Origin of the sequence: Pimelobacter simplex (assembly GCF_900114845.1) — a bacterium.
GTDB lineage: Bacteria > Actinomycetota > Actinomycetes > Propionibacteriales > Nocardioidaceae > Nocardioides > Nocardioides simplex.
The window spans coordinates 1-115343 of record NZ_FOUK01000008.1; the positions used below are offsets into that span (position 1 = coordinate 1).

Consider the following 115343-nt stretch of genomic DNA (forward strand, 5'->3'; position numbering starts at 1 on the left):
CCCTACGACGGCCACGACGAGCTCGTCGCGTCGTTGGCCTCGGCATTGGCCGGGAAGACCGTCATCTCCTGCGTCAACCCCCTGGCCTTCGACAAGCGCGGCGCCCACGGCCGCGTCATCAACGGCGGCGAGGGCTCCGCCGCCGAGTCCGCCGCCGAGATCGCCCCCGAGGCCACCGTGGTCGGCGCCTTCCACAACGTCGCCGCCCCCGCCCTGTGGGGCGAGGACGACTTCCTCGACGAGGACGTCATCGTGGTCGGCGACTCCCTCGAGGGCAAGCAGGTCGCCATCGACCTCGCCGCCTCGGTCACCGGACGCCCCGGCATCGACGGCGGCAAGCTCCGCCTCGCCCGCGTCCTCGAGCCCTTCACCGCGGTCCTCATCTCGATCAACCGCAAGTACAAGACCCACTCGGGCATCCGAGTCACCGGCGTCTGACCGGCGTCCGGCCGGCGTCTAGCCGGCCAGGCCCGCCACCACCTCGGCACCGGGAGCCTGTGCGAACAGGCTCCCGGGCACGAGGAGCTTGGACCGGCGCAGGCCCGAGCCGATCACGGCGAGCTCCATCTCGGGGACCCGCGCGTCGACCAGCAGCCGCCAGGCCGCGGGCAGGCCCACGGGCGTGATGCCGCCGTACTCCATGCCGGACTCGGCCACCGCCCGCTCCAGCGGCAGGAACGACGGCTTGCGGACGTCGAGGAGCCGCTTGACCGTGTGGTTGACGTCGGCCCGGGTGTCGGCGCGGACCAGGCAGGCGGCGACGCGCTCCTCGCCCTCGCGCTTGCCGGCGACGAGGACGCAGTTGGCGCCGGCCTCCATCGGGAGGTCGTAGGCGGCGCTCATCGCGGCGGTGTCGGCGAGCTCCGGGTCGATCTCGACCACGGCGATCGCCGCCGCCCCCGGCCAGGCGGCGAGGGCGGCGGCGACGGGGGCCGCGACGAGGTCGAGGTGCTCCAGCGCGGGCAGCGAGGTCAGGCCGGCGAGCTGGGGGAGGTCGGGGAGGGCGGCGCTCATGGCGCCATCCTGCCCGGTCGCACTAGTGCCAGCCCTGGACCCGGGTCCCGTAGCCGTGGTGGTCGTAGCCGTTGTCGTAGGGCTGGTCGTCCGGGTGGTCCGGGTGGCGGCGCCCGCGCAGGACCGTGGCCACCAGGCCGGCCGCCCCGGCGGCGAGCCAGGGCAGCGACAGGATCCAGCCGGCCTCGGTGATCTTCACCGTCTCGCTGGCGACCAGCGCCCAGACGACCGTGAGGCCGGCGAAGGCGACGCCCATGACCAGGTGGCCGGTGTTCACCGGGTGCCAGCCCGAGCGGCGCGGGGCGGGCGCCGGCCGGGGGAGCTCGGTGGTCGTCTCGGGGTCGGCCGGGTGCTCGTCGTAGGTGCTCATGCTGCGCTCCGGAACTCGATCTGGCCCAGCTTGAGCTGGGCGTCCACGGTCAGGGTGGGGGCGTCGGGGCCGGCCTCGTGGCTGCCGCGGGCCTTGCTGCCCTCGCTCTTGCCGAACATCAGCACCTCGCCGGCGTCGACGTCGCCCTTCGCCTCTACGGTGAGGCCCTCCTCGGGCACGATCACCTCGATGTGCCCGATGTCGAGGTCGAGGTCGAGGGTCTTCCCGTTCAGGTTCTCGAGGTCGCCGATCCTGCGGAGGTCGATGACGATCTCGCCGACCCCCAGGTCGTACGACGACTTCAGCTGCGACGACGTGGTGGGCGTGGGAGCGGTCCGGCCCATCTCGAGCCGGTCGACGGTCGCGGTGGCCGCGGTGGCCACGGCTGCGACGAGGCCGATCACGATCAGCCCGCCCGCCCGGCCGTAGAAGGCGCCGACGAGGAGCATCAGGCCGGCGATGCCGAGCACGGTCGCCGGGTAGACCGACGGCAGCACGTCGGCGCCCGCCAGGTCGGCGGTGGCGATCGCACCGAGCGCGAGCGCGGTGAGCGCGAACGTGAAGGGGAAGAGCAGCGGTCCGCGCTTGCGGGGGTTCGCCGGGCGCCGGGGCGGCGGCGGGGGCGTGGGCCGGTACGACGAGTAGGTCGCCGTGCCCGGGGGCGGCGGGGGAGGCGGCACCGCCGGACCGCCGCGCAGCCACGGGTGGGTGCGCCCGGACCGGGCCGCGTTCTTGCCGCCGAGCACCACGATCAGCACCAGGCCGGCCGCCATCAGCGGCCAGGGGAAGCCGGGCCCGCCGACGGTGTCGCCGATGACGGCGGCGACCGCGACCACGCCGGCCACCACGAGAGCCGCGGTGCGGACGCCCTCGTCGAGGCGGATCACCGTCTCCTCGGTGCCCTCCTCGGGGACCAGGAGCCAGCCGACGGCGTACAAGATGAGCCCGCCGCCACCGAAGAACGTGAGGACCACGAACGCCACCCGCACCAGCAGCGGGTCGATGTCGAGGTGCCGGGCCACGCCCGCCGCCACGCCGGCCACCTTGCGGTCGTCGCGGCTGCGGCGCAGCCGGGCCAGGTCCCGGACCTCGTCGCGGGTGACGCGCGGGCCGGTGTCGCCGGGCTCGCGCGGTTCACGCGGTTCGCGGGGCTCGCCGTGCGGGCCGTGCGGGCCGGTGGGCCCGGGCTCGGTGTCGGTCGGTGCGTTCATGGGCTCCAGCCTGGTCGATCGAGACGGTCCGCACCATCGGGGACCGCCCTGATCCTCGACCCTCACCCCGGGGGCCGGGTCAGGGTCGGATCAGGGTCCTTCCCCCTGCTGGCGTGCCGCCCGCTGTGTGACGATGGAGTCATCATGAGCAGCACTGCGAGCATGCCCGTGCCCCCGGCGCCGGTGCCGTCGGCGGCACCCGCCCCGGCGCGCGACGTGCGGCGCGCCTGGCGCGACCTGCGCGAGCCGATGATCGGCGGCGTCGCCGCGGGGCTGGCCGCGCACCTGGGCGTCTCGGTGCTCCTCGTCCGCGCCGCCTTCGTGGTCGCCACGTTCATGGGCGGCTCCGGCGTCATGGTGTACGCCGCGCTGTGGGTGCTGATGCCCGCCGGGCCGCCCCCCGAGGTGCTCGCGCCCGGACTCGCGAGCGCGGCCCGCGACGGTCGCCGTCCCGGTCGCCGGGGCCGGCGGCTCGCCGACGTCGGGCCGATCGTCACGCTCGCCGTCCTCGGCATCGGCGTGGTGTTCGCGACCGGCACCGTGCTCGGCACCGGCTGGTGGATCTGGCCGCTCGCGATCGCCGTCGTCGGTGTCGCCCTGCTCTGGCGCCAGGCCGACGAGGCCCAGCGCGAGCGCTGGCTCGACGCGACCGGCCGGGTCGACCCGGTCCGCCTGGTCGTCGGAGGCGGCGGCTGGGCCGCCTGGGCCCGGATCGCGGCGGGCGCCGGCCTGGTCGTCGTCGCGCTCGCCCTCTTCCTGCTCCGCGACGGCTCGCTCGCCGTGGCCCGCGACGCCACCCTCGCGATCCTGCTCGGCATCGGCGGCCTGTTCATCGTGCTCGGCCCGTTCGTCTACCGCCTGATGACCGACCTCAGCACCGAGCGCGAGGAGCGGGTCCGCACCCAGGAGCGCGCCGACGTCGCCGCCCACCTGCACGACTCGGTGCTGCAGACGCTCGCCCTGATCCAGAAGAACCCCGCCGACGCCGCCCGCCTGGCCCGCGCCCAGGAGCGCGACCTGCGTGCCTGGCTCTACGCGGGGGAGTCCATCGACGAGACCAGCGTCGCGAGCGCGCTGCGCGCCGCGGCCGCCGAGATCGAGGACGCCTACGGCATCACGGTCGACGTGGTCGCCGTCGGCGACTGCGACTTCAGCGAGCACGCCCGCCCCATCGTCCAGGCCGCCCGCGAGGCGACCACCAACGCCGCCAAGCACGCCAACGTCGCCCGGGTCGACGTCTACGCCGAGATCACGGCCGCCGGGATCGACGTCTTCGTGCGCGACCGCGGCGTCGGCTTCGACCCGGCGACGACCCCGGACGACCGGCTCGGCGTCCGGCGCAGCATCATCGACCGCATGGAGCGCCACGGCGGCCGGGCCGAGATCCGCTCCGCGCCCGGCGAGGGCACCGAGGTCCGGCTGCACCTCGACCACACCCCCAAGGAGAGCAATGAGTGAGCCGGTGCGCGTGGTGGTCGTCGACGACCACGCCATGTTCCGCCGCGGAGTCAGCGCCGAGCTCGGCTCGACCGGCGCCGGCCGGGTCGAGGTCGTGGCCGAGGCCGCCGACGTCGACGAGGCCGTCGCCGCCGTGACCGCGCACCGCCCGGACGTCGTCCTGCTCGACGTGCACCTGCCCGGCGGCGGCGGCGTCGAGGTGATCCGGCGGGTCAACGACTCCGAGGTCCGCTTCCTCGCGCTGTCGGTCTCCGACGCCGCCGAGGACGTCATCGGCACCATCCGCGGCGGCGCCCGCGGCTACGTCACCAAGACCATCACCGGTCCCGAGCTGGTCGACGCGATCGCCCGGGTCTCCGACGGCGACGCGGTCTTCTCGCCGCGCCTGGCCGGCTTCGTTCTCGACGCCTTCGCCGGCGCCGGGCTCTCCGCCGACCTGGCCAGCGTCGACGAGGACCTCGACCGGCTCACCGAGCGCGAGCGCGAGGTGATGCGGCTCATCGCCCGCGGCTACTCCTACAAGGAGGTCGCCAAGGAGCTCTTCATCTCGATCAAGACCGTCGAGACCCACATGTCCTCGGTGCTGCGCAAGCTGCAGCTCTCCTCGCGCCACGAGCTGACCCGGTGGGCATCGGACCGGCGGCTGCTGTGATCCGCGGCGGGGCGCTGGTGCTGGTCGCCGCGCTCCTCGCCGGCTGCTCGTCGCCGAGCACCCGTCCGGAGCCGGCGCCCGCGCCGGCCCCGCGGCCGGTGCCGTCCGCCACCTCGACGGCGCCGCCCGCGCCGGCCGGCCACGCGCCGTCGTACTCCACGTGGGAGCTCGGCGTGCACGTGCTGCCCCGCACCTCCCAGGGCTTCGGCGAGATCCTCCCGACGCCGAAGGCGCTGCGGACCCGGCGCTACCCGACCCGCGACCTGCTGCCGCCACCCGCCGACGGGCGCTTCCACTCCTCGATCGGCCCGGTGACGCCCGCGATCCGGCAGCGGATGGGGGAGACCTGGTCGCCCGCGTGCCCGGTCGGGCTGGCCGACCTCGCCTACGTCACCGTCAGCTTCCGCGGCTTCGACGGTGCCGCGCACACCGGCGAGCTCGTCCTGGCCGCGGACCAGGCCGCCCCGGTGGTCTCGGTGTTCCGGGCGCTCTTCGCCGCCGGCTACCCGATCGAGGAGATGCGGCTGCCGACGACCGCCGACCTCGACGCGCCCCCGACCGGCGACGGCAACGACACCGCCGCCCTCGTCTGCCGCGCGACCCGCGGGGCGACGTCGTGGTCGGCGCACGCCTACGGCCTGGCGATCGACGTCAACCCGTTCCTCAACCCGTACCACAAGGGGGACGTCGTGCTGCCCGAGCGCGCGTCGGCGTACCTCGACCGGACCCGGACCCAGCCCGGCATCATCCACCCCGGCGACCTGGTGGTGCGCGAGTTCGCCCGGATCGGGTGGAGCTGGGGCGGGTCGTGGAGCTCGCTGCAGGACTACCAGCACTTCACCGCGACCGGTCGCTGAGCGGGGCGCCGTACTGGATAGGGTGCGGCCATGGAGACCCTGCGCCTGATCCTGCTCATCCTCCACATCCTCGGCTTCGCCGCGCTGATCGGTGGGCTGCTGGCGCAGGTCGGCCCGGGTGACAAGAAGGTCACCGGCGTCATGCGCGACGGCGTCGGCACGGCGTTCCTCGCCGGCCTGCTGCTCGTCGGCGTGCTCGAGGGCACCGACGGGGTCACCGTCAACCACGCGAAGATCGCGGTCAAGCTCGTGATCGGGCTGGTCCTGCTCGTGCTGGTGATGGCCAACATGCGCAAGGCGAAGATCCCCAACGGCCTGTGGGCCGGGCTCCTGGTGCTCGCGGTGGCCGACGTCTGCGTCGCCGTCCTCTGGTCGCCCGTCCACAGCTGACGCCGCCCGGCGCTCACGGCACCCACACCGGCATCAGGGGCGCGGGCCGCGCGCCAGGGCGAGGACGAGGACCGCGGGGACGGTACTGCGCCAGGTCCGAGACGTCCGTCCCGAAGCGGGCGCACGTGTCGAGGTACTCGCGTCGGCACCGCTCGATCGCGCGGGTGCGGGCGCTGCCGAAGAAGTCCGCCCAGGTCAGCCGGGACACGCCGGTCTTGAAGCCGGTGACGAAGTCCTGGCGGAGCTTCTCGTCCCAGAGGACGTCGGCGGGCGATCGCGATGCCAGACCGCCCTCGCCCACCGGGACCAGCTTGGCCTTGCCGTCGACCTCGAAGAAGTGGCGCCCCAGCCGGAGGTCGCACCAGGCCGTGCGGCCCCCGGCGGTCAGCCCGAACTGCTGCTGGGGGACGCCGAACCCGAGCTCGCTCACGAGGTCTCGTCCGAGTGTCTCGGCGATCGAGTCGCTCGATGCCGACGCCGAGCGGGTGACGGCGCGGGCGACGGTCGAGTACGGCCAGAAGGTCATGACCCCCAGGGCGCTCTCGAGGTCGGCCCGGGTGGCACCTCCGCGCAGCGCCGAGTCGGCCGCCACGAGTCCCGAGCGGTAGCCCTGCTCGCGCGCGATGTCGAGCGCCGTCCGCGCTGGCCCGAGCAGGGACACCCCCTGCGCCGTGGTGACGTCCTCGGCGCGGTACGGCGCCAGGTGGTGCTTGACGCCGTGCCTGATGTGCGAGCCGACGACGCCAGGGCGGGTGACGTGTGAGAACGGCCGCGCCTCGTGGAGCACCCCGAGGCCCAGCAGGTAGGCGGCGGAGTGATGACTCAGCACGTGGGCCGCGCCGACCCGGAGGCTCGCAGCGCGGTCGGCGAGCAGTCGTCGTTGCGCATGGCTCGTGAGGAGCGCGACGTAGGCCGACTCCGCATAGACGCCGCGCCTGACCGCCGTCCACCGCCGGGACCGGGCCAGCCGGTCGATCTCGTCCCGGGACATCCCGGAGCAGAGCGCCTGCTGGCGCGTGATCAGGCCCCACTGGGCGCTCATGTGCCCGATGGTCTGTGCGTTCACGGGCATCGAGTGTGCGGGCCGCCGGCGTTGAGACCGCACGGGTGCGCCGGGCCTGTTGATGAGCGCTGTGGAGAGCGCGGGGTGTGGATGCTTCGTGGCGCATCCGCCTCCGCCTCCGCAGCGGCGGCGCAGGCGCCGCCCGGTGGGCGGGTAACACGCTGTCCACCGGAGTAGGCGGCACTTGTCGTTGCTTCCACGCCGCTGCAACGGCGTGGAAGCAACGACATCCGGCGCGAACCTCGGTGGACAGCGTGTTACCCCGCCGCGGCGGGCACGGGGCCGGGCCGGGCGGGCGGACGAGCCGGGCCGTACGACGTCGGCGGGACGCCGTAGGCTGGTCGGAGCATGACTACGACGCCTCCGGCCCTCACCGCAGACCAGCTCCTCGAGGGGCTCAACGACCCCCAACGCGAGGCCGTCAAGCACGAGGGCGTCCCGCTCCTCGTGGTGGCCGGCGCGGGCTCCGGCAAGACGCGGGTGCTGACCCGGCGGATCGCGTGGACGATCGCGGTCCGCAAGGCCCACCCGGGCTCGATCCTGGCGATCACCTTCACCAACAAGGCCGCGGCGGAGATGAAGGAGCGGGTCTCCGAGCTCGTCGGCAACCGCGCCCGGATGATGTGGGTGAGCACGTTCCACTCGGCGTGCGTGCGGATCCTCCGCAAGGAGGTCGAGCACCTCGGCTACGAGCGGGTGAAGTCGAACTTCTCCATCTACGACGCCCAGGACCAGAAGCGGCTCATCCAGCTGGTCTGCAGCGACCTCGAGCTCGACCCGCGGCGGTTTCAGCCGGGCCCGATCCTGCACTGGATCAGCAACCACAAGAACGAGCTGCGCGATCCGGCCGAGGTCGCCGCCGAGGTGCGCAACTCCGTCGACGAGGCGTACGCGAAGGCGTACCAGGCCTACCAGGCGCGGCTGCGCCAGGCCAACGCCTTCGACTTCGACGACCTGATCATGGAGACGGTGCGGCTGTTCCAGCTCAAGCCGGAGATCCGCGAGACCTACCGGCGCCGGTTCCGCCACGTCCTGGTCGACGAGTACCAGGACACCAACCACGCGCAGTACTCGCTCATCCACCAGCTGTGCGGCCAGCAGCTCGAGGAGCGCGACGAGACCACTCTCGACGGGCTGCCCGCCGACCGGGTGCCGCCCGCCGAGCTCATGGTCGTCGGCGACGCGGACCAGTCGATCTACGCGTTCCGGGGCGCCGACATCCGCAACATCATGGACTTCGAGAAGGACTTCCCCGACGCGCGGACGATCATGCTGGAGCAGAACTACCGCTCCACCCAGACGATCCTGACCGCCGCCAACGCGGTGATCGAGCGCAACGAGAGCCGCAAGCCCAAGCGGCTGTGGTCCGACGCGGGCGACGGCGAGAAGATCGTCGGCTACGTCGCCGACACCGAGCACGACGAGGCCCGTTTCGTCTCCACCGAGATCGACCAGCTGACCGACAACGGGCTCAAGCCCTCGGACGTCGCGGTCTTCTACCGGACCAACGCGCAGTCGCGGGTGTTCGAGGAGATCTTCATCCGCACCGGCCAGCCCTACAAGGTCGTCGGCGGCGTCCGGTTCTACGAGCGCCGCGAGATCCGCGACGCCCTCGCCTACCTGCGGATGCTCGTCAACCCCGACGACCAGGTCTCCCTGCGCCGCATCCTCAACACCCCCAAGCGCGGCATCGGCGACCGCGCCGTCCTCGCCATCACGATGTTCGCCGAGCGCGAGCGGATCACCTTCTGGGAGGCCCTCCAGCGCGCCGCCGAGGCGCCCGGTCTCGCCACCCGCAGCCAGACCAACATCGAGGGCTTCGTCGCCCTGGTCCAGGACCTGCAGCAGATGGTCGCCGCGGGCGAGCGCCCCGACGTCATCCTCGAGACGGTGCTCGACCGCTCCGGCTACCTCGCCAGCCTCGAGGGCTCCGACGACCCCCAGGACGCCACCCGCGTCGAGAACCTCGGCGAGCTCGTCGCCGTCGCCCGCGAGTTCGCCGAGGACCCCGTCGCCGGTCCCTCCGCGGACCCCGCCGACGTCGACGCCGGCACCGTCGAGCCCGGCCTGGCCGACTTCCTCGAGCGCGTCGCCCTCGTCGCCGACTCCGACCAGATCCCCGACGCCCCCGACGACGACCCGGACGCCCCACCGGACCAGGGCGTGGTCACCCTGATGACCCTCCACACGGCCAAGGGCCTCGAGTTCCCCGTCGTCTTCCTGACCGGCATGGAGGACGGCGTCTTCCCCCACTCCCGCGCGCTCGGCGACCGGCCCGAGCTCGAGGAGGAGCGCCGCCTGGCCTACGTCGGCATCACCCGGGCCCGCCAGCGCCTCTACATCTCCCGCGCGGTGGTCCGCTCGGCGTGGGGAGCCCCGGCCCACAACCCCGGCTCCCGGTTCCTCAACGAGCTGCCGATCGACCTCGTCGACTGGCGCCGCACCGAGGCCGACCAGACCCGGTGGTCGCGGCCGTCGTACGGCTCCGAGGGCGGCGACTACGCCGGCCAGCGCCTCGGCGCCCCCACCGCCGCGGGCCGCCGCAACTTCAGCTCGGCCGCAGCCCGTGCCGACGCGGCCGCCAAGTCGAAGCCGTCGCGCGCGATCCCCGTCCTCGCACCGGGCGACAAGGTCACCCACGACTCGTTCGGGCTGGGCACCGTGGTGTCGGTCGAAGGGGCGGCGGAGAAGTCGGTGGCGTCGATCGACTTCGGGTCCGACGGGGTGAAGCGGCTGCTGCTGCGGTACGCGCCGGTGGAGAAGCTGTAGCGCTCAGCCCTTGATGAGCTCGAGCACCCGGCGCTCAAACTCCGCGGCGCGATCGTGCGGCTGGGGCCTGGGACGCCGTCTCCGAGCGGGTGCAGGTCCCGGATCTGGGCTAGCGGGCGGGGCGAGCAGTCGGCTCACCGGCGTCCGGAGGGCTGAAGCGCTGGACGCGGAGGCGGCCGATCTCGAGGCTCCAGGTCAGGACGGGGTCGAGGTGTTGCGGCGGGGGTTCGTCGAGCGCAGAGGGGTGCTCCGCCAACGACGTGCTGACGGCGGTCAGGTGGCGCAGCAGTCCTCGGCGGCGTAGTCCGGCGCCGAGGTCGGTGACGACGGGCGCGACCATGGCGAGTGTGAGCAGGACGAGGCTGAGGACGCCCCACTCATCACCGAGGTCCACGGTCCCGACCGCAACGAGGGCCACCAGCATCAGCGCGAACACGCCCGTGGCTCCGGCCTCGGTCGGCAGGGGCCGACGGTAGCGGACCTGCGCGGCGCGGAGGTCGCACCACCACGACCACGACGCGCACACCACGGCCAGCCAGATCAGGACGACCAGGGCAGCCGCGACGACGACGCCCACCGCATCGTGCGGGAAGCTGAACCCGATCCTGATCGTCGCCGGGAGCGCGGCGACGAGCGCGAGCGCAGCGGCGGAGCGCCACGGAAACGTCCGGACCCAGGAGGGGACGTCGCCCGTAGTTGCATGCGCGCCCAACCGCTCGGTCAATCTCGTCTGGGCGCGCTCCAGTGACCAGCGTTCCCGGTCGGCAGCGAGTTGGCGGGTCTCAGCGCAGCCAGCCAGCAATGTCAGGACGACCGCTGTCGCAGCCGCCGTAGCCGAGCCGAGCGCGTGCGCAGGCGTCCAACCGGCGCCGGCGGACAGCAGCCAGCACGCGACGGAGCCGGCCAGGCAGACGGCGAGCGTGACGTTGTCGAGCAGCAACCGGGCTGCGACCCCGGCAGGACTGGTGTGGTCGTGGTCGAGGCCGACGAGAGTGGTCGCGACGTAGAGGGTGAGCGCAGCCGTGAGCAGACCCAGGGACACGGTCCCGGCCTCGGCAGCGGGCGCCCAGCCCTGGGACCAGCGGTACCACTTGCTGACGGCGTCGCCGAGGGAGTCGGCGCCCTGCTCACCGGTGATGCCCGGGTGGGACATCATGAAGGCGAGTGCGCTCATCGCCCCAGCAACGAGGGGAGCAGCGACGAGCGTGCCCCGGATCCGGATGCGGTAGTCGTCGATCGCCTTGTCGAGTCGCGTGAGATAGGCGTCGTCAGGCGCGTTGCTTGAAGGCATGCCTCATCGTGCCACCGCGCTGGCGATGCGCGCCTGGAGCCGCCTCAGGTCAGGGCGTGACGCCGTGCTGACGCAGCGCCGCGTCCGGGTCGACCGGGTCGCCGCCGCCGGGGCGGACCTCGAGGTGGAGGTGCGGGCCGGTGACGTGGCCGGTGCCGCCGACGTAGCCGATGAGCTCGCCGGCGCGGACCTTGTCGCCGGTGGAGACGGCGAAGGCGCTCTGGTGGCAGAACCAGAGCTCGGTGCCGTCGTCGAGGGTGATGACGGTCTTGTTGCCGTAGGCGCCGTCGAAGCTGGCCGAGGTCACGACGCCGTTGGTGACGGCGCGGATCGGGGTGCCGGTGGGGGCGGCGAAGTCGAGGCCGGTGTGGTAGCTGGACCAGAGGCCGTACTCGCCGTAGCGCGCGGTGAGGCGGTAGACCGAGGGGTCGACCGGGAGCACCCAGCGGTTGAGGGCGATCTCGGCGGCTTCCTTCTCGGCGGCCTGGGCGAGGTTGCCGAGGGCGCTGGTGCGCTCCTCGGCGGAGCGCTCGGCCTCGGCGACGAGGTCGGTGCCGGCGGACTGGGCGAGGGCGTCGCGGTCGGAGTCGCGGCTGACGGTCTCGCCGCGGGTGCCGACGGTGCCGTTGCCGAAGGAGCCGGAGATGGCGTTGGCCGCGGCGACCCGGTCGCCGCCCGAGGCGAGCTGGGGGTCGGCGGAGGTGACGACGCCGCCGACGGCGACGGCGATGGTCGCGACGCCGACGGCGACGGGAAGGGTGGGGAGGCCGCGGAAGAGAGGTCCGCGGGAGCCGGCGTGCTTGACGGCGCGGCGCTTGCCGGCGGCCGGGACGGCGCGCAGCCCGGCCGAGGAGTCCGTCAGGGGGTCGGTGAGGGCGATGTCGCGCAGCGCGGGCAGCTCGACGGTGGGGGCCCGGTCGAGGCGGGGCGCCTCGACGATGAGCGGCTCGGGAGCGTTCAGGAGCTGCTCGACCGGGGCGACGGGGGTGGGGGTGACCGGGCCGGCCGGGCCGGCCGCGGGGCGGGCGACGCGCTTGCCGACGTACGCCGAGGGCGCCTCGACCGCGGTCTCCGGACGACGTGCGACCCGCTTGCCGGCATAGGCAGCACCGCTGGGGGAGCCGGAGCCGGGGGTCGAGTCGGCGCGCGAGGCGCGGTGATCCGCTCGGTGGTTACCCATCGACTGCTGACTCCTTGGGGGACGATCGTGCAGGCCGTTCCGACCCTGTGGTGCCGACCGAAGCTTCCGAGAAGTGCGCCGACCGAGGTGGCCGCCGGGTGACGGCTGGGTGAAACATGCGTGCCGACGATAGCCGATGCCGGGACGCGATCGAAATCGTACGGGGAGAACCTGGGGAGGGACCCGGGAACGGGCAAACCGTCCGAAGTGGCGCGTGACGCCCATCACCTTGGTCGTCCCGGACTCGTCCTACTCGTGGGTCAGGACTATCGTGCCCGGGGGTGTGCCGCTGCGTGCACCGAACCTCTGACCAAGACGTGAGGACGTATCAGTGGACCTGATGGAGTACCAAGCGAAGGAGCTCTTCGCGAAGCACGGCGTGGCGACCACCCTCGGGACGGTCGTCGAGACCGCCGAGGAGGCGCGGGCCGCGGCCGAGCAGATCGGCGGCGTGACCGTCATCAAGGCGCAGGTCAAGGCCGGTGGCCGCGGCAAGGCCGGCGGCGTGAAGCTCGCGAAGACGGCGGACGAGGCCTTCGAGCACGCGTCCAACATCCTCGGCATGGAGATCAAGGGCCTGACGGTCAACCGCGTGCTGGTCACCCCGGCCACCCCGCCGGAGGAGGAGTACTACTTCTCGTTCCTGCTGGACCGGTCCAACCGGCAGTACCTCTGCATCGCGTCGGTCGAGGGCGGTGTGGAGATCGAGGAGGTCGCCAAGACCAACCCCGACGCCGTCAAGAAGATCGGCATCGACCCCGGCAAGGGCGTCGACGCGGCGAAGGCCCGGGAGATCGCCACCGAGGCGAAGTTCCCCGAGGCCGTCTTCGAGCAGGCCGTCAAGATGATCGAGGACCTCTACAAGGTCTTCGTCGAGGAGGACGCGACCCTCGTCGAGGTCAACCCGCTCGCCCGCCTCGCCGGCGACAAGCTCGAGGCGCTCGACGGCAAGGTCTCGCTCGACGAGAACGCCTCCGAGGTCCGTCACCCCGAGCACGAGGAGTTCGAGATCCGCGAGGAGGCCGACCCGCTCGAGGCGAAGGCCAAGGACCTCGGTCTCAACTACGTCAAGCTCGACGGCCAGGTCGGCATCATCGGCAACGGCGCGGGTCTCGTCATGAGCACCCTCGACGTCGTCGCGTACGCCGGCGAGAACCACGGCGGCGTCAAGCCGGCCAACTTCCTCGACATCGGTGGCGGCGCCAACGCGCAGGTCATGGCCAACGGCCTCGACGTCATCCTGAACGACGAGCAGGTCAAGTCGGTCTTCGTGAACGTCTTCGGCGGCATCACCGCGTGCGACGAGGTCGCCAACGGCATCAAGGGTGCCCTCGAGCTCCTCGGTGACAAGGCCACCAAGCCGCTCGTCGTCCGCCTCGACGGCAACAACGTCGAGCAGGGTCGCGCGATCCTCAACGAGCTGAACCACCCGCTCGTGACGCAGGTCGACACCATGGACGGCGCGGCCGACAAGGCCGCCGAGCTGGCGAACGCCTGAGGCCGGGGGAGCAGAGAACATGAGCATCTACCTCAACAAGGACAGCAAGATCATCGTCCAGGGCATCACCGGCGGCATGGGTGCCAAGCACACCGCCCTGATGCTCGACTCGGGCGCCCAGATCGTCGGTGGCGTCAACGCCCGCAAGGCCGGCACGACCGTCTCGCACAAGGACGCCTCCGGCGCCGACGTCGAGCTCCCGGTCTTCGGCACGGTCTCCGAGGCGATCAAGGAGACCGGCGCCAACGTGTCGGTCCTCTTCGTCCCGCCGGCGTTCACCAAGGACGCCGCGATCGAGGCCATCGACGCCGAGATGCCGCTCATCGTGGTCATCACCGAGGGCGTCCCGGTCCAGGACACGGCCGAGGTCTGGTCGTACCTGCAGGGCAAGTCCACCCGGATGATCGGCCCGAACTGCCCCGGCATCATCACGCCGGGCGAGTCGCTCGCGGGCATCACGCCGCACACCATCGCGGGCAAGGGCCCGGTCGGTCTCGTGTCGAAGTCGGGCACGCTGACCTACCAGATGATGTACGAGCTGCGGGACTTCGGCTTCTCGACCGCCATCGGCATCGGCGGCGACCCGATCGTCGGCACCACGCACATCGACGCGCTCCAGGCCTTCGAGGAGGACCCGGAGACCAAGGTGATCGTGATGATCGGCGAGATCGGCGGCGACGCCGAGGAGCGGGCCGCGGACTACATCAAGGCCAACATCACCAAGCCGGTCGTCGGCTACGTGGCGGGCTTCACCGCCCCCGAGGGCAAGACCATGGGCCACGCCGGCGCCATCGTGTCGGGCTCCGCGGGCACCGCCCAGGCGAAGAAGGACGCGCTCGAGGCCGTCGGCGTCAAGGTCGGCAAGACGCCGTCCGAGACCGCCGCGCTGGCTCGGGAGATCCTGCAGTCGCTCTGACGCACTGAGCAACGCGAAGGCCCGCCACCCCTCGGGGTGGCGGGCCTTCGTCGTCCCGCCGGCTCAGAGCCGGGCGGCCGCCCGGGGCAGCATCTGCTCGATCGGCGTCGGGCCGACGAAGTCGTAGTCCTGCCCCACGATCACCGAGGTCAGCACGACCAGCTCCGTGCCCTTGCGCAGCACCCCCGTCTCCATGATGTACGCCGCGTCGCCCGTCGGGTCGAGCTCCTCGGCGACCGGCCCGAGGTGGGAGTCGGTGATCACCGCGTCAGCCCCCGGCACGGCGACCTTGCGGGTCTGCAGCGCCCGGTAGTCGGTCAGCTCGGCCGGCCGCGCCGCGCACTCCTCGAGCCAGCCGTTGACGGTGGACCAGGCCTGCGTGGCGGCGGCCTCGTCGTCGTACCGGGCGACGACCTGGACCAGGGAGTCGCCCTCGACGCCGGGGGCGCCCGGCTCGCTGTTGCGCAGCTCGTAGTCGCCACGCACGACGCTGGTGGCACCGGTGCCGGCCAGGGCCTGCTCCGCGCACGGGTTGAGGACGGACTGGCCGTCGCCCTCGCCGGCGCCGGTGCGGAACCAGTCGGCGCCGTCGCTGTAGACGGTGTCGGCGTCGGTGAGGAGCGCCTCCGTGGTGAGCGCGGGCGCTGCCGGGGCGTCGTCGGCCGCGGCGGCCGGCGTCACGTCGTCCCCGCAGCCGGCGAGGAGGGCGGAGGCCGCGAGCGCGCTCACGGCGAGGAGGAGACGGGCGTTCTGACGGGTCACTGAAGTACCCCTTTCGAGGGTTCGGGTGGGAGCGGAGGAGGAGCCGGCTCAGCCGGCGCAGGTGCTGCCGGCGAACCGGCACAGGCTGGTCAACAGCGCCGTGGACTCGTCGGCCATGGCAGAGGCGGTGGTGAGGATGTCGCCGGCGGGGTCGGACCCGCCGCCCTCGCCGGCCCCGGTGATCAGCAGCAGGGTGTTGCCGACCCGGACGACGTAGGTGACGTCGAGGCCGGGCGCCGGGGCGCCGTCGAAGGTCGAGGAGCGACCGAGGACCCACGACTCGTCGCCGAGGTCGCCGTCGGCCACCGTGTGGTGGCTGACGTAGCCGGCGTCGTCGCGCGGGCCGTCCGGGCAGGCCCGGTAGGCGTTCACGATCGCGTCGGCGGCCCGGCGCGCCTCCGCCGCCGAGGTGTACGACGACAGCTGGCGCCCACGGAAGTCCTCCGGCTCCTGCCAGCGGGCCGTGATCCGGTCGGCCGGCTCGGGCGCGTCGGGGACGTCGGTGCCGCAGGGGGCGAACGAGAACGGCTCCTGGTCGCGGGCCGGGCCCTCGAGCGAGCCGTCGCCGTCGATCTCGGGCCAGCCGTCGGCCAGCGGGAGGTCGTCGGGGAGCTCGGTGCCGGCGGGGGCGTCCACCGGATCGGTGACCGTGGCCGAGGGGGCCGGTGCCGGGGCCGCGGCGCCGCCCGGACGGAGCCGCTCGGCGGCCTTGGGGAGCATCCGGTCGAGCGGCGAGCCGCCGTCCTCGGGAAGGTAGTTGTAGTCGGACGCGCCGTACACGGTCACGGCGACGATCGCGATCCGCTCGTCCTGGAGGAGCAGGCCGACCTCGCCGATGGTGGGCTCGCCCGTGGCGTCCTTCCACTGGATGTCGTAGATGTGGGCCTCGCTGCCGTCGGGCACGTCGGCGGCCCGCGCGGGGATCACCCGGGCGTCGGTCGCGTCCGCGACGGGCTTCGGGCAGTCCCGCAGCCACGCCCCGAACCTGTCGTAGGCGCTCCGGGCCGAGTCCGGGCTGGCGAACTGGGCGACCGTCTCGACCAGGCCGTCGCCGACCACGTCGGGCGGCGTCTCGCCGGCGACGACCTCCGGGACGTAGCGGTACCGGCGGGTGATGCTGTTCGAGGCTCCGAGGGACGCGAGCTTCTGCTGCTGGCAGACCTGGACCGTCGCCTGGCCGTCGCCCTGGGTGGTCTCGCTGGTGCGGAAGGCGCCGGTGCGGCCGACCTGGAGCTCGGTGTCGGCGTCGGCGAGCAGGTCGCGCACCGACAGCGCGGGGTCGTTGGCGACCAGCGTGTCGTCGCGCTTCGCGTCCCCCTGCGAGAGCGCGAGGACCGGGACGGTCACGGCGGCCACCGCGAGCGCGGCGGCGCCCGTCACCAGCGCGGTGCGGCGGCGCCGGATCCGGTCGCCGCGGCGGCGGACGTCGGCTGCGGACAGGGGCATCTCGCCACCTCCAGGGCCGGTGCTGAGCCCGGCGCCGAACCGGGAGAGCTCCTCGATGGGGTCGTGCTGCTGCTCAGGCATGGGTCACTCCTCCTCCCGCGAGCCCGGACTCGTCGGCCAGCAGGGCGGCGAGCGCGGTGCGTCCCCGGCTGAGCCGGGCCTTGATGGTCCCCTCGGGCACGCCGACCTCGGCCGCGACCTGGTGGACGGGCAGGTCGGCGATGTGGTGGAGGACGAGCGCCTGGCGCTGCGCCTCCGGAAGCTGCTTGAGGGCCGCGACGAGCGCGACGTGCGACTCGTCGACGGCGGCCGCGGCGCGGACGTCCTGGAGGGCCCGGTCCGGGGCGCGCTCACCGCGCTTGCGGCGACGCCAGCGGCTGACCGCGAGGCGGTACGCCGTGGTGCGGACCCAGGCCTCGGGGTACTCCGCCTTGTCGAGCTTGCGGCGGTGTGCCCAGGCCCGGGCGAAGGCCTCCTGGGTGCACTCGGTGGCCTCGTCGAGGTCGCCGATCATCGCGTAGACCTGACCGGTCACCCGGCGGAACGACGCGGCGTAGAAGTCGTCGAAGTCGCTGGCCTCCACGTCGCACCTCCTTCGGGACCACCGGTCCCCGTCGCGGCCCCCGTGCGGGGCTGTCGGGAGTGATACGCCCGTGCCGGCGACCCGGTTGCACGGGTTCCGGAGGTTTTACCGAGCGACCCGAGCGGCCGGTCGCAGTGGGGCGGATCAGGAGGTGGGGGTCCCCATGACGGCCAAGCGTTCCACGGAGCGGCGGGCGAGCGCCACGAAGTCGGGATTCGCCATCCGGGCGCGGGGCGCGGCGACGTAGACCAGGACCGACACGGAGGTGCCGCGGCGCAGCACGGCGACGTCGTACTCGACGGTGCGGTCGCCGGGCAGCGCGGTGCTGAGGTGCCAGGCCGAGAGTGCGTCGCCGTCCTGGGCGAGCTGCTCGACCTCGGTGCCGGCGGTGGCGTCGACGTCGGGGCAGGCGGCCATCTGCTCGCGGAAGCGCTGCACGAACGCTCGCGCGGCGCCCGTGGGCAGCGTGCCGACGGTCTGGGTGAGCCCGACCTCGGGCGGCAGCTTGGCGTCGCTCAGCACGAAGGTGCGGAACTGGTTGTCCTTGACCGGCTGGTTGCGGAACTTGCCGAACAGGTGGACGGTGTCGCACCCGACGGCGCCGGAGTCGATCCGGTCCTCGGTGAGCTTCGCGGCGGGCGTGCCGACCCAGGGGCCGGGGTCCTGGGTGAGCGGCGGGAGGTCGAGCTCGGAGAGCATCCAGGGGACGTCGCCCGTGCGGTAGGGGGCGCGGTCGACGACCTTGGGCTTGTCGGGGGCGCAGGCGCCGCCGTCGGCGTTGGCGCACATGCGGCCCACGGCCGTGGCGAGCAGCTGGGCGACGCCGACCCGTCCGGGCTGACCGGGGGCGACCTTGGCGCTGAGCGAGGTGACGGTCGTGTAGAGGCCGGTCCGCGCCACGCCCACGACGTACGTCGTCCCGTCGGCGCGCGAGCGCAGCACCACGAGCGCGGACTGGTCGCCCACGCCCGGCAGCGTCGCGGTGGACACGAGCTGGACCCGCGGCGGCGCGGCGTCCTTCTCGGCGGGCGTCGGGCAGGTGGTGAACCAGCGCAGCGCCCGGCGGTAGGTGCGGATCGCGCGCGGCTCGGCCGAGGAGGCCTCGGCGAGCTGGACCACGCTACGCGCGGCGCGCGGCTTGGCGCTGTTGCGGAAGGTGCGGACCCAGGCGGAGGTGCCCTGCGGGTCGGCGTACCGCTCCGTCTGGCAGGGCAGGACCAGGCCGTTGCCCGACGAGTTGTCGGTGGTGGTGCCCTGCTGCCAGCCGCGGCCCGGGAGCGCCTCCTGGACGACGTCGACCGGCAGCAGCGCGGTGTCGGGCAGCGTCGTCACGGCCGGTCCGGGCGGGCGCGGGGTCGAGGTCGCGGCGGGGACGTCGGCCCGGTCGAGCGTGGGCCGGTCGCCGGTCGCGTCGTGGGCCACCGCGCCGCCGGCGACGAGCGCGACCACGGCCGCGGCCCCGCCGATGACGGTGTGGGCGCGGCGCCGGGCGGCGCCGGCCCGGCGGATGATCGTCACCCGCGGCCAGGTCACCGAGCGGATCGCGGCACCGAGCGAGCTGAGCGAGAGGGGGATCGCGGAGGTCGGGATGGCCAGCTCGGTCGCGAACGCCGCGGCGCCCTGCTGGAGCTCGCGCTCGGCCGCCTCGAGGGGCAGCCCGATCTCCTGGGCCATCTCGTCCATGGAGACTGCGGCGAGCTGGGTGAGCAGCAGCGCCTTGCGCTGGTCGACGGAGAGCGCGGCGAGGGCGTCGAGGATCGCGCGGTGCTCGGCGGCGATGTCCTTCTTGCGGTGCCAGGGCCGGGCGGAGCTGCGGCGCAGCGCCTTGCGCCAGGCGTCGGGCCGCACCGCCATCTCGGGGTCGTCGAGCCGCCCGGTCTTGCGCCAGTGGTGCCAGGAGACGACGAACGCCTCGCGGACCGCGCTGCGGGCCGCGGCGAGGTCGCCGGTCAGGGCGAAGGTCTGCAGCAGCAGCCGGTCGCGCGAGTCGCGGTAGAAGTCGTCGAAGCCCGCGGTGTGGTCCGCGCCGCTCGCGCGCGCGGAGCGGGGCTGCGGGCTGCTGGGGCTCTCGGGCACGTCCGCGGTCATGGCCGCACCACCGTACGCCGTGCGGCGGCCCGGTTCGAATCACGGGCCGGCCCGTGGCTGTGTCGTCGGTCGCTCCGGCGTGGCGGGCCGGAGCCGGGCCGTGCGCGCGTGAAGATGGTCCGACCATGACGTTGCAGGCCCCCTCGACCCCGCGCCGGACCGGGTCCGGTCGAACCACCGCCCGGTCGGACGCCGACCTGCGCCGCGAGCTCGCCACGACCCGTCCGCTGGTCCCGACGGCGACCGTCGGCGGCGCCCTCGCCGCCGGGGGGCCGCTGCTCGTCTGCCTGGCGCTCGCGGTCGTCGGCTGGTTCCTCACCGACGCCGGCGGCGAGGGGAGCCCCAGCGGGGCGCTGCGCGTCGGCGCGCACGGCTGGCTGGTCGCGCACGGCTCGACGGTGGCGGTCGAGGGCATCCGGATTACCGCGATCCCGCTCGGCCTCACCGTGATCTGCGCCTGGGTGACCTGGCGGGTCGGGCACCGCGTGGGCGAGTCGGTCTCCGGGCACGGCCCCGACGCCGACCGGATCGCCGACGGCGCCCGCGACTGGACCGTCCCGCTCGCGGCCGTCCTCTTCACCGTCGGGTACGCCGTCGTCGGCGTCGTCACCGCCTCCGTCGCCGCCACCGCGGCCTCCGACCCCGACCCCACCCGCGTGGTGCTCTGGTCGGTGCTGCTCGGCCTCGTCGTGGGCGGTCCGGCCATCGCATCCGGCTCGGGACGCGCGGCGATCTGGCTGCCCGCCGTCCCGGCGACCGTGCGCGACGTGCTCCTCGTGGCCCGCCGGATCCTCGGCACCTGGGCGCTGGTCTGCGTGCTGGCGCTCGCCGCCGCCTTCGTCCTCGACTTCTCCACCGCGGCCAACGTGGTCTCCCAGCTCCACGCCGACGCCGGTGCCGTCGTCCTGATGGTGGTGCTGACCCTGCTCGTGCTGCCCAACGCACTGCTCTTCTCCAGCGCCTACCTGCTCGGCCCCGGCTTCACCGTCGGCGCCGGGACGACCGTCTCCACGACCGCCGTGGTGCTCGGCCCGCTGCCGATGTTCCCGCTGCTCGCCGCGCTGCCCGACCAGGGCAGCCAGCCGTGGTGGACCGACCTGCTGATGCTCACCCCCGTCCTCGTCGCGATGTACGTCGCCGGCCGGGTCCAGCGCGACCGGCCGGTGCTCGCGTGGGACCGGGCCGCCATCCGCGGCTGCGCGGGCGGGATCACCGCCGGCGTCCTGCTCGCCGCGCTCACCGCCGTCGCCGGCGGCGCCGTCGGCCCGGGCCGGATGCGCGAGGTCGGGCCCTACACGTTCGACGTGCTGCTCCACTCGATGGCGTCCTTCGGCATCGGGGGCGTGGTCGGCGCGGTCGTCGTGTGCTGGTGGCAGCGCGACGCCGACTCCTGGCTGCGCACCCGGCTGTCGGCTGTCCGCGACCGCTTGCCGCGTCGAGGCTGACCCCGGCCGCGGCTTAGACTCCGGCCGTGCCCGCTCGCCCTCGCCTCGTCGTCCTCGTGTCGGGTTCCGGCACCAACCTCCAGGCCCTCCTCGACGCCTGCGCCGACCCGTCGTACGGCGCCCGGGTGGTCGCGGTCGGCGCGGACCGCGACGACATCGAGGGGCTGGCCCGGGCCGAGCGGGCCGGGGTGCCGACGTTCGTCGCGAAGGTGGGGGACTTCTCCTCCCGCGAGAACTGGGACCGCGCGCTCGCCGACAAGGTGGCCGCGTTCGAGCCCGATCTCGTCGTCCTGGCCGGGTTCATGAAGCTGGTGGGGGAGACCTTCCTCGAGCGCTTCGGCGGGCGGACCGTCAACACCCACCCGGCGCTGTCGCCGTCGTTCCCGGGCATGCACGGGCCCCGTGACGCCCTCGAGTACGGCGTCAAGGTGACCGGAGCGACCCTGTTCGTCGTCGACGCGGGGGTCGACACCGGCGCGATCGTCGCGCAGGCCGTCGTCCCGGTGGCCGACGACGACACCGTCGAGACGCTGCACGAGCGGATCAAGACCGCCGAGCGCGCCATGCTCGTCGAGTCGGTCGGGCGGATGGCGCGTGAGGGGTTCACCGTCGACGGCCGGCGAGTTCGGCTGGGAGGCTGATCCCCGATATTCTGAGGGCACACGACTGGCGCAGGTGGGCCACCACCAGGGAGTGACGAGTCGGCATCGATCGCCTGGGTGCCCTCATCGAGATGCAACGACCCGATGAGGAAGTGAACCCGCCATGACCGACCGGATCCAGATCAAGCGCGCGCTGGTCTCCGTCTTCGACAAGACCGACCTCGACGACCTCGTCCGCGGGCTGCACGACGCCGGCGTCGAGCTGGTCTCCACCGGCGGCTCGGCCGCCCTCATCGAGAGCCTCGGCCTGCCCGTGACCAAGGTCGAGGAGCTCACCGGCTTCCCCGAGTGCCTCGACGGCCGGGTCAAGACGCTGCACCCGCGCGTCCACGCCGGGATCCTCGCCGACCGCCGCCTGCCCGAGCACCTCGCGCAGCTCGAGGAGCTCGAGGTCGCGCCGTTCGACCTGGTCGTGGTCAACCTCTACCCGTTCGCCGCGACCGTCGCCTCCGGTGCCGGCATCGACGACTGCATCGAGAAGATCGACATCGGCGGGCCCTCGATGGTCCGCGCGGCCGCCAAGAACCACCCGTCGGTCGCGATCGTCACCGACGGCGCCGACTACGCCGCCACGCTCGCCGCGGCGCAGAGCGGCGGCTTCACCTACGACGAGCGCAAGGCGCTGGCGGCCAAGGCGTTCGTGCACACCGCGACGTACGACGTCCAGGTGGCCTCGTGGATGGGCTCCGTGCTCACCGACTCCAGCGCCGGCACCGGCTTCCCGGCCTGGATCGGCGGCACCTGGGACCAGCAGGCCGTCCTCCGCTACGGCGAGAACCCGCACCAGCCCGCCGCGCTCTACCGCTCCGGCCACGGCCCCGGCGGCCTCGCCGCCGCCGAGCAGCTGCACGGCAAGGAGATGTCCTACAACAACTACGTCGACACCGACGCGGCCCGCCGCGCGGCGTACGACCACGGCGACCAGCCGACCGTGGCGATCATCAAGCACGCCAACCCGTGCGGCATCGCCGTCGGCGCCGACGTCGCCGAGGCCCACCGCCGCGCCCACGAGTGCGACCCGGTCTCCGCCTTCGGCGGCGTCATCGCCACCAACGCGCCGGTCTCGGTCGAGATGGCCCGCCAGGTCGCCGAGATCTTCACCGAGGTCATCGTCGCCCCCGCGTACGACGAGGGCGCGGTCGAGGTGCTCCAGGGCAAGAAGAACATCCGCATCCTCGTCGCCGAGCCGCTCACGTCCGGCGGCGTCGAGACCCGCCCGATCAGCGGCGGCCTGCTGATGCAGCACGTCGACCAGTTCCAGGCCGACGGCGACGACCCGTCGGCGTGGACCCTGGCGACCGGCGAGGCCGCCGACGAGCAGACGCTCGCCGACCTCGCCTTCGCCTGGCGCTCGGTCCGCGCGGCCAAGTCCAACGCCATCCTGCTGGCGCGCGACGGCGGTGCCGTCGGCATCGGCATGGGCCAGGTCAACCGGGTCGACTCCTGCAAGCTCGCCGTCGAGCGCGCCAACACCCTCGTCGAGGGCGTGGAGCGGGCCCGCGGCTCGGTGGCCGCCTCCGACGCGTTCTTCCCGTTCGCCGACGGCCCCCAGATCCTGCTCGACGCGGGGGTCAAGGCGATCGTGCAGCCCGGCGGGTCGGTGCGCGACGACGAGACCATCGCGGCGTGCGAGGCCGCCGGGGTGACCATGTACTTCACCGGGACCCGGCACTTCTTCCACTGAGCTGGATGGGCCGAGCGGTCGTGGTCGGCGGGGGTGTGAGGTCTCCTGGCGGCCAGACGGTCGGCGCGCAGGAAACGCCGATTCCTCCGCTCCGGTCGCTCGTGCCTCGCTCCCTTCGCTCCGTCGCTCGGCGTTCCCTGCGTCAGCCGACTCAATCCGGTCGCCGCTCACGCCCCGCTGCCTCCGGGGGGCGGCCCGGCTCTGAGCCGCGTTCACCTCGATCTGGAAGGATCACCCCGTGACTGCACAGAAGCTCGACGGCAACGCCACCGCGGCCGCGATCAAGGACGAGCTCCGCGTCCGCATCGACAAGCTCCGCGAGCAGGGGATCACCCCCGGCCTGGGCACCGTGCTGGTCGGCGACGACCCCGGCTCGCGCTGGTACGTCAACGGCAAGCACAAGGACTGCGCCGAGGTCGGGATCTCCTCGATCCGCGTCGACCTCCCCGAGGTCGCCACCCAGGGCGAGATCGAGCAGGCCGTGGCCGGCCTCAACGCCGACCCCGCCTGCACCGGCTACATCGTCCAGCTGCCGCTGCCGCGCGGCCGTGACGAGAACCGGGTGCTCGGGCTGATCGACCCCGCCAAGGACGCCGACGGGCTGCACCCGACCAACCTCGGGTGGCTGGTGCTGGGCAACGAGGCGCCGCTGCCGTGCACGCCGTACGGCATCGTCGAGCTGCTGCGCCGCCACGAGGTCCCGATCGCGGGGGCCGAGGTCGTGGTCGTGGGCCGTGGCATCACCGTGGGGCGTCCGCTCGGGCTGCTGCTCACGCGCCGCTCCGAGAATGCCACCGTGACGCTGTGCCACACCGGCACCGTCGACCTCGCCGCGCACGTGCGCAAGGCCGACATCGTGGTCGCCGCGGCGGGCGTGCCGGGGATCATCACCGGCGACATGGTCAAGCCGGGCGCCGCCGTCCTCGACGTCGGCGTGAGCCGGGTCGACGGCAAGATCGCCGGTGACGTCGCCGACGACGTCTGGGACGTCGCCGGATGGGTCTCGCCCAACCCGGGTGGCGTCGGACCGATGACCCGCGCCATGCTGCTGGCGAACGTGGTCGCGATGGCCGAGAAGCAGGCTGCGCGCGAAGGCGGGAAGGCAGCGCACTGAACGACGAGTCCGTGGTGCCGGCGGCGGAGGTCCCCGAGGACCCGCCGGTCCGCCGCTACCCCTCGACCCTCGGCGGCGCGTGCTACATCGCCGTCCTGCTGGTCGTCGGCGCGGGTCTGGTGATCGCCGGGGTCGGCGAGTGGCGGGTCGGCCTGCGCGTCGTCGCCGGCGGTCTGGCGGCGGCGGCGCTGCTGCGCCTGGTGCTGCCCGAGCGCGAGGCCGGGATGCTCGCCGTCCGGCATCGGTTCCTCGACGTGGGGATCCTGGTCGGTGTGGGGATCGCGCTGGTCCTGCTCGCCGGCAGCATCCCCGAGCAGCCCCTGTAGCGCGCTCGCGCCGCGCGGACCTCGGCGCGGACGCGAGGTGTTGTAACACGCTGTCCGCGTCCCTTCGCGCCCCTTGACGTCGCTAACCCCGTGCTGCAACGGCGTGGAAGCGACGTCAAACGGCGCGAAGCGCGGTGGACAGCGTGTTACAACACCACGCCGGCCACGGGGGCCACGCCGGCCCCGCGGGCCGCGACGCGACGAAGCCCCGGCCGATCAGGCGATCGGGCCGGGGCTTCGTGTGGTGCGGGAGGCTCAGATCAGGCCGAGCTCGGTGACGGCGGCCTTCTCGTCGGCCAGCTCGGCGACGGACGCGTCGATCTTGCCGCGCGAGAAGTCGTCGATCTCGAGGCCCTGGACGATCTCCCAGTTGCCACCGGAGGTGGTGACCGGGAAGGAGGAGACGAGGCCCTCGGGGACGCCGTAGGAGCCGTCGGAGACGACCGCCATCGAGACCCAGTCGCCGGCCGGCGTGCCGTTCAGCCAGTCGCGGGCGGCGTCGCAGGTCGCGGACGCGGCGGAGGCGGCCGAGGAGGCGCCCCGCGCGTCGATGATCGCGGCGCCGCGCTTGGCGACGGTCGGGATGAAGGTGTCGGCGATCCAGGCCTGGTCGTTCACGACCTCGGCGGCGTTCTTGCCCGCGATCTCGGCGTGGAAGATGTCGGGGTACTGGGTGGCCGAGTGGTTGCCCCAGATGGTGATCTTCTTGATGTCGGTGACGGCCGAGCCGGTCTTGGCGGCCAGCTGCGAGATCGCCCGGTTGTGGTCGAGGCGGGTCAGCGCCGAGAACCGCTCGTTGGGGATGTCGGGCGCGTTGGTCGCCGCGATGAGCGCGTTGGTGTTGGCCGGGTTGCCGGTGACGCCGATGCGGACGTCGTCGGCGGCGACCTTGTTGAGGGCCTTGCCCTGCGCGGTGAAGATCGCGCCGTTGGCCGAGAGGAGGTCACCGCGCTCCATGCCCGGGCCGCGCGGACGCGCGCCGACGAGCAGGGCCAGGTTGACGCCGTCGAAGATCTTCTCCGGGTCGGAGCCGATCTCGACACCCGCGAGGTTCGGGAACGCGCAGTCGTCGAGCTCCATCACGACGCCCTCGAGGGCCTTGAGCGCGGGCTCGATCTCGAGCAGCCGCAGCTCGACGGGACGGTCGCCGGCGATCGCGCCGGAAGCGATGCGGAAGAGCAGGCTGTAGCCGATCTGGCCGGCCGCGCCGGTCACGGCCACCTTGAGCGGGGTGGTGCTCACTGGGTCTCCTCAAGAGGTTGCGATGGGACTGCCAGCGACGCTAGCAGCGCCCGGCCCGGCGCGGGCAGCCGGGCACGGGTGCGAGACGATGAGCCGCATGCGGACCCCGCCTCGCACCGGTCTCGCCGCGCTGGCCCTCGGCGCGGCCCTCGCGACCGCGCTCGCCGGCTGCGGCTCGGCCGCCGCCCCGGCGCCGCCCACCGGCGTCGACGGCCTCGTCGTCCCCACGCCCTCCCCGGACCCGGGCGACTTCACCGCCACCGTCGACAACCCCTGGTTCCCGCTGCCACCCGGCGCCCGCTGGCGCTACGACGACGGCTCGGCCGCCGAGGCCGCCCCCGGCCCCGAGATCGAGGGCGTCGCGACGACGTCCCTCGTGCGCACCGCGGCCGACGGCACGGTCACCCGCGACCACTTCGCCCAGGACCGCTCCGGCAACGTCTGGTGGTTCGGCCACGAGGGGAGCGACGACGCGTGGCAGGCCGGTGACGACGGTGCCGAGGCCGGGCTGATGATGCCGGCGCGGCCCCGCGTCGGCGACGGCTTCCGCTCGACGCCGGGGACGGTCAGCACCGTCGAGGCCCGTGACGACGAGGTCACCGTCCCCCTCGCGACGTACGGCGACACGGTGGTGCTGGAGGTCGCGGCGAGCGCCGACGGCCTGGGTGGGCACAGCGACGTCTACGCCCGCGGCGTCGGCCTGGTCCAGGACGACGCAACGGGGCTCGTCGCGTACGACGAGCCCCGTTGAGGGTGGTGCTACCAGGCCGGCAGCGCGGCGGGAGGCGCTTTCTCGGCAGCTTGCTGCCGTCTCCGGCGCCGGAGACGCGCTCGGCCCGATGTTATTGCGGGGGGCGGACCTGGGTCTGCTCGCCCGGAGGCGGCGCCCAACCGGACTGACCGGGCTGACCCGGCTGACCGGCCTGCGGGTCGGGTGCGGCCGGGGCAGCGGGCTGCTGCTGGGCCGGGATCCACTGCTGGGTGGCGGGGTCCCACTGCCAGCCGTCCTGGATGATCGGCTGCTGCTGGGCGACCTGCGGCTGACCCGCGTGCTGGCCGACCTGCGGCTGGGCCTGGGCGGGCTGCTGGTTCCACTGCTGCTCGAAGGCGTTGGGCGCACCGAAGCCGGGCACCGCGACCGGGCGGGGGCCGCCGAAGCCGGAGCCGGGGACCGGGTCGGCACCGCGGCCGAAGAGCACCGGGTAGAGGACGCCGGCCAGCGCGCCGCCGACGAGCGGGGCGACGATGAACAGCCAGAGGTCCTGGATCGCGTCGCTGCCGGAGAAGAAGGCGACGCCGATGGAGCGGGCCGGGTTGACCGAGGTGCCGGTCAGCGGGATGGCGACGAAGTGGATCGCGGCCAGCGCCAGGCCGATGGCCAGGGGAGCGAAGGCGACGGTGTCGTTGCGCTCGTCGGTGACCGACAGGATCACGGTCAGGAAGATGAAGGTCAGCACGATCTCGACGAGCAGGGCGCCGCCGAGGGCGAAGCCGAAGCCGCCGAAGCCGTTGCTGCCGAGCGGGTCGCCGAACTCCCAGCCGATGTCGCCGGCGAGGAGGGTGATGGCGAGCACGAGGCCGCCGACGAGGCCGCCGACGACCTGGGCCGCGGAGTACAGACCCGTCTCGCGCCAGGAGATGCGCCCGGCGAGGGCGGCACCGACCGAGACGGCGGGGTTGAAGTGGCCGCCCGAGATACGCCCGAAGGAGTAGGCCATGATCACGATCGCGATACCGAAGGCGAGCCCGGTCGCGGCGATGTCGGCGTCGGTGGTGACGGCGGCGCCGCAACCCACGAAGACGAGGACGAAGGTGCCGACCAGCTCAGCGAGGAGCTTCTGGGTCAGCGTGGGTGGGGTGGTGGTCGCGGCGTCGGCCGCTGCTTCTTGCGTCATCTCAGATATCTCCTCGGTTCGGCTCCCGAATTACCAGCCGGGTCTCACGGGTAACCCTAGCCATTGACCGCCCCCGGGCGTGGAGGCGAGGCTGGGCGGGGCCCACGGGTTCACCGGATCTGGTCCCGTCAGATATCTTGATGTCAAGCAATCTCATCCACGTCAGGAGTGCCGCCCGAACATGTCGAGCATCATCTACACCCACACTGACGAGGCGCCGCTCCTCGCGACGTACTCCTTCCTCCCGATCGTCGAGGCCTTCGCCGCCAAGGCGGGTGTCGCCTTCGAGACGCGTGACATCTCCGTCGCGGCGCGGATCCTCGCGCAGTTCGGCCTCGCCGACGACGCGCTGACCGAGCTCGGCGAGCTCGCCAAGACGCCGCAGGCCAACATCATCAAGCTCCCGAACATCTCCGCCTCCATCCCGCAGCTCAAGGCCGCGATCAAGGAGCTGCAGGAGCAGGGCTTCGCCGTCCCGGACTACCCGGAGGCGCCGGCGACCGACGAGGAGAAGGAGATCCGGGCCAAGTACGACAAGGTCAAGGGCTCCGCGGTCAACCCGGTCCTGCGCGAGGGCAACTCCGACCGCCGCGCGCCGGCCTCGGTCAAGAACTACGCCAAGACCCACCCCCACACGAACAAGCCGTTCGCCGAGGGCTCCAAGACCAACGTCGCGACCATGGGCGCGCACGACTTCGCGAGCAACGAGAAGTCCGTGACGCTGGAGCAGGACGACGTCCTCGCGATCGTGCTCGAGAACGAGGCCGGCGAGAAGACCGTCCTCAAGAGCGGCCTCCAGGTCCTCGCCGGCGAGATCATCGACGCCACCAAGATGGACGCCGCGCACCTCCGGGCGTTCCTCGAGAACGCGCTCGCCGAGGCCAAGGCCCAGGACGTGCTGTTCTCGGTCCACCTCAAGGCGACGATGATGAAGGTCTCCGACCCGATCATCTTCGGCCACGTCGTGAAGGCCTACTTCGCCGACGTCTTCGCCCAGTACGGCGACCAGCTGGCCGCCGCCGGCCTCTCCGCCAACGACGGCCTGGGCGCGATCCTCGCCGGTCTCGGCAAGCTCGAGAACGGCGCCGAGATCAACGCCGCCTTCGAGGCCGCGCTCGCCGCCGGCCCGCGCCTGTCGTACGTCAACTCCGACAAGGGCATCACCAACCTGCACGTCCCCTCCGACGTCATCGTCGACGCGTCGATGCCGGCGCTGGTCCGCAACGGCGGCCGGCTGTGGGGCGCCGACGGCGGCGAGGACGACACCCTCGCGGTGATCCCGGACTCGTCGTACGCCGGCGTCTACCAGGCCGTCATCGACGACGTGAAGAAGAACGGCCCGCTCGACCCGGCCACCATCGGCACCGTGCCCAACGTGGGCCTGATGGCGCAGGCGGCCGAGGAGTACGGCTCGCACGACAAGACCTTCGAGATCGCCGAGGCCGGCACGGTCCGGGTCGTCGCGTCCAACGGCGACGTGCTCATCGAGCACGACGTCGCGGCCGGCGACATCTGGCGCGCGTGCCAGACCAAGGACATCCCCGTCCAGGACTGGGTCAAGCTGGCCGTCACCCGGGCCCGCGCCTCGCAGACGCCGGCGATCTTCTGGCTCAACGAGTCGCGCGCCCACGACGCCGAGCTGATCAAGAAGGTCAACGCCTACCTCCCGCAGCACGACACCGAGGGCCTCACCATCGAGATCCTCGCGCCGACGCTCGCGACGGCGTACTCGCTGGAGCGGATGCGCAAGGGCGAGGACACCATCTCGGTGACCGGCAACGTGCTGCGCGACTACAACACCGACCTGTTCCCGATCCTCGAGCTCGGCACGTCGGCGAAGATGCTCTCCGTCGTCCCGCTGATCGCCGGCGGCGGTCTGTTCGAGACCGGCGCGGGCGGCTCGGCGCCGAAGCACGTGCAGCAGCTGGTCGAGGAGAACTACCTGCGCTGGGACAGCCTCGGCGAGTTCTTCGCGCTCGTCCCCTCGCTGGAGAAGTACGCCGAGCAGGCCGACGCCCCCGCGGCGCAGGTCCTGGCCGACGCGCTCGACCGCGCGACGGGCACCTTCCTCAACGAGGACCGCTCGCCGGGCCGCAAGCTCGGCACGACCGACAACCGCGGCTCGCACTTCTACCTCGCGCTCTACTGGGCCGAGGAGCTGGCGAACCAGACCGACGACGCCGACCTGGCCGCGGCCTTCAAGCCGCTCGCCGAGTCCCTGCGCGCCGGTGAGGAGACGATCGCCGCCGAGCTGATCGCCGTCCAGGGCAAGCCGGCCGACATCGGCGGCTACTACCGCCCCGACGGTGAGAAGACGTCGGCCGTCATGCGGCCGAGCGCCACCCTCAACGCCGCGCTGGCGGCGTTCTGACCGACACGTCGCTCGTGGCCGCGGTCCGCACCTCGTTGCGGGCCGCGGCCGACGCGCGTCTGGCCCCGGGGCAGCAGGCCTACATGAAGTCGGCGCTGCCCTTCTTCGGCGTCCGCAACCCCGAGGTGCGCCGGCTCACCCGGACACTCGTGCGCGAGCGCGGCATCCGCGAGCCGGCCGTCCTGGTCGCCGCCGCCCGCGCGCTCTGGGACGAGGCGACCCACCGCGAGGAGCGGTACGCCGCGGAGACGCTGCTCGCGCTCCGCCCGCTGCGGGGCGACCTCTCGCTCGTGCCCTTCCACGAGCACATCGCCCGCACCGGCGCCTGGTGGGACCACGTGGACGCGGCCGCGGGCCGGGTCGCCGACCTCCACGACGCCCACCCGGCCGAGACCGCGCAGACCGTCCTGCGCTGGTCGACCGACGACTTCCTGTGGGTGCGCCGGCTCGCGATCCTCAGCCAGCTCGGCCGCAGGGACCGGGTCGACCGCGACCTGCTCGCGACCGTGCTCGAGCCCAACCTGGGCGACCGCGACTTCTTCATCCGCAAGGCGGTCGGGTGGTCGCTGCGCGAGGTCGCCCGGGTGCACCCGGACTGGGTCCGTGCGTACGCCGACAGCCACGACCTGAGCCCGTTGAGCCGGCGCGAGGCGCTCAAGCACCTCTGACCGGAGGTTCCCGCACGCAGCGGCCCACCGGCCGGAAGATATTCAGAGGCGAAGTGTCGGTGCCGGAACCTACGCTGAGTCACGATGACCAGCACGCTGACCCGCACCGTGACCCCCGACCGGCCCTCCGTCAGCGGCGACCCGGCGCGACGCGTCGACTGGCGCCGCCTGCGGACCCCGGCCGCGGGCTTCGCCGTGTCCGCGGTCGCGCTGGCCGCGCTCGGGCAGGCGCTCGGCACGGTGGTCGCCGGCCGGCTGGCCGACCACCCGACCGCGGCGCTCGTGGGCTGGCTGACCTTCTTCGTGGTGGGCGCGGCCGCCGTCGACACCGCCGGCCGGGTCGTGTGGGCCGCCGTGGTCGACCGGGCCGAGGGCCGGCTGCGCGGTGACCTGCTCAGCGCGGCGCTCCAGCAGCCGCTCGCGCACCTGACCGAGCAGGCCGTCGGCGAGGTGCTCGACCGGGTCGACGACGACACCCACGAGGTCGGCACGCTGCTGCGCCAGCAGATCTGGATGGCGATGCGCACCGCCTTCGCCGCCATCCCGATGTGGCTGGTCGCCGGCTTCACCTGGTGGCCGGCGTTCGTGCTGTTCCCGGTCACCGGTGCCGTCGCGGTCTGGGTGATGCGGCCCTACCTGGCCGAGATCGCGCGCCGCAAGGTGATCGAGGAGGCCGCCTGGACCGACCACGCGGCCGCGCTCGAAGAGGGCGTCGCCGGCCGCGACGACCTGCGCACGAGCCTGGGCCAGGCGTTCGCCGTCCGCCGGCTCGCCCGGCTCTCGGCCGACGTGCACGAGAAGTTCCGCAGGGTGCTCGTGGTCGAGGCGCGCCTCGCCGTCCGCGTGGGGCTGATGCTGCACGGCCTGCTCGTCGTGATCGCCGTCGCCGGCGTGCTGCTGGTCAGCGGCGACCACCTCGGGGTGGCCCGGCTGGTCACGCTCTTCCTGGTCACCACGATCTTCGTCGGCCAGATCAACAACCTCGCCCACCAGCTCCCCGACATCCAGGCCGGCCTCGGCGCGGTCATCCGGCTGCGCCAGCTGCTCGCCGTCGAGGCCGAGCCGGTCGGCGGCGAGCCGGTGCCGGGCGGGGCGCTCGACCTGCGCATCCGGCACCTCGACTTCGCCTACGTCGAGGGCGCCTTCGCGCTGCGCGACGTCGACCTCTACGTCGAGGCCGGGCACACGCTCGCCCTCGTCGGCCGCACCGGCTCGGGCAAGTCGACGCTCGCCTCGCTGCTCTCGCGCGCGGTCGAGCCGCCGCCGGGCACGATCTTCCTCGGCGGGGCCGACATCACCGCCCTCGACCTGCACGAGCTGCGCCGCCGCGTCGGCGTGGTCACCCAGCGCACCGAGATCCTGGCCGGCACGCTCGCCGACAACATCGCGCTGTTCGCGCCGGTGCCGCGCGAGGAGGTCGAGGCCGCCGTCGACGAGCTCGGCCTCACCGACTGGGTGGCCGGCCTGCCCGCTGGCCTCGACACCCTCCTCGGCCCCGGTGGCACGACGCTCTCGGCGGGCGAGGAGCAGCTGGTCGCGTTCGCCCGGCTGCTCGTGCGCCACGTCCAGGTCGTCGTCCTCGACGAGGCGACCGCGCGGATGGACCCGGTCACCGAGGCCCGCGTCGTCGCCGCGGCCGACCGGCTGATCAGCGGCCGCACCGGCATCCTCGTCGCCCACCGGCTCAGCACCATCGAGCGCGCCGAGGCGGTCGCCGTCCTCGACCACGGCCGGGTCATCCAGCACGGCCCGCGCGACGAGCTCGCCGTCGTCGAGGGACCCTTCCGCCGGCTCCTCGACGCCAGCGACACCGAGGGCTTCGCCGACACCGCCGAGGCCGAGCCCGAGGCCGAGACCGACGCCGAGAGCTCCGCCGTCGGCGGCCGGCGCCGCACCGGCACCCCGCCGGAGCGCCCCGAGGTCGGCCACGGCTCCTCGCTGGCCAAGGGCACCTGGAAGGCGTTCTGGGTGCGTCCCTGGTGGGGCGCCTGGTCGGTCGTGCTCTTCCTCGGCGGCACGATCTTCGCGCCGCTCGGCGTGATCACCGGCTTCGTGTGGGGCCGGGTGGTCGAGCGGCTCGGCGAGGGAGAGTCGGTCACCGCGCTGACCGTCGTCCTCGCGGTCAGCCTGCTGGTCGCGCCCTTCCTGCTCGCCGACGCCTTCCGCCGCTACCCGCGCTGGTGGATCGAGGTGATGCTGCGGGTGCGGATGAGCGTCCTGATCGGCCAGGTCCGCCCGCACCGGCTGCCCCGCACGCCTCCGGGCGAGGTCGTGGCCCGGTCCATGGACGCCGACCGCTACGCGCGCTACGCCGACCGCTGGGTCGACTTCACCAACGGCCTGCTCATCGCCGCGATCACGATGCTCGCGGCCGGCTCCTGGCTGGCCGGCGCCGTGCTCCTCGTCGTCATGGTCACCAGCGCCCTGGCCTCCTCGATCGGCCGGCCGATCGCCGGCCGCTCCGCGGCCCGCTCGTCCGCGGCGCGCGCCCGGTTCGGCCGCGCGGTCGTCTCGGCGGTCGAGTCGGCGCGCACGGTCAAGCTGGCCGGGCGCACCCCCCACGTCCACGCCCACCTCCGCAAGGTCGACGACGGCCGGGTCGAGGCCGCCGTGTTCGAGCACCGGGTGCAGGCGGTCCTCGACGGCGTCCCCATCGTCATGGTGCAGGTCGGCGTCGTCGCCTCCTGGGCGCTCTACCTCTGGGACGTCTGGGGGCTGGCCACCGCGCTGCTCGTCTCCACCGCGGTCAACGGCTTCGACTGGTTCGGCCGGGTCGCCGGCGCCGTCGTCACCGAGGCGCCGGGCACCCGCGCGTGGCAGCAGGTCACCGCGCGGTTCGCGGGCGGCACCGACCTGATGGACGTCCCTGCCGGCATCGACCTGGTCACCGGCGACGCGCCCGACCCGGTCGCGCCCCAGCGGGTCCGGCTCGACCGGCTCGACCTCAGCGACTACGTCGCCGTCCACGACGACGGCACGGTCGGCGCCGACGGGATCTCGCTCAGCGTGACGCGGGGCGAGCTGGTGCTGCTCGTGGGCCAGGTCGGCTCGGGCAAGTCGAGCCTGCTCTCCTCGCTGGCCGGCCTGATCGACCACCGCGGCTCGCTGCGCTGGAACGGCACCGAGGTCACCGACCCCGAGACCTTCCTGCGGCCCAGCCAGGTCGCCCACGTCGCCCAGGTGCCTCGGGTGCTGTCGGGCACGTTCGCCGACAACGTCCTGCTCGGCCACGACCGGCCCATCGACCAGCCCCTCGCCACCGCCCGGCTCGCCGACGACGTCGCCGACGCCGGGGGTCCCGACGCGGTCATCGGGCACCGCGGCGTCCGGCTCTCCGGCGGTCAGGTGCAGCGCCTCGCCCTGGCCCGGGCGCTCGCCGCCGACGCCGAGCTGCTGCTCGCCGACGACGTGTCGAGCGCCCTCGACGCCGCCACCGAGATCGAGCTGTGGGCGGCGCTGCGCGAGCGGCACACCACGGTCATCGGCGCGACGTCCAAGCGAGCCGCGCTCGCCCAGGCCGACCGGGTCGTCGTCCTGGTCGACGGACAGGTCGCCGCGGTGGGGCCGTGGACCGCGCTCGCGGCCGAATGGGGACACTTGGCCGGGTGAGCGAGGAATACGAGGACGCCCGGGCCCGGTTACAGCCTCACGTGACCTCTGCCCCGACGACCTCCACCGAGGCCCGTACCGAGCCCGAGGTGTCCCACCACCGTCCCGCACTGGCGATCCTGGCGCTGGCGGTCGGCGGGTTCACGATCGGCACCACCGAGTTCATGACGATGGGCGTGCTGCCCGAGGTCGCGAAGGGCGTGGACGTCTCGGTGCCGGCCGCGGGGCACGTCATCTCCGCCTACGCGATCGGCGTGGTGGTCGGCGTCCCGATCCTGGCGTTCTTCGGCGCGGCGGTGCCGCGGCGGGCGATGCTCGTCGGCCTGATGGCGGCGTACGCCGCGTTCAACCTGCTCAGCGCCGTCGCGCCGACCTTCGAGGTGCTCACGCTCGCGCGCTTCCTCGACGGGCTGCCGCACGGCGCCTACTTCGGTGTCGCCAGCCTGGTCGCCGCGAGCCTGGTCACGCCGGAGCGGCGCGGTCGCGCCATCGCGAGCGTGATGCTGGGACTCTCGGTCGCCAATGTCGTCGGCGTCCCGCTGGCCACCTTCCTCGGCCAGCAGGTCGGCTGGCGCTCGACGTACCTCCTCGGCGGGCTGCTCGCCCTGGTCACCGTCGGGCTCGTGCTCGCCGCGGTGCCCTCGGTGCCCGGTGCGGCCGAGGCGAGCGGGCGCAAGGAGGCGGGCGAGTTCTTCGGCAGCCTCCAGGTCTGGCTGACCATGGCGGTCGGCGCGGTCGGCTTCGGCGGGATGTTCGCCGTCTACTCCTACATCGCCAAGACGGTCACCGTCGTCGGCGGCCTCGACCGCGGCACGGTGCCCTTCTTCGTGCTGGCCCTGGGCCTCGGCATGGTCGCCGGCACCTGGCTGGCCGGCGAGCTGGCCGCGTGGTCGGTGTTCCGCAGCCTGCTGCTCTCGGGCTCGATCGGCATCGTGCTCATGCTCGTCTACTACGTCGCCGCCCCCCACGGCTGGCTGCTGCTGCCGGTCGCCTTCCTCGTCACCGCCACCGGCTCGGTGCTGGTGGTCAACCTCCAGCTGCGCCTGATGGACGTCGCCGGGGGAGCGGTCACCCTCGGCGCGGCCATGAACCACGCCGCCCTCAACATCGCCAACGCGCTCGGCGCCTGGCTCGGCGGCCTGGTCATCGCGGCCGGGCACGGCTACCGGGCGCCCGCGCTCGTGGGCGCGGCGCTCGCGACCGTGGGCACGGCGATCCTGCTGGTGTCGGCGCTCACGCACCGCCGGGCCATGGCCGGGACGCCAGCGGCGGCGGTGCCGGCGGAGCGCTGAGCGCGGCGTCCTGCTGGTCGGTGATCCGTAGCACCAGGCGGCACCAGAGCCCGCAGCCGATGACGGCCGCGACGGCCGTGACCACCTCGAAGCCGGGCAGCAGGTCGACCATCTCGGGGTCGTTGCCGGCGAGCTGCGAGGTGATCCGGCTGCCGAAGAGGAAGACGAGCCACGCCGTCCACCACGGGCCGAGCGCGAACGTGCGCCCGGAGGGCGTGCTGGCGCGCTGCACGTCGCGGACCACCTGGTAGGGGAACCACAGCGCGACCACGGGCACCCACCAGCCCAGCCAGACCCAGAGCCGGCTGCGGGCGTGCGGCACCCGGGGGCTGATCGCCACGGCGTTGACGCGGGCCGCGGAGAGCCACAGGCAGGTCACGACGTACGTCGCGAGCAGCACCGGCGCGAAGGCCATCACCACCCAGTCGTACGTCGTCAGGACGTCGGCCGTGCTGCCGCCCGTGCTGAGGACCTCCTGGAACCGGGTGCGCGCGTCGAACGACGTCACCGCGCTGACCACCTGGACGACGGCGACGAGGACGGCGAGCGCGACGCTCGCGACGGCGAGCCCGTCGGGCGGGCGGCGGCGGGGTGGAGCCACAGGCGGGAGCATGGCCGGAGTGTAGGCGCGGCCGGCCGGTGACCGGGGGCTTTACGCGCAGGATGCCCGGCCTGAGAGAATCCCTCCCATGTCCGCCACCACCGAGCACCCGCCCGTGCCGGAGACCGCGCAGCCGGCCGCGCCCGAGGGAGCCGCGCGCCCGCGCGTCCTCTCCGGCATCCAGCCGACCGCCGACTCCTTCCACCTCGGCAACTACATGGGCGCGGTCCGGCAGTGGGTGGACCTGCAGCGCGACCACCAGCCGTTCTTCTTCATCGCCGACCAGCACGCGATCACCGTCGACTGGGACCCGAAGCTGCTGCGCGAGCGCACGCTGCGGGGGGCGGCCCAGCTCCTGGCGGCGGGCGTCGACCCGGAGCGCTCGGCGATCTTCGTGCAGAGCCACGTGCCGGCGCACGCCCAGCTCGGGTGGGTGCTCAACGGGCTCACCGGGTTCGGCGAGGCCCGGCGGATGACGCAGTTCAAGGACAAGTCGGCCAAGGGCGGCGAGGGCGCGGCGAGCGTCGGGCTGTTCGCCTACCCGATCCTGATGGCGGCCGACATCCTGCTCTACCGGCCCCACTACGTCCCGGTGGGCGAGGACCAGCGCCAGCACCTCGAGCTCACCCGCGACCTGGCCCAGCGGTTCAACAGCCGGTTCAAGAAGACCTTCCGGCTGCCCGAGCCCTACATCCTGAAGTCGACGGCCAAGATCTACGACCTGCAGGAGCCGACCAAGAAGATGTCGAAGTCCGGCTCCGCGCCGAACGGCATCATCGAGATGCTCGACGACCCCAAGGTCACGGCCAAGAAGATCCGCTCGGCGGTCACCGACTCCGACACCGAGATCCGCTTCGACCTCGCCGAGAAGCCGGGGGTCAGCAACCTGCTGACCATCTACTCGGCGCTCACCGGCGAGGCGGTCCCCGCCCTCGAGGAGCAGTACGCCGGCAAGATGTACGGCGACCTCAAGAAGGACCTCGCCGAGGTGGTGGTCGGCTTCGTGACGCCCTTCCGGGAGCGCACGCTCGAGCTGCTCGACGACCAGGACTACCTGATGAAGGTGCTGGCGCAGGGGGCGGAGACGGCCGGTGCGGTCGCCGAGGCGACGCTGAAGGACGTCTACCAGCGGGTCGGCTTCGTCGCCCCCGCCGAGCGCCGCGCGGAGGGCTCCTGATGCCGGTGATCGGCGTCGCCATCGCGATCCCGGAGCCCTGGGCCTCCGAGCTCTACGACTACCGGCTGCGGATCGGCGACCCGACCGCCGAGGGCGTCCCGAGCCACGTCACGCTGATCCCGCCCACCGAGGTGGCCGGCGAGCTCGACGAGATCGAGGCGCACCTCGAGACCGCGGCCGACGGGATCGATCCGTTCCGTGTGCATCTGCGCGGGACGGGTACCTTCCGGCCCGTGTCGCCCGTCGTCTTCGTGAGTCTCGCTGAGGGGATCTCCCAGTGCGAGCAGCTCGCCGACGCCGTACGACGGGGGCCGCTCGCCGTCGACCTGCACTTCCCGTACCACCCGCACGTCACCGTCGCGCACCACCTCGACGACCCGACACTCGACCGCGCGTTCGCCGATCTCTCCGAGTTCGAGTGCGCCTTCGAGGTCACCGACTTCCATCTCTACGTCCATGACGAGCAGGAGGGTTGGCGGGCCACCCGCACCTTCGCACTGTCATGAGCCTGGTCGATCGAGTGAAGGCGAAGGTCGCGGACGCCCGCGACCGGTGGCCGCTCGTCGACCACGCGGTCCGGATGCAGGAGCACTTCAGCGCCGTCCAGGGCAGCCAGCAGGCCGGCGGGGTGACCTACTTCGGCTTCCTGTCGGTCTTCCCGATCCTCGCTCTCGCGTTCTTCGCCGTGGGCTACGTCGCCAACGTGTTCCCCGACGCCAACGAGTCGCTGGTCAAGGCGATCGACCAGGTGCTGCCGGGTCTCGTGGGCACCGGCGACGGCCAGGTCAACCTCCAGGACGTCCAGGACGCCGCCGGCACGGTCGGGCTGATCGGTCTCGCCGGTGTGCTGTACGCCGGGCTCGGCTGGCTGTCGTCGCTGCAGTCGGCGCTGGTCGTCCTCTTCGAGCTGCCCGAGCGGCTGCGGCCCAACTTCGTGATCGGCAAGCTCCGCGACCTGCTCACGCTGGCCGTGCTCGGCACGGTGCTGATGCTGAGCGTGGTCACCTCGGCGGCGCTCACCGGTACCTCCCAGGCGGTGCTCGACGTCCTCCACGTGGGCGCCGAGCTGGGCTGGCTGGTCGCGATCATCGCGCTGCTGCTCGGGCTGGCCGCCTCGACGCTGCTGTTCTTCCTGATCTTCCGGCTGCTGGCCCGTCCGCCGCTGCCGGCCCGGGCGCTGTGGTCGGGGGCGCTGCTCGGCGCGCTCGGCTTCGAGGTGCTCAAGCAGCTCTCCGGGCTGCTGCTGGCGAGCACCCGCGGGCAGCCCGCCTTCCAGGCGTTCGGGATCGCGCTGATCCTGCTGGTCTGGATCAACTACTTCTCCCGAGTCATCCTCTACGCCGCCGCGTGGGCCCAGACCAGCCCGCTGGCCGAGCGCCCGCCGGCCCCGGTGCCCGCAGCCGCCGCGATCGCCGCCGCGGTCACGCCGCGCCCGGGCGGGGTGGGCGAGCCGGCGTCCCCGGCGCCGCCGCTGCCGCGCCTGGCGTCGTTCGCCGCCGGAGGGGTGCTTGGGGTCCTGCTCACACTCCTGGGCCGCCGCCGGCGACCGTGAGCCGGGCGCCTGGAGCGGTCTGGGACACTGACCGGGTGAAGTTCGAGCGCAAGCACGCCCTCCTGCTCCTGGCCGTGGCCGCCTGGAACGTCTTCTCCTTCGGCAACTTCGCCAAGAACCTCTACCAGGCCTACGACGCAGGTGAGGACCGGGCGACCGGCTACTGGGTCGCGCACACCGTCCTCATCGTCGTGAACTTCGTGATCGCCGGGCTGCTCGGCGCGCTGGGCTGGAAGGCGCTGCGCGCGTCCAAGGACGCCTGAGCCCCCATGACCTCCGGACCGGCCGCACGGGCCCGGGCGCGCGCCCGGCGCTTCCGGCAGGTCCGCGGCGCCGTCGCCGGCTGCGTGGCGGCGTTCGGCGCGCTGGTCGCGCACGTGGCGGCGGGCGGCTCGGTCGAGCTGGTCCCCGGCCTGGTCGTGACGGCGGTGGCGCTGCCGATGGCCGTCGCGCTCACCCCCGGTGACGCCGTCGGCCTGCCCCGGATCGGTGCGACCGCGCTCGTCGCGCAGGCGCTCGGGCACCTCTGCCTGATGATGGCGCCCGCCGGGCACCCCCACGCGCACGACCACCACGCCGGACCGGCGCCGTCCCTCGCGATGCTCGCGCTCCACGCGCTGGTCGCGATCGCGACGGTCGCCGTCGCGGCCGGGCTCGACCGGGCGGCGCTCGACGTCGTCCGGGCCGCGGCCGGCTGGCTGCTGCCGCTCCTGCTCGCGCTGCCGGTCCCGGTCGTCGGCTACCGCGCCCGCGTCCTGGTGCGCGTGCGGCGCCTGCGCGGCCGGCTCGCCGCGCGGGTCGGCCGGCCCCGGGCGCCGCCGCGGTGGTGCTCCGCCCTCGCCCTTCCCGGCGCCGCGCGCTGACCCCTCGGTGGCGTGCGCGCCTCTTCCCGCGCGCTGACGCGCGCCCACCGAACGGAACCTCACCATGAAGAAGCACCTCACCGCGGCGGTCCTCGCCGCGGCCCTCGTCCCCGCGCTCGCCGCCTGCGGCAGCGGCAGCGAGGACGCTCGCGACCAGGCGCCGACGTCCGGCAGCAGCCCGGCCGCGAAGGCCGCCCTGACCGTCACCGACCCCTGGGTCAAGGCCGCTCCCAGCGGCATGACCGCCGCCTTCGGGACCCTCGTCAACGAGGGCTCGAGCGACGTCACCGTGGTCGCGGCGACCACGAGCGTCAACGACACCACCGAGCTCCACGAGACCGTCGAGAACGAGGACGGCTCGATGGCGATGCGGCCCAAGGAGGGCGGCTTCGTGATCCCGGCGGGCGGCAGCCTGGCGCTGGAGCCCGGCGGCGACCACCTCATGCTGATGGGCCTGACCGAGCCCGTCGAGGCGGGCACGACGGTCACCATCACGCTCACCCTCGGCGACGGCACGACCACGGACGTCGAGGCGACCGTCAAGGCGTTCGACGGCGCCGACGAGAAGTACCAGAACGGCGGCGAGCACTGATGCCCGGCGGTCCCCGGTGGGACCGCCGGCGCGTCCTCCGCACCGGCGCCGCCGCGTTCGGCGGCGCCGGTGCCGGGTGGAGCGCGTCCGCCCTCGTGGCGAACGGCTCCGCCGCGGCGGCGCCCACGGACGGTCCGGCCCGCGTGGTCGGCCCGTCCGCGGGCGCGGAGACCGTGCCGGTCGTCGGCACCCACCAGGCCGGGGTCGACACCCCGCCCCAGGCGCACCTCGCGCTGGTCGGCTGGGACCTGCGGGAGGACGCCGGCGTCGTCGGGCTGACCCGGATGATGCGGCTGCTCAGCGACGACGCCGCGCGCCTGGCGTCCGGCACGGCTGCCCTCGCCGACACCGAGCCCGAGCTGGCCGCGCACCCGGCCCGGCTCACCGTCACCTTCGGCTTCGGTCCGCGGGTGCTGCGCGATCTCGTGCCCGCGGGACGACGTCCCCGGCTCGACGAGCTGCCCGGCTTCGACCGGGACCGGCTCGACCCGCGCTGGGGCCAGACCGACGTCGTCGCGCAGGTCTGCTGCGACGACCCGACCACGCTGGCCCACGCCCGTCGGATGCTGGTCAAGGACGCGCGGACGTTCGCCCAGGTGCGCTGGATCCAGCAGGGCTTCCGGACGGCGCGCGGCACCGTCCCCGACGGCACCACCATGCGCAACCTGATGGGCCAGGTCGACGGCACCGTCAACCTCGCACCCGCGGAGCCGGACTTCGACCCGCTCGTGTGGTCCGGCGACGACGCGCTCGCGGGCGGCACCTTCCTGGTGGTCCGCCGGATCCGGATGCAGCTCGACAAGTGGGACCGCGTCGACCGGGTCGGCCGCGAGGTCGTGGTCGGCCGCCGGCTCGACACCGGCGCGCCGCTGACGGGCGTGACGGAGTTCGACGAGCCGGACTTCGCGGCCACCGACCGCTTCGGGTTCCCGGTGATCGACCCGGCCAGCCACGTCGCGCGGGCGCGCAGCGCGGACCCGCGGGAGCGGTTCCTGCGCCGGGCCTACAGCTACACCGAGCCGGACCCGGCCCGCAGCACCGGCGAGGACAGCGGCCTGGTGTTCCTGGCGTTCGCGGCCGACCCGGCCCGCCAGTTCGTCCCGGTGCAGCGCCGGCTCGACGAGCTTGACCGGCTCAACGAGTGGGTCGTCGCGATCGGGTCCGCCGTCTATGCGATCCCGCCCGCCGCACCGCAAGGTGGGTACGTCGGCCAGCAGCTGCTCGAAGGAAAGTCCACGGGGGAGAAGTCACCATCATGAGGAAGCACGCGCGGCTCGCCGCGCTCGTCACGGCGCTCGGCGCGGTCCTGGCCGCGGCCCTGGTCGGGGTCGTCGCGGGAGGCTGGAACCTGCCCGCCTCGGCGCACGCGTCACTGGTCGCGAGCGACCCGGCGGCCGGTCAGCGGCTCGACCGGCTGCCCGAGCGGGTCACGCTGGAGTTCAGCGAGCCGATCAGCGCGCCGGCGTACGTCGTCGTGACCGCGCCGGACGGCTCCCGGGCCGACCAGGGCGAGGTGCGCGTCGACGGCGCCGAGGTGAGCGTCGCGCTCGGGGGGAGTGCGCCCGAGGGCACCTACGGCGCGGCCTTCCGGGTCGTCTCCGAGGACGGCCACCCGGTCACCGGCCGGATCGGCTTCGTCGTCGGGGACGGTCCGCTGGACGACGCCGCGCCGTCGGCCACGGCCTCGGCGGATGCCGCCGACCCGGCGCCGGCCTCGACCACGGACGGGGACGACGACGGGGGCCCGTCGCTCGGCCAGGTCCAGGTGGGCGTCGCGGTGGCGCTGTTCGCCGTCGCCGCGGGTCTGCTCCTCTGGAGCCGCCGGAGGACCCGGTGAGCGCCCCCGCCGTGCGCGAGCGGCGCGGCCTGGCGCCGGTCGGGGCCGCGCTGGTGCTGGCCGCCGCGGTCGCCTTCGTCCTCCTCGTCGCGGGCGGGGGAGCGCCGCAGGAGCCGATCCCCGGCCTGCCCGACCCCGGCCGGCTGACCGGCTGGGGGCTCCCCGCGCTGCGCCTGGTCTCCGACGGCCTCGCGATCGCCGTCGTGGCGGGGCTCCTCGTCGCGCCGCTCACCATGCGCCGGCCCGAGAACGAGCTCGGCGGGTCCGCCTTCCGGGCGCTGCTGCCGGTGCGCTGGCTGGCCGCCGGGTGGTGCGCGGTCGTGCTCGTCCAGGTGGTGCTCACCTACTCCGACCAGTTCGCCGTGCCGGTGGGCGACATCCGCTGGCACGAGCTGCGCGGCTTCGCCACCGGCGTCGACCAGCCGCGCGCGCTGCTCGCCCAGGCCGCGCTGCTGGCCGTCGTCGCGGTCGCCGCGCGCTGGGTGCTCACCGCCCGCGGCGTCCTCGTCCTGCTCGGCCTGGCGCTGGTGGCCGTCGTCCCGCCGATCCTCACCGGGCACGCGTCGTCGGCCGGCAACCACGACACCGCGATCGTCGCGATGGTCGTGCACGTCGTCACGGCCGTGATCTGGATCGCCGGGGTGCTCGCGCTGTGGTGGCACCTCGCCTCCGCCACCAAGGTGCGCGACCGCGCGCTGCACCGCTTCTCCGCGCTCGCCGGCTGGTGCCTGGGCCTGACCGCGGTCTCGGGCGTGGTGAGCGCCTGGGTGCGGCTCGAGCGGCCCGCCGACCTCCTCTCGGCGTACGGCGCGGGGGTGCTGGTCAAGACCGCCGTGATCGTCGTCGTCGGCCTGGTCGGGCTCACCCTGCGCCGCCGGGTCGTCGCGAGCGCCGCGCCCGACTGGGTGGTGCTGCTGCGGCTGACCGGTCTCGAGCTGCTCGTCATGGCGGTCGCCGTCGGGGCCGGCGTCGGCCTCAGCCGGACCCCGCCGCCGGCGCCCGAGAACCTCTACACCTCGCTCGCCGAGGGCCTCCTCGGCGGCCCGGTCCCGCCCGCGCCGACGTTCGGCCGGCTGCTGTGGTCGTTCACCCCGTCGGGCCTGGGCTTCCTCGTGGTCGGCCTCGGCGCGGCGGCGTACGTCGCCGGGATCGTCGCCCTGCGCCGCCGCGGCGACCGCTGGTCGCCGGGCCGGACGGTCACCTGGTTCGCCGGGCTCGCCGTCGTCGCCTATGCCACGTTCGGCGGCCTCGGCACCTACGCCGGCGTCATGTTCAGCGCCCACATGGCCGCGCACATGGCGCTCTCGATGGTCGCGCCGATCCTGCTCGTCTCGGGTCGCCCCCTCCAGCTCGCGCTGCGCGCGCTGCCGGGCAGCGACGTCCCCGGCGGCACCGGACCGCGGCAGCTGCTCGCCGCCGCGCTCGACTCGCGGCTCGCGCACCTGGTCCTGCACCCGGTCACGGCGGCGCTGCTGCTCGTGGGCAGCCTGTACGTCGTCTACTTCAGCAGCCTGTTCGACGTCCTCATGCGCAACCACCTCGGCCACCTCGCCATGGAGCTGCACTTCCTGATGGCGGGCCTCGTCTTCTTCGAGGTGCTCATCGGCGACCGGCCCGGCGGCGGCACGTCGTACGTCGGGCGGCTGATGCTGCTGCTCGTCACCATGCCCTTCCACGCCTTCTTCTCGATCAGCGTGATGGGCTCGGAGCGGATCATCGGCGGCGACTACTTCCGGCTCCTCGACGTCCCCTACGTCTCGAGCCTGCTCGACGACCAGCACCTCGCCGGCGCGATGAACTGGGCGCTCGGCGAGGTCCCGATGGTGATGGTGATCATCGTGCTCGTCATCCAGTGGTGGCGCGACGACGAGCGCGAGGCCAAGCGCCGCGACCGCGCCGCCGACCGCGACGGCGACGCCGAGCTGGCGGCGTACAACGAGATGCTGAAGCGGGCCGCGAAGGGCTAGGCCTAGGACGCGCCCAGCAGGTAGTACGTCGTCATCGGCCCCTTGCCCTTGACCTCGACGACCTGCGGGTCGCTGAACGCGTAGCGGGTCTCGAGCAGCGCGTGCGTGGCCGCGGAGACCTGGATCCGGTGCGGCCGGCCGTGCGACTCCATGCGGCTGGCGGTGTTGACCGTGTCGCCCCACAGGTCGTAGGTGAACTTCCGCTGCCCGATCACCCCGGCCACGACGGGCCCGGACGCGATGCCGATCCGCATCGCGATCGGGCTCGGCCAGGTGGGGGAGAGGCGGGCCAGGGTGCGCTGCATGTCGAGGGCGAGCTCGGCCAGCGAGGCGGCGTGGTCGGCGTCGGGCGTCGGCAGGCCGGCGACGGCCATGTAGGCGTCACCGACGGTCTTGATCTTCTCGATCCCGCGCCGGTCGCACAGCGCGTCGAACTCGCGGAACATCGTGTCGAGCAGCGCCACCAGCTCTTCGGGGCTGAGCACCTCGGAGACCGGCGTGAAACCGACGATGTCGGAGAACAGCACGCTCACGCTCGGCGCCGAGTCCGCGATCGCGCCCCGCTCGGTGCGCAGCCGCTGCGCGATCGGCACCGGCAGCACGTTGTGCAGGATCTCCTCGGAGCGCGCCCGCTCCTGCTCGACCTCGCGCTGGCGCAGGAAGTCGGTCCGCCGCAGCTTCTCCAGCGCATAGGCGATCACCAGGGCGATCGCGGCCAGCCCCGCCGTCGGCGCCACGTGCGCCCCGAGCGCGTCCACCCCCTGGAGCACGCCGGGCAGGGTCAGCCCGATCGCGACGTAGATCGCCACGATCGCGCTCACCGCGTGCATCCGCAGCCGGAGCAGGCCGACCGCGCCGAGCAGGGTGACCGTGGCCGAGGTGCGCAGGTACTCGGCCGGGAAGTCCCCGACCAGCGCCAGCGCCGGCCCCAGTGCCAGCAGGACCACGGCCAGCAGCAGCACCGACGCCGCCTGGAGGTGCCGGCGCACCAGCCCCCAGCGGGCCACCGTCACCATCGACGTCACGAAGACGACGACGACCGTGGCCCGGAGCAGGCTGCTCGCCAGCAGGGAGTCCGGGGCGACGAGGGCGTCGACGGCGCCGTACGCGGCGGTGAAGGCGACGCCCACCAGCAGCGCGAAGCGGGCGTCGCGCAGGCCGGCCTCGTCGTCGTACCGGACGAAATCGCGCTCGGCGGCGGGCTGGTCGAACTCCAGCATCCACCGCTTCATGTGCAGCTGCGCGTGCCGCTCGTGCACCCAGGCTCGGATCAGGCTGGCCCCCATGACGGCAGGATGCCAGAACTGCTGGTCCGCCTACCCGCGAAGTGGGCCGGTTGCGGGTCCGAAGTAGGGAGGTTGCGGGTCCGAAGTAGGGAGGTTGCTGCGTCCTTCCCGCCTCGAGCCCGCAACCTCCGCACTTCGAGCCCGCAACCCCCGCACTTCGAGCCCGCAACCCCCGCACTTCGTGGCGAAAACACGAGCGCCGCACCAGCCGGGGCTGGTACGGCGCTCGTGGGGTGGACGTCGGAGCGGTCAGTGACCGTTCTTGAGCGCGGTGCGCAGGTCCTTGTTGAGCTGCGAGATCACGTCGAGCGGGATCTCCTTGGGGCACGCCGCGGCGCACTCGCCGATGTTGGTGCAGCCGCCGAAGCCCTCGTGGTCGTGCTGGCCGACCATGTCGACGACGCGCGACCAGCGCTCCGGCTGGCCCTGCGGCAGCTCGCCCAGGTGGGTGATCTTGGCACCCACGAAGAGGGACGCCGACCCGTTGGGGCAGGCGGCGACGCAGGCGCCGCAGCCGATGCAGGTCGCCACGTTGAAGGCGCGCATGGCCTTGTCGCGGGGCGCCGGCACCGAGTTCGCCTCGGGGGCCGAGCCGGTGTTGGCGGAGATGAAGCCGCCGGACTGGATGATCCGGTCGAACGCCGAGCGGTCGACGATGAGGTCCTTGACCACCGGGAAGGGCTCGGCGCGCCACGGCTCGATGGTGATCGTGTCGCCGTCCTTGAACGAGCGCATGTGCAGCTGGCAGGTCGTGGTGACCTCCGGGCCGTGCGCCTCGCCGTTGATCATCAGCGAGCACATGCCGCAGATACCCTCGCGACAGTCGGAGTCGAACGCGACGGGCTCCTCGCCCTTCTCGTTCAGCTGCTCGTTGAGGACGTCGAGCATCTCGAGGAAGCTCATGTCCGCGGAGATGTCCGCCACCTGGTAGGTGTGGAGTCCGCCCTTGTCGTTGGGTCCGGCCTGGCGCCAGATCTTCAGGGTGAGGTTCATTCCGCCCGCGCTCACTTGTAGCTCCGCTGCTTCATCTCGATGGCCGTGTAGATCAGGTCCTCCTTGTGCAGGACGGGCTGACCCTCGTCGCCGCCCCACTCCCAGGCAGCCACGTAGGCGAACTCGTCGTCGTGGCGCAGCGCCTCGCCGTCGTCGGTCTGCGACTCGGCACGGAAGTGCCCGCCGCAGGACTCGCGCCGGTTGAGGGCGTCGATGCACATGAGCTCGCCGAGCTCGATGAAGTCGGCGACGCGGCCGGCCTTCTCGAGGCTCTGGTTGAGGGTGTCGGCCGAGCCGAGCACCTTGAGGTTCGACCAGAAGTCGGCCTTGAGCTCGCGGATCATGTCGATCGCCTTGCGCAGGCCGTCCTCGGTCCGCTCCATGCCGCAGTACTCCCACATGATGTTGCCCAGCTCCTTGTGGTAGCTGTCGGCGCTGCGGGTGCCGTTGATGGAGAGGAACTTCTGGACCCGGTCCTCGACGCTCCGGCGCGCCTCGACGACGGCCTCGTGGGTCTCGTCGATCTTCTCGAACGGGCCGTCGGCGAGGTAGTCGCGGATGGTGTTCGGGAGGACGAAGTAGCCGTCGGCCAGGCCCTGCATGAGGGCCGAGGCGCCGAGCCGGTTCGCGCCGTGGTCGGAGAAGTTGGCCTCGCCCGAGACGAAGAGGCCCGGGATGTTGGACTGCAGGTGGTAGTCGACCCACAGGCCGCCCATCACGTAGTGCACGGCGGGGTAGATCCGCATGGGGACCTCGTACGGGTTCTCGCCCGTGATCCGCTCGTACATGTCGAGGAGGTTGTCGTACTTCTCCTCGATGGCGTCCTTGCCGAGGCGCTTGATCGCGTCGCCGAGGTCGAGGTAGACGCCGCGGCGGAAGTCGCCCACGAGCGGGCCGACGCCGCGACCCTCGTCGCACATGTTCTTGGCCTGGCGGGAGGCGATGTCGCGGGGGACCAGGTTGCCGAAGGACGGGTAGATCCGCTCCAGGTAGTAGTCGCGGTCCTCCTCGGGGATGTCCCGCGGGTCCTTCTCGCAGTCCTCCTTCTTCTTCGGCACCCAGATCCGGCCGTCGTTGCGGAGCGACTCGGACATCAGGGTCAGCTTCGACTGGTGGTCGCCGGAGACCGGGATGCACGTCGGGTGGATCTGCGTGTAGCAGGGGTTCGCCATGTAGGCGCCCTTGCGGTGCGCACGCCACGCAGCGGTGACGTTGGAGCCCATCGCGTTGGTGGAGAGGAAGAAGACGTTGCCGTAGCCGCCCGTGGCGAGGACGACGACGTCGGCGAGGTGGGTCTCGATCTCACCGGTGACCATGTCGCGGGCGATGATGCCGCGGGCCTTGCCGTCGACGACGATCAGCTCGAGCATCTCGTGGCGGGTGAAGGACTCGACCGTGCCGGCCGCGACCTGGCGCTCCATCGCCTGGTAGGCGCCGATGAGGAGCTGCTGGCCGGTCTGGCCGCGGGCGTAGAACGTGCGGGAGACCTGGACGCCGCCGAACGAGCGGTTGTCGAGCAGGCCGCCGTACTCGCGGGCGAAGGGGACGCCCTGCGCGACGCACTGGTCGATGATGTTGGCGCTGACCTCGGCCAGGCGGTAGACGTTCGACTCGCGCGAGCGGTAGTCGCCGCCCTTGACGGTGTCGTAGAAGAGACGGAACGTCGAGTCGCCGTCCTCCTTGTAGTTCTTGGCCGCGTTGATGCCGCCCTGGGCGGCGATCGAGTGCGCCCGGCGCGGGGAGTCCTGGTAGCAGAACGACTTCACGTTGTAGCCGGCCTCGCCGAGCGTGGCGGCGGCGGCGCCGCCAGCCAGGCCGGTGCCGACGATGATGACGTCGAGCTTGCGGCGGTTGGCCGGGTTGACCAGGCGGTTCTCGAACTTGCGGGTGGTCCAGCGGTCCTTGATCGGGCCGGTCGGCGCGACCGGGTCGACCAGCTTGTCGCCGAGGGTGTAGTAGCCGCGCGCGTCGTCGGACTTCTGCTCGGACGGTCCGTTGAGGGGGGTGAGCCCGTCGTGGAGGGTGCTTCCAGCCATCTTGGGGTGGTCCTTACTTCTCGATGATGCCGACGAGGACGAACAGCGGGACCAGCGAGAAGCCGCCGGCGACCACGATCGCCACGACCCAGCCGGCCGCCCGGGCACGCGCTCGCGAGACGGCCGAGCCGGTCAGGCCCAGCGTCTGCAGCGAGCTGAAGGTGCCGTGGTGCAGGTGCAGGCCGAGCGCCACCATCGCGAGCAGGTAGATGACCGTCATCCACCAGGTGTCGAACGTGTCGACGACCAGGTGGTACGGGTTGTCGCCGCCGGTGTCACCGTTGCTCGGGTTGATCTTGACGATAGTGAAGTTGAGCAGGTGCCAGACGATGAAGACCAGCAGGGTCACGCCGCCCCAGCGCATGGTGCGCGAGGAGATCGACGAGCCGTTGTTCTTCTTCACGGCGTACTTGACCGGCCGGGCCTTGGCCGCGCGGCGGGCCAGGATGACGGCGGAGGCCACGTGCGCGATCAGGGCGAGGATGAGGCCGACGCGCATGATCCAGAGGAAGCCCGAGTAGGGGAGCATCGGCTCACCCAGGACGCGCAGGTGGTGCGCGTACTCGTTGAAGGACTCCTCACCGGCGAAGGCCTTGAGGTTGCCGTACATGTGCCCCAGCACGAAGCCGATGAACAGCAGGCCGCTCACGGCCATGAGGAGTTTCAGGGCGATGGTCGAACGGGCTGCACGGGAGCCCTTCACCAATTCGGGTCGCGTCGTCGTTGCCACAGGGGGCCACGCTACCCCCGCTACTGACTAGTAGGTGACCGGGATCATGTGAGATACGCACGTAAGGCAACCCTTACCCACGCGCTCGGGGGTCGGCGGTCAGCGCTCCACGGCGTCCGCGGCGGCGTCGAGGAAGTCGGTCGAGGGGACGAAGAAGAGCGTGCCGGTCAGCGCCTCGGAGAAGTCGAGCACCCGGTCGTGGTTGCCGGCCGGCTTGCCGACGAACATGTTCTCGAGCATCTCCTCGATGACGCCGGGATCCTTGGCGTAGCCGATGAAGGAGAGGGTCGAACTCGGTGGCGGCATGACCGCATGTTGTCGCGCAGGATGTCGCGCTCGGTGCCGTCGGCGTCGACGATCGTGGTGAGGGCGACGTGGGAGTTGGCCGGCTTCACGTCGTCGGGCAGCTCGACGTCGTCGGCCTTGGTGCGGCCGATGGCCTGCTCCTGCTCCTCGACGCCGAGCGCCTTCCAGCCGGCGAGGTCGTGGACGTACTTCTGGGTGATCACGTAGCTGCCCCCGGCGTACGCCGCGTCCTCGGCGCCGATGAGCGCGGCCTCGGCCCGCTCGTCGCCCTCCGGGTTCTCGGTGCCGTCGACGAAGCCGAGCAGGTCGCGCTGGTCGAAGGAGCGGAAACCGTGCACCTCGTCGACCACCCGGGCCACCCCGGCCAGCCGGCCGACCAGGTGCTGGGCGAGCTCGAAGCAGAGGTCGAGCCGGTGCGCGCGGAGGTGGAAGAAGAGGTCGCCCGCGGTGGCCGGCGCGTGGTGCCGGGCGCCGGTGACCTCGCGGAACGGGTGCAGCCCGGCCGGCCGGGGGAGGGCGAAGAGCCGGTCCCACGCGGTCGCGCCGATGCCGGCGACACAGGTCAGGTCGCCCTCGGGGATCCGGAAGCCGACCGAGCGGCGCAGTCCGCCGACGTCCGCGAGCAGCGCGCGCACGGTGTCGGCCGTGGGGTCGGGCGTGGTGGCGGTCGTGGTGGCGGAGCCCGGGGTCTCGTCCTCGAGGGTGAGCGTCAGGAAGATCGCGGCCTCGGTCAGCGGGGCGAGGACCGCCTGGGGCGTGGGGCTCGGCACCGAGCCGACTCTACGGGACCTCGGGGGCTCCCGGCGTCATAGAAAGTGCTTATCAAGCGATGGAAGATTGATCTTTGACGGTCATTGACGAGCAGGGGACGCTGGAGGGGTGAGCGCCAGCGGCCCGACCGAAGACCCGCGCGACGACCTGCGGGTCACCGCTCCGAAGAGGGTGGCCGCCGGCGTCCCGGCCGTCGCCCACGCGATGGAGTACTCCCTGGCCCAGGCCGGGCCGAGGCGCACCCTGCTGACCCTGCTGAGCCTCAACCAGGCCGAGGGCATCGACTGCCCCGGCTGCGCGTGGCCCGACCCGCAGCACCGGCACAAGAACGAGTACTGCGAGAACGGCGCCAAGCACGTCAGCGACGAGGCGACCACACGCCGGGTGACGCGCGAGTTCTTCGCCGCGCACCCCGTCGACGAGCTCGACCGGAAGTCCGACCTGTGGCTCAACCAGCAGGGCCGGCTGACCGAGCCGATGGTCAAGCGTCCCGGCGCCACCCACTACGAGCCGATCGGCTGGGACGAGGCCCTCGGCATCGTCGCCGACGAGCTCACGGCGCTCGGCTCGCCCGACGAGGCGATGTTCTACACGTCCGGGCGGCTCAACAACGAGGCCGCCTTCCTGCTCCAGCTCTTCGCCCGCGCGTACGGCACCAACAACCTGCCGGACTGCTCGAACATGTGCCACGAGTCGAGCGGATCGGGCCTGGGGGAGACCCTCGGCATCGGCAAGGGCAGCGTCTCGCTCGACGACATCCACGAGTCCGACCTGGTCTTCGTGGTCGGCCAGAACCCGGGGACCAACCACCCCCGCATGCTCTCCGCGCTCGAGGAGACCAAGCGCAACGGCGGCAAGGTGATCGCCGTCAACCCGCTGCCCGAGGCGGGCCTGTTCCGTTTCAAGAATCCCCAGAAGGCGCGCGGCGTGGTCGGGCGCGGCACCGAGATCGCCGACCAGTTCCTCAAGATCCGCCCCGGCGGCGACCTCGCGCTCTTCCAGATGCTCAACCGGCTGCTGCTCGAGGCCGAGGACGCCGCACCCGGCACGGTCCTCGACCACGACTACATCGCGGCCCACACGACCGGCTTCGACGCGTTCGCCGCCCACGCCCGCACCATCACGTGGGAGCACGTGCTCACCGCCACCGGACTGACCCGCGCCGAGATCGAGCAGGTCCACGCCCAGGTGCTGGCCAGCCGCCGGATCATCGTGTGCTGGGCGATGGGCCTGACCCAGCACAAGCACGGCGTGCCGACGATCCGCGAGCTCGTCAGCTTCCTGCTGCTGCGCGGCAACCTCGGCCGCCCCGGCGCCGGCGTGTGCCCGGTGCGCGGGCACAGCAACGTCCAGGGCGACCGCACGATGGGCATCTGGGAGCGGGTGCCCGACCGGTTCCTCGACGCGCTGGCCGCCGAGTTCGACTTCGCACCGCCGCGCGCGCACGGCTACGACTCCGTGGCCGGCGTCCGGGCGATGCGCGACGGCCGGGCCAAGGTGTTCGTGGGCGTGGCCGGCAACTTCGTGCGGGCGATGTCCGACAGCGACGTCACCGAGGCCGCGCTGCGGTCGTGCTCGCTGACCGTGCAGATCTCCACCAAGCTCAACCGCTCCCACACGGTGTGCGGCGAGACGGCGCTGATCCTCCCGACGCTGGGCCGCAGCGACCGCGACGTCCAGGCGAGCGGCGAGCAGTTCGTCACGGTCGAGGACTCGATGAGCGAGGTGCACCAGTCCCGTGGCCGGCTGGCGCCCGCCTCGCCGCACCTGCTCAGCGAGGTCGCGATCATCAGCCGGCTGGCCCGGCGCACCCTCGGCCCCGGCGGCGCGATCCCGTGGGAGGACTTCGAGGCCGACTACGCACTGGTCCGCGACCGGATCGCCCGGGTCGTGCCCGGCTTCGAGGACTTCAACGAGCGGGTCGCCGTACCGGGGGGATTCCGGCTGCCCAACCCGGTCAACTCCGGTGTGTTCCCCACGCCCAGCGGCAAGGCGGTGTTCGTCGTCAACCAGCCGGAGTGGATCGAGCCGCCGGCCGGCCACCTCGTCCTGCAGACCCTGCGCTCGCACGACCAGTGGAACACCATCCCCTACGCGATGAACGACCGCTACCGCGGCATCCACGACGCCCGGCGGATCGTCATGGTCAACCCCGACGACCTGGCCGAGCTGGGGCTGGCCGACCGCGACCTGGTCGACCTGGTCAGCGTGTGGACCGACGGCAGCGAGCGCCGGGCCGAGGGCTTCCGGGTGGTCGCCTACCCGGCCGCGCGGGGCTCGGCCGCGTCGTACTACCCGGAGACCAACGTGCTCGTGCCCCTCGACAGCGTCGCCGAGATCAGCAACACGCCCACCTCCAAGGGAGTGATCGTGCGGCTGGAGCCCGCGGGTGGCGCGGGTGCCGCCGCCGGCTGACCGGCGCCACGCCGCCCGGGTCCTGCTCGGGCTGCTCGTCCCCGGCCTCGTGCTGCTGGCGGTGGGTCGCCCCGAGCTGATCCTGTACGCCGTCCTCGGCTCCTTCGCCGGCATGTACGGCCGGGGCGAGCGACCCGCGGAGCGGCTGCGGCACCAGCTCCACGGTGCGGGGATGCTCGTCACCGGGGTCGCTCTCGGCACGACGCTCGCGGCGACCGGCGCAGGTCCCGGCGTGCTCGTCGGCTGCGTAACCGCCTTCGCCACGCTCGGCTCGCTGGTCACCGACGCGCTGCGACTGCGCCCGGGCGGGCCGTTCTTCGGCATCTTCGCGCTCGGCGCCACCGCGAGCGTCGGCGCGGACCTCGTGAGCCCCCTCGGCGCCGTCCTGATCTGCGCGGCGACCGCGGGGTGGTGCCTGGGGCTGGGGATCGTGGGTGCGGCGCTTGTAACTACGTGTTCAGACCTCTACCCGGGCGTTCATGCTGGTCACAACACCCGGGTAGTAGTTCGAACACGTAGTTACAAGCAGGCCCTGCGCTACGCCCTGGCCACCGCGACCGCCGGCCTGGCCGGGCTGGCGCTGGGGGTCGAGCACGCCAACTGGGCGATGGCCGCGGCCGCCGTACCGCTGGCGATCGTGACGGCGGGCGACCCGATCGACCTGCGGGCGGTGGTCGAGCGGGCGGGGCACCGGATCGCCGGCACGTTCGCGGGGCTCGTCGTCACCGCGGTCGTGCTGCTGCCCGAGCCGCGGCCCGCCGTCCTGGCGCTCGTCGTGATGGCGCTGCTGTTCCCGACCGAGCTCTTCCTCAGCCGGCACCACGGCGTCGCGCTCGGCTTCTTCACGCCGCTAATCATGATCATGACCGAGCTCGCCGCGCCCACGGAGCCGCTCGGCCTCCTCGTCGCGCGCGGCGCCGACACCCTGCTGGGCGTCGCCGCGGGGGTCGCGGCGGCCGCGCTCGTCCCGGGTCGCGAGAGGTAGGGTCGGTCCATGGCTGCGTGGAGCCCTCTCGAGTGGCCCGTCCTCCGCCAGGTCCTGACCGGCGACCGGACCGGGCGCGGGGCCGCGGTGCAGTCGGCCCGCACCCGGCAGATCGAGTCCCGCAACGCCACGGCCGACCGGGTCGTGCAGAGCGTCTGCCCGTTCTGCGCCGTCGGCTGCGGCCAGAAGGTCTACGTCAAGGACGACAAGGTCGTCCAGATCGAGGGCGACCCCGACTCGCCGATCTCGCGTGGGCGGCTGTGCCCCAAGGGCTCGTCGAGCGAGCAGCTCGTCAACAACCCCCTGCGCCAGACGAAGATCCGCTACCGGGCGCCGCACGCGACCGAGTGGACCGACCTCGACCGCGACACCGCGATCGACATGATCGCCGACCGCTTCCTCGCGGCCCGCCGGCACGGCTGGCAGGACCACGACGAGCACGGGCGCCCGCTGCGGCGCACGATGGGGATCGCCTCGTTGGGCGGCGCGACGCTCGACAACGAGGAGAACTACCTGATCAAGAAGCTCTTCACGGCCGCCGGCGCCATCCAGATCGAGAACCAGGCCCGTATTTGACACTCCGCCACGGTTCCCAGTCTGGGAGCCTCGTTCGGGCGTGGCGGTGCCACGCAGTCCCTCCAGGACATGGCCAACGCCGACTGCATCATCCTGATGGGCGGCAACATGGCCGAAGCGCACCCCGTGGGCTTCCAGTGGGTCAGTGAGGCGCTCGCCAAGGGCGCGAAGATGATCCACGTCGACCCCCGGTTCACCCGGACGTCGGCCGTGGCGACCAAGCACGTCTCGATCCGGGCCGGCTCGGACGTCGTCTTCCTCGGCGGCCTGATCAACCACATGATCAGCAACGAGCTCTACTTCCACGACTACGTCGTCGCGTTCACCAACGCCGCGACGCTGGTCAGCGAGGACTTCCGCGACACCGAGGACCTCGGCGGCCTGTTCTCGGGCTTCGATCCCGAGACGGGCAAGTACGACCCGTCCACCTGGGCCTACGCCGACCCGGCGGGCGGCACCGTCACCGGGCCGTCCGGCGAGGAGCACGGCGCCAGCGCATCGGCGCGGGCCGCGGGCCACGAGTACGGTTCCGGCGGTCCGCCGCTGGAGCACGCGAGCGTCCTGCGCGACGAGACGCTGCAGCACCCGCGCACCGTCTTCCAGGTGCTCAAGCGGCACTTCTCGCGCTACACGCCCGAGATGGTGCGCGACATGTGCGGCATCAGCATCGACGACTTCGAGTACGTCGCCCGCACGATCGCCGAGAGCTCCGGGCGCGAGCGGACCACCTGCTTCGGCTACGCGACGGGCTGGACCCAGCACACGCTGGGCGCGCAGTTCATCCGCACGGCCGCCGTCCTCCAGCTGCTGATGGGCAACGTCGGCCGGCCCGGCAGCGGCATCATGGCGCTGCGCGGGCACGCCAGCATCCAGGGCTCGACCGACATCCCGACCCTGTTCAACCTGCTGCCCGGCTACCTCCCGATGCCGAGCGTCGGGCGCCACGACAGCTACCGCGAGTACGTCGACTCGATCGGCTCGAAGCAGCAGAAGGGCTACTGGGCGTACGCCGAGACCTACGTCGTCAACCTGCTCAAGGCCTGGTGGGGCGAGGCCGCTACGGCCGAGAACGACTGGGCCTACGACTACCTGCCGAGGCTCAGCGGCGCGCACGGGACCTACCAGACCACCGCCGACATGCGCGACGGCAAGGTCGAGGGCTACTTCGTCCTCGGCCAGAACCCCGCCGTGGGCTCGGCCAACGGCCGCCAGCAGCGGCTCGCGATGGCGCAGCTCAAGTGGTTGGTGGTGCGCGACCTCAACATGATCGAGTCCGCGACCTGGTGGAAGGACGGGCCCGAGATCGAGTCCGGCGAGCTGCGCACCGAGGACATCGCGACCGAGGTCTTCTTCATGCCGGCCGCCACCCACGTCGAGAAGGCCGGCTCGTTCACCCAGACCCAGCGGATGCTCCAGTGGCGGCACCAGGCCGTGCAGCCGCCGGGCCAGGCGCAGAGCGAGCTCGACTTCTTCCACGAGCTCGGCGTGCGGATCCGGGCGCGGCTGGCCGGCTCGACCGACCCGCGCGACCGGCCGCTGCTCGACCTCACCTGGGACTACCCGCCCGACGCCCACGGCAACCCGGACCCGGAGGCGGTGCTCGCCGAGATCAACGGGTACGTCGTGGACGACCGCGCGCCGCTGTCGGCGTACACGGAGATGAAGGCCGACGGCACGACCGCCGGCGGCTGCTGGATCTACACCGGCGTCTACGCCGACGGCCGCAACCAGGCCGCGCGCCGGGTGCCTCAGGGCGGCGGGGGAGTGACCCAGTCGGAGTGGGGCTGGGTGTGGCCGGCCGACCGGCGGATCCTCTACAACCGCGCCTCCGCCGACCGCGACGGCAAGCCGTGGAGCGAGCGCAAGGCCTACATGTCGTGGGACGACGCGCAAGGCCGGTGGGTCGGACCCGACAACGTCGACTTCCCCGTCGACAAGCACCCGCACGCCCGTCCCGACCCGTCGCTCGGCGGTGCCGAGGGCCTGGCCGGCGACGACCCGTTCGTCATGCAGGCCGACGGCAAGGGCTGGCTCTACACGCCCAAGGGACTCGTCGACGGACCGCTGCCCGCGCACTACGAGGCGGCCGAGTCGCCGGTCCGCAACGCGCTCTACGCACAGCAGCAGGCGCCCGCACGGGTGCTGCTCGCGCGGTCGGACAACATGGAGGCGCCGAGCGCGGGCGAGCCGGGCGCCGACGTCTACCCCTACGTGTTCACGACGTACCGGCTGACCGAGCACCACACCGCGGGCGGGATGAGCCGCTGGTCGCCGTACCTGGCCGAGCTGCAGCCCGAGATGTTCTGCGAGGTCTCGCCCGAGCTCGCCGCGGAGCGCGGCCTGGTCAACGGCGGCTGGGCGACGATCGTCTCGCCGCGCGCGGCGATCGAGGCGCGGGTGCTGGTGACCGACCGGATCCGGAGCCTGACCATCAACGGCCGCGAGGTGCAGCAGGTCGGCCTGCCCTACCACTGGGGGGTCGGCAGCGACGCCGTCGTCACGGGTGACGCGGCCAACGACCTGCTCGGCGTGATGATGGACCCCAACACCCAGATCCAGGAGTCGAAGGTGGCCTCGTGCGACGTGATCGCCGGACGGCGCCCGCGCGGCGCGGACCTGCAGCGGCTCGTGGCGTCGTACCAGCAGCGGGCGGGGACGACGCCGGAGACGGGGACCCGGGCCGTGACCGATCCGGAGAAGGAGGGCTTCTGATGGAGCAGCCGCCCCGCAAGGGCTTCTTCACCGACACCTCGATCTGCATCGGCTGCAAGGCCTGCGAGGTCGCGTGCAAGGAGTGGAACCACAACCCGCGCGACGGCGACCTCGAGCTGACCGGGATGTCGTACGACAACACGGTCTCGCTGGGCGCGAGCACCTGGCGGCACGTGGCGTTCGTCGAGCAGGGGCGTGACGCGATCGCCGCCGCCCGCACGTCGGGGCGGGCGCTGGTCTCGCTGGGGATGCCGTCGGTCGGCGCTCCTGCTTCAGCGGTGCCGGCTCCGGACGTGGCACCGCCGGACACCCCGGAGTTCCGCTGGCTGATGGCCTCCGACGTCTGCAAGCACTGCACCCACGCGGGCTGCCTCGACGTGTGCCCGACGGGCGCCCTGTTCCGCACCGAGTTCGGGACCGTCGTCATCCAGCCCGACGTCTGCAACGGCTGCGGCACCTGCGTGGCCGGCTGCCCCTTCGGCGTCGTGGAGCGGCGCAGCGACGGCACCGCCGCGCCGACGTACCGCGAGGGGCACCGCAAGGGCGAGCAGCCGCCGGTGCCCAAGCGGGGCGTCGCGCAGAAGTGCACGCTCTGCTACGACCGGCTCCTCGACGACGAGACGCCCGCGTGCGCGAAGACGTGCCCGACGACGTCCATCAAGTTCGGCGACCACACGTCGATGGTCGCGTCCGCGCGCGAGCGGGTGGCCGAGCTGCACGCGCAGGGGATGACCGAGGCCCGGCTCTACGGCGCCAACGAGCTCGACGGCGTCGGCGGCACCGGCTCGGTCTTCCTGCTCCTCGACGAGCCCGAGGTCTACGGGCTGCCGCCCGACCCGCGGGTCTGCACGGCCGACCTGCCGACGATGTACAAGCGCGCGGGCGTCGCCATGGCCGGGATGGTCGCGGCGGCCGCGGTCGCGTTCTGGAAGGGGCGTTGATGAGCGAGTACGACGAGCTGCGGCCGCCGGAGGTGCGCCGCCGGCGGCGCGGGGCCGGCGGGCGGCGCCGTCCTGGCGGGCGGCGGGGCGGTCGGGCCGAGGAGCTGATGGTCCCGGAGGCCGAGTTCACGTCGTACTACGACAAGCCGATCGTGAAGGCCCCGCCGTGGGGGCACGAGATCCCGGCGTACCTCTTCCTCGGCGGGATCGCCGGCGGCTCCGGCCTCCTCGCCGCGGGCGCCCAGCTGACCGGCCGCACGCTGCTGCGCCGCAACGCGCGTCTGTCGGCGATGGCCGCGGTCGGTCTCGGCGGCGTCGCGCTCGTCGCCGACCTCGGCAAGCCGAGCCGGTTCTACAACATGCTGCGGACCTTCAAGGTGACCTCCCCGATGAGTGTCGGCTCGTGGATCCTCACCGCCTTCGCAGGCGGTCTGACCGTCACCGTCGGTGCCGAGGTCGACCGGCTGGCCGGCGCGCGACTGCCCCTGGGCCCGCTGCGACCAGTGCTGCGCGCCCTCGAGGGGCCCGCGGGTATCGAGGCAGCAGTGTTCGCGGCGCCGCTGGCCGGCTACACCGCCGTCCTGCTCGCCGACACGGCCGTCCCCACCTGGAACGCCACCCACCGCGACCTGCCGTTCGTCTTCGTCAGCTCGGCGAGCCTCGCCTCGGCCGGCCTGGCCATGGTCACCACGCCCGTGTCCGAGGCCGGGCCCGCCCGGGTCCTCGCGGTCCTGGGCGTGGTCGGCGACGTCGTGGCGATGAAGGCCATGGAGCGCCGGATGGACCCCGTCGCCGCCGAGCCCCTCCACCACGGCTCCGCCGGCACGATGCTCCGCTGGAGCGAGCGCCTCGCCGTCGCCGGCGCGGTCGGCGTGCTCGCCGGCGGACGTCGTCGTCCGGTCGCGGTCGTCGCGGGCCTGGCCCTGATGGGCGCCTCGGCCCTCACCCGCTTCGGCGTCTTCGAGGCCGGCATCCACTCGACCAAGGACCCGCGCTACGTCATCGAGCCGCAGCGGCGGCGGTTGGCGGCGCGGCGGGCGGCGGGCGAGACGGGCGACTCGATCACCACGGCCGGCTGACCGTCGTACCGGGAGGCTGTGGACGGCGGAGCGCAGCAGCACCCGTTCTCTGGTTCGCTCGGGGCATGCCCGTGCCCGCGCCGAGCCTGCCTCGGGGAGCACACGTCGTGGTCGACGAGAGCAAGGCGAGCGACTACCTGGTGGTCGCGACCTGGGTCTCCTCGGCGAAGGTCGTCAGCATTCGTCGCGAGCTCAGGTCGCTGCTGCGGTCGAACCAGGCGCGCCTGCACTTCCAGAAGATGAGCCACGCTCACCGCCGGCGCGCGATCGAGGTGATCGCCGGTCTGGACGTGACGGCGGTCGTCTACCGGTCGAAGGTCCGCGATCCGCGGGAGGCGAGGGCGGAGCTGATAGGCGCGGTCCTGGAGGAGGCACGAGCGACTGCGGCCCAGCGTGTGGTCGTCGAGCGCGACGACGCAGCAGTCGCCCTCGACGCGGCTGTCGCTCGGCAGCTGCGGTCGGAGGTGATTCACCTGCGCGCGGTCGAGGAGCCCTTGCTCTGGCTCAGCGATGCCACGGCGTGGTGCGTGCACCGCAGCGGTGACTGGCGCACCGCGGTGGCGCCGATCATCCGGGACGGGACGCTCCCGAAAAGAAGCGAACCCGGTTAGGCCGCCGATGAAGGGCGGACTGCCGGGTTCGCTCTCAGGCTAGGTCGGTGGAGCGTCTTGTGCAAGGACAGATCCCGGCTGACCGTCGTACCGGACGAAATGGTCGTGAATTCGCCGAAATCACGACCATTTTGTCCGGTACGACGGTCAGCGGCCGACCTCGATGCCGGGGCTCGCCACCGTGTGGCCGACCACCGGGTACCCCGGCACCTCGCCCACGATCAGCAGCCCGCCTGACGTCTGCGCGTCGGCGAGCAGCAGCAGGTCGTCCTCGCCGACCCCGGCGCCGGGGCGCAGGTGCGGGCGGACCCAGTCGAGGTTGCGCCGGGTCCCGCCCGACACGTAGCCGGCGGCGAGCGCGACCACGGCGCCGTCGACGACCGGTACGGCGCCGAGGTCCACCACGGCGCCGACGCCGGAGGCGCGGCACAGCTTGTGGAGGTGGCCGAGGAGGCCGAAGCCGGTGACGTCGGTGGCGGCCCGGGCGCCCGCGGCGAGGGCGGCGGCGGAGGCGTCGCGGTTGAGGGAGGCCATCAGCTCGACGGCGTGGGGGAAGACCTCGCCGGTCTGCTTGTGGCGGTTGTTGAGGAGGCCGACGCCGATCGGCTTGGTGAGGGTGAGGGGCAGGCCGGCGACGGCGGCGTCGTTGCGCAGGAGCCGGTCGGGGTGGGCGACGCCGGTGACGGCCATGCCGTACTTGGGCTCGGGGTCGTCGATGGTGTGGCCGCCGATGACGGGGCAGCCGGCCAGGGTGGCGACGTCGAGGCCGCCGCGGAGCACCTCGCGCAGGAGCTCGGTCGGGAGGACGTCGCGCGGCCAGCCCATGAGGTTGATCGCGACGACGGGCGTCCCGCCCATGGCGTAGACGTCGGAGAGGGCGTTGGCGGCGGCGATCCGGCCCCAGTCGTAGGGGCTGTCGACGACGGGGGTGAAGAAGTCGGCGGTCGAGAGGACGGCCAGGTCGTCCCGCACCCGGACGGCGGCCGCGTCGTCGCCGTCGTCGACGCCGACGAGGATGTCCGGCCCGGTCTGGCCGACGAGGTCGCGGACCGCGTCCTCGAGCTCGCCGGGCGGGATCTTGCAGGCGCACCCGCCCCCGTGCGCATAGCTCGTCAGGCGACCGACCTCGGCGGGTGCAGACATGGCTCGACCCTACGGCCGACTAGGTTGGTCCCGGCGGGGAGGCGTATGGGTTCCTGGTGGGCCCCCCGGTCTTCAAAACCGAGGAGGCCGAGCAGCTCGGCCTGGCGGGTTCGATTCCCGTCCGCCTCCGCCACGAGCCGACGAGGTGGACCCAGGAGGACCGGTGAACCAGGACGACCCCCGGCGCCGGATCCCGCGCACCGACCACCTGCTCGCGCTGGTCCGCGACGTCCAGCAGCAGGCGCGCGAGGGCCGGATCGCCCCCGAGGACGTCGAGTCCGCCGTGCTCGCGCGGGTCCGCGCGAGCGCCACCACGCTGCGCCCGGTGCTCAACGCGACCGGCGTCGTCGTCCACACGAACCTCGGCCGCGCGCCGCTCGGCCCGGCGGCCGTCGAGGCGCTCGTCTCCGCCGCCCGGTACGTCGACGTCGAGCTCGACCTCGCGACCGGAGCCCGCTCGCAGCGGGGTCTCCAGGCCCGGGCGGCGCTGCGGGCGGCCTGCCCGGCCGCCGAGGACGCGCTCGTGGTCAACAACGGCGCCGCCGCGCTGGTGCTCGCCACGACCGCGCTGGCCGCCGGCCGCGAGGTGGTGGTCAGCCGCGGCGAGATGGTCGAGATCGGGGCGGGCTTCCGGCTGCCGGACCTCATCGCCTCGACGGGTGCGCGGCTGCGCGAGGTCGGCGCGACCAACCGGACGCACCTGCGCGACTACGTCGACGCCATCGGGCCGAACACCGGCTGCGTGCTCAAGGTCCACCCCAGCAACTTCCGGGTCGAGGGCTTCACCAGCGAGGTCACCGTCGCCGAGCTCCGGGCCGCGGTCGGCGACCTGCCGGTGGTGGCCGACCTGGGCAGCGGCCTGCTCCACCCCGACCCGGCGCTGCCCGACGAGCCCGACGCCACGACGGCGCTCGACGCCGGCGCCGACCTCGTCATCGCGAGTGGCGACAAGCTGCTCGGCGGCCCGCAAGCAGGGCTCCTGCTCGGCTCGAAGCAGCTGATCGAGCGGCTCGCGAAGCACCCGCTGGCCCGCGCGGTCCGGGTCGACAAGCTCACCCTGGCCGCGCTCGAGGCCACCTTGAGCGGCCCGCCGTCACCGGTCACGGCGGCGCTGCACGCCGATCCGGACGCCCTCCACCGCCGCACCGAGCGCCTCGCCGACGCGCTCGGCCTGCCGGTGGTCGCCCACGACGGCCGGGTCGGCGGGGGAGGAGCGCCCGGCGTACCGCTCGCCGGGTGGGCGCTCCGGCTGCCCGAGAGCGCCGCCGGCCCGCTGCGCACCGGCGACCCGGCGGTGCTGCCCCGGGTCCATGACGGCGCCTGCCTGGTCGACCTGCGCTGCGTCCCCGAGGACGACGACGACCGCCTCCTGTCGGCCCTGCGCCGCGTGCTCGAAGCCCGCTGATGGCGTACGTCGTCGCGACCGCCGGCCACGTCGACCACGGCAAAAGCACGCTGGTCCGCGCGCTGACCGGCATCGAGCCGGACCGGTGGGCCGAGGAGCGCCGGCGCGGGCTCACCATCGACCTCGGCTACGCCTGGACGACGCTGCCCCGCGGCGCGCACGTCGCCTTCGTCGACGTGCCGGGCCACCAGCGGTTCGTCGGCAACATGCTGGCCGGCCTCGGGCCGGCGCCCGTCGTGCTGTTCGTCGTCGCCGCCGACGAGGGGTGGCGGGCGCAGAGCGACGAGCACCGCGACGCCGTCGCCGCGCTCGGCATCGACCGCGGTGTGGTCGCGCTGACCCGGGCCGACCGGGCGACGCCGGAGCAGCTCGCCGCGACCCGCACCCAGGTGGCCGAGGGCCTCGCCGGGACCGGCCTCGCCGACGCCCCGGTCGTCGCGGTCTCGGCCGTCACCCGGGCCGGACTCCCGAGCCTGGTCGCCGCGCTCGAGGACGTCCTCACGGCCACCCCCGCGCCCGCCGCCGGCCGGCTGCGCCTCTGGGTCGACCGCTCGTTCAGCGTCGCCGGCGCGGGCACCGTCGTCACGGGCACGCTCGCCACGGGGGCCATCGCGGTGGGCGACGAGGTCGAGCTCCTCGGCCGGTACGGCGCCCGCGCCGCGACCGTGCGCCGGATCGAGAGCGAGGGCGGTCACCGCGACCTCGCCGAGCCGGTACGACGGGTCGCGCTCAACCTCCGCGGTCCGTCCGCCGACGAGGTCGGCCGCGGTGACGCGGTGGTCGCGCCCGGCACCTGGCAGACCTCCGCGCTGGTCGACGTCCGCCGCACGAGGGGACCGGAGGGCCCGCTGCCCGAGCAGCTGCGGCTGCACGTGGGCACCGCCGCCGTCCCGGTGCGGGGGCGGCCGCTCGGCGACGCGCACCTGCGGCTGCGCCTGGAGCACCCGCTGCCGCTGGCGATCGGAGACCGGCTGGTGCTGCGCGACCCGGGCAGCGGTCTCGTCGTGGGTGCGCTCGTGCTCGACGCGGATCCGCCCGAGCTGCGGCGGCGGGGCGATGCGGCGCGGCGCGCGGAGGTGCTGGCGAGCCGTGGCCCGGACGGAGACCTGGCCGCCGAGGTGGCGCGCCGCGGCGCCGTCCCGGTGGCGCGGCTGCGGCTGCTGGGCCTGCTCGCGACGGACGCAGCCGAGCCACCTGCCGGCGTGCTGGCCGAGCAGGGCTGGTGGGTCGACGCGACCTCGTGCGCCGGCTGGGCCGACCGGCTGGCGCGCGCGGTCGCCGACAACCACGAGCACGACCCGCTGGCGGTCGGCCTCTCCCGGGGCGCGGTGCGCGCCGCGGCCGGCGTCCCGGCGGACGAGCTCGTCGACCTGGTGGTGCGCACGGCCGGGCTGGTCGCGGAGGGCGGCTACGTCCGTGCGGCCGACCGCCCCGCAGGGCTCGGTCCGGCCGAGGCCGCCGTCGCCACGCTCGAGGAGCGGCTGGCCGAGCACCCGTTCGCGGCCCCCGAGGCCGACGACCTGACCCGGCTCGGGCTCGGTCCGCGCGAGCTCGCCGCCGCCGAGCGGCAGGGCCGGCTGCTGCGGGTCGCGCCGGGCGTCGTCCTGCTCCCGACAGGGCCGGTGGCCGCGATGCGGGTGCTGTCCGGCCTCGACCAGCCGTTCACCGCGAGCGCCGCGCGCCAGGCGCTCGGCACGACGCGCCGGGTGCTCATCCCGCTCCTGGAGCACCTCGACGGGCGCGGCTGGACCCGCCGGGTCGACGGCGGCGCGGCGCGCGAGGTCGTCCGCTAGAAGACGCGCTCCGGAAGGGTGTCGGCCACCGGCAGCCCGGCCGCCGCCCAGGCACCGAAGCCGCCGTCGATGTCGGTCGCCCCGGTCAGCCCCAGCGCCTGGAGCCGGGCCGCGGCCAGCGACGAGCTGAACCCCTCTTGGCAGAACACGACCGGCCGCAGCCCGGCCACCGCGAGCGGCAGCCGCCACGGACTGGTCGGGTCGAGCCGCCACTCGAGGATCGTCAGGTCGATGGGGAGTGCACCGGGCGGGGCACCGAAGCGCTCGCGCTGGTCCTCGCGCCGTACGTCGACCAGCAGCGCGCCGCCCTGCTGGGCGACGTAGGCGTCGGCGGGGGTGAGCCGGTCGAGGCCGCGGCGGGCCTCGGCGAGCAGTCGGGTGATCGTGGCCTCGGTCATCGCCGGCTCACCCCGTGAACAGCTGGGCGGCGGCCTTGACCGCGTTGGCGAGCCCGTAGACCAGGGGGATGCCGACGATGGTCCAGGCGACCGCGACCCGGGCGGCCTGGCTGGGGTTGTCGTTCATGCGGACTCCTCCTCGTGGAAGCGTGCGGCGACGGGACGGATGAGCAGGTTGGCGACGAAGCCGATGGCGAGCACTCCCACCATGATGTACAACGCGGGCCGGTAGTCGGCAGCGAGCAGCACCTCCTTGCCCCCGCCGACGGCGACCGCGTCGCGGCTGTCGAGGACGCCGTTGACGATGACCGGCCCGAGCACGCCCGCCGTCGACCACGCGGTCAGCAGCCGGCCGTGGATCGCGCCGACCTGGTAGGTGCCGAACAGGTCGCGCAGGTACGCCGGCGCGGTCGCGAACCCGCCGCCGTAGTAGGAGATGATCACCGCGCACAGCACGACGAACAGCGGCGTCGAGCTCGCGCCGACGGTGGCGAGGAGCAGGTAGAGCACCATGCCGACGCCGAGGTACATCACGTAGGTGTTCTTGCGCCCGATGTAGTCGGAAGCCGTCGACCAGGCGAGGCGCCCGCCCATGTTGGCCAGCGACAGCAGGCCGACGAAGCCCGCGGCGACGACGACCGTCACCGTCGAGGTCGCCGGGTCGGCGGCGTCGCGGAAGAAGTCCTGGATCATCTCGGCGGCCTGCTCGAGGATGCCGATGCCGGCGGTGACGTTGCAGAGCAGCACCACCCAGAGCAGCCAGAACTGCGGGGTCCTGATGGCGTTGGCGGCCGAGACGCTCGCGGTGGTGACCATCGGCTTCGCAGTGCTGGCGGCGGGGTCGAAGCCGGCCGGCGTCCAGCCCGGGGCGGGCACGCGCACCGTGAAGACGCCGAACATCATGACGACGAAGTAGGCCACGCCGAGGGTGAGGAAGAGCTTCATCACCGCGTCGCCGTCGGGGCTCGCGCCGCCGAAGCGGGCGAGGAGCTCGCGGGACAGGGGAGCGGCGACCATGGCGCCGCCGCCGAAGCCCATGATCGCCATGCCGGTCGCGAGGCCGGGGCGGTCGGGGAACCACTTGATCAGCGTCGAGACCGGCGAGATGTAGCCGAGACCGAGCCCGATGCCGCCGATCACGCCGTACCCGAGGTAGACGAGCCAGAGCTGCTCGGTGCCGATGCCGGCCGCGGCGACGAGGAAGCCCGCACCCCAGCAGCACGCGGCGGTGAACATGGTGCGGCGCGGCCCGACCCGGTCGACCCAGGTGCCGAAGAGCGCGGCGGAGACGCCGAGCATCACGATCGCGATCGAGAAGACGAAGCCGATCGCGGTCAGGCTGGTGTCGAAGTGGTGGACGAGCGCGTCCTTGTAGACGCTGGTCGCGTAGACCTGGCCGATGCAGAGGTGGACGGCGAGCGCGGCGGGCGGGATGAGCCAGCGGCTGTAGCCCGGTGGGGCGACGGTGTGGGCGCGGTCCAGGAACGAGAGCGCGGGCACGCGCACCTCCTCGGGTCGACGTCGGGAGCAGGGGTCGACCCGGAAAGGGCTCCCGGACGCCCGCTGCGACCCTAGGAAGCGCGACGTGCCGCGGTCAAAGAGGAACCGTGGATCGGGCGGGAAACGTCGATGATCAGTGGCCGGAGGCCTGGTCGAGCAGCGCGGCGAGGTCGACCTCGCGTGCGGTCTCGACCATCGCCCGGGCCAGCAGCGACTCCGGGCCGTGCCCGGCGAGCACGAGCCCCACCTGGTGGCTGCGGCGCGGCGTCGGCAGCGGGACGGCGCGCAGCCCCTCCGGGACGCCGAACGTCGGCAGCCACGCGTGCGGGACCACGCTGCACAGGCCCATCGAGGCCACGTGCGCGTAGACGGCCGACACGGTGTCGGTCTCGACGACGACGTGCGCGGTGCGGCCGGTGTCGGCGAGGTGGCCGTCGATGATCCGGCGGTTCTGCATGTCGCCGGTCAGCAGGCACAGCGGCGCGCGGGCGGCGTCGTCCCAGGTGACCGACGTGCGGGTGCCGTGCTCGCCGTCGGCGGGCGTGAGCAGCAGGTAGCGCTCGCGGTAGAGCGGGACGACGCGCACCTGGCCGAGCGGCTCGCCGTCGACGTAGGTCATGCCGACGTCGATGTCGAAGTCGTTGAGCCGGTGGACGATCTCGCGCGAGGACATCGACAGCAGCCGGACGCCGACCAGCGGGTGCCGCGCGCGCACCGGTGTGGTGAGCAGCGGCGACACCGTCAGCGCCGTCGGGATCGCGCCGATCCGCAGGGTGCCGGTCAGGCCGGCGCGCATGGTGGCGATCGTCTGGTCGAGGGCGGTGCGCTCGGCGATCATCCGCTGCGCCCAGCGCAGGACCTCGGTGCCCTCGGGGGTGAAGCCCTCGAACCGCTGGCCCCGCTTGACGACCTGGACGCCGAGCTCCTGCTCCAGCTTGCGGATGCCTGCCGACAGGGCCGGCTGCGTCACGTGGCACGCCTCGGCGGCGCGGCCGAAGTGCTCCTCGCGTGCGAGCGCCGCGAGGTACTCCAACCGGCGCAGCAGCATGGGACATCAGTACCACGCGCCGTCAGTACGCTGAGCCGCATGGCAGCGAGCCCCGTTCCCGCCCGGCGCCCGCGCCTGGTCGCCACCGCGCTCCCGCGGCTGCTCTCCGCCCTCGTCGCCGGCGTCGCCGTCGCGGTCGTGGGCGGGCTGCTCGCGGCGGCCGAGATCGGCGTCCTGACCGGGGTCGCGACCGCCGGCGCGGTGTACGTCGTCCTCGGCTGGGTGGTGCTCTGGCCGATGGACGCCGCCGCCACCCGCGCCAACGCCACCCACGAGGACCTGCGTCCCGCCGCCGACGAGGTCGTCGTCGCCTGCGCCGCCGTGGGCGGCCTGGTCGGCGTCGTCATGCTCCTCGTCGCCGGCCACAGCGACACCAAGGACGCCGCGGCCGCCCTCGCCCTCGCCGCCGTCGCGATGGCCTGGGCCTCGGTGCACTTCATGTACGCCACGCGCTATGCGCACCTCTACTACTCCGACACCCCCGGCGGGATCGACTTCAACACCACCGAGCCGCCGGCCTTCCGCGACTTCCTCTACTTCAGCTACAACCTCGGGATGACCTACCAGGTCTCCGACACGGCGGTGCAGAGCTCGGCGATCCGCGCCGTGGTGCTGCGGCACTGCCTGATCTCGTACGTGTTCGGGGCGGCGATCATCGCGACGACGATCAACCTGGTGGTGGGGATCGTCCAGGCGTAGGAGCGGCCCCGCTTGGCGGAATATGTAGACCGGTCTATTCTGTGGTCATGGCATCCAAGGGAGACCTGACCAAGGCGCGGCTCGCCGAGTCCATGCTCGAGCTCATCCAGACCAACGGCTACAGCGGCACGGGCCTCAACGCCGTCATCGAGCACGCGGCAGCCCCCAAGGGGTCGATCTACTTCCACTTCCCCGACGGCAAGGAGGGGCTGGGGATCGCGGCGGTCGAGCTGGCCGCGCGGCAGTTCGAGACGCTGATCGCCGAGGCGGCCGTCTCCGCGGGCAGCCCGGCCGCCGCGGCCCGCGCCGCGATCGAGGCCCTGACCGCCATCGTCAGCGAGAGCGACTTCCGGCTGGGGTGCCCGGTCTCGGTGGTCACCCTCGAGATGGGCGCGGAGAGCGAGCGACTGCGCGAGGCCTGCCTCGCCGCGTTCGAGTCCTGGATCTCCCCGACGGCGGCCTTCCTCGAGGCCAGCGGCCTCGCGCCGGCCGAGGCGCGGTCGCTGGCGACCGTCGTCGTCTCGACGATCGAGGGGGCGGTCATCGTCGCGCGCGCCATGCGGAGCATCCGTCCGCTGGAGGCGGCCGCCGACGTCGTGGCCGACCTCGTCGAGCAGCGCTGCCAGGCCGCCGGAGGGACGCGATGAGCTCGCGCGAGGAGTCCCGCCAGGCGCTGGTCCTCGGGGCCTCGGGCCTGGTCGGCCGGCACCTCGTGCTGGCCCTGGCCCAGGCGGGCGCGGAGGTCACGGCGGCGGTCCGCACCGCCGAGTCCGGAGCACGGGTCGAGCAGTGGCTCAGGGAGCACGGCCTGACCCGCGGCATCAGGACGACGCTCGTCGACTTCGAGGCGGACCCGATCGTCGCCGGCGGCCCCGCGGCCCTCGCGCACGTCACCGAGATCCACAACTGTGCCGGCTCCTACCGGTTCGGCATGACGGCGCACGAGGCGCGCACCGCGAACGTCGGCATCGTCGAGAGGCTGCTCGACCTCGCCGCCGACCTCCCCGACCTGCGGCGCGTCGTCCACGTCTCGGGCTACCGCGTCGGCGGGCAGGACCCGTCGTCCCTGCCGTGGTCCGACGACCACCGCGCCGCGGTCTACCGGGAGCTGGGTGCCTACGAGGCCTCCAAGGTGGAGTCCGACCTCCTCTTCCAGGCCGGGGCGCAGGAGCGCGGCGTCCCCTGGACGATCGTCAACCCGAGCAGCGTGATCGGCGACAGCGTGACCGGGGAGTCCGACCAGCTCATCGGACTGGCGACCACCATCGAGCAGGTCTGGGACGGCACGGCCGCCGCGCTGCCGGGTGGCGCGTCAACGTTCCTCCCGGTCGTGACGGTCGACCACCTGGCCGCGTTCATGGCAGCTGCGGCCGTCGACCCCGATGCGGTGGGCCGGGCCTACTGGGTCCTCGACGACGACACCCCGCCGCTCGCGGACCTGCTCACGCACGTCGGCCGGCACCTCGGCGCGAAGGTGCCGCGGGTGCGGATGCCGGTCGGTGTGGTCAAGCGGCTGCCGCGGGCGCTCACCAAGGCGGACCCCGAGACGCTCACCTTCCTGTCGGCCGACCGGTACCCGACGGCGTCCGCCGTCGAGCTCGCCGACCGGCACGGCCTCCGGATGCCCGATGCACGGGTGTCCCTCGAGCGCTGGGCCGACCACCTGGCCGCCCACCGGTTCGGTGCCGCCCCGGCCGGCGACCGCCGCTTCGTGACCGCGGGCGGCCTGCGGACGTTCGAGCTCGGCGAGCCCGGCTCGCGCCGGGTGGTCCTTCCGGGCCTGCCCGTCAACGCGGACACGTGGGCCGAGGTCGCCGCCGGGATCGGCGCCCGCGCCGTCGACCTGCCCGGCCTCGGGCTCAGCGGCGGGACCGGCGTCCCGGACTGGGAGCAGTGGCTGCCGGCGGTGCTGGGGGAGGAGCCTGCGGACGTCGTCGGTCACTCCATCGGCGCGGCCGCGGCCGTCGTCGCGGCCGACCGCTTCCCGGCGCGGGTCAGGTCCCTCACGCTGGTGGCGCCGTTCTTCCTCCAGGCCCCGATGGGCGCGTCGGCCCGGCTGCGGCCGCTCGTGCGCACCTACCTGCGGCACACGGACCCGGCCCGGCTGTCCCGTCAGCTGACGGGCGCCGGAGCGAGCGCGGCCGCGCTGGAGTCCAGCGTCAGCGACCTCAGGCGACGCAGCGCCGGCCGGGTGGCCGAGCACCTCGCCCGGGCGGCCTCGACGCAGTGGCGTCGTGAGCTGCGGGAGGCGCTGGCGCGATTCGGCGGTCCGGTCCGCATCATCACGGGAGCCGACGACCCGCTGGCCGCGGACGCGGTCGAGCAGCTCGCGTCGGTGCCGGGCGTCGAGCTGGTCGTGGTGCCCGGCGCCGGGCACCACCCGCAGCTGACCCACGGCCGCGCTCTCGTCGAGCTGCTGGAGGGATCGCTCGCGCCGCGGACCGCCTAGATGTCGTCGAACGACCCGCCCCGGCCCTTGCCTGCGGCGAACCGGCCGGCCCCGTCGACGCCGTCGGCGACGAGCGAGACCATGCCGACGGCGAGCTCGCGACGCAGCGCCGACTCCTCGGTCTCGCCCCACTGGGCGCGGGCGGCCTGACGATCGCCGCGCAGGCAGGTCTGGGGCATCCGCGCGATCTCGTGGGCGAGGGCGACGGCCGCCTCGCGTGCCGTCCCGTGGGGGACGACGCGGTTGACGAGGCCGAACGACAGCGCCTCGGCCGCGTCCACGGGGCGGCCGGTCAGGATGAGGTCCATGGCCCGGCTGTGCCCGATCAGGCGGGGCAGGCGGACGGTGCCGCCGTCGATGAGGGGGACGCCCCAGCGGCGGCAGAAGACACCGAGGGTGGCGTCCTCGTCGGCGACGCGGAGGTCGCACCAGATCGCGAGCTCGAGGCCGCCGGCCACGGCATGGCCGTGGATCGCGGCGATGACCGGCTTCGACAGATCCATCCGGGTGGGGCCCATCGGGCCGTCGCCCTCGGGGGAGACCCGGTTGCCCTGGGGGGTGCCGACGGCCTTGAGGTTCGCGCCGGCGCAGAAGGACGGCCCGTCGCCCGCGAGGACGGCGACCTTCGCGTCCGAGGCCTCGAACTCCCGGAACGCGGCGGCCAGCTCGGCGGCCATCGGGCCGTCGACCGCGTTGTGCCGCTCGGGGCGGCTCATCACGATGGTCGTGACGTCCCCGTCGGTCTCGATGCGGACGTCGTTCACCGGGTCTCCTCCCAGAGCGGCTGGCGCAGGGCGCGGCGCAGGATCTTGCCGACGGCCGACTTCGGGATGGCGTCGACGAAGTGCACGGACTTGGGGGCCTTGTGGGCCGCGATCCGGGCGCGGACGTGCTCGATGAGCTCGGGCTCGTCGGCCGTCGCCCCGGGGCGGAGGGTGACGAAGGCGGTGACCGCCTCGATCCACTTCTCGTCGGGGGCGCCGACGACGGCGCACTCGGCGACGGCGGGGTGCGCGGCCAGGGCGTCCTCGACCTCGCGCGGGTAGACGTTGTAGCCGCCGGTGATGATCATGTCGCTGGTCCGGTCGACCAGGTGCAGGTAGCCGCGCTCGTCGAAGCGGGCCAGGTCGCGGGTGCGCAGCCAGCCGTCGCCGGTCAGCGAGCGGGCGTTGAGCTCGTCGGCCTCGAAGTAGCCCTGCATCCGGAACGGTGCCTTGAGCGCGATCTCGCCGATCTCGCCGGCCGGCACCTCGGCGCCGTCCTCGTCGACGAGGCGCAGCTCGACGTCGGTGGCGGGCATCCCGCACGCACCCCACAGGGTGGGATCGGCGTGGGCGTGCTGGTCGAGGACCGCGATGCACAGCGGCGCCTCGGTCTGGCCGTAGTACTGCGTGAGGATCGGGCCGAAGACCTCGATCGAGCGCTCCAGCACGGGACGCGGCATCGGGCTCGCGCCGTAGATGACCTTGCGCAGCGAGGAGAGGTCCGCGCCGTCGAGGGCGCCGGAGCCGTGGAGCATCGCGAACATCGTCGGCACCAGGTTGATCTCGGTCGCCCGGTGCCGGGCGATCGCCGCCGCGAACGACGCGGGCTCGAAGCCGGGGAGGATGGCGGACGCGCCGCCGCGGACCCAGTACGGCAGCACGAACGTGCCGCTGGCGTGGATCAGCGAGGCTGCGTGGAGCATCACCGAGTCGGGCTGCGGGTCGAGCAGGTTGGCGAGGATGTTGCTGCAGATCGCGGCATAGCTGCCCTGGGTGTGGACGACGGCCTTGAGCTTGCCCGTCGTCCCGGACGTGTAGAGGAGCAGCGACGGGTCGTCCTCGCTCAGGACGACGTCGGGCTCGCCGACCGGCTCGGCGACCGGCGCCAGGAGGTCGGCGAGCGCGTACGCGCGCAGCCCGGGGATCCGCGCCGCGAGCTCGTCGGCCCGGGCCGCGAGCGCGGCGTCGGCGACGACGACGGTGGCGTGCGAGCCGGTCACCATGTCGGCGTGCTCGTCGAGCGAGAGCCGCGCGTTGAGCGGCACGCGCACCAGTCCGGCCTTGATGGCGGCGAACTCCATGGGGATGGAGTCGAGCCCGTTGCTGACGAGCAGCGCGACGTGGGTGCCCTTGCCGACGCCGTGGCCGGCGAGGTGGTGGGCGATCAGGTTCGCGCGCCGGTCGACCTCGGCGTAGGTGAGCGAGTCGTCGCCGAAGACGAGCGCGGTGCGCTCGGCGAAGGCGGCGGCGCCGCGGCGGACCAGGCTGGCGGCCAGGGTCATGGGGGAGTCTCCTCGCGCTTGCGATGAAAACAGACTGTATGGTCTGTTTTGTGCCTGCGAGGATTCTGCCCGTGGAAGCGGCCCGACGTCAATCACGAGCCCTGCGGACCCGGGAGCAGATCCTGGCGGCCGCCGTCGAGGTCATGGTCGGGCACGGGTACGCCGGCCTGACCATGCAGCGGGTCCAGACCGCCGCGGGCGTCACCCGCGGCGCGCTCACCCACCACTTCTCCTCGATGCGCGAGCTCGCCGTCGCCGCCGTCGACTACGTGGCCGCGGCCCAGGCGGGGGAGATCGAGGCGGCGGTGGCCGACGCCGGGCCCGCCGAGCTGATCGAGGTGCTGCACGAGGTGACCCGGCGCCCGACGTACGTGGCCGGGCTCGAGCTGTGGGTCGCCGCGCGCACCGATCCCGAGCTGCGCGCTGCGCTGCGCCCGGGCGCCCGCCAGCTCGGCCGCCAGCTGCGCGAGCCGCTCCTGCTGCTCGTCGGCGACCTCGACGACGAGCGGCTCGAGGTGTTCGCCGACGGACTGCTGTCGCTGCTGCGCGGCCTCGCCGTCGGCGGCGTGCTCCGCGACCGGCCGGCGCTCGAGAAGGCGGTGCTGGCCGCGTGGCTCGGCGCCTTCGGGGCTCAGGCCACGACCGGCGCCGGCTGAGGGTAGGCGGCGGTCACCAGCTCGTCGACCGCGTCGGTCCAGGTACGGCGCAGCGCCCGCTCCCGCCCGGCTGCGCCGAGCAGGCCGCGGCGCGGGTCCGCGGCGACCGCGGTGACGGCGCGGGCCAGGTCGCGGGGGTCGGCGGGGTCGTAGAGGACGCCGGTCTCGAGGTGCGCGACGACGTCGGGCGCACCGCCCGCGCGCGGCGCCACGACCGGGACGCCGGAGGCGCCCGCCTCGCGCAGGGCGTGGCAGTCGGTCTCGTGCTCGCCCGGGTGGACCAGGACGTCGAGGGTGGGCAGCGCGACGGTCAGGTCGCCGATCGCGAGCGGCCCGGTGAACCGTGCGTGCGGCAGGCGCCGGGCGAGCCACTCGCGGTCGGGGCCGCCGCCGATCACCACGACACGGATGCCGGGGACATCGGCGAGGGCGGCCAGGCGTCGCACGCCGGCGGGCTTGTGGAGGCCGCCGACGTAGCCGACGACGACCTTGCCGCCCGCGGTGGCCTTCGCCTTGGACCACGAGCGGTGCAGCCAGGGGTCGCGCAGCGTGGGGGAGAAGGCGAGCGGGTCGACGCCCGGCTCCCACAGGCCGGCGTCCACGCCGAGCTCGGCGGCACGCTCGACCATCCAGTGCGAGGTGACCAGGACCCGGTCGGCGCGCTCGGCGACCTTCGCCCGCCAGTAGTCGGCGGCGAGGTCGAGGACGGGCGACTGCTCGACGGCGAGCGTCGGCACGCCGGCCCGCGCGGCGTGCTTGAGCGCCTTGCGCCCCACGGCGCGCGGCGAGTGGACCTGGACGAGGTCGGGGGCGAAGGTCTCGATGGCCTCGCGCACCTGCGCACCGGTCGGCTCGAGCGGGCGCACCCGGACGACGTCGCAGCCGCGGTAGCTCGCCAGCCCCGGCCCGGGCGCGAGGATCCGCACCGCGTGGCCGCGGTCGACGAGGCGGTCGACGGTCGCCTTGAGCGTGGTCGTGGTGCTGTCGACGGCCGGGTAGAAGGACTCGGTGGCCAGGACGATCCGCATGCCTCCACGGTGGGCCGCGGACATGGCGCGACCTCACCGTCCAGGTGGCGGGCCGGTGAACGCTCAGGCGTCGTTCGGTGCTTCGTTCGGTGCGGCGTCCGGGACGTCGTCGGGTGGGTCGATCGTGCGCGGCGGCAGCTGTCCCTCCTCGATCGCCCGGGCGACGGCCCGGATCCGCTCGCCGCTCTCGCGCCAGGTCCCCGACGGCGCCTCCCACCAGGCGGTGAAGCCGCGCCGGGCCTCGATCGTCCAGTGCGCGCCGAACGCGACCCGGGCCAGGGCGGCGAACGGGATGAGCAGCAGGAGCAGGACGAGCTCGAACGCGACCACCAGGCCCAGGATGATGAACGGCAGGGCCAGCACCAGCAGCACGATGCCGATGACCGCGCTGATCGGGTCGTCGCCGAGCCCGGTGGCCCAGTCGAGCGGGCCGGTGTCGGGCGCGCGCAGCCGGCGCCGCCACGGCACCCAGCGCCGGGTCACGCGCCAGGTGCGGCCCTGGGGGTCTCGTACCTTCACGGGGGCATCGTAGGGGTGGTCGGTGGGACACCCCGGCGACCCAGGCCGGGCCCAGCCGGAGGCAACCTAGCGCCCGCTTGCTCCGCGCGGGCGGCCTCCCGCGAGGCGGCGACGAGGCGGAGATATGTCACACCGGGGTGACACCGGTCCCGTCGCGGATAGTCTTGGCCCTCGTGACTGACTCGCCCCTCTCGTTGGCGCAGCCCGAGGACGCGCACACGCGTGCTGAATGGGAGGCCGCCACGGCCGCCGTGCTGCGGAAGACCCGCAAGCTCGGCGACAGCGACCCCGACAGCGCCGTGTGGGACAAGCTGACCCGCACCACCCTCGACGGCATCGCCGTGACCCCGCTCGGCCTGCCCGGTGGCGCCGTGAGCGTGGTGCGCCCGTCCCGCCAGGGTGCCTGGGACATCCGCAGCCTGGTCGCGGACCCGGACGCCAAGGCCGCCAACGAGGCGGCGCTCGTCGACCTCGACGGCGGCGTGACCAGCCTGTGGCTGGCCGCCGACGAGGCCACCGATGTCGCGGCGACGCTGAAGGACGTGCTGCTCGACCTGGCGCCCGTCGTCCTCGACGCGCCGTCGGCGACCACGCAGGTGGCCGAGGCGTTCCTCGCGCTCCCCGGCGCCAAGCACCCCGACAGCAACCTCGGGATCGACCCGCTCGGCGTCATGCTGCGCGACATCCCGCTCGCCGTCGACGAGGCGGTCGCCGAGCTGCAGACGCTGGCCCGCAAGGCCGACCAGCACGACATCCGGGCGATCGTCGTCGACGCGACGGCGGCGCACGACCTCGGTGCGAGCGACGCCCAGGAGCTCGGCTGGTCCATCGCGGTGGGCGTCGCCTACCTGCGCTGGCTGACCGACCACGGCCTCTCGGTCGAGGACGCCGCCCGCCAGGTCGAGTTCCGCTACGCCGCGACCGACGAGCAGTTCCCCACGATCGCCAAGCTCCGCGCGGCTCGGGTCCTGTGGAGCCGGGTCCTCGAGGTCAGCGGCGTCGAGAGCCCCGTCGCCCAGCGCCAGCACGCGGTGACCAGCCGGCCGATGCTCAGCAAGTACGACCCCTACGTCAACATGCTCCGCGGCACCGTCGCGGCCTTCGCGGCCGGTGTCGGCGGCGCCGACGCGGTCACCGTGCTGCCGTTCGACAGCGCCAACGGCCGCCCCGACGGCTTCGGCCGCCGGATCGCGCGCAACGTCAACCACCTGCTCATCGACGAGTCGCACGTCGCCGCGGTCGCCGACCCGGCCGGCGGCGCGTACGCCGTCGAGCAGCTCACCGCCGACCTGGCCGCGGCCGGCTGGGCGGAGTTCCAGCAGCTCGAGGCCGAGTGGGAGGGCGGGCACGACTTCGACCCGTTCCGGGCCCGGATCGCCGCCGTCGTCGAGAAGCGCGAGGCCGACATCGCCCGGCGCAAGCGCCCGCTGACCGGCGTCAGCGAGTTCCCGAACCTCGCCGAGACGCTGCCCGAGCGCGCCGACGACCCGCTCAACGACCGGGTCCGCCGCTACGGCGCCTCGTTCGAGGCGCTGCGCGACGCACCCGCCACGGCACCGGTCTTCCTGGCCACGCTCGGCTCGATCGCCCAGCACACCGCGCGGGCCACATTCGTGAGCAACCTGCTCGCCGCCGGTGGCATCGCCGTCGAGGTGGCCGGCCCGACCGCCGGCGTCGACGAGCTCGTCGCGGCCTACGACGGCCAGCAGGTCGTCTGCCTCGCCGGCACCGACACGGCGTACGACGAGTGGGGCGCCGCCGCCGCGGCCGCCCTCCGCGAGGCGGGCGCCACGCACGTCATCGTCGCGGGCAAGCCCACCGAGTACGTCGACGACAGCGCGGCGATGGGCATCGACGCGCTCGCCTTCCTGAACCGCACGAGGGAGAAGCTGGCATGACCATCCCCAAGAGCTTCGCGGGCCTGCCGCTCGCTCCCGACCAGGCCGCCGCGGCCGCGCCGGACCTGCCGGCCGGCGAGCCGTGGCGCAGCCCCGAGGGCATCGACATCCAGACGTCGTACGGCCCGGCCGACGTCGCCGGCCTCGACGCGCTCGACACCTACCCGGGACTGAGCCCGTTCCTGCGCGGGCCGTACCCGACGATGTACACCACGCAGCCGTGGACGATCCGGCAGTACGCCGGCTTCTCCACCGCCGAGGAGTCCAACGCCTTCTACCGCCGCAACCTCGCGGCCGGCCAGAAGGGCCTGAGCGTCGCGTTCGACCTGGCGACCCACCGCGGCTACGACTCCGACCACCCGCGGGTGCGCGGCGACGTCGGCATGGCGGGCGTGGCGATCGACTCGATCTACGACACCCGCACGCTGTTCGACGGCATCCCGCTCGACCAGATGTCGGTGTCGATGACGATGAACGGCGCCGTGCTGCCCGTGCTCGCCCTCTACATCGCCGCGGCCGAGGAGCAGGGGGTGAAGCCGGAGCAGCTGAGCGGGACCATCCAGAACGACATCCTCAAGGAGTTCATGGTCCGCAACACCTACATCTACCCGCCGGCGCCGTCGATGCGGATCATCTCCGACATCTTCGCGTTCACCAGCCAGCGGATGCCGCGGTTCAACTCGATCTCGATCTCCGGCTACCACATGCAGGAGGCCGGGGCGACCGCCGACCTCGAGCTGGCGTACACGCTGGCCGACGGCGTCGAGTACATCCGGGCCGGCCTCGAGTCGGGCCTGACCATCGACCAGTTCGCGCCGCGGCTGTCGTTCTTCTGGGCGATCGGCATGAACTTCTACATGGAGGTCGCCAAGATGCGCGCGGCCCGGGCGCTGTGGAGCCGGCTGGTGCGCCAGTTCGACCCGCAGAACCCCAAGAGCCTGAGCCTGCGCACGCACTCGCAGACCTCCGGCTGGTCGCTCACCGCGCAGGACGTCTTCAACAACGTCGGCCGCACCGCTATCGAGGCGATGGCCGCGACCCAGGGGCACACCCAGTCGCTGCACACCAACGCCCTCGACGAGGCGATCGCGCTGCCGACCGACTTCTCGGCGCGCATCGCCCGCAACACCCAGCTGCTGCTGCAGCAGGAGAGCGGCACCACCCAGATGATCGATCCGTGGGCCGGCTCCTACTACGTCGAGAAGCTCACCCACGACCTCGCCGAGCGCGCGTGGGCGCACATCCAGGAGGCCGAGGCCGCCGGCGGCATGGCCGCCGCGATCGAGCAGGGCATCCCGAAGATGCGCATCGAGGAGGCCGCCGCCCGCACCCAGGCGCGGATCGACTCGGGCGCCCAGAAGGTCATCGGCGTCAACACCTTCCGGCTGCCGGCCGAGGACCCGCTCGAGGTGCTCAAGGTCGACAACGACGAGGTCTACCGCCAGCAGGTCGCCAAGCTCGAGCGGCTGCGTGCCGAGCGTGACGGCGGCGAGGTCGAGGCCGCGCTGCACGCGCTGACCCGCTCCGCCGACTCCGGCGACGGCAACCTGCTCGACCTGGCCGTCGCCGCGGCCCGCTCCAAGGCCACCGTCGGCGAGATCTCCGACGCGCTCGAGAAGGTCTACGGCCGGCACCAGGCCGTCATCCGTACCATCTCCGGCGTGTACCGCGACGAGGCCGGGCTGGCCAACGACGGAGCCGGCGACTCGCTCGTCGGCCAGGTCCGCGACGCGACCGACGAGTTCGCCGAGGCCGAGGGACGCCGTCCGCGCATCCTCGTGGCCAAGATGGGCCAGGACGGCCACGACCGCGGCCAGAAGGTCGTCGTCTCGGCCTTCGCCGACATGGGCTTCGACGTCGACGTGGGCCCGCTGTTCTCGACCCCCGAGGAGGTCGCGCAGCAGGCGATCGACGCCGACGTCCACATCGTCGGGGTCTCGTCGCTGGCCGCGGGCCACCTCACCCTGCTCCCGGCGCTGAAGAACGCGCTGGCCGAGCAGGGGCGTGACGACATCATGGTCGTCATCGGAGGCGTCATCCCGCCGGACGACGTACCGACCCTCAAGGAGATGGGCGCCGCAGCGGTGTTCCTGCCCGGCACGGTGATCGCCGAGTCGGCGCTCGACCTGCTGGCCAAGCTGCGCGACCAGCTCGACCACTGAGGACCCTGAGGACGACGTGAGCGCGCTCGACGCGGACACCCTCATCGCCGGCGTGCGCGACGGCAAGCGGGCAGCGGTCTCCCGGGCGATCACGGTGATGGAGTCGACGGCTCCGCGGCACCGTGCGCTGGCCCGGGAGCTGCTCGCCGGCCTGCCCAAGCGCGACTCCGTGCGGGTGGGCGTCTCCGGTGTGCCGGGGGTCGGCAAGTCCACCTTCATCGAGTCGCTGGGCAGCACGCTGACCGGCGCGGGGCACAAGGTGGGCGTGCTCGCCGTCGACCCGTCGTCGGTGCGCACCGGCGGCTCGGTGCTGGGCGACAAGACCCGGATGGCCCGCCTGTCGGCCGATCCGCACGCCTTCATCCGCCCGTCGCCGTCGGCCGGCACGCTCGGGGGAGTGGCGCGCGCGACCGTGCAGGCGATGGCGGTCCTCGAGGCCGCCGGGTACGACGCGATCCTCGTCGAGACCGTCGGCGTGGGGCAGTCGGAGGTCACCGTCGCCGGCATGGTCGACACCTTCCTCTTCCTCACCCTCGCCCGCACCGGCGACCAGCTCCAGGGCATCAAGAAGGGCATCCTCGAGCTCGCCGACGTGATCGCCGTCAACAAGGCCGACCCCGAGGACCCCGCGCGCGAGCAGGAGGCCCGGGTCGCCGCCCGCGAGCTGGCCGGGGCGCTGCGCCTGGTCCGCGGTCACTCCGAGTGGGCGCCGCCCGTCGTCACCTGCTCGGGTCTCACCGGCGCGCGCGTCGACGAGGTCTGGGGGCAGGTCCTCCAGCACCGCGACCACCTCGGCCCCGACGGCCTCGCGCGCAAGCGCGCCGAGCAGCAGCTCGACTTCACGTGGGCCCTGGTGCGCGACGAGCTCGACCAGCGGCTGCGGCACAGTGCGGCCGTCAAATCGGTCCAGGGTGACATACGCGCCGCGGTCCTCGCAGGAGAACTCACCGCCCCGCTGGCCGCCGACCGGCTGCTCGCGGCGTACGACGGCGTCGAACCGTAAAATTCGCTGCGTTCGCCGGACAGCGCGCGCGGCTCCGGGTGAGCATCTCCGGCATGGTTTCCCCCAGTACCCGTTCCCGTTCCCTTCGCGTGCTCGTCGCCGCCGGCATCGCCGCCGCGGTCACCGGCTCCGTCCTCGCCCCCTCACAGGCTGCCGCTCCGGCCCCCGGAAAGCCCGTCGCCACGGGCCTCCTGTCGCCGTTGAGCGTCGCGGTCAACGACAAGGGGCACGTCTACTACACCGAGAATTTCGCCGGCAAGCTGCTGGTGAAGAAGCCGGGCAAGCCGGCCAAGGTGGTCTACACCGCTCAGGGTGAGGTGGGCGGCGTCTCGACCGAGGGCAAGGCGGTCTACTTCATCGTCAACAGCAAGGTGATGAAGCGGACGGCGGCCGGCAAGGTGCGCACGCTCGCCGACCTCGGCGCCTACGAGGCCAGCCGGAACCCGGACAAGATCTTCACCTACGGCGGCGTGGGCCTGAGCCCCGAGTGCGTCGCGGCCTGGCCGAGCGGCGAGGGCGTCCCGCCGGCGTCGTACAACGGCATCGTCGAGTCGCACCCCTACGCGACCGCCGTCCACAACGGCGACGTGTACGTCGCCGACGCCGCGTCCAACGGCGTCTACCGGATCCGCGACGGCAAGATCAAGACGGTCGCGCTGCTGCCCCCGGTGACCGCCACCGTCACGCCCGCGCTGGCCGAGGCGACCGGCATGCCCGAGTGCGCGATCGGCAAGCAGTACCGCTTCGAGGGCGTGCCGACCGACGTCGAGTACGCCGACGGCAAGCTCTACGTCACCGGTCTGCCGGGCGGTCCCGAGGACGGCACCGTGCCCGGCTCGCTGTTCCGGGTCAACCTGGCCAAGAAGAAGCTCTCCCGGGTCGCCACCGGCTTCGTGAGCGCGGCCGGCGTGGGCGTGGCCGACGACGGCAACATCTACGTCTCCGAGCTCTTCGGCGGCAAGGTCACCCGGATCACGCCCAAGGGCAAGAAGCGGACGTTCGCGAAGATCGCGCTGCCGTCTGCGGTCGAGGTCGTGGGCAAGAAGGTCTACGTCACCGAGAACGTGCTGTCCGGCCTCAGCGGGCAGCCGGGCGACGTCCCGGCCGGCAAGGTCGTGAAGTACCGGCGCTGATCGCGCGCCACGACGTCGTACGGGCGTCCGACCTGAGGTCGGGCGCCCGCACGTCATGTCGTACGGCGTAGGTTGGGCACCGTGGAACGTCGTGATGCAGCAGGCCTGCTCGGCCTGGTCGCCGCCGTCGTCGAGAAGCTCGACGACGAGCTGGTCGAGCTGCGCCGTGACCTGCACCGGCACCCCGAGGTGTCGTGGTCCGAGCAGCGCACCTGCGACCAGGTGGTCGCCCACCTCGAGCGCGCCGGGTGGCAGGTCACCCGCATGCCGCGCAGCGGGGTGGTGGCCGACCTCGGCCACGGCGCGACGACGGTCGCGCTGCGCGCCGACCTCGACGCCCTGCCGGTTCCCGACCTCACGCCGCACCCGTGGCGCAGCTCGGTCGACGGCGTCGCCCATGCGTGCGGCCACGACGTGCACACCTCGGCGCTGGTCGGCGCGGCCCACGCGCTCGGCGAGATCCACGCCCAGGGCCTGCTCCCGGGCCGGGTGCGGCTGATCTTCCAGCCGGCCGAGGAGGTCATGCCCGGCGGCGCGAAGCACCTGATCAGCCACGGGGCGCTCGAGGGCGTCGACCGGATCTTCGCGCTCCACTGCGACCCGTCGGTCGACGTCGGGGCGGTGGGTCTGCGCTCCGGCCCGATCACCAGCGCCGCCGATCGCATCGACGTCCGGCTCGAGGGCAGCGGCGGGCACACCTCGCGCCCGCACCTGACCGGCGACCTCACGTTCGCGCTGGCCAAGATCACCAGCGAGCTGCCGGCCGTGCTGAGCCGGCGGATGGACCCCCGCGCCGGCGTCAGCGTGGTGTGGGGGATGCTCCGCGCCGGCTCGGCCCCCAACGTCATCCCCGACCACGGCATCGCCAGCGGCACCGTGCGGATCCTCGACGCCGAGGCCTGGGCCTCGTGCGAGGCCGTGGTCCGCGAGGCGGTGCTCGACATCGTGCGCCCCTACGGTGTCACCGCCAGCGTCGACTACCTCCAGGGCGTGCCGCCGGTCGTCAACGACCGGCTCAGCGTCGCGATGGTCGCCTCGGCGGCCGACGACCTGCTCGGCCTGCACCACCGCACCGAGGTCGAGCAGAGCCTGGGCGGCGAGGACTTCGGGTGGTACCTCGAGCACGTCCCCGGCGCGATGTTCCGGCTCGGCACCCGCACGCCGGGCGGTCCGCGCTTCGACCTGCACCAGGGCGACTTCGAGGCCGACGAGGCCGCCGTCGGCTTCGGCGCGCAGATGCTGGCCGGGGTCGCCCTCAACGCGCTCACGTCGGGGAAATAGGGTTTCGTCCGGCACCTCGCTCGGAAGGAACCCATCATGACTGCGATCTCCCGCGCCACCGGCGCGCTCGCCGCCCTCGCCCCCGCCGCCCTCGTGGCCGGCCTCACCGTCGCCGCGCCCGCACCCGCGGGCGCCGCGGTGACCATCACCTGCACCGGCGCCCCGGTCGTCCTGACCGAGAGCACCGAGGTCTACACGCTCACCGGCACCTGCGGCGCCGTCACCGTCCGCGGCAGCAACGTCACCGTCAGCCTGACCAGCGCGACCGCGCTGACCGTCACCGGCAGCAACACCCGGGTGGTGGCCTCCCGCACGCTCGGCCCGGTGCTGGTCAAGGCCGCCAACTCCGCCGTCACCGCTCCCAAGGGCACCTCGGTGAAGATCAAGGGGGCCAATAACAAGGTCGTCTACGGCAAGCTGCGCAAGGTCGTCGTCAAGGGCGCGAACAACGTGGTGCGGGTCAAGGCGGGCAAGACCAAGGTCAAGGTCCGCGGTGCCAACAACGTCATCCGCGTCCACAAGCGGACGCGCTGAGCCTCAACCCTTGCGGTAGGGGACGCCGTCGGCGGCCGGGGCACGGGACGCCCCGACCAGGCCGGCGACGGCGACGATCGTGACGACGTACGGCAGCATCAGCATGAACTGGCTGGGCACCGGCGAGCCGAGCACCGACAGCACGCCCGACAGGTTCGACGCGAAGCCGAACAGCAGGGCGGCGAGCGTCGCGCGGACCGGGTCCCAGCGGCCGAAGATGACGGCGGCGAGGGCGATGTAGCCCGCGCCGTCGGTCATCTCCTGGCCGAACTGCGGCACCGAGACCAGCGTGTACGTCGCGCCGCCCGCGCCGGCGATGAGGCCGGCGATCAGCAGCGTCGTGTAGCGGGTCCGGTTGACCTTGATGCCGACCGTGTCGGCGGCCTTGGGGTGCTCACCGACCGCGCGCACGCGCAGGCCCCACTTGGTGCGGTAGAGCGCCCACGCGACGACCACGACGGCGGCGTACATCAGGTAGACGAGGATCGTCTGGCGGAACAGCACCGGGCCGATCACCGGGAGGTCGCCGAGCACGGGGATCGGGATCCGGGAGAAGTGGTCGGGGGCGTTGAGCTTCTGGGGGTTGTCGGCGAGCACCTGGCTGAACAGGAAGCTGGTCAGGCCGATCACGAGCACGTTGAGCACGACGCCGACGATGACCTGGTCGACGAAGTAGTTGATCGCGAAGAAGCCGAGCACGAGCGCGACCAGCGCGCCGGCGAACATCGCCGCCACCAGGCCGCCCCAGGGGGAGCCGACGATCGTGCCGAACATCGCGGCCGCGAAGGCGCCGAACAGCAGCTGGCCGTCGATCGCGATGTTGACGACGCCCGCCCGCTCGCCGAGCACGCCACCGAGCGCACCGAAGACCAGCGGCACGGCGAGCGCGATCGAGCCGCCGAGCAGGCCGACCACGGGCACGGTCTTGCCGGCCGCGGCCCAGGCCAGGAAGCCGGTCATCGCGAGCACCGAGAAGATCGCGATCAGCCACAGCGGCGTCCGCCGCGCGCGGCTCACCAGCAGGGCCGACACCGCCGTGCAGGCGGCGAGGAGCGCGACGATCACGGCGACCGTCGCGGTCGATGGCAGCGTGACCTCGGGCAGCTCGAAGAAGTCGGTGTCGGTGGCGAGCCGGAAGCCGGTGTCGCCCGAGCGGGCGTTGAGCGCGATCAGCAGCGCGATCGCGAGCGTCACGACGCCGAGCATGATCGGCGTCTTGATCAGGGTGCGGAGGGGGAGCGCGGACGGCTCGACCGCCGCCGGGACCGGAACGTCGATGGTGGTGCTCATGCCGTCGCCTCCTTCGGCAGGCGGAAGATCGCTCGCACCAGCGGGGGAGCGGCGATGAAGAGGACGATCAGGGACTGGATGACCAGGACGATCTCGACCGGGATGCCCTCGGCGGCGGCCATGGAGAAGCCGCCCGCCTTGAGCGCGCCGAACAGCAGGCCGGCGGCGAGGATGCCGAGTGGTCGGGAGCGGCCGAGCAGGGCGACCGTGATGGCGTCGAAGCCGATGCCGGCGTCCATGTCGACGGTGACGCCGCTGGTCGCCGTACCGAGGATCTGGTTGACGCCCGCGAGACCGACCAGGCCACCGGCGATGAGCATCACGGTGATGTAGGTGCGGCCGACGTTGATGCCGGAGGCGCGGGCGGCGTCCGGGTTCTCGCCGACGGCGCGGAACCGGAAGCCGAGCGCGGACTTGTTGAGCAGCCACCAGGTGAAGCCGACCGCGACGAGCGCGATGAGGAAGCCGAGGTGCAGGCTGAACCGGTCGCCGAGCAGCTTGGGCAGGATGACCGACTCGGGCATCGGCTTGGACTTGGGGTTGAGCGAGCCGGGCGCCTGGAGCAGGCCCTGCTTGGAGAGCACGTAGAAGACCAGGTAGTAGCCGACGTAGTTGAGCATGATCGTGACGATCACCTCGTGCGCGCCGCTCTGGGCCTTGAGGAAGCCCGCGATGCCGGCCCACAGGGCACCGGCCAGGGCGCCCGCGACGACGGCGAGGGGCAGGTGCACCGCCATCGGCAGGTCCATGCCGACGCCGACCCAGCCCGCGGCGGTGCCGGCGAGCAGCATCTGGCCGCGGCCGCCGATGTTGAACATGCCCGCGCGGAAGGCGAGGCCGACGCCGAGGCCGGCCAGGATCAGCGGCGCGGCGAACTTGAGCGTCTCGGTCAGCGGCCGGATCCGCAGCTCGAAGCCATCGACGTTGGTGTTGTAGATCGCGCCGCGGAACAGGGCCGTGTAGGCGTCGGTGATCGACGTGCCCACCGCGTTGAAGAAGTCGCTCGGCCGCGAGCCGATGTAGGCGAGCGTGTCGCGGACGTCCTGGTCGGTGAGCAGGATCATCAGCGAGCCGATGACCATGGCCAGCAGCACCGACAGCACCGCGACCAGGGCGTTGCCGGTCGCGATCTCGCGCAGGACGCCGTCGAAGCGGCCCGGCTCGCGCGGCTTCTGGTCCGCGGGGACCTCCGGGTTCTCGGGGTTCTCCGGGGTCTCGGGGTTCTCGGCCACGGCCTGGCCCTCGTCGTTGGTGCTCACTCGCCGATCCCTTCGGGGCGCTCGCCGGCCATCATCAGGCCGAGGGTCTCGCGCGGGGTGTCCGCCGGCACGATGCCGACCACCTGGCCGCGGTAGAGGACCATGATCCGGTCGGAGAGGGCCACGATCTCGTCCAGCTCGGTCGAGACCAGGAGCACCGGCACGCCGGTGTCGCGGGTGGCGACGACCTGTTTGTGGATGAACTCGATGGAGCCGACGTCGACACCGCGGGTCGGCTGGGCGGCGACCAGGAGGCGCAGGTCGCGGGAGAGCTCGCGCGCGACGACGACCTTCTGCTGGTTGCCGCCGGAGAGCTGGCTGGCCTTGGCGTTGATGCCGGAGGCGCGCACGTCGTACTCGGCGAGCTTCTCCTTGGCGAACGTCTCGAGGTAGCCGCGGCGCACGGTGCCGGCCGAGACGAACGGCTTGCCGTGGCTGCGGTTGAGCATGAGGTTCTCGGCGAGCGTGAAGCCGCCGACCAGGCCGTCGACCTGGCGGTCCTCGGGGACGAAGCCGACGCCGGCGTCGAGCACCTTGCGGACCGAGCGGCCGACCAGCTCGACGCCGTCGAGGGCGATCGAGCCGCGCACGTGGTGCTGCAGGCCCAGGATCGCCTCGGTGAGCTCGGTCTGCCCGTTGCCCTGGACGCCGGCGACGCCGAGCACCTCGCCGTGGGCGATCGAGAAGCTGATCCCGTCGACCTGGACGTGGCCGGTGTCGTCGGTGACCTGGAGGTCGCGCACCACGAGCGCGTCGGGGCCGGGCTGGGCCGGCTCCTTGTGCACGGTCAGCTCGACCGGGCGTCCGACCATGAGCGCGGCCAGCTCGGCGTTGGACGCCGTGGGGGAGGCCTCGCCGACGACGGCGCCGCGGCGGATCACGGTGATCCGGTCGGCGATCGCGCGGACCTCGCGGAGCTTGTGGCTGATGAACACGATGGCGGTGCCGGACGCGCGGAGCTGGCGCATGATCTCCATGAGCTCGTCGGTCTCCTGCGGCGTCAGCACGGCCGTCGGCTCGTCGAAGACCAGCACCCGCGCGTCGCGGGAGAGCGCCTTGATGATCTCGACGCGCTGCTGCACGCCGACGGGGAGGTGCTCGACGAGCGCGTCGGGGTTCACGTCGAACCCGAAGCGCTCGGAGATCTCCCGCACGCGGCGGCGCGCGGCGTCGATGTCGAGGGTGCCGGCGAAGCCGGTCGCCTCGTTGCCGAGCATCACGTTCTCGGCGACGGTGAAGACGGGGACGAGCATGAAGTGCTGGTGCACCATGCCGATGCCGGCGGCCATGGCGTCGCCGGGACCCGCCATCTTCAGCGGCTCGCCGTCGAGGAGGATCTCGCCCTCGTCGGCCTGGTAGAGGCCGTAGAGGACGTTCATCAGGGTGGACTTGCCCGCGCCGTTCTCACCGAGCAGGGCGTGGATCTCGCCGGCGTTCACGGTCAGCGAGATGCGGTCGTTGGCGACCAGCGTCCCGAAGCGCTTGGTGATGCCTCGAAGCTCGAGCGTCATGGGGCGATCCTCTCCGAGGAGACGTGGGCGAAGCCAGAGGTAGGGGATGGTACGTGCCGCGAGAACGCAGTCCGGGGGAGGCCGGCCAGGCCGACCTCCCCCGGGCGCTACGTCGCCGTAGGCGCGGAAACCTACTTGGTGAGGTAGGAGCTCACCGGGATGCTGCCGTCGATGATGCCCGCCTTGACGGTGTCGAGCTCACCCTGCAGGTCGGGGCTGATCTTGCTCTCGAAGTTGTGGAACGGCGCGATGCCGACTCCGTCGTTCTCGAGCGTGCCGATGTAGGCCTCGGGGTCGAACTTGTCGTTGCCCGCCGCCACGACGGCCTCGATGGTCGAGGTCTTCATGTTCTTGAGGATCGACGTGAAGATCAGGTCGCGCGTGGTCGGGTCGGTCTCGTAGAAGTCCGCGTCGACACCGATCATGGCGACGTCCTTGCCGGAGTCCTTGATCGCGGTGAGCGCGCCCTGGTAGATCGGGCCACCGACCGGCAGGATCACGTCGGCGTTCTGGTCGAGGATCTGCTTGGCGGTGTTGGTCGCCTTCTCGTTGGCGTCGAAGCCACCGGTGAAGACGCCCTTGTCGTTGCCCTCCCAGCCGACGAGCTTGACGGACTTGCCCTTCTCCTTGGCGTAGTAGTCGACGCCCTGCTTGAAGCCGTCCATGAAGATGGTGACGGTCGGGAACGGCTGGCCGCCGTAGGTGCCGACGACACCGGTCTTGGTGTAGTCCGCCGCCGCGTAGCCGGCCAGGAACGCCGCCTGCGCGGTGTCGTAGAGGATCGGCTTGATGTTGTCGGCGTCCTTCTTGCCGTCGAAGTCGTTGTCGGCCGCGTCGTCGATGAGGATGTACTCGATGTCGGGGTTGGCCTTGGCCGACTCGACGGTGGCCGCGGAGAGCGCGAAGCCGACCGTGACGATCGCGTCGCAGCCCTGGTTGACGAACTGGTCGAGCGCGGGAGCGTAGTCGTTCTCGTTCTTCGACTCGAACTCCTTGTAGTCGCTGTTCAGCTCCTTGGCCGCGTCCTTCACGCCCTCGTAGCTGAGCTGGTTGAACGACTTGTCGTCGAAGCCGCCGGCGTCGGACAGGATGCAGGGGAGGAAGTCGCTCTTCTTGTCGGCGCTCTTCTCGGGGGCGTCGCCACAGGCGGCCAGCGCCGCGCTCGCCATGATGGCCACGGCCGCGACGGCCGACGTCCTCTTCCAGGTCTTCACAGATGTCCTCCAGGTCGACGCCCGGCACCGCGGCAGGGCAAAAAGGGGGTGTGCTGATACTCCGAAGGTGCATCCTGGCTCAGAAGGCGCGCCACGGGAAGCGCATTCGTCGAAACGGTTACCAACTTGGGACATTTCTCGTTCCGGCAGTCCTGGGCGCAAGATCCTCGCGCGGTGCGGCGCCGTGGCCTACGGTTGCGGCGTGGTGGACTGGGACTCCCTGAAGCAGGCCGCGAACGACATCGCGGCACGCGCCTACGCGCCGTACTCCGGCTACCGGGTGGGTGCGGCGGCGCTCGCCGACGACGGGCGCCTCGTCGTGGGCTGCAACGTCGAGAACGCGGCCTACGGGGTCACCCTGTGCGCCGAGTGCGGCCTGGTCTCCAGCCTGCACGCGAGCGGCGGCGGCCGGCTCACCCACTTCGTGTGCGTCAACGGCGTCGGTGACGTGATCATGCCGTGCGGACGCTGCCGCCAGCTGCTCTGGGAGAACGGCGGCGCCGGCCTCGAGGTGCTCACCCCACAGGGTGTGCTCGGCATGGACGCCGTGCTGCCGCAGGCCTTCGGGCCCGACGACCTGAGCGTGGTTCAGGGCGAGTAGGGCCAGGCGATCGCCAGGTAGACGCCGTAGCCGGCGCTGAGCGCCGTGAGCACGGCCAGCACGACCACGAGGGTGGTGCGCCGGGCTGCCGCGAGCCCGGCCGCGACCGGGAGCAGCAGCGGGAACGCGGGCAGCAGCAGGCGCGCCTTCGCCTGGTAGTAGCCGGCGCCGAAGAACGACAGCGCCACCACGACGCCGGCGAAGACGACCAGCGGCCACGGCACCCGGTCGGTGGCGAGCAGGACGAGCAGGCCGAGGGCGACCAGCACCACGGCGGCCGTGACGTACAGCGCGAGCGGGCTCTCGCGGGTGAGCAGGTCGCGGGTCGTGGCCAGGGTGGTGCCGCCGGCGTCGTACGACATCCGCCAGGCGTCGTTCTGGACCCGGAAGTAGCCGTCGGCGCTGCCGAGGCGGTGACCCACCCAGGCGACGTACCCCAGCAGGCCCAGGGGAGCCAGCGCGCCAGCGACCCAGGGGCGCCAGCCGTCCTCGCGGCGCACGACCGCCACGAGCGCGGCGAGGCCGACCGCGACGACCAGGGCGGCCGCCGTGGGCCGGGTGAGCCCGGCGAGCAGGCACAGCGCGCCCGCGGCCACCCAGTGCCGGCGCAGCAGCGCCCACAGGCTCCACGCGACGAGGCCGGTGAACAGCGGCTCGGTGTAGCCCATCGAGAGCACGAGGCTGTGGGGGAGGACGGCCCACAGGCCGGCCAGCAGCACGCCCGTCCGGCGGTCGCGCACGTGGGTACCGACGGCGTAGATCCCGGCCGCCGCGCCGATGCCGCACAGCCACGCGACGACGACACCGGCGGTGCCCGCACCGCCCGGCAGCACCGGGTCGACCAGCGCGACGATGCCGGGGAAGAGCGGGAAGAACGCGAGGTTCGTCGGCAGCAGGGTCCCGTCAGGGCCGACGGGGATGGCGTGGTCGTAGCCGCGGGTGACGATGCGGGCGTACCAGATCGCGTCGGAGCGGCCCAGCAGTGCGAGCAGCGAGGTGTCCCGGCCCGCCGCGAACGCCGCGAGGACCGCCGTGCAGACGGCGCGCAGGGCGACGAAGAGTCCGACGGCGCAGAGCATCCCGCGGCGGTCGGTCGGCGCGGACCGGAGCATGCCGGGACCCTACTAGCGGTCCACGAGGTGCCGACTAGGGTGCGTGCATGACAGTCGGCAACCACGACGCCGTCGAGGTGATCCTCACCAAGCGCGACGGCCACACCCTCTCCACCAGCCAGATCGACTGGATGGTGGACCGCTACACCCAGGGAGCGGTGGCCGACGAGCAGATGTCCGCGCTCCTCATGGCGATCCTGCTCAACGGCATGGACCGCCGCGAGATCGCCGACTGGACCGCGGCGATGATCGCCTCCGGCGTGCGGATGGACTTCTCCTCGCTCAGCCGGCCCACCGCCGACAAGCACTCCACCGGCGGCGTCGGCGACAAGATCACGCTGCCACTCGCACCGCTCGTCGCGGCGTGCGGGGTCGCCGTCCCGCAGCTGTCGGGGCGGGGCCTGGGCCACACCGGCGGCACCCTCGACAAGCTCGAGTCGATCCCGGGCTGGCGCGCGCTGCTCAGCAACGACGAGATGATGGCCCAGCTCGAGTCGGTCGGCGCGGTGATCTGCGCGGCCGGCGACGGTCTCGCGCCCGCCGACAAGAAGCTCTACGCCCTGCGCGACGTCACCGGCACCGTCGAGGCGATCCCCCTGATCGCCTCGTCGATCATGAGCAAGAAGATCGCCGAGGGCACCGGGGCGCTCGTCCTCGACGTCAAGGTCGGCAGCGGCGCCTTCATGAAGGACGTCGACAAGGCGCGCGAGCTCGCCGAGGTGATGGTCGCGCTCGGCACCGACGCGGGCGTGCGCACCGTCGCGCTGCTCACCGACATGCAGACCCCGCTCGGCTACACCGCCGGCAACGCCATCGAGGTCGCCGAGTCGGTCGAGGTGCTCGCCGGGGGCGGCCCGGCCGACGTCGTCGAGCTCACCCTGGCGCTGGCCCGCGAGATGCTCGCCGGGGCCGGCCGCGACGACGTCGACCCGGCCGACAAGCTCGCCGACGGCTCCGCGATGGACGCCTGGCGGCGGATGATCCAGGCCCAGGGCGGCGACCCCGACGCCACGCTGCCGGTCGCGCGCGAGGAGCACGTCGTCACCGCGCCCTCCGACGGCGTCCTGACCCGCCTCGACGCGCTCTCCGTCGGCATCGCCGCCTGGCGCCTCGGCGCCGGGCGCGAGCGCAAGGAGGACCCGGTGCAGGCCGGTGCCGGCGTGGTCTGGCACGCCCGGCCCGGCGACGCCGTCACCGCGGGCGCGCCGCTCTTCACGCTCCGCACCGACACCCCGGAGCGCTTCGACCGCGCGCTCGCCGCGCTCGAGGGCGGCTACGACATCGCGGCGCCCGGCACGTCGTACACGCCGGGGCCGCTGGTCATCGACCGGGTCGGCGCGCAGGAGTAGTCGTGGCCGCCTCCGCGCGCGGAACCGTCTTCTCCCGCACCCCGGTCGCGCGCGCGGCGGTCGACCACGCGCTCGCGCAGGTGCGCGACGGCTGCTTCTGGCTCGACGACGTGCCCGGCCGGGTCGGCTACCCGGCCCTGACCGGCTCGGCCGACACCGACCTGCTCGTCGTCGGTGGCGGCTACTGCGGCCTGTGGACGGCGCTCGTGGCCAAGCAGCGCGAGCCCGGCCGCCGGGTCGTGCTCATCGAGGCCGAGCAGGTGGGCTGGGCCGCCTCGGGGCGCAACGGCGGCTTCTGCGCCGCCAGCATCACCCACGGCGAGGAGAACGGCCGCTCCCGCTGGCCCGACGAGTACGACGAGCTGGAGCGTCTCGGCCTGGCCAACCTCGAAGCGATCGAGGCGACCGTGCGCGAGCTCGGCATCGACTGCGACTACGAGCGCACCGGCGAGCTCGACGTCGCCATCGAGCCGCACCAGGTCGCGGACCTGCGGGCCGGCGGTGCCGAGGTGATCGAGGCCGACGCGCTGCGCGCGATGGTGAACAGCCCGACGTACCTGGCCGGCGTGCTCGACCCCGACGTCGCGATGGTGCACCCGGCGAAGCTCGCCGTCGAGCTGGCCCGGGTGGCCGCCGAGCTCGGCGTCGAGATCTTCGAGCACACCCGCGCCACCGGCCTCGACGGCGGCGGCCGCACCGGACCGGTCCGGGTCCGCACCCCGCGCGGCACGATCACCGCGCGCCGGGTGGCGCTGGCGACCAACGTCTTCCCCAGCCTGCTCGCGCGCTACCGGATGCACACCGTCCCGGTCTACGACTACGCGCTCATGACCGAGCCGCTCACCCCCGCGCAGCTCGCGTCGGTCGGGTGGGAGGGCCGCCAGGGCGTCGGCGACCTGGCCAACCAGTTCCACTACTACCGGATCAGCCGCGACCACCGGATCCTGTGGGGCGGCTACGACGCGATCTACCACTACGGGCGCCGGGTGCGGCCCGAGTACGAGCACCGGCCCGCGACGTACCGGCGGCTGGCCGAGCACTTCCTCACCACGTTCCCCCAGCTCGAGGGCGTTCGGTTCAGCCACCAGTGGGCCGGCGCGATCGACACCTCGACCCGGTTCTGCGCGTTCTTCGGGCTCGCGATGCGCGGCCGGGTCGCGCACGCGGCCGGCTTCACCGGGCTCGGCGTCGGCGCCACCCGGTTCGCGGCCGAGGTGATGCTCGACCGCCTCGCCGGTCTCGACTCCGAGCGGACCCGTCTCGCCATGGTGCGCCAGACGCCGCTGCCGTTCCCGCCCGAGCCGATCGCCTCCGTCGGCATCCAGGCGACCCGCTGGTCGCTCGACCGCGCCGACCACCACGGAGGCCACCGCAACGCCTGGCTCCGCACCCTTGACGCCCTCGGGCTGGGGTTCGACTCGTGAACGAGCGCCACGTCGACGTCCTCGGTGCCGACGTCCCGCACGAGCCGGTCCCGGCCGCCGACACCGTCGCCGGTACGCCGACCACGGGCGTCGTCGAGCTCGGCACCTTCCACGGCGTCGAGCTCGGGATCTGGGAGATCACGCCCGGCGTCGTCCGCGACGTCGAGGCGGACGAGGTGTTCGTCGTCCTCGAGGGCGAGGGGACGGTCCGCTTCGTCGACTCCGGCGAGACCGTCGACCTGCGACCGGGCGCGCTCGTCCGCCTGGACGCGGGGGAGCGCACCGAGTGGGAGATCCGCTCCCGCCTGCGCAAGCTCTACCTCGCCTGACCTCAAAACGCCGAAGTGCGTGGGTTGCGGGTCCGAAGTGGGCAGGTTGCGGGGTCGAGATCGGAATCTCGACCCCGCAACCGCCGTACTTCGGGGCCGCAACCCACGCACTTCGTGGGGGGTCAGGCCTCCGCGCGGGTGCGGGTGCGCTGGGCCAGCTCGGCCAGGGCGGCCGGGAAGATCGACGCCGGGGGCGTGACCAGGCCGGCGCCGACCTGGCCGACGCCCGCGAGCTTGCCGGCCATGCCGGTGTTGATCTGCGGGAGGATGCCGGTGCGGCACACCGACGAGACGTCGATGCCCGTGGCGGCGCCGGCGAAGTCGAGGACCGGGATCGGCCAGCGGTTGTTCTCGCCGATGGTGATCTCGCGCATCCGGCGGCTGGTGGCCAGGGCGTCGGGGACGGTGCCGCCGACGAAGCGGACGATCGCCGGGGCGGCGGCCATCGCGAAGCCACCGATGCCGGCGGTCTCGGTGATGGCGGAGTCGCCGATGTCCGGGTTGGCGTCGTCCGGGCCGTAGTCGCCGAGGAAGAGACCCTCGGCGAGCTGGGCCGGGCCGGTGAACCACTGGTCGCCGGTGCCGGAGACCTGGATGCCGAAGTCGGTGCCGTTGCGGGCCATCGCGACGACCATCGTCGAGCCGGGGATGTCGCGGCCCGCGTCGAGAGCGAGCTTGCACGCCGGCATGGCGATGTTGAGGAAGAAGTGGTCGTTGCCGCCGATGAACGCGAACGCCTCGGCGATCTCGTCCGACGAGCGGTTCGCGCGGACCAGGGCCGGCGCGAGGTCGCGCATGAGCATCAGCGTGCCGGCGCGGTTGCGGTTGTGCGCCTCGTCGCCCATCTGCAGCATCTGGCCGAGGATCGCGGTGGCGTCGACCGGGTCGGACGCCGCGACGGCCTCACCGAGCAGCGGGCCGAGGACGTCGCGCATCCAGCGCAGCCGCTCGAGCACCTCGGGGCCGTACGCGCCGTAGCGCAGCACCTTGCCGAGACCCTCGTTGAGCGAGCAGTAGGTACGGCGACCGGTGGCCGGGTCCTCGAGGATGAACATCCACATCGACGGCGACACGACGCCGGCCATCGGGCCGACGGCGCTGCGGTGGTGGCACGGCTCGAGCGACACATTGGCGCCCGACGCGAAGAGCGCCTCGGCGTCCTCGGGAGAGTCGACGAGCCCCTCGAAGGCGGCGGCGCCCATGAGCGCGCCGCGCAGCGGGCCGGAGGCGCGCTCCCACTCGATCGGCGGGCCGGCGTGGAGGAACTGGCCCTTCTCGAGGCCGAGCAGCTCGGAGGCCGGCGCGACGCCGACGAGCAGCGCCTGGACGTCGAGCATCCGCGAGACCGCGAGCGCGTTGGCGTCGCGGCGCAGCGGGTCGGCGGCGACGGTGGCGAGGTCGTCGGTGGTGCCCTCCATCGGGGGCTTCCAGTCGACGCGCTCGACCGGGACGGCCTGGGCCTCGACGGCGGCGGCGAACATGTCGGCGCCGACGGCGGCGACGGCCGCGGGGGACTGGCTGGGCAGGGACGTGGTGCTCATCGGGCTCCTCCGGTGGCGAGGGCGACCGCGCGGCGGGTGGCGGCGGCGTTGGACAGGTGGACCTCGGCGCCGGCAGCGGCGAGCGCCTCGGCCTGGCGGGTGAGGCCCTGCTGGTCGGCCGAGGTGCCGACGCAGGCGACGACGACGGGCACGTCGCGGGCGGCGCGCGCGGCGGCGATCGCCGGGGCGAGGTCGCCGGCCGGGTCGTCCTGCGCACCGTGCCCGAGGACGACGTCCATCAGGATCACCGCGGTGTCGGGGTCGGCCGCGACCTTGGTGAGGTGCTCGAGGCGCAGCGTCGGGTCGATCATCGGGTGCGCGCGGCCGCGGGTGAGGCCGTCGTCGCCGAAGTCGATCATCAGGTGGCCCGGGCTGAGCAGGCTCGCGTCGAGCGCCAGCTCGGGGGAGAGCGGGATGTTGCTGCGGATGTCGCCGACGCTCGCGGCGGCCAGCAGCATCGCCTCGTCGCACAGCGTGCCGCCGACGAACAGGCCACGCAGCGCGCTGCCGCCGTCGGGGGCGGGGACGGCGGGCGTGCCCCACACCGGCCACTCCGGGACGGCGACGCCGAGGTCGCCCAGGAGCGCCTCGACCTGGGTGGTGATGTCGGGCTGGCCCGCGCCGAGCAGCGCGAAGCGGACCGGGGTGCCGAGCGTCGCGGCGTACTCCTCGACGGCGGCGGCCACCTCGGGCGCCGGCGGCTTGGAGACGACGACGATGTGCTCGACGCTCGGATCGGCGTCGAGCCGGTCGAGCGCCGTCGTGGTGGAGATGCCGCCGATGGCCGACGACAGGTCGCGCCCGCCCACGCCGAGCGCCGCGGCCACACCGACGCCCGCGGCGTCGAGCAGGGCCAGGATCTGCTGGCAGCCGGTGCCCGAGGCGGCGACGATGCCGACCCGGCCGGGCGTGACGGTGTTGGCGAAGCCGAGGCCCAGACCGCCGACGACGGCGGTGCCGCAGTCGGGCCCCATGACGAGGAGGCCGCGGTCGCGGGCGATCCGCTTCATGGCGAGCTCCTGGTCGACCGGGACGTTGTCGCTGAAGATCATCACGTCGCTGCCGGCGTCGAGGGCGTCCATCGCCTCGACGAGCGCGGAGGCGCCGGGCACCGAGACGAGCGCGAGCCCGCCGCCGGCGCGGCGCAGGGCGGAGCCGGTGGTCCGCGGTGGGGCGGTCACCTCGCCGCCGGTGGAGCCCTTGCGGGCAGCAGCCAGCGCCGCGTCGACGGCGGCGAGGGCGGCGGGCAGCACGCTCTCGTCGTCGAGGCGCAGTGCGACCACCATGTCGTTGGGGGATGCGGCAGGCAGGGTGAAGCCCATGCCCTGCAGCACCTCCAGGTTGAGATCGGTCGCCATGGCCACCTGGGCGGCGGTGACTCCGGGCGTGGCCGCGACGTCGCGGCTCACCTGGAGCAGGGCGACGCTGTCGGCGTAGGCGCCGGGACGGATCTCGACGTGCTCGACGGTCATCGAGGACTCCCTTCAAGGGGTGTTGCGGGGCTGGACGGGACAGAAGGACGGAGGGCGAGGAGGGCGCCGAGGAGCATCCCGGCGCCGGAGGTGTGGCCAACGGCGCGCAGGGCGGTCACCGCGGCGGCGACCTCCCGGCCGGTGCCGAGGGCGAGGAGGAGCCGGCGGAACGGCGGGATCGAGGCCCCGTCGATCGCATCGGCGAGCAGCGTCGCGGAGAGCGCGGTCGTGCGGTGCGCGTCGGCCCGGACGGCGAGCGCCACCGCGTCCGGGTCGCCGCCGGCCGCGCGGGTCGTGACGAGCCAGCCGGACAGGACGTCGTCGCCGACCGGGGTGAGGCCGTCGCCGCGCCCCAGCAGCGCCCGGACGGCGGCGGGGTCGCCCGCCGCGAGGGCGTCGAGAGCCTCGGCCGGCAGCTGACGTCGTACGACGTCGAGGTCGGGGCCGGCCGCCGCCAGCCGCTCGCCGGCGACCACCGGGTCGGGCAGCGGGGGCGCGTCGGTGGCGACGATCCGGTCCACGCCGACACTCAGGCCGGCCAGGCGCAGCACGCCGTCGCCCACGGGGACCGGGTCGCCGACGGCGACCTCGGGCAGCGCGGCGAGCGTGGTCGCGATCGCGGACGGCACGTGCACGGCACCGCGGGCCACGACGCCGACGACCCGCTCGTCCACGCGGACGTAGACCGCCTCGCGCCCGGAGTGCAGCACGGTCCCGACCCGTGGGGGGCCCGCCAGCAGGTCGCGGAGCGCGGCTCCGCCCGCTCCCGCGACGCGGCCCGGGGGCAGCGTCGACGACGAGAGGGCGGGATCCGGCACTTGTCGGACGCTAACGGGTGGGTATCGTGCATCGAATGGTGAGCATTGCCAACGTCGGGCCAGAAGACGGGCAAGAGTTGATAGCCACCTCGGGCGACCCCATCACCGACCATGGCTTCATGGACGTCGAGGACCTCGCCGAGTCGCTGGCACAGCTCGTGCTGGCCGGCGCCGACCTCGACGAGCTCGTGGCGACCATCGGCGAGGTGCTCGAGGCCGAGGTGGCCGTCACGACCACCGACGGCCGCGAGCGCGCGGCCCGGATGGACGACGACACCCGGGCCCGGCTGGCCGACGCCGACCTGACCGACGAGACCGGCCGGCTGCGCGTCGAGTGGCTGGGGGAGTGGTTCGGCCGCGAGAACCAGCCGATCACCGGCTCCCGGATCCACCGGGTGCCGCTCGCGACGCCGACCCAGGCCCTCGGGCACCTGGTCGCCGTCGTCGCCCGCGAGCTCGGCGAGCGCGAGGTGACCGCGCTCAACCGCGCCGCCACCGCCGTCTCGCTCTCGATCACCCGCGAGCAGGCGGTCTCCGCCGTCGAGCACAAGTACCGCGGCGACTTCCTCCGCGACGTCTTCCTGGGTCGGGCCGGCTCCGAGGAGTTCGTCCGCGAGCACGTCGCCGGCTTCGGCTGGGAGCTCGGCGGCCCGCACGTCGTCGTCGTCGCCCAGATCGACCCCGACCCCAGCGGCCAGCCGGTCGCCGTCGAGGACCAGCGCCAGTGGCAGGGCCGCTTCGCCAACGCCTGGCGCCAGGTCGCCGGCGCGGTCGACAAGGCCATGCCCATCGCCGACTTCGGCTCCGAGGTGGTCGCCGTCCTGCCCGGCGACGACGTCGCCGCCACCGCCGACCTCGTCCGCCGCCTGGTGCACGCCGTGGCCGGCGACAAGGGCGGCGGCCGGCGCCCGTTCTCGGTCGGCGTGGGCCGGGTCGCCCCGGGCCCGGCGACGCTGCCGGACAGCTACACCCAGGCCCGGCGCGCGCTCGAGGTCGGCCGCCGCTTCCGCGGGTCCAGCACGACCACGTGGTTCGACGACCTCGGCCTGCACCGGCTGATCGCGATGGTGCCCGACACCGCCGAGCTGCGCGCCTTCGCCGACGACGTCCTGGGCGAGCTGGCCGAGGCCACCGACGAGGCCGCGACCCTGCGCGAGACGCTCCAGGTGCTGCTCAACACCAACTTCAACGTGGCCGAGGCGGCGCGCACCCAGTTCTTCCACTACAACACGATGCGCTACCGCGTCGGCAAGCTCGAGCGGCTGCTCGGACCGGTCGCCTCGGACCAGAACCTGCGCCTCGACGTCGCCGTCGCCCTCAAGGTCCTGGAGGTCGTCGGGCACTGAATGCCGACCACGGCGCCTAGGGGCAACATTCGACACCAGATCGGCATGCCTTTGGCGAAACTGGCCAGTGAGGTGTGACGTGGGCCTCAATAGGTTGGTCCCTCTGGGCTCGTCCAGGAGGCAGCCCCGAAGGAGGAGGACTCAGCATGTCGATGTTCAAGTGGGAGGTAGTCGACCCGGCTCCCGGTGAGCCGGTCGCGCCCCACCAGCGGCTCCCGTGGGGCCGCACCATCGGACTGGGCGCGCAGCACGTCGTTGCGATGTTCGGTGCGACGTTCGTGTTCCCGCTCGTCATGGGCCTGGACGCGAACCTGGCCATCATGTTCTCGGGTGTCTGCACGATCGGCTTCCTGCTGATCTGCAACAACAAGGTTCCCAGCTACCTCGGTACGAGCGCCTCGTTCGTCGCCGGTGTCGCTGCGATCCGTGCACAGGGCGGCGACTCCGCCGACGTGACCGGCGCGATCATGGTCTCGGGCCTCGTGCTCGTCGTCATCGGTGTCGCCGTGCACTTCGCCGGCGCCGGCCTGATCCACAAGATCCTGCCGCCGGCGGTGACCGGTGCCGTGGTCATGCTGATCGGCTTCAACCTGGCGCCGGTCGTCGCGGGCGTCTACTGGCCCCAGGACCAGTGGATCGCGCTGCTCACCGCCGCGTTCCTGGTCTGCGCCTCGGTGCTGCTCCCGGGCTTCTGGTCCCGGATCGCGGTCTTCCTGGCGCTGATCTTCGGCTTCGTGGCCTCGATCTTCGCCGACAAGATCTTCGGCTCGATCACCTCGATCACCGGCAGCAGCAACGGCGTCGCGGTCGAGCACGACCGCGTCTCGTGGGACCTGGTCGGCAAGGCTGACTGGATCGGCTTCCCGAGCGGCAAGCTCGCCGACGGCGTCTCGGTCATCCACGGCCCGAGCCTGTCGATGACGTTCATCCTCCTCGTGCTGCCGGGCGTCATCGCGCTCATCGCCGAGAACACCGGCCACGTCAAGGCCGTCGCCGAGATGACCGGCGACAACCTCGACCCCTACATGGGTCGCGCCATCGGTGCCGACGGTCTGGCCACCGCCTTCGCGAGCGCCTTCGGCGGCTCGCCCACGACGACGTACGCCGAGAACATCGGCGTCATGGGTGCCACCAAGGTCTACTCGACCGCGGCCTACTACGTCGCCGGCATCGTCGCCATCCTGCTCGGTCTGTGCCCGAAGTTCGGGGCCATCGTGAACGCCACCCCCGGCGGCGTCCTCGGCGGCATCACCGTCGTCCTGTACGGCATGATCGGACTGGTCGGCGCCAAGATCTGGGTCGAGAACCGTGTCGACTTCGGCGACCCGGTCAACATGGTCGGCCTCGCGGCCGGCCTGATCGCCGGCATCGGCGGCGTCTCGCTCAAGATCACCGACGACTTCCAGCTGGGTGGCATCGCCCTCGGCACGATCCTCGTCATCGTCTTCTTCCACGCTGTCAACCGCCGCAAGGCGGAACTCGGATCAGGTGAGGTGACCAAGAGGCTGTGAAGCCCGCACCGTTCGACTACGTCCGGCCGGGGTCCCTGGAGGAAGCCCTCCAGGCCCTGGCCGGGCATCCGGAGGCCAAGGTCCTCGCCGGAGGCCAGAGCCTCGTGCCGCTGCTCTCCATGCGGCTCGCGGCTCCGGCCGTCCTCGTGGACATCAACGAGCTGCCGGACCTCGACCACGTCAACGTCGGCGCCGACGGCGTCCGGGTGGGTGCGCTCGCCCGGCACGCCCAGGTGCTCGCCGACGCCGACGTGGCGCGGGTCCAGCCGCTGGTGACGAAGGCGCTCGCCAACGTCGCCCACGCGACCATCCGCAACCGCGGGACGACGGTCGGCTCGCTGGTCCACGCCGACGCGGCGGCCGAGATGCCGATGGTGCTGCAGCTGCTGGGCGGCTCCCTCGACGTGGTCGGACCGCAGGGGCGCCGGACCATCCCGGTCGAGGAGCTCTACGTCGGCCCGCTCGAGTCGAGCCTGCACCACGACGAGATCGCCGTCGAGGCGTTCTTCCCGGCGCTCGCCGCCGGCACGGGCGTCGCCTTCGAGGAGATCGCCCGCCGGCACGGCGACTACGCCATGTGCGGTGTCGCGGCCGTCGTCACCGTCGACGGCGAGCGGGTGGTCGCGGCCAAGGCCGGCTACCTCTCCGTCTCCGACATCCCGGCCGTGGTCGACCTGACCGAGGCGCTCGACGGCGAGATGACCAACGCGTCGCTGGCGCGGGCGGCCGACGCGGCGCTCGCCGTCCTCGAGCCGGAGACCGACATCCACGCCACGGCCGACTACCGCGCGCACCTCGCCCGGGTGCTCACCGCGCGGGTCGTCTCCGCGGCCTACCAGAACGCTCGTGAGGAGCAGCAGTCGTGACCGAGCAGATCCACGAGATCCGGCTGACCGTCAACGGCGTCGAGCACGAGACGGCCGTGCCCGCCCGGCGGCTGCTCTCCGACGCGCTGCGCCACGACCTCGGCCTGACCGGCACCCACGTCGGCTGCGAGCACGGCGTCTGCGGTGCCTGCACCGTCCTGGTCGACGGCCAGCCGATGCGCAGCTGCCTCATGTTCGCGGTCTCGGCCGCGGGCCACGAGGTCACCACCGTCGAGGGTCTCGAGAACCCCGACGGCACGCTCGGCCCGGTGCAGCAGGCGTTCCGCGAGTGCCACGGCCTGCAGTGCGGCTTCTGCACGCCGGGCTTCCTCACCACGATCACCGCCGGCATCGCCGAGAACCCCGAGCCCACCGAGGACGAGGCCCGCGACATGATCGCCGGCAACCTCTGCCGCTGCACGGGCTACCAGAACATCGTCAAGGCGGTCTGCCGCGCAGCCGAGCTGGCCCGCGAGAGCGAGGACGTCCAGTGACCACCAAGATGATGGGCGCCAAGGTCCAGCGCGTCGAGGACGAGCGGCTGGTCCGCGGCACCGGGCGCTACGTCGACGACGTGGCGCTCGACGCGCTGCACACCGCCGTCCTGCGCAGCCCCCACGCGCACGCCCGGATCGTCTCGATCGACGTCGACGCCGTGCTCGACGTCGAGGGCGTCCACGCCGTGTGGACCTACGACGACCTCGAGGGCGCGATGGCCGAGCCGCTGCCGCTGCTCATCCCGCACCCCACGCTGACCCAGGGCCGCACCCAGTACGCGCTGGCCAAGGACGAGGTCAACTACGTCGGCGAGGCGATCGCCTTCGTCGTCGCCGACGACCGCTACATCGCCGAGGACGCGCTCGCCCGGATCGCCGTGGAGTTCGAGCTGCTGCCCGCCGTCGTCGGCGTCGAGGCCGCGCGCGAGGCCGCGAACCTGGTCCACGACGACGTCCCCGGCAACGTGGCCGCACGCATGGAGCAGTCCAACGGCGACGCCGCCGCGGCCATCGCCGCCGCGCCCCACACGCTCTCGCTCGACCTCAAGATCGAGCGCAGCGCCTGCATGCCGATGGAGGGTCGCGGCACCGTCGCGCGCTGGGACCCCGACCAGAACCGGCTGCAGGTGTGGACCTCCACGCAGACCTCCACCGGCGTCCGCGCCGCCGTCGCGGCCAAGCTCGGCCTCGACCTCGGCCAGGTCGACGTCATCACGCCCGACGTGGGCGGCGGCTTCGGCGTCAAGATCGTGCACCCGTGGCCCGAGGAGCTCCTCGTCCCGCTCGCCGCGCAGAAGCTCGGCCGCGCGGTGAAGTTCACCGAGGACCGGCGCGAGCACTTCATCTCCTCGGCCCACGAGCGGGCGCAGGTGCACCACGTCGAGGTCGGCTTCGACGACGAGGGCCGTGTGCTCGGGCTCGACGTCCGCTTCTGGCACGACCACGGCGCCTACACGCCGTACGGGCTGATCGTCCCGATCATCACCTCGACCCAGCTGCTCGGCCCCTACAAGCCGGGCGCCTACCACGTGCAGTTCGACTCGCTCTACACGAACACGGTCATCGTGACGCCCTACCGCGGCGCCGGCCGGCCGCAGGGCTGCTTCGTGATGGAGCGGACGATGGACGCGATCGCCGCCGAGCTCGGCAAGGACCGCGCCGACGTCCGCGCAGTCAACTTCATCCAGCCCGACGAGTTCCCCTACGACCAGGGCCTGATCTTCCAGGACGGTCGCGAGCTCAAGTACGACTCCGGCGACTACCCGGCGATGCTCGACAAGATCAAGGAGCTCGTCGACTGGGACAACTTCGAGTCGTTCCGCGAGGCGAAGGCCGCCGAGGGCAAGCGAGTCGGCCTCGGCCTGGCCTGCTACGTCGAGGGCACCGGCGTCGGCCCCTACGAGGGCGCGCACGTGCACATCGAGACGTCCGGCAAGGTCAAGGTCGCCACCGGCCTCACCTCGCAGGGCCAGGGCCACCAGACCGCGTTCGCGCAGATCGTGGCCGACGAGCTCGGCGTTCGCTTCGAGGACGTCGAGATCACCACGGGCGACACCCGCCGGATGGCCTACGCCGTGGGCACCTTCGCCTCCCGCGCCGCCGTGATGAGCGGCTCGGCGATCCACCTGGCCGCCAAGCGTGCCAAGGAGAAGGCGCTCCGCATCGCGGCCGACGCGCTCGAGGCCGACATCGACGACCTCGAGATCGTCGACGGCGTCGTCAGCGTCAAGGGCACCGACTCGTCCATCCCGCTCGGCACGATCGCCGTCCTGTCCAACCCGCTGCGCTACGCCTTCGACGAGGCGTCCAAGGCGGCCACGCAGTTCAACGTCGGCGACCCGACGAAGCCGCCGGTCGCCGAGGACGACGAGCCGGGCCTCGAGGGCAAGGACTTCTACTCGCCGCCGCGCTCGACGTTCGCCTCCGGCATGCACGCCGTGATCGTCGAGACCGACGTCGAGACCGCCGAGATCCGGATCCTCAAGTACGCCGTCGTCCACGACTGCGGACACCTGATCAACCCGATGATCGTCGAGGGCCAGATCCACGGCGGTGTCGCGCAGGGTGTCGGCGGTGCGCTCTACGAGCGGATGGCCTACGACGAGTCCGGGCAGCTGCTCAACGCCTCGTTCATGGACTTCCTCATGCCCTACGTCACCGAGGTGCCCGAGAGCATCGAGATCGACCACCTGGAGACCCCGTCTCCGCTCAACCCGCTCGGCATCAAGGGCGCGGGCGAGGCCGGCGTGATCCCCGGGTCCGCCGCGTTCGCCGCCGCCATCGAGGACGCCGAGCGCCTCACCATCACCGCCATGCCCATCTCGCCGTCGGAGCTCTTCGCGCTCCGTGCGGCCCAGAAGGAGTCGAAGTGAAGATCTCCGGTCAGAACACCATCGCCGCCCCCGTCGAGAAGGTCTGGGACGCGATCTTGGACCCGCGGGTCCTCGTGGCGACGATCCCCGGCTGCGAGCAGCTCGAGGCGACCGGTGAGAACGCCTACGCGATGACGGTCAGCGCCGGCGTCGCGGCGATCAAGGGCACCTACTCGGGCTCCTGCGTGCTCGAGGACCTCCGCAAGGGCGAGGGCCTCACCATGAAGCTCAAGGGCGCCGGCGCGCCGGGCACCATCGACGCGACGGTCCTGGTGACCTTCGCCGGCTCCGGTGACGAGACGGTCCTGTCGTACGACGCGGACGCCGTCGTCGGCGGCATGATCGGCGGCGTGGGCCAGCGGATGCTGACCAGCGTCTCGCGCCGGATGGCGGCCGAGTTCTTCGGCAACGTCGAGAAGGTCATCGCCAACGGCCTGCCGGCCGAGGTGGCCGCTGCCGAGCCGACGGTGTCGGCCGAAGGGGCGCCGGTGTTCGCGGCTGCTCCGAAGGCCGCGCGCGCCGGCGCCGGTGCCGCTGTGGGTGGCGAGTCGTTCCTCATGGGCGTCGCGGTCGGTGGCGGGCTCGTGCTCGCCGGCGTGATCGTGGGCGGGCTGCTGGGCCGCCGGCGATGACGTCCGGCACCTCGCTCTCGGTCGACTCGACCGCGCGCGAGCAGGCGGCCGCCGTCCGTCGTCGGGAGGTGTCGGCGCGCGAGCTGCTCGACCTCCACCTCGAGCGGATCGCCGCCCGCAACCCCGAGCTCAACGCGATCGTCTCGCTCGACGAGTCGCGAGCTCGCGCGGGTGCTGCTGCGGCCGACGAGCTGCTCGCCTCGGGTGCCGAGGTCGGTCCGCTGCACGGACTGCCGTTCGCGTTCAAGGACACCCACGCGGTGGGCGGCTGGCGGACGACGTACGGATCGCCGGTGATGGCGGCCAACGTTCCCGAGCACGACGAGCTCATCGTCGAACGGGTGCGCGCCGCCGGCGCCGTGACCATCGGCAAGACCAACGTCCCCGAGTTCGCGGCCGGCTCCCACACGTTCAACCCGGTCTTCGGCACCACCCTCAACCCGGTCGACCCCACCCGCTCCGCGGGCGGGTCCAGCGGGGGAGCGGCGTGCGCCCTGGCGGCCGGCATGGTGCCCCTCGCCGACGGCTCCGACATGGGCGGCTCCTTGCGCAACCCGGCGTCCTTCTGCGGCGTCGTCGGCATGCGCCCGAGCCTCGGCCGGGTGCCCGAGTGGCCGCTCTACAACCAGTGGGAGACCACCTCCGTCGGCGGCCCGATGGCCCGCAACGTCGGCGATCTCGCGCTCCTGCTCTCGGTCATGGCCGGACCCGACCCGCGCGCCCCCCAGGCCCTCGGTGACCCCGGCGCTGTCTTCGCGGCGCCGGTCGCCGCGTCGCTGGCCGGGCTGCGGGTGGCGCTGAGCGTCGACCTGGCCGGCGCGATCGACGTCGACCACGAAGTGGCCGCCGTCGTCGAGGCGGCCGGCGCCGCCCTGGCCTCGGCGGGGGCCTCGGTCTCCGGTGCCGCGCCCGACCTGTCCCTCGCCGACGACACCTTCCGGACCCTGCGCGCCTGGCACTTCCAGGCCAAGCTCGGCCGCTTGCTCGCGGCGCACCCCGACTCGTTCAAGCAGTCGCTGGCCGACAACATCCGCGCCGGCGAGTCGCTCACCGGAGCCGACGTGGCCCGCGCCTACACCCAGCGCACCGCCCTGTCCGAGACGATGCGGTCGTTCTTCGGCTCGTACGACGTCCTGGTGCTCCCGGTCTCCCAGGTCCCGCCGTTCCCGGCGACCCAGGAGTTCCCGACCGAGATCAACGGCAAGCCCATGGCGACCTACCTCGACTGGATGCGCTCGGCGTACTTCATCACCGTCACCGGCTGCCCGGCCATCTCGGTGCCGTTCGGCACGACGTCGTCCGGCCTGCCCGTCGGCGTCCAGATCGTCGCGCGCCACGGCGCCGACCTCCGCCTGCTCGAGGTCGCCGCCGCCGTCGAGGCCCTGGCCGCTCGTTAACCCCCGCCGAAGTAGCAGGGTTCGACCCTCGAAGTCGCAGGGTTGGGCGCTCGAGGGTGCACGGTTGGGCCGGTCGGGCGCTGGTGAGGGTGGTTGCGGTGGCGGCCGCGCTTAGCCGACCGTCTCCCGCCGTCAAGGAGGCCTTCGGCCCCGCTGCGCGGCGCCTACGGCGTCCTTGACTGCGGGGCCCGGACGGCCGGCTGGCGGCGCGGGTGCCGGCACTCGCTGCGCTCGCGCCGCCGCTACGCGGCCGCCACCTCGGCTTCGCCTTCGGCTGCGCGGCCTTCGGCCTTTCGGTCGCCGGTCTCCCCGCTGCGCGACGCTCCCCGAACGGGCGCTTGGGGACGGGTTCTGGACATGGGCTCGCGCTCAGCGAAGTGTGGTCGTCAACTTCTGCCGACCAACTGCCATTCCCTCGGCAGAAGATGCCGTCGTGCGAAGCGACGCGGGTCACTTGAATGTGACCCATGACAGCGAGGCGGATCAGAATCGGCATCGACACCGGCGGCACGTTCACCGACGTCGTCGCCTTCGACGAGGAAAGCGGTGAGGTCGTCACGACCAAGACCCCGAGCACGCCGGGCAACCCGGCCGACGGGTTCCTGGCGGGCATCGACAAGGTGCTCGGCATCGCCCAGGCGCAGTTCGACGACGTGGTGGCGGTCAGCCACGGCACCACGGTCGCGACGAACCAGCTCCTCGAGGGCAAGGTCGACGCGCTGGGATTCATCACCACCGAGGGCTACGAGGCGATGCTGGAGATCGCCCGCCAGTCGGTGCCCGACGGGTACGGCAACTCGTACTTCTGGGTGAAGCCCGACCGGATCGTCCCGCGGGACCTGGTCAAGGGCGTCGGGGGACGCCTCGACTTCACGGGCGCGGAGATCCGCCCGTTCGACGAGGAGAAGGCCCGCGAGGTCGCGCGCTGGTTCAAGAACAAGGGCATCGACACGCTGGGTGTCTGCTTCCTGCACGCGTACGCCAACCCGGCGCACGAGGAGCGGATGCGCGAGATCATCGCCGAGGAGCACCCCGACGCGGTCGTCTCGATCTCGAGCGAGGTGCTGCGCGAGTACCGCGAGTACGAGCGCTCGATGACGACGCTCGTCGACGCGGCGGTCAAGCCCAAGCTGAGCCGCTACGTCAACAACATCAAGGACCGGCTCGCCCAGCAGAGCGGCCGGACCATCCCGTTCTACGTGATGAAGTCCAACGGTGGCGTGCTCTCGGCCGACGAGGTCGTGCACCAGCCCATCACGACGGTCCTGTCCGGTCCGGCAGCGGGCGCGCTCGGCGCGGCCCTGATCGCCAAGGTCGCCGGGTTCGACAAGGTCCTCACCTCCGACGGCGGCGGTACGTCGACCGACGTCTCCGTCGTCATCGACGGCGAGCCCACGCTGACCACCGAGGGCAGCGTCGGCGTCTACCCGTCCAAGATCCCGATGATCGACGTCGTCACCGTCGGTGCCGGCGGCGGCTCCATCGCGTGGCTCTCGCCCGAGGGCACGCTCAAGGTCGGCCCCCACTCGGCCGGCGCCGACCCGGGTCCGATCTGCTACCGCAAGGGCGGCACGGACGTCACGATCACCGACGCCCACGTCTTCCTCGGCCGGATCCCTCCCCACCTGCTCGGTGGCGAGATCCCGCTCGACGTCGACGCCGCGACGGCCGCGATCCAGCAGCTGGCCGGCAAGCTCGGCATCTCGGCGGAGGCCTGTGCGACCGGCATCCTCGAGATCTCCGCGTGGAACCAGGCCAACGCGCTGCGCCAGGTCACCGTCAAGCGGGGCCTCGACGTCCGCGACTTCGCGCTCACCACGTTCGGTGGCTCGGGCTCGCTGCTGCTGTGCCGGCTGATGGACATCCTCAACGTCCCGACCGTGCTGGTCCCGCCGAACCCGGGCAACGTCTCGGCCTTCGGCCTGCTCACGGTCGACGTCAAGAACGACTACGTGCAGACCCACGTCGCGCTCCAGGAGAACGTCGACACGGCCGACCTGCAGCGCGAGTTCGACGTCTTGCAGGCGCGTGCCGCCGAGGCCCTCGGCAAGGAGGGCTTCGCCGAGGCCGACCACGTCTTCGTGCGCACCGCCGACGTCCGCTACTTCGGCCAGGCCTTCGAGGTCCGGGTCGGCGTCCCGGACGGCCCGATCACCACCGAGACGCTGACGGCGGTCGCCGACCGCTTCCACGCCGAGCACAAGGTGCTCTACGGCTACGACTTCTCCGGCGACGCGTCGCAGCAGGTCGAGGTCGTCAACCTCCGGGTCTCGGGCGTCGGTCCGATCAAGCGCCCCGAGATCCTCCGCGCCGACGGCGCGAAGCCGGAGCCGCAGCCCACGGGCACCCGCTCCATCTGCTTCGACGCCGACGCCGGGTACGTCGAGACGCCCATCTTCTGGCGCCCCGACCTGCCGGCCGGCCAGGTGCTCACCGGTCCGGTGATCATCGAGGAGTTCGGTTCGACCGTGCCCGTCCACCCCGGCTTCACGGCCCGGGTCGACGACTACGCCAACATCATCGTGACGCGCTCGGAGGGAAACTGACATGTGCCTGAGCTGCCAGACCATCTCTGTCCAGAACCCCACCGCGCCGCGGACGTTCACCCACGAGGGTGACATCACCTCGCACCGCGCGCCGACCCAGTTCCCCTTCGGGACCCTGACCGAGGACGCCGGCCGCAGCGCCGACCCCGTCCTGGTCGAGATCGTCCAGGGCTCGCTGGCCGCCGTCGAGCACGAGGTCGAGACCGCCATCGCGCGGACCAGCCGCTCGCCGATGATCCGCGACGCGCACGACTTCCGTGCGGGCATCCACGACCGGCTGCTGCGCAAGCTCACCGGCCGCTCGTACTCCGCGCTCGTGCACCCGGTCGCCCGGGACTTCCCGATCGAGGAGATGAAGGAGGGTGACGTCTTCTTCCACAACGACGTCTACCTCTCCGAGGGTGGCATCGGCCACCTCCCCGACCTGTGCGTCACCGTCCCGGTGTTCGCGGGTCCGGAGGGGGAGCGCCGCGTCGTCGCGTTCATCCAGGCGTTCGGCCACCACGACGACATCGGCGGCGCGGTGCCCGGCTCCATGCCGTCCCACGCCACCAGCGTGTTCGAGGAGGGCCTCGCGGTTCCCCCGATCAAGCTGTGGGACGCCGGCGTGCCCAACCGCTCGGCGCTGACGATCATGACGCGCAACTCGCGCATGCCCGAGTCGCTCGCGGCCGACCTCGACGCCGAGTGCTCGGCCTGCCTGATGGGCGCGCGGCGCCTGGGCGAGCTGTTCGACCGCTACGGCATCGAGACCGTCGAGGCCTGCTTCGACGCCGTCATCGACCGGTCCACCGAGACCTACCGGCGCGAGATCCTCTCCAAGATCCCGGTCGGCACCTGGACCTGGGAGGACTACGCCGAGCACGACGGCGTCGACGACCCGCAGCTGCACACGCAGCGGATCACGCTGACCCGGACGGCGGCCGAGGACCCCGAGGGCGAGCGGCTCATCCTCGACTTCGCGGGCACCGGTCCGCAGGCCAAGGGCCCGATCAACCACTGCGGCGACTACTCCGACGGCGTCTTCCTCAAGAAGTGGCTCGCGCCGATCCTGCGCAACCTCGCGGACACCCCCGAGCGGATGGCCGAGCTCGACGTCAACGAAGGCGTCGTGCCGCTCATCGAGATGAGGTTCCCGCCGCCGGGGACGCTGCTCACGCCGGTCTTCCCGGCGCCGACCAACGCCCGGACGTTCGTCATCCTGCGCCTGCTGGGCGTGCTCGCCGGCGTGATCGCCAAGGCGGTCGACGGCAAGATGCCCGCCGACCAGGAGACGATCCGCTACACCGGCGTCTACGGCGAGGACCTCGAGGGCCGCTCGTACCTCATGCGCGAGGTGCTCGGCGGCGGCTCCGGCGGCCGCTACTACGCCGACGGCGAGGACACCATCCACGTCGTCCCGGACTCGCGGAACCTCCCGACGGAGTTCACCGAGTCGCGCTTCCCGTTCGTGGTCGAGTCGCTCGGCCTCGCGGTCGACTCGGGCGGCGCCGGTCAGTTCCGCGGCGGCCTGGGCTACGAGAAGCACATCCGGATGCTCAAGGACGCGAACTTCATGTCCATCGCGGACCGCTCGATCCTCGCCTGCTGGGGCGTCAAGGGCGGCAAGGCGGGCAAGCCGTTCCAGGTCACCATCGACCCGGGCGGCCCCAACGAGCGCGAGGTCGACGCCCTCGCCGACGCCGAGCCCGTCGTGGCTGGCGAGACCATCCGGATCCGCACCACCGGTGGTGGCGGCTGGGGCAACCCGCTCGAGCGCGACCCGGAGCTCGTCGTCCGCGACGTCGTGTGGCGCAAGGTCTCCGCCGAGGCGGCCCTCGCCGACTACGGCGTGGTCCTCACCGGCTCGCTCGACGACGACACCCTCGGGTACGACGCCGCGGCGACCGCGACCGAGCGGGCCGGCCGGCCCGCTCCGGCCGAGGACGACGTCTTCTTCGACCGGGGTCCCGGCTACGGCACCCTCTCCGGTGGCGCCACCGCGGCCGCGGTGGACACCCTCTGAGGATCGCCGTGAAGGTCGCGGTCCTCGGAGGATCGGGCAAGACCGGCCGCGCCGTCAGCGCGGCCCTGGCCCAGGCGGGCGTGGCGACACGCCCCCTGGGCAGGGCCGCGTTCGGCGACCTGCCGGCCGCGCTGGCCGGTGCCGACGCGGTGCACGTCATCGCGCCCAACCTCCACCCGGACGAGCCCGGGTACGTCAGCGCCGTGCTCGCCGCGGCGCAGCAGGTCGGCGTCGGCCGGCTGGTCTACCACTCGGTGGCCTCGCCGTACGTGCCGGCGATGCCGCACCACGTCGGCAAGGCCGAGGCGGAGGACCTGGTCCGCCGCTCCGGGCTGGAGTGGACGCTCCTGCAGCCCTGCGCCTACGTGCAGAACTTCGTGCCCGCGCTCGCCGCGCTGGCCGAGGGGAGCGGCGACCGGCTCGACGTCCCCTATGCGGTGCACACGCCGTTCGGCCTGGTCGACCTGCACGACGTCGCCGCGGCGACCGCGGCGGTGCTGACCACGCCGGGCCATGTCGGCGCGACCTACGAGCTCGGGGGACCGGCACTCGTGAGCGTCGCCGACGTCGCCGCCGCGGCGGCCGACGTGCTCGGTCGCCCGGTCGTCGCGCACCGGATCGACCCGGACGACTGGGGCGAGAGCGCCACCGGTCTCGACGAGCGCGAGCGGGTCTGGCTGCGCGCGATGTTCGCCTACTACGACGACCACGGCCTGCCGACCGGAGGGGTGCCGCTCGGTGCCCTGCTCGGCCGCGCCCCGGCAGGTCTTGGTGAAGTGTTGTCCCGGGAGCTGGCTGGCAGGAGTTGCCAGGGTTGACGCCCGGAGTTGGCTGATCCTCACGATGAATGCGGGTGACCCGGCTCACTAGGTTCGCTGTCATGAGAATCCTGCTCGCCCTCGGCGGCAACGCGATGACGTCCCCGGACGGCAGTGCCCGTCCGGAGGACCAGATCGCTGCCGCGACCGAGGCCATGGAGGCGGTCGCGGACCTCGTCGCCGAAGGCGTCGAGGTCCTGATCACCCACGGCAACGGTCCCCAGGTGGGCAACCTGCTCGTGAAGAACGAGCTCGCTGCCCCCGTCGTACCTCCCGTTCCGCTCGACTGGTGCGGTGCCCAGACCCAGGGCACCCTCGGCGACATCCTGATGAACGCCCTCGACGCGGCCCTCGCCGCGCGAGGCATCGCGCGTCCCACCGCGGCGCTGGTCACGCGGACCCGCGTCGACGCCGACGACCCCGCCTTCGCGAAGCCGAGCAAGCCGGTCGGCCGCTACCTGTCCGCCGACGAGGCGCAGACGATGATCGACCACGGCGAGACGTGGGAGGACCGCGGCGAGCGCGGGTGGCGGCGGATGGTCGCCTCGCCCGAGCCGCTCGAGGTCCTCGACGCGCCCGCTGCCGTCGCCCTCGTCGACGCTGGCTTCGTCGTGATCGCCAACGGCGGCGGTGGCATCCCCACCGTCCGTCGTCCCGACGGCACGCTCGCGGGCGTCGAGGCGGTCATCGACAAGGACCTCGGCGCGGCGCTCCTCGCGCGCGCCGTCGAGGTCGACATGCTCGTGATCGCCACCGACGTGGCGCACGCGATCCTCGGCTTCGGCACGCCGGAGGCCGAGGACATCGGCGAGGTCTCCCTGGACCAGATGCGTTCGTACGCAGCGGCCGGGCACTTCGCCGGAGGCTCGATGGGGCCGAAGGTCGACGCCATCTGCCGCTTCGTCGAGCGGTCCGGCCGCCTCGGCGTCATCACCGATCTCAGCAGCATCGTCGCTGCCGCCTCCGGCAAGGCCGGAACGATCGTCACTCCCAACCGAAAGGACGCCTGACATGCCTTCTGCCATCGAGGTCCGCAAGGTCCCGATCCACTCCGTCGCGGACGCCTCCGAGCTGGCCAAGCTCATCGACGACGGCGTCTTCGCCGCCGACCGCGTCATTGCGATCATCGGCAAGACCGAGGGCAACGGCGGTGTCAACGACTACACCCGGATCATCGCCGACCGCGCCTTCCGCGAGGTGCTCGTCGCGAAGGGCGCTCCGGAGGAGCAGGTCAAGGGCGTCCCGATCGTGTGGTCCGGCGGCACCGACGGCGTGATCAGCCCCCACGCCACCATCTTCGCCACGGTCGACGTCCCCGAGGACGACCCGAGCCGCAACGAGCAGCGCCTCACCGTCGGCTTCGCGATGAGCGAGCCGATCCTGCCCGAGGAGATCGGGTACGTCGCGATGATCGAGAAGGTCGCCGCCGGCGTGAAGGTCGCCATGGAGCGGGCCGGCATCACCGACCCCGCCGACGTCCACTACGTGCAGACCAAGACCCCGCTGCTCACCATCCACACCATCCGCGACGCGCACAGCCGCGGCAAGGAGGTCTGGACCGAGCACACCCACGAGTCGATGGACCTGTCGAACGGCGTCACCGGCCTCGGCATCGCCGTCGCGCTCGGCGAGATCGAGATGCCGACCGACGCCGACGTCATGAACAACCGCGACCTCTTCTCGTCGGTCGCCTCGTGCTCGTCGGGTGTCGAGCTCGACGTGGCCCAGATCGTCGTGGTCGGCAACGCCACCGGCGTCGGCGGCCGCTACCGCATCGGCCACTCGGTGATGAACGACGCGCTCGACCAGGACGGCATCTGGGAGGCCATCAAGAACGCCGGCCTCGACCTCCCCGAGCGCCCGCGCACCGCGGACCTCGACGGTCGCCTGGTCAACGTCTTCCTCAAGTGCGAGGCCTCGCAGAACGGTGAGGTCCGCGGCCGCCGCAACGCCATGCTCGACGACTCCGACGTGCACTGGCACCGCCAGATCAAGTCGTGCGTCGGTGGCGTCACCGCTGCCGTGACCGGCGACCCGGCCGTCTTCGTGTCGGTCTCGGCCGCGCACCAGGGTCCCGAGGGTGGCGGCCCGGTCGCCGCCATCGTCGACCTCGGCTGAGCGACCCGAGCGCCCGCGCACCTGCGAGGACGAACGACGCGCTGAGCCACCCGGACCGAACGTCCGGGACCGGCCACGCCGTGTAGCCCCGGCGTGAGCCGTGGCCAGGAGGGGCCCGACCTACCGGTCGGGCCCCTTCGCCGTGCCCGGGGCTCATCGGGCCGGCGGGGAGAAGACGCTGAACTGGTTGCCGGCCGGGTCGCGCAGGTAGGCGAACGTCGGGACGCCGAGCCCGACGTCGAGGTGCTGGCTGAGCACGGTCCCGCCCAGGTCGGTGGCGGCGGCGCACGTGGCGGCCACGTCGGCGACGAGGATCGAGAACACCGCGTGGCCCGGCAGCTGTCCACCGGTGCCGAAGATGCCGCCGGAGGGGGCGCCGGCACCGCCGGGCGCAGTGACCAGGCGGTAGTCGAGGCCGCCGGCCTGGGAGGCCTCGTCGGCCGCGAAGGACCAGTCGAACAGGCCGCCGTAGAACTTCTCGGCGGCACCCGGGTCGTCGGTGGCGATCTCGAACCAGGCGACGGTGCCGGGAGCCGGTGGGGTGGGTGCGGGCGTGGTGGTCATGGTGCTTCCTCCTGGGAGTCGGTGGGCGATGACGACCACGCTCCCAGCGGTTCGCGACAGCCCTATGTCGGTGTTTCCGCGGACATCGCAAGAATCTTCTCCGGCCGCAGCGCCGTCTCGGGCCGGGCGATGAGCTGACCGGGGATCTCGGGCTCGATCGGCCGCCGCGGGCCGCGGGGGAGCGCGGGGGTCCGCTCGGCCCGGGTGATCCGGTCCATCCGGAACACCCGGTCGTCCTCGCGCAGCCGGCACCAGGCGGTGAGGTACGACCCCCGCGGCCCGACGACGACGTGCTGCGGCTCGACCTCGCGCTCCGACTCGGCCCCGTCGACGTCGACGTACCCGATCCGGAGCACCTGGTTGCGCCGCACGGCCTGCCAGATGGTCTCGGCGACCGCGGCGTCGGGCGCCGCCCCGACGGCGACGACGAGCCGCACCTTGGCCGCGGCCGTGCGCGCCTCGGCCAGCGCGGCCGGCGGCATCGCGGCGACGATCTTCTGCAGGGCCGAGCGGGCGTCGCGGGCGAAGAGGACGTGCGCGCTGCTGCTCAGCGCCATCGCGAGCGCGGTCGCCTCGCGCGGGGTGAAGTTGAGCGGCGGCAGCGTCATCGACGGGTCGAGGCTGTAGCCGCCGGTGCGGCCCTGCTTGGTGGCGAGCGGGACGCCGGCCTGGCCCAGCGCGCTGAGGTCGCGCTCGACCGTGCGGACGCTGACCTCGAAGTGGGCGGCGAGCTGGCTCGCCGTCCGCCCGCGGGGGCCGGCGGCGCGCAGCTCCTCGACCAGCGCGTAGAGACGGTCGGTGCGGTTCATGTCCGGCACGCTAGGCGCGAGCGGGGACAGTGCTCGCCCGGCGGCCTGTCGGTGTCGTGTGGGAGATTCGGGTCGTGGCCCGAAAGACCCGTCCCGACGTCCCCGGCGACTACCTCGCCCGGCTCCGCGCGATCTTCGCGCGCCTGCCCGAGTGCGCCGAGGAGGACGCCTGGGTGGGCGTGCGCTGGCGGGTGGCCGGGACGACCTCGACCGTGGCCCACGTGTTCGGCGGCGAGGACCAGCTGTTCCGGATCGTGTTCCGCGCCGAGCCCGACGAGGTGATGGCGTTCCAGCACCTCGGCGCGCCGTACTTCCGGGCCGAGTGGGGCGGCAACGTCGTCGGGATGCTCATCGACGACGACACCGACTGGGTCGAGCTCGGTGAGCTGCTCACCGACTCCTACTGCCTGCAGGCCCCGCCGCGACTGGCCGACCTCGTCGACCGCCCCTAGCCCTCGGCCGAGCGCGACCAGCCCTGCTCGGTCTCGTCGATCGGCGCCCAGCTCGGGATCAGGAACAGCCCGGTGGCCTCGACGGCCGCCTCCTCGCCGGGCACGCCGATGGTCGCCGCGACGGTGATCTTGCGGCCGTTCTCGTCGGCGATGCGCGCGTCGAGCCGGACCGGTCCGAGCGGCAGCGGTCGGCAGTAGCGCAGGGTGAGCGTGCCGGTCATCGTGAGCCGCTTGAAGCCGCTCGCGGTCTCGCCCATGATCTGGTCGAGCAGCAGTGCGGAGACGCCGCCGTGGACCATCCCCGGCGGACCTTCGTACGCCGCGCCGAGCGTCACCTCGGCGTAGGCGGTCGCGTTGTCGTCGTCGTGCACGTTCAGCACCGGCGGGGCGATCGCATTGCCCCGGCCGACGACCGCGTTGCCCCAGTTCCAGGAGCGGCCCTCGGAGTTGAACCGCACCCCGGCCGGACCGGGCAGCTGGGCCACGCGCAGGCGGGCGACGAGCGCGTCGACCTCGTCGCGCACGGCGACCAGCTCGTCGTCGGCGACCGTGCTGCGGATCGTCGCGTCGACGAGGTCGCGCACGGAGTCGGTGAGCGAGGAGAGGACCTTCTCGCGACGGTCGACCTCGGCCGACGGGATCTCGTCGTGGACGAACATCTCCATGGTCATCCCTAGATTGTCCCGTAT

The 115343-nt window shown here is 73.0% G+C and carries 102 protein-coding genes, 1 tRNA gene and 1 riboswitch (1 of these 104 running past the window's edge); of the genes, 64 read left to right on the forward strand and 39 right to left on the reverse strand.

The features are described from left to right. Positions 1-438: Rossmann-fold NAD(P)-binding domain-containing protein (locus BM223_RS26155; RefSeq protein ID WP_483407015.1), on the forward strand; the 438-nt coding region annotated here is incomplete at its 5' end. 18 nt (positions 439-456) lie between these two features. Here the strand turns inward: BM223_RS26155 and BM223_RS26160 are convergent. The 3 genes from BM223_RS26160 to BM223_RS30160 are packed head-to-tail and all read right to left on the reverse strand — an operon-like array spanning position 457 to position 2595. Further along, the gene (locus tag BM223_RS26160) at positions 457-1014 is read right to left on the reverse strand and encodes a YbaK/EbsC family protein (RefSeq protein ID WP_052138323.1); all 558 of its coding nucleotides are present in this window, start codon (positions 1012-1014) and stop codon (positions 457-459) included. Between the two features lie 22 nt (positions 1015-1036). Further along, entirely contained in the window at positions 1037-1384 is a 348-nt protein-coding gene (locus BM223_RS26165) for a hypothetical protein (protein WP_038677391.1), read from the reverse strand. Continuing rightward, the gene (locus tag BM223_RS30160) at positions 1381-2595 is read right to left on the reverse strand and encodes a PspC domain-containing protein (RefSeq protein ID WP_038677393.1); all 1215 of its coding nucleotides are present in this window, start codon (positions 2593-2595) and stop codon (positions 1381-1383) included. The genes BM223_RS26165 and BM223_RS30160 overlap by 4 nt, the downstream gene beginning before the upstream one ends. A gap of 144 nt (positions 2596-2739) precedes the next feature. Here BM223_RS30160 and BM223_RS26175 point away from each other — a divergent pair, with 144 nt between their 5' ends. Genes BM223_RS26175 through BM223_RS26190 form a run of 4 tightly spaced genes read left to right on the forward strand, consistent with a single transcriptional unit; the run spans position 2740 to position 5952 of the window. Next, positions 2740-4053 carry an ATP-binding protein gene (locus tag BM223_RS26175; RefSeq protein WP_038677394.1) on the forward strand — a complete coding sequence of 438 codons (1314 nt, stop codon included), beginning with the start codon at positions 2740-2742 and terminating at the stop codon, positions 4051-4053. Continuing rightward, a complete protein-coding gene (locus BM223_RS26180; protein WP_075018775.1) occupies positions 4046-4705 on the forward strand; it encodes a LuxR C-terminal-related transcriptional regulator in 660 nt (219 codons plus the stop codon). Before BM223_RS26175 ends, BM223_RS26180 begins: the two co-directional genes overlap by 8 nt. After that, entirely contained in the window at positions 4678-5562 is an 885-nt protein-coding gene (locus tag BM223_RS26185; RefSeq protein ID WP_200887078.1) for a M15 family metallopeptidase, read from the forward strand. Before BM223_RS26180 ends, BM223_RS26185 begins: the two co-directional genes overlap by 28 nt. Before the next feature lie 30 nt (positions 5563-5592). After that, the gene (locus BM223_RS26190; RefSeq protein ID WP_038677398.1) at positions 5593-5952 is read left to right on the forward strand and encodes a hypothetical protein; all 360 of its coding nucleotides are present in this window, start codon (positions 5593-5595) and stop codon (positions 5950-5952) included. Between the two features lie 13 nt (positions 5953-5965). Here the strand turns inward: BM223_RS26190 and BM223_RS26195 are convergent, their stop codons facing one another. Further along, positions 5966-7018 (reverse strand): type IV toxin-antitoxin system AbiEi family antitoxin domain-containing protein, encoded by a 1053-nt coding sequence (locus tag BM223_RS26195; RefSeq protein ID WP_141267447.1) that lies wholly within the window; start codon positions 7016-7018, stop codon positions 5966-5968. Between the two features lie 345 nt (positions 7019-7363). Between BM223_RS26195 and pcrA the strand changes: the two genes are divergently transcribed. Continuing rightward, on the forward strand, positions 7364-9784 hold the full coding sequence (gene pcrA / locus BM223_RS26200) for a DNA helicase PcrA (protein ID WP_052138324.1): 2421 nt from the start codon (positions 7364-7366) through the stop codon (positions 9782-9784). 109 nt (positions 9785-9893) lie between these two features. On the opposite strand, the gene BM223_RS26205 is transcribed toward pcrA, so the two are convergent. Beyond that, entirely contained in the window at positions 9894-11075 is a 1182-nt protein-coding gene (locus BM223_RS26205) for a hypothetical protein (RefSeq protein ID WP_038677402.1), read from the reverse strand. 49 nt (positions 11076-11124) lie between these two features. Beyond that, positions 11125-12255, reverse strand: a complete 1131-nt coding sequence (locus tag BM223_RS29400) for a M23 family metallopeptidase (RefSeq protein ID WP_052138325.1) — start codon at positions 12253-12255, stop codon at positions 11125-11127. A gap of 331 nt (positions 12256-12586) precedes the next feature. On the opposite strand from BM223_RS29400, the gene sucC reads away from it, so the two are divergent. Continuing rightward, the gene (sucC, locus tag BM223_RS26215; RefSeq protein ID WP_038677404.1) at positions 12587-13753 is read left to right on the forward strand and encodes an ADP-forming succinate--CoA ligase subunit beta; all 1167 of its coding nucleotides are present in this window, start codon (positions 12587-12589) and stop codon (positions 13751-13753) included. A 19-nt stretch (positions 13754-13772) separates the two neighbouring features. Continuing rightward, complete coding sequence (gene sucD, locus BM223_RS26220; protein WP_038677406.1) at positions 13773-14669, forward strand: succinate--CoA ligase subunit alpha; 897 nt, start codon at positions 13773-13775, stop codon at positions 14667-14669. Between the two features lie 63 nt (positions 14670-14732). Here the strand turns inward: sucD and BM223_RS26225 are convergent, their stop codons facing one another. From BM223_RS26225 to BM223_RS26240, 4 genes are all read right to left on the reverse strand, one after another. Further along, positions 14733-15431: a hypothetical protein gene (locus tag BM223_RS26225; protein ID WP_038677408.1), complete on the reverse strand. Its 699-nt coding sequence runs from the start codon at positions 15429-15431 to the stop codon at positions 14733-14735. A 48-nt stretch (positions 15432-15479) separates the two neighbouring features. Beyond that, a complete protein-coding gene (locus BM223_RS26230) occupies positions 15480-16958 on the reverse strand; it encodes a hypothetical protein (protein ID WP_038677410.1) in 1479 nt (492 codons plus the stop codon). After that, positions 16951-17460, reverse strand: a complete 510-nt coding sequence (locus BM223_RS26235) for an RNA polymerase sigma factor (protein WP_038677412.1) — start codon at positions 17458-17460, stop codon at positions 16951-16953. Before BM223_RS26235 ends, BM223_RS26230 begins: the two co-directional genes overlap by 8 nt. Positions 17461-17604: 144 nt before the next feature. After that, a complete protein-coding gene (locus BM223_RS26240; protein WP_052138326.1) occupies positions 17605-19548 on the reverse strand; it encodes a sigma factor-like helix-turn-helix DNA-binding protein in 1944 nt (647 codons plus the stop codon). Between the two features lie 125 nt (positions 19549-19673). Here BM223_RS26240 and BM223_RS26245 point away from each other — a divergent pair, with 125 nt between their 5' ends. From BM223_RS26245 to BM223_RS26265, 5 genes are all read left to right on the forward strand, one after another. Continuing rightward, positions 19674-20993 carry a cell division protein PerM gene (locus BM223_RS26245; RefSeq protein ID WP_075018776.1) on the forward strand — a complete coding sequence of 440 codons (1320 nt, stop codon included), beginning with the start codon at positions 19674-19676 and terminating at the stop codon, positions 20991-20993. Positions 20994-21019: 26 nt separating this feature from the next. Next, on the forward strand, positions 21020-21634 hold the full coding sequence (gene purN / locus BM223_RS26250) for a phosphoribosylglycinamide formyltransferase (RefSeq protein WP_038677414.1): 615 nt from the start codon (positions 21020-21022) through the stop codon (positions 21632-21634). Positions 21635-21652: 18 nt separating this feature from the next. Next, positions 21653-21721: riboswitch (ZMP/ZTP riboswitch) on the forward strand. Positions 21722-21758: 37 nt separating this feature from the next. After that, on the forward strand, positions 21759-23339 hold the full coding sequence (purH, locus tag BM223_RS26255; RefSeq protein WP_038677415.1) for a bifunctional phosphoribosylaminoimidazolecarboxamide formyltransferase/IMP cyclohydrolase: 1581 nt from the start codon (positions 21759-21761) through the stop codon (positions 23337-23339). Positions 23340-23577: 238 nt separating this feature from the next. Beyond that, positions 23578-24453: a bifunctional methylenetetrahydrofolate dehydrogenase/methenyltetrahydrofolate cyclohydrolase gene (locus BM223_RS26260; RefSeq protein WP_038677417.1), complete on the forward strand. Its 876-nt coding sequence runs from the start codon at positions 23578-23580 to the stop codon at positions 24451-24453. A 14-nt stretch (positions 24454-24467) separates the two neighbouring features. Then, entirely contained in the window at positions 24468-24779 is a 312-nt protein-coding gene (locus BM223_RS26265) for a DUF3017 domain-containing protein (protein ID WP_158510180.1), read from the forward strand. A 255-nt stretch (positions 24780-25034) separates the two neighbouring features. On the opposite strand, the gene BM223_RS26270 is transcribed toward BM223_RS26265, so the two are convergent. Further along, a complete protein-coding gene (locus BM223_RS26270; protein WP_038677422.1) occupies positions 25035-26021 on the reverse strand; it encodes a malate dehydrogenase in 987 nt (328 codons plus the stop codon). 97 nt (positions 26022-26118) lie between these two features. Here BM223_RS26270 and BM223_RS26275 point away from each other — a divergent pair, with 97 nt between their 5' ends. After that, positions 26119-26772, forward strand: coding sequence for a hypothetical protein (locus BM223_RS26275; RefSeq protein WP_038677423.1), 654 nt, complete (start codon positions 26119-26121; stop codon positions 26770-26772). A gap of 91 nt (positions 26773-26863) precedes the next feature. Here BM223_RS26275 and BM223_RS26280 read toward each other — a convergent pair whose 3' ends face one another. Beyond that, entirely contained in the window at positions 26864-27916 is a 1053-nt protein-coding gene (locus tag BM223_RS26280) for an MIP/aquaporin family protein (protein ID WP_075018777.1), read from the reverse strand. Positions 27917-28097: 181 nt separating this feature from the next. On the opposite strand from BM223_RS26280, the gene BM223_RS26285 reads away from it, so the two are divergent. The 4 genes from BM223_RS26285 to BM223_RS26300 all read left to right on the forward strand — a co-directional run bounded on the left by BM223_RS26285 (position 28098) and on the right by BM223_RS26300 (position 35856). After that, positions 28098-30287, forward strand: coding sequence for an NADP-dependent isocitrate dehydrogenase (locus BM223_RS26285; RefSeq protein WP_038677425.1), 2190 nt, complete (start codon positions 28098-28100; stop codon positions 30285-30287). Positions 30288-30301: 14 nt separating this feature from the next. After that, entirely contained in the window at positions 30302-30955 is a 654-nt protein-coding gene (locus tag BM223_RS26290) for a DNA alkylation repair protein (RefSeq protein ID WP_200887080.1), read from the forward strand. 84 nt (positions 30956-31039) lie between these two features. After that, on the forward strand, positions 31040-34564 hold the full coding sequence (locus BM223_RS26295) for an ATP-binding cassette domain-containing protein (protein ID WP_038677429.1): 3525 nt from the start codon (positions 31040-31042) through the stop codon (positions 34562-34564). Positions 34565-34605: 41 nt separating this feature from the next. Further along, on the forward strand, positions 34606-35856 hold the full coding sequence (locus BM223_RS26300; protein ID WP_075018778.1) for an MFS transporter: 1251 nt from the start codon (positions 34606-34608) through the stop codon (positions 35854-35856). Here BM223_RS26300 and BM223_RS26305 read toward each other — a convergent pair. After that, positions 35798-36469, reverse strand: coding sequence for a DUF4328 domain-containing protein (locus BM223_RS26305; RefSeq protein WP_038677432.1), 672 nt, complete (start codon positions 36467-36469; stop codon positions 35798-35800). The two genes, BM223_RS26300 and BM223_RS26305, sit on opposite strands and share 59 nt — an antisense overlap. A gap of 76 nt (positions 36470-36545) precedes the next feature. Between BM223_RS26305 and trpS the strand changes: the two genes are divergently transcribed. The 9 genes from trpS to BM223_RS26350 all read left to right on the forward strand — a co-directional run bounded on the left by trpS (position 36546) and on the right by BM223_RS26350 (position 44445). Further along, on the forward strand, positions 36546-37634 hold the full coding sequence (gene trpS, locus BM223_RS26310; RefSeq protein WP_038677434.1) for a tryptophan--tRNA ligase: 1089 nt from the start codon (positions 36546-36548) through the stop codon (positions 37632-37634). Next, positions 37634-38140, forward strand: coding sequence for a 2'-5' RNA ligase family protein (locus BM223_RS26315; protein ID WP_038677436.1), 507 nt, complete (start codon positions 37634-37636; stop codon positions 38138-38140). The genes trpS and BM223_RS26315 overlap by 1 nt, the downstream gene beginning before the upstream one ends. Then, positions 38137-39186 carry a YihY/virulence factor BrkB family protein gene (locus tag BM223_RS26320; protein ID WP_052138327.1) on the forward strand — a complete coding sequence of 350 codons (1050 nt, stop codon included), beginning with the start codon at positions 38137-38139 and terminating at the stop codon, positions 39184-39186. The genes BM223_RS26315 and BM223_RS26320 overlap by 4 nt, the downstream gene beginning before the upstream one ends. Before the next feature lie 35 nt (positions 39187-39221). After that, positions 39222-39449, forward strand: a complete 228-nt coding sequence (locus BM223_RS26325) for an SCO4848 family membrane protein (protein WP_038677438.1) — start codon at positions 39222-39224, stop codon at positions 39447-39449. Positions 39450-39455: 6 nt separating this feature from the next. Then, positions 39456-40049, forward strand: a complete 594-nt coding sequence (locus BM223_RS26330; protein WP_038677440.1) for a hypothetical protein — start codon at positions 39456-39458, stop codon at positions 40047-40049. A gap of 64 nt (positions 40050-40113) precedes the next feature. Then, on the forward strand, positions 40114-40641 hold the full coding sequence (locus BM223_RS26335) for a copper chaperone PCu(A)C (RefSeq protein WP_038677441.1): 528 nt from the start codon (positions 40114-40116) through the stop codon (positions 40639-40641). After that, complete coding sequence (locus BM223_RS26340; RefSeq protein ID WP_038677443.1) at positions 40641-41900, forward strand: Dyp-type peroxidase; 1260 nt, start codon at positions 40641-40643, stop codon at positions 41898-41900. The genes BM223_RS26335 and BM223_RS26340 overlap by 1 nt, the downstream gene beginning before the upstream one ends. Continuing rightward, entirely contained in the window at positions 41897-42478 is a 582-nt protein-coding gene (locus tag BM223_RS26345; RefSeq protein WP_038677445.1) for a copper resistance CopC family protein, read from the forward strand. Before BM223_RS26340 ends, BM223_RS26345 begins: the two co-directional genes overlap by 4 nt. Next, positions 42475-44445, forward strand: a complete 1971-nt coding sequence (locus BM223_RS26350) for a bifunctional copper resistance protein CopD/cytochrome c oxidase assembly protein (RefSeq protein ID WP_038677447.1) — start codon at positions 42475-42477, stop codon at positions 44443-44445. The genes BM223_RS26345 and BM223_RS26350 overlap by 4 nt, the downstream gene beginning before the upstream one ends. Positions 44446-44447: 2 nt before the next feature. Here the strand turns inward: BM223_RS26350 and BM223_RS26355 are convergent, their stop codons facing one another. The 6 genes from BM223_RS26355 to BM223_RS26375 form a co-directional block, all read right to left on the reverse strand. Further along, positions 44448-45731 (reverse strand): adenylate/guanylate cyclase domain-containing protein, encoded by a 1284-nt coding sequence (locus BM223_RS26355; protein ID WP_052138328.1) that lies wholly within the window; start codon positions 45729-45731, stop codon positions 44448-44450. Positions 45732-45980: 249 nt separating this feature from the next. After that, complete coding sequence (locus tag BM223_RS26360; protein WP_038677449.1) at positions 45981-46724, reverse strand: succinate dehydrogenase/fumarate reductase iron-sulfur subunit; 744 nt, start codon at positions 46722-46724, stop codon at positions 45981-45983. An 11-nt stretch (positions 46725-46735) separates the two neighbouring features. Further along, positions 46736-48760, reverse strand: a complete 2025-nt coding sequence (locus tag BM223_RS26365; protein ID WP_038677450.1) for a fumarate reductase/succinate dehydrogenase flavoprotein subunit — start codon at positions 48758-48760, stop codon at positions 46736-46738. A 13-nt stretch (positions 48761-48773) separates the two neighbouring features. Further along, positions 48774-49415 carry a succinate dehydrogenase cytochrome b subunit gene (locus BM223_RS26370; protein ID WP_235319178.1) on the reverse strand — a complete coding sequence of 214 codons (642 nt, stop codon included), beginning with the start codon at positions 49413-49415 and terminating at the stop codon, positions 48774-48776. 174 nt (positions 49416-49589) lie between these two features. Next, positions 49590-49718, reverse strand: coding sequence for a Dyp-type peroxidase (locus tag BM223_RS30165; RefSeq protein WP_250636630.1), 129 nt, complete (start codon positions 49716-49718; stop codon positions 49590-49592). Beyond that, complete coding sequence (locus BM223_RS26375; RefSeq protein ID WP_250636631.1) at positions 49658-50566, reverse strand: Dyp-type peroxidase; 909 nt, start codon at positions 50564-50566, stop codon at positions 49658-49660. The genes BM223_RS30165 and BM223_RS26375 overlap by 61 nt, the downstream gene beginning before the upstream one ends. A 109-nt stretch (positions 50567-50675) precedes the next feature. On the opposite strand from BM223_RS26375, the gene BM223_RS26380 reads away from it, so the two are divergent. The 6 genes from BM223_RS26380 (at position 50676) to BM223_RS26410 (ending at position 59886) form a co-directional block, all read left to right on the forward strand. Then, the gene (locus BM223_RS26380; protein ID WP_038677452.1) at positions 50676-52982 is read left to right on the forward strand and encodes an FdhF/YdeP family oxidoreductase; all 2307 of its coding nucleotides are present in this window, start codon (positions 50676-50678) and stop codon (positions 52980-52982) included. Then, a complete protein-coding gene (locus tag BM223_RS26385; protein WP_218030678.1) occupies positions 52966-53967 on the forward strand; it encodes an FUSC family protein in 1002 nt (333 codons plus the stop codon). The genes BM223_RS26380 and BM223_RS26385 overlap by 17 nt, the downstream gene beginning before the upstream one ends. A gap of 9 nt (positions 53968-53976) precedes the next feature. Beyond that, positions 53977-57255 carry a formate dehydrogenase gene (gene fdh / locus BM223_RS26395; RefSeq protein ID WP_248700264.1) on the forward strand — a complete coding sequence of 1093 codons (3279 nt, stop codon included), beginning with the start codon at positions 53977-53979 and terminating at the stop codon, positions 57253-57255. Then, on the forward strand, positions 57255-58196 hold the full coding sequence (locus BM223_RS26400) for a 4Fe-4S dicluster domain-containing protein (protein WP_052138329.1): 942 nt from the start codon (positions 57255-57257) through the stop codon (positions 58194-58196). Before fdh ends, BM223_RS26400 begins: the two co-directional genes overlap by 1 nt. Continuing rightward, complete coding sequence (gene nrfD, locus BM223_RS26405; RefSeq protein WP_038677456.1) at positions 58196-59275, forward strand: NrfD/PsrC family molybdoenzyme membrane anchor subunit; 1080 nt, start codon at positions 58196-58198, stop codon at positions 59273-59275. The genes BM223_RS26400 and nrfD overlap by 1 nt, the downstream gene beginning before the upstream one ends. A 107-nt stretch (positions 59276-59382) precedes the next feature. Further along, the gene (locus tag BM223_RS26410) at positions 59383-59886 is read left to right on the forward strand and encodes a hypothetical protein (RefSeq protein WP_038677457.1); all 504 of its coding nucleotides are present in this window, start codon (positions 59383-59385) and stop codon (positions 59884-59886) included. Positions 59887-60033: 147 nt separating this feature from the next. Here the strand turns inward: BM223_RS26410 and selD are convergent, their stop codons facing one another. Next, positions 60034-61029 (reverse strand): selenide, water dikinase SelD, encoded by a 996-nt coding sequence (gene selD, locus BM223_RS26415; protein WP_038677458.1) that lies wholly within the window; start codon positions 61027-61029, stop codon positions 60034-60036. Positions 61030-61066: 37 nt separating this feature from the next. Between selD and BM223_RS26420 the strand changes: the two genes are divergently transcribed. The 3 genes from BM223_RS26420 (at position 61067) to selB (ending at position 64227) form a co-directional block, all read left to right on the forward strand. Then, positions 61067-61162 (forward strand) — tRNA-Sec (locus BM223_RS26420). Positions 61163-61192: 30 nt separating this feature from the next. Next, the gene (selA, locus tag BM223_RS26425; protein ID WP_052138330.1) at positions 61193-62434 is read left to right on the forward strand and encodes an L-seryl-tRNA(Sec) selenium transferase; all 1242 of its coding nucleotides are present in this window, start codon (positions 61193-61195) and stop codon (positions 62432-62434) included. Continuing rightward, positions 62434-64227 (forward strand): selenocysteine-specific translation elongation factor, encoded by a 1794-nt coding sequence (gene selB, locus BM223_RS26430; RefSeq protein ID WP_038677459.1) that lies wholly within the window; start codon positions 62434-62436, stop codon positions 64225-64227. Before selA ends, selB begins: the two co-directional genes overlap by 1 nt. Here the strand turns inward: selB and BM223_RS26435 are convergent. The 4 genes from BM223_RS26435 to BM223_RS26445 all read right to left on the reverse strand — a co-directional run bounded on the left by BM223_RS26435 (position 64224) and on the right by BM223_RS26445 (position 67173). After that, positions 64224-64625: a rhodanese-like domain-containing protein gene (locus BM223_RS26435; RefSeq protein ID WP_038677460.1), complete on the reverse strand. Its 402-nt coding sequence runs from the start codon at positions 64623-64625 to the stop codon at positions 64224-64226. The two genes, selB and BM223_RS26435, sit on opposite strands and share 4 nt — an antisense overlap. A gap of 7 nt (positions 64626-64632) precedes the next feature. Beyond that, positions 64633-64752 carry an MFS transporter small subunit gene (locus tag BM223_RS30260; RefSeq protein WP_425319926.1) on the reverse strand — a complete coding sequence of 40 codons (120 nt, stop codon included), beginning with the start codon at positions 64750-64752 and terminating at the stop codon, positions 64633-64635. Beyond that, positions 64749-66125, reverse strand: coding sequence for an L-lactate MFS transporter (locus BM223_RS26440; RefSeq protein WP_038677461.1), 1377 nt, complete (start codon positions 66123-66125; stop codon positions 64749-64751). Before BM223_RS26440 ends, BM223_RS30260 begins: the two co-directional genes overlap by 4 nt. Before the next feature lie 133 nt (positions 66126-66258). Further along, complete coding sequence (locus tag BM223_RS26445) at positions 66259-67173, reverse strand: LysR family transcriptional regulator (RefSeq protein WP_038677462.1); 915 nt, start codon at positions 67171-67173, stop codon at positions 66259-66261. Positions 67174-67212: 39 nt separating this feature from the next. Between BM223_RS26445 and BM223_RS26450 the strand changes: the two genes are divergently transcribed. Genes BM223_RS26450 through BM223_RS26460 form a run of 3 tightly spaced genes read left to right on the forward strand, consistent with a single transcriptional unit; the run spans position 67213 to position 70321 of the window. Then, positions 67213-67872 (forward strand): DUF1345 domain-containing protein, encoded by a 660-nt coding sequence (locus tag BM223_RS26450; RefSeq protein WP_052138331.1) that lies wholly within the window; start codon positions 67213-67215, stop codon positions 67870-67872. Between the two features lie 47 nt (positions 67873-67919). Further along, complete coding sequence (locus BM223_RS26455; RefSeq protein ID WP_038677463.1) at positions 67920-68519, forward strand: TetR/AcrR family transcriptional regulator; 600 nt, start codon at positions 67920-67922, stop codon at positions 68517-68519. Then, entirely contained in the window at positions 68516-70321 is a 1806-nt protein-coding gene (locus tag BM223_RS26460; protein ID WP_038677464.1) for an alpha/beta fold hydrolase, read from the forward strand. The genes BM223_RS26455 and BM223_RS26460 overlap by 4 nt, the downstream gene beginning before the upstream one ends. Here the strand turns inward: BM223_RS26460 and BM223_RS26465 are convergent. Both BM223_RS26465 and BM223_RS26470 read right to left on the reverse strand, forming a co-directional pair. Continuing rightward, a complete protein-coding gene (locus tag BM223_RS26465) occupies positions 70318-71085 on the reverse strand; it encodes a crotonase/enoyl-CoA hydratase family protein (RefSeq protein ID WP_038677465.1) in 768 nt (255 codons plus the stop codon). The two genes, BM223_RS26460 and BM223_RS26465, sit on opposite strands and share 4 nt — an antisense overlap. Next, positions 71082-72587 (reverse strand): AMP-binding protein, encoded by a 1506-nt coding sequence (locus tag BM223_RS26470; protein ID WP_038677466.1) that lies wholly within the window; start codon positions 72585-72587, stop codon positions 71082-71084. Before BM223_RS26470 ends, BM223_RS26465 begins: the two co-directional genes overlap by 4 nt. A gap of 71 nt (positions 72588-72658) precedes the next feature. Between BM223_RS26470 and BM223_RS26475 the strand changes: the two genes are divergently transcribed. Further along, entirely contained in the window at positions 72659-73243 is a 585-nt protein-coding gene (locus tag BM223_RS26475) for a TetR/AcrR family transcriptional regulator (protein WP_038677467.1), read from the forward strand. Here BM223_RS26475 and BM223_RS26480 read toward each other — a convergent pair. Both BM223_RS26480 and BM223_RS26485 read right to left on the reverse strand, forming a co-directional pair. Then, positions 73219-74271: a glycosyltransferase gene (locus BM223_RS26480; RefSeq protein WP_052138332.1), complete on the reverse strand. Its 1053-nt coding sequence runs from the start codon at positions 74269-74271 to the stop codon at positions 73219-73221. The genes BM223_RS26475 and BM223_RS26480 overlap by 25 nt on opposite strands. Positions 74272-74334: 63 nt before the next feature. After that, positions 74335-74790 carry a hypothetical protein gene (locus BM223_RS26485; RefSeq protein WP_141267448.1) on the reverse strand — a complete coding sequence of 152 codons (456 nt, stop codon included), beginning with the start codon at positions 74788-74790 and terminating at the stop codon, positions 74335-74337. Between the two features lie 173 nt (positions 74791-74963). Between BM223_RS26485 and BM223_RS26490 the strand changes: the two genes are divergently transcribed. The 6 genes from BM223_RS26490 to BM223_RS26515 all read left to right on the forward strand — a co-directional run bounded on the left by BM223_RS26490 (position 74964) and on the right by BM223_RS26515 (position 82801). Further along, complete coding sequence (locus BM223_RS26490) at positions 74964-76688, forward strand: methylmalonyl-CoA mutase family protein (RefSeq protein ID WP_235319182.1); 1725 nt, start codon at positions 74964-74966, stop codon at positions 76686-76688. Continuing rightward, complete coding sequence (gene scpA / locus BM223_RS26495; RefSeq protein WP_038677469.1) at positions 76685-78850, forward strand: methylmalonyl-CoA mutase; 2166 nt, start codon at positions 76685-76687, stop codon at positions 78848-78850. Before BM223_RS26490 ends, scpA begins: the two co-directional genes overlap by 4 nt. 16 nt (positions 78851-78866) lie before the next feature. Next, the gene (meaB, locus tag BM223_RS26500) at positions 78867-79853 is read left to right on the forward strand and encodes a methylmalonyl Co-A mutase-associated GTPase MeaB (RefSeq protein ID WP_038677470.1); all 987 of its coding nucleotides are present in this window, start codon (positions 78867-78869) and stop codon (positions 79851-79853) included. An 89-nt stretch (positions 79854-79942) separates the two neighbouring features. Beyond that, positions 79943-80986, forward strand: coding sequence for a ScyD/ScyE family protein (locus tag BM223_RS26505; protein ID WP_052138334.1), 1044 nt, complete (start codon positions 79943-79945; stop codon positions 80984-80986). An 81-nt stretch (positions 80987-81067) separates the two neighbouring features. Further along, positions 81068-82267 (forward strand): amidohydrolase, encoded by a 1200-nt coding sequence (locus tag BM223_RS26510; protein WP_038677471.1) that lies wholly within the window; start codon positions 81068-81070, stop codon positions 82265-82267. A 36-nt stretch (positions 82268-82303) separates the two neighbouring features. Beyond that, positions 82304-82801 carry a DUF3060 domain-containing protein gene (locus BM223_RS26515; protein ID WP_038677472.1) on the forward strand — a complete coding sequence of 166 codons (498 nt, stop codon included), beginning with the start codon at positions 82304-82306 and terminating at the stop codon, positions 82799-82801. A gap of 3 nt (positions 82802-82804) precedes the next feature. Here BM223_RS26515 and BM223_RS26520 read toward each other — a convergent pair whose 3' ends face one another. The 4 genes from BM223_RS26520 to BM223_RS26535 all read right to left on the reverse strand — a co-directional run bounded on the left by BM223_RS26520 (position 82805) and on the right by BM223_RS26535 (position 88075). Continuing rightward, positions 82805-84091, reverse strand: a complete 1287-nt coding sequence (locus tag BM223_RS26520; RefSeq protein WP_038677473.1) for an ABC transporter permease — start codon at positions 84089-84091, stop codon at positions 82805-82807. Continuing rightward, complete coding sequence (locus tag BM223_RS26525) at positions 84088-85350, reverse strand: ABC transporter permease (protein ID WP_235319184.1); 1263 nt, start codon at positions 85348-85350, stop codon at positions 84088-84090. The genes BM223_RS26520 and BM223_RS26525 overlap by 4 nt, the downstream gene beginning before the upstream one ends. Then, complete coding sequence (locus BM223_RS26530; RefSeq protein ID WP_038677474.1) at positions 85347-86861, reverse strand: ABC transporter ATP-binding protein; 1515 nt, start codon at positions 86859-86861, stop codon at positions 85347-85349. The genes BM223_RS26525 and BM223_RS26530 overlap by 4 nt, the downstream gene beginning before the upstream one ends. 131 nt (positions 86862-86992) lie before the next feature. Continuing rightward, positions 86993-88075, reverse strand: coding sequence for a BMP family lipoprotein (locus BM223_RS26535; RefSeq protein ID WP_038677475.1), 1083 nt, complete (start codon positions 88073-88075; stop codon positions 86993-86995). Between the two features lie 202 nt (positions 88076-88277). Here BM223_RS26535 and BM223_RS29980 point away from each other — a divergent pair, with 202 nt between their 5' ends. Beyond that, a complete protein-coding gene (locus BM223_RS29980) occupies positions 88278-88676 on the forward strand; it encodes a cytidine deaminase (protein WP_235319186.1) in 399 nt (132 codons plus the stop codon). Here BM223_RS29980 and BM223_RS26545 read toward each other — a convergent pair. After that, positions 88664-89788: a glycosyltransferase family protein gene (locus BM223_RS26545; protein ID WP_141267450.1), complete on the reverse strand. Its 1125-nt coding sequence runs from the start codon at positions 89786-89788 to the stop codon at positions 88664-88666. The two genes, BM223_RS29980 and BM223_RS26545, sit on opposite strands and share 13 nt — an antisense overlap. 47 nt (positions 89789-89835) lie before the next feature. On the opposite strand from BM223_RS26545, the gene BM223_RS26550 reads away from it, so the two are divergent. The 3 genes from BM223_RS26550 to BM223_RS26560 are packed head-to-tail and all read left to right on the forward strand — an operon-like array spanning position 89836 to position 92890. Next, a complete protein-coding gene (locus tag BM223_RS26550) occupies positions 89836-91137 on the forward strand; it encodes a thymidine phosphorylase (RefSeq protein WP_038677477.1) in 1302 nt (433 codons plus the stop codon). A gap of 2 nt (positions 91138-91139) precedes the next feature. Beyond that, positions 91140-92561, forward strand: a complete 1422-nt coding sequence (locus BM223_RS26555) for an NAD(P)/FAD-dependent oxidoreductase (RefSeq protein WP_038677478.1) — start codon at positions 91140-91142, stop codon at positions 92559-92561. Continuing rightward, on the forward strand, positions 92558-92890 hold the full coding sequence (locus BM223_RS26560; protein WP_038677479.1) for a cupin domain-containing protein: 333 nt from the start codon (positions 92558-92560) through the stop codon (positions 92888-92890). Before BM223_RS26555 ends, BM223_RS26560 begins: the two co-directional genes overlap by 4 nt. A 122-nt stretch (positions 92891-93012) precedes the next feature. Here BM223_RS26560 and BM223_RS26565 read toward each other — a convergent pair whose 3' ends face one another. Genes BM223_RS26565 through BM223_RS26575 form a run of 3 tightly spaced genes read right to left on the reverse strand, consistent with a single transcriptional unit; the run spans position 93013 to position 96721 of the window. Next, the gene (locus BM223_RS26565) at positions 93013-94431 is read right to left on the reverse strand and encodes a YlbE family protein (RefSeq protein WP_038677480.1); all 1419 of its coding nucleotides are present in this window, start codon (positions 94429-94431) and stop codon (positions 93013-93015) included. Then, complete coding sequence (locus BM223_RS26570) at positions 94428-95903, reverse strand: AllF/FdrA family protein (protein ID WP_038677481.1); 1476 nt, start codon at positions 95901-95903, stop codon at positions 94428-94430. Before BM223_RS26570 ends, BM223_RS26565 begins: the two co-directional genes overlap by 4 nt. Continuing rightward, positions 95900-96721 (reverse strand): oxamate carbamoyltransferase subunit AllH family protein, encoded by an 822-nt coding sequence (locus BM223_RS26575; RefSeq protein ID WP_052138335.1) that lies wholly within the window; start codon positions 96719-96721, stop codon positions 95900-95902. Before BM223_RS26575 ends, BM223_RS26570 begins: the two co-directional genes overlap by 4 nt. A 119-nt stretch (positions 96722-96840) precedes the next feature. Between BM223_RS26575 and BM223_RS26580 the strand changes: the two genes are divergently transcribed. The 12 genes from BM223_RS26580 to bar all read left to right on the forward strand — a co-directional run bounded on the left by BM223_RS26580 (position 96841) and on the right by bar (position 112829). Continuing rightward, complete coding sequence (locus BM223_RS26580; RefSeq protein ID WP_052138336.1) at positions 96841-98067, forward strand: PucR family transcriptional regulator; 1227 nt, start codon at positions 96841-96843, stop codon at positions 98065-98067. A 146-nt stretch (positions 98068-98213) separates the two neighbouring features. Further along, positions 98214-99578, forward strand: a complete 1365-nt coding sequence (locus BM223_RS26585) for a uracil-xanthine permease family protein (protein ID WP_200887082.1) — start codon at positions 98214-98216, stop codon at positions 99576-99578. Beyond that, on the forward strand, positions 99575-100444 hold the full coding sequence (locus BM223_RS26590; protein ID WP_038677482.1) for an FAD binding domain-containing protein: 870 nt from the start codon (positions 99575-99577) through the stop codon (positions 100442-100444). The genes BM223_RS26585 and BM223_RS26590 overlap by 4 nt, the downstream gene beginning before the upstream one ends. Then, positions 100441-100938, forward strand: coding sequence for a (2Fe-2S)-binding protein (locus BM223_RS26595; protein WP_038677483.1), 498 nt, complete (start codon positions 100441-100443; stop codon positions 100936-100938). Before BM223_RS26590 ends, BM223_RS26595 begins: the two co-directional genes overlap by 4 nt. Further along, the gene (cutA, locus tag BM223_RS26600) at positions 100935-103313 is read left to right on the forward strand and encodes an aerobic carbon-monoxide dehydrogenase large subunit (protein ID WP_038677484.1); all 2379 of its coding nucleotides are present in this window, start codon (positions 100935-100937) and stop codon (positions 103311-103313) included. The genes BM223_RS26595 and cutA overlap by 4 nt, the downstream gene beginning before the upstream one ends. Further along, positions 103310-103945: an SRPBCC family protein gene (locus tag BM223_RS26605; RefSeq protein WP_038677485.1), complete on the forward strand. Its 636-nt coding sequence runs from the start codon at positions 103310-103312 to the stop codon at positions 103943-103945. Before cutA ends, BM223_RS26605 begins: the two co-directional genes overlap by 4 nt. Beyond that, positions 103942-105342, forward strand: coding sequence for an amidase (locus tag BM223_RS26610; protein WP_038677486.1), 1401 nt, complete (start codon positions 103942-103944; stop codon positions 105340-105342). Before BM223_RS26605 ends, BM223_RS26610 begins: the two co-directional genes overlap by 4 nt. Positions 105343-105809: 467 nt before the next feature. Beyond that, entirely contained in the window at positions 105810-107888 is a 2079-nt protein-coding gene (locus tag BM223_RS26615) for a hydantoinase/oxoprolinase family protein (protein ID WP_038677487.1), read from the forward strand. 1 nt (position 107889) lies between these two features. Further along, entirely contained in the window at positions 107890-109893 is a 2004-nt protein-coding gene (locus BM223_RS26620) for a hydantoinase B/oxoprolinase family protein (RefSeq protein WP_082003575.1), read from the forward strand. Positions 109894-109901: 8 nt separating this feature from the next. Next, on the forward strand, positions 109902-110711 hold the full coding sequence (locus BM223_RS26625) for an SDR family oxidoreductase (protein ID WP_052138337.1): 810 nt from the start codon (positions 109902-109904) through the stop codon (positions 110709-110711). A gap of 62 nt (positions 110712-110773) precedes the next feature. Further along, positions 110774-111721: a carbamate kinase gene (locus BM223_RS26630; protein ID WP_038677488.1), complete on the forward strand. Its 948-nt coding sequence runs from the start codon at positions 110774-110776 to the stop codon at positions 111719-111721. A gap of 1 nt (position 111722) precedes the next feature. Then, on the forward strand, positions 111723-112829 hold the full coding sequence (gene bar / locus BM223_RS26635; RefSeq protein ID WP_038677489.1) for a barbiturase: 1107 nt from the start codon (positions 111723-111725) through the stop codon (positions 112827-112829). A 153-nt stretch (positions 112830-112982) separates the two neighbouring features. On the opposite strand, the gene BM223_RS26640 is transcribed toward bar, so the two are convergent. Both BM223_RS26640 and BM223_RS26645 read right to left on the reverse strand, forming a co-directional pair. After that, a complete protein-coding gene (locus BM223_RS26640) occupies positions 112983-113393 on the reverse strand; it encodes a VOC family protein (protein WP_038677490.1) in 411 nt (136 codons plus the stop codon). Positions 113394-113455: 62 nt separating this feature from the next. After that, positions 113456-114202: a helix-turn-helix transcriptional regulator gene (locus BM223_RS26645; protein WP_075018781.1), complete on the reverse strand. Its 747-nt coding sequence runs from the start codon at positions 114200-114202 to the stop codon at positions 113456-113458. 74 nt (positions 114203-114276) lie between these two features. Between BM223_RS26645 and BM223_RS26650 the strand changes: the two genes are divergently transcribed. Further along, positions 114277-114654 carry an MmcQ/YjbR family DNA-binding protein gene (locus BM223_RS26650; RefSeq protein WP_038677491.1) on the forward strand — a complete coding sequence of 126 codons (378 nt, stop codon included), beginning with the start codon at positions 114277-114279 and terminating at the stop codon, positions 114652-114654. Here BM223_RS26650 and BM223_RS26655 read toward each other — a convergent pair. Further along, positions 114651-115325: a PaaI family thioesterase gene (locus BM223_RS26655; RefSeq protein ID WP_235319189.1), complete on the reverse strand. Its 675-nt coding sequence runs from the start codon at positions 115323-115325 to the stop codon at positions 114651-114653. The two genes, BM223_RS26650 and BM223_RS26655, sit on opposite strands and share 4 nt — an antisense overlap. 16 nt (positions 115326-115341) lie before the next feature. Here BM223_RS26655 and BM223_RS26660 point away from each other — a divergent pair, with 16 nt between their 5' ends. Then, a protein-coding gene (locus BM223_RS26660; RefSeq protein ID WP_038677492.1) for an enoyl-CoA hydratase-related protein crosses the window boundary here: on the forward strand, positions 115342-115343 show a 2-nt sliver of it. 769 nt of this gene lie beyond the right edge of the window; only 2 of the gene's 771 nt are visible here; only part of the start codon is in view: it crosses the right edge, with 2 bases visible at positions 115342-115343; its stop codon lies beyond the right edge, outside the window.

Excerpts from the sequence above, each read along its gene's own strand:
- BM223_RS26160 (WP_052138323.1), bottom strand. The coding sequence starts at position 1,014 with ATGAGCGCCGCCCTCCCCGACCTCCCCCAGCTCGCCGGCCTGACCTCG.
- BM223_RS26165 (WP_038677391.1), bottom strand. The coding sequence starts at position 1,384 with ATGAGCACCTACGACGAGCACCCGGCCGACCCCGAGACGACCACCGAG.
- BM223_RS30160 (WP_038677393.1), bottom strand. The coding sequence starts at position 2,595 with ATGAACGCACCGACCGACACCGAGCCCGGGCCCACCGGCCCGCACGGC.
- BM223_RS26175 (WP_038677394.1), top strand. The coding sequence starts at position 2,740 with ATGAGCAGCACTGCGAGCATGCCCGTGCCCCCGGCGCCGGTGCCGTCG.
- BM223_RS26180 (WP_075018775.1), top strand. The coding sequence starts at position 4,046 with ATGAGTGAGCCGGTGCGCGTGGTGGTCGTCGACGACCACGCCATGTTC.
- BM223_RS26190 (WP_038677398.1), top strand. The coding sequence starts at position 5,593 with ATGGAGACCCTGCGCCTGATCCTGCTCATCCTCCACATCCTCGGCTTC.
- pcrA (WP_052138324.1), top strand. The coding sequence starts at position 7,364 with ATGACTACGACGCCTCCGGCCCTCACCGCAGACCAGCTCCTCGAGGGG.
- BM223_RS26205 (WP_038677402.1), bottom strand. The coding sequence starts at position 11,075 with ATGCCTTCAAGCAACGCGCCTGACGACGCCTATCTCACGCGACTCGAC.
- BM223_RS29400 (WP_052138325.1), bottom strand. The coding sequence starts at position 12,255 with ATGGGTAACCACCGAGCGGATCACCGCGCCTCGCGCGCCGACTCGACC.
- sucD (WP_038677406.1), top strand. The coding sequence starts at position 13,773 with ATGAGCATCTACCTCAACAAGGACAGCAAGATCATCGTCCAGGGCATC.
- BM223_RS26230 (WP_038677410.1), bottom strand. The coding sequence starts at position 16,958 with ATGCCTGAGCAGCAGCACGACCCCATCGAGGAGCTCTCCCGGTTCGGC.
- BM223_RS26240 (WP_052138326.1), bottom strand. The coding sequence starts at position 19,548 with ATGACCGCGGACGTGCCCGAGAGCCCCAGCAGCCCGCAGCCCCGCTCC.
- BM223_RS26245 (WP_075018776.1), top strand. The coding sequence starts at position 19,674 with ATGACGTTGCAGGCCCCCTCGACCCCGCGCCGGACCGGGTCCGGTCGA.
- purH (WP_038677415.1), top strand. The coding sequence starts at position 21,759 with ATGACCGACCGGATCCAGATCAAGCGCGCGCTGGTCTCCGTCTTCGAC.
- BM223_RS26275 (WP_038677423.1), top strand. The coding sequence starts at position 26,119 with ATGCGGACCCCGCCTCGCACCGGTCTCGCCGCGCTGGCCCTCGGCGCG.
- BM223_RS26280 (WP_075018777.1), bottom strand. The coding sequence starts at position 27,916 with ATGACGCAAGAAGCAGCGGCCGACGCCGCGACCACCACCCCACCCACG.
- BM223_RS26285 (WP_038677425.1), top strand. The coding sequence starts at position 28,098 with ATGTCGAGCATCATCTACACCCACACTGACGAGGCGCCGCTCCTCGCG.
- BM223_RS26295 (WP_038677429.1), top strand. The coding sequence starts at position 31,040 with ATGACCAGCACGCTGACCCGCACCGTGACCCCCGACCGGCCCTCCGTC.
- BM223_RS26305 (WP_038677432.1), bottom strand. The coding sequence starts at position 36,469 with ATGCTCCCGCCTGTGGCTCCACCCCGCCGCCGCCCGCCCGACGGGCTC.
- trpS (WP_038677434.1), top strand. The coding sequence starts at position 36,546 with ATGTCCGCCACCACCGAGCACCCGCCCGTGCCGGAGACCGCGCAGCCG.
- BM223_RS26315 (WP_038677436.1), top strand. The coding sequence starts at position 37,634 with ATGCCGGTGATCGGCGTCGCCATCGCGATCCCGGAGCCCTGGGCCTCC.
- BM223_RS26320 (WP_052138327.1), top strand. The coding sequence starts at position 38,137 with ATGAGCCTGGTCGATCGAGTGAAGGCGAAGGTCGCGGACGCCCGCGAC.
- BM223_RS26330 (WP_038677440.1), top strand. The coding sequence starts at position 39,456 with ATGACCTCCGGACCGGCCGCACGGGCCCGGGCGCGCGCCCGGCGCTTC.
- BM223_RS26335 (WP_038677441.1), top strand. The coding sequence starts at position 40,114 with ATGAAGAAGCACCTCACCGCGGCGGTCCTCGCCGCGGCCCTCGTCCCC.
- BM223_RS26340 (WP_038677443.1), top strand. The coding sequence starts at position 40,641 with ATGCCCGGCGGTCCCCGGTGGGACCGCCGGCGCGTCCTCCGCACCGGC.
- BM223_RS26345 (WP_038677445.1), top strand. The coding sequence starts at position 41,897 with ATGAGGAAGCACGCGCGGCTCGCCGCGCTCGTCACGGCGCTCGGCGCG.
- BM223_RS26355 (WP_052138328.1), bottom strand. The coding sequence starts at position 45,731 with ATGGGGGCCAGCCTGATCCGAGCCTGGGTGCACGAGCGGCACGCGCAG.
- BM223_RS26360 (WP_038677449.1), bottom strand. The coding sequence starts at position 46,724 with ATGAACCTCACCCTGAAGATCTGGCGCCAGGCCGGACCCAACGACAAG.
- BM223_RS26365 (WP_038677450.1), bottom strand. The coding sequence starts at position 48,760 with ATGGCTGGAAGCACCCTCCACGACGGGCTCACCCCCCTCAACGGACCG.
- BM223_RS26370 (WP_235319178.1), bottom strand. The coding sequence starts at position 49,415 with ATGGCCGTGAGCGGCCTGCTGTTCATCGGCTTCGTGCTGGGGCACATG.
- BM223_RS30165 (WP_250636630.1), bottom strand. The coding sequence starts at position 49,718 with ATGTTCGTCGGCAAGCCGGCCGGCAACCACGACCGGGTGCTCGACTTC.
- BM223_RS26400 (WP_052138329.1), top strand. The coding sequence starts at position 57,255 with ATGGAGCAGCCGCCCCGCAAGGGCTTCTTCACCGACACCTCGATCTGC.
- nrfD (WP_038677456.1), top strand. The coding sequence starts at position 58,196 with ATGAGCGAGTACGACGAGCTGCGGCCGCCGGAGGTGCGCCGCCGGCGG.
- selD (WP_038677458.1), bottom strand. The coding sequence starts at position 61,029 with ATGTCTGCACCCGCCGAGGTCGGTCGCCTGACGAGCTATGCGCACGGG.
- selB (WP_038677459.1), top strand. The coding sequence starts at position 62,434 with ATGGCGTACGTCGTCGCGACCGCCGGCCACGTCGACCACGGCAAAAGC.
- BM223_RS26435 (WP_038677460.1), bottom strand. The coding sequence starts at position 64,625 with ATGACCGAGGCCACGATCACCCGACTGCTCGCCGAGGCCCGCCGCGGC.
- BM223_RS30260 (WP_425319926.1), bottom strand. The coding sequence starts at position 64,752 with ATGAACGACAACCCCAGCCAGGCCGCCCGGGTCGCGGTCGCCTGGACC.
- BM223_RS26445 (WP_038677462.1), bottom strand. The coding sequence starts at position 67,173 with ATGCTGCTGCGCCGGTTGGAGTACCTCGCGGCGCTCGCACGCGAGGAG.
- BM223_RS26450 (WP_052138331.1), top strand. The coding sequence starts at position 67,213 with ATGGCAGCGAGCCCCGTTCCCGCCCGGCGCCCGCGCCTGGTCGCCACC.
- BM223_RS26455 (WP_038677463.1), top strand. The coding sequence starts at position 67,920 with ATGGCATCCAAGGGAGACCTGACCAAGGCGCGGCTCGCCGAGTCCATG.
- BM223_RS26460 (WP_038677464.1), top strand. The coding sequence starts at position 68,516 with ATGAGCTCGCGCGAGGAGTCCCGCCAGGCGCTGGTCCTCGGGGCCTCG.
- BM223_RS26470 (WP_038677466.1), bottom strand. The coding sequence starts at position 72,587 with ATGACCCTGGCCGCCAGCCTGGTCCGCCGCGGCGCCGCCGCCTTCGCC.
- BM223_RS26480 (WP_052138332.1), bottom strand. The coding sequence starts at position 74,271 with ATGCGGATCGTCCTGGCCACCGAGTCCTTCTACCCGGCCGTCGACAGC.
- scpA (WP_038677469.1), top strand. The coding sequence starts at position 76,685 with ATGACCATCCCCAAGAGCTTCGCGGGCCTGCCGCTCGCTCCCGACCAG.
- BM223_RS26515 (WP_038677472.1), top strand. The coding sequence starts at position 82,304 with ATGACTGCGATCTCCCGCGCCACCGGCGCGCTCGCCGCCCTCGCCCCC.
- BM223_RS26520 (WP_038677473.1), bottom strand. The coding sequence starts at position 84,091 with ATGAGCACCACCATCGACGTTCCGGTCCCGGCGGCGGTCGAGCCGTCC.
- BM223_RS26530 (WP_038677474.1), bottom strand. The coding sequence starts at position 86,861 with ATGACGCTCGAGCTTCGAGGCATCACCAAGCGCTTCGGGACGCTGGTC.
- BM223_RS26545 (WP_141267450.1), bottom strand. The coding sequence starts at position 89,788 with ATGCTCCGGTCCGCGCCGACCGACCGCCGCGGGATGCTCTGCGCCGTC.
- BM223_RS26550 (WP_038677477.1), top strand. The coding sequence starts at position 89,836 with ATGACAGTCGGCAACCACGACGCCGTCGAGGTGATCCTCACCAAGCGC.
- BM223_RS26565 (WP_038677480.1), bottom strand. The coding sequence starts at position 94,431 with ATGAGCACCACGTCCCTGCCCAGCCAGTCCCCCGCGGCCGTCGCCGCC.
- BM223_RS26570 (WP_038677481.1), bottom strand. The coding sequence starts at position 95,903 with ATGACCGTCGAGCACGTCGAGATCCGTCCCGGCGCCTACGCCGACAGC.
- BM223_RS26580 (WP_052138336.1), top strand. The coding sequence starts at position 96,841 with ATGGACGTCGAGGACCTCGCCGAGTCGCTGGCACAGCTCGTGCTGGCC.
- BM223_RS26585 (WP_200887082.1), top strand. The coding sequence starts at position 98,214 with ATGTCGATGTTCAAGTGGGAGGTAGTCGACCCGGCTCCCGGTGAGCCG.
- BM223_RS26610 (WP_038677486.1), top strand. The coding sequence starts at position 103,942 with ATGACGTCCGGCACCTCGCTCTCGGTCGACTCGACCGCGCGCGAGCAG.
- BM223_RS26615 (WP_038677487.1), top strand. The coding sequence starts at position 105,810 with ATGACAGCGAGGCGGATCAGAATCGGCATCGACACCGGCGGCACGTTC.
- BM223_RS26620 (WP_082003575.1), top strand. The coding sequence starts at position 107,890 with ATGTGCCTGAGCTGCCAGACCATCTCTGTCCAGAACCCCACCGCGCCG.
- BM223_RS26630 (WP_038677488.1), top strand. The coding sequence starts at position 110,774 with ATGAGAATCCTGCTCGCCCTCGGCGGCAACGCGATGACGTCCCCGGAC.
- bar (WP_038677489.1), top strand. The coding sequence starts at position 111,723 with ATGCCTTCTGCCATCGAGGTCCGCAAGGTCCCGATCCACTCCGTCGCG.
- BM223_RS26640 (WP_038677490.1), bottom strand. The coding sequence starts at position 113,393 with ATGACCACCACGCCCGCACCCACCCCACCGGCTCCCGGCACCGTCGCC.
- BM223_RS26645 (WP_075018781.1), bottom strand. The coding sequence starts at position 114,202 with ATGAACCGCACCGACCGTCTCTACGCGCTGGTCGAGGAGCTGCGCGCC.
- BM223_RS26655 (WP_235319189.1), bottom strand. The coding sequence starts at position 115,325 with ATGACCATGGAGATGTTCGTCCACGACGAGATCCCGTCGGCCGAGGTC.